The organism is Saccharothrix sp. ST-888 (genome assembly GCF_000955975.1).
GTDB lineage: Bacteria > Actinomycetota > Actinomycetes > Streptomycetales > Streptomycetaceae > Kitasatospora.
Map to the genome: position 1 here is coordinate 1 of NZ_JYJF01000003.1, position 114,189 is coordinate 114,189.

Annotated in this window: 105 protein-coding genes and 3 riboswitches (1 of these 108 only partly in view); of the genes, 70 read left to right on the forward strand and 35 right to left on the reverse strand. The window is 72.1% G+C overall.

Annotation, left to right across the window (positions count from 1 at the left end):
* Positions 1-9: 9 nt before the first annotated feature.
* Positions 10-882, reverse strand: a complete 873-nt coding sequence (locus UK12_RS02410) for a GNAT family N-acetyltransferase (protein WP_045298950.1) — start codon at positions 880-882, stop codon at positions 10-12.
* A 210-nt stretch (positions 883-1,092) separates the two neighbouring features.
* Between UK12_RS02410 and UK12_RS02415 the strand changes: the two genes are divergently transcribed.
* A complete protein-coding gene (locus UK12_RS02415) occupies positions 1,093-1,446 on the forward strand; it encodes a HesB/IscA family protein (protein WP_045298952.1) in 354 nt (117 codons plus the stop codon).
* A 125-nt stretch (positions 1,447-1,571) separates the two neighbouring features.
* On the opposite strand, the gene UK12_RS02420 is transcribed toward UK12_RS02415, so the two are convergent.
* On the reverse strand, positions 1,572-2,165 hold the full coding sequence (locus tag UK12_RS02420; protein ID WP_045298954.1) for a hypothetical protein: 594 nt from the start codon (positions 2,163-2,165) through the stop codon (positions 1,572-1,574).
* Positions 2,166-2,270: 105 nt separating this feature from the next.
* Positions 2,271-2,507, reverse strand: a complete 237-nt coding sequence (locus UK12_RS39320; RefSeq protein ID WP_231591008.1) for a hypothetical protein — start codon at positions 2,505-2,507, stop codon at positions 2,271-2,273.
* A 234-nt stretch (positions 2,508-2,741) separates the two neighbouring features.
* On the opposite strand from UK12_RS39320, the gene UK12_RS02430 reads away from it, so the two are divergent.
* Positions 2,742-3,719, forward strand: a complete 978-nt coding sequence (locus tag UK12_RS02430) for a carbohydrate kinase family protein (RefSeq protein ID WP_045298959.1) — start codon at positions 2,742-2,744, stop codon at positions 3,717-3,719.
* A 36-nt stretch (positions 3,720-3,755) separates the two neighbouring features.
* Here UK12_RS02430 and UK12_RS02435 read toward each other — a convergent pair whose 3' ends face one another.
* On the reverse strand, positions 3,756-5,153 hold the full coding sequence (locus UK12_RS02435) for a cysteine desulfurase/sulfurtransferase TusA family protein (protein WP_045298961.1): 1,398 nt from the start codon (positions 5,151-5,153) through the stop codon (positions 3,756-3,758).
* A 348-nt stretch (positions 5,154-5,501) separates the two neighbouring features.
* Between UK12_RS02435 and ctaC the strand changes: the two genes are divergently transcribed.
* The 4 genes from ctaC (at position 5,502) to UK12_RS02455 (ending at position 10,010) form a co-directional block, all read left to right on the forward strand.
* A complete protein-coding gene (ctaC, locus tag UK12_RS02440) occupies positions 5,502-6,353 on the forward strand; it encodes an aa3-type cytochrome oxidase subunit II (protein WP_045298963.1) in 852 nt (283 codons plus the stop codon).
* Positions 6,350-8,125 carry an aa3-type cytochrome oxidase subunit I gene (gene ctaD / locus UK12_RS02445; protein ID WP_045298965.1) on the forward strand — a complete coding sequence of 592 codons (1,776 nt, stop codon included), beginning with the start codon at positions 6,350-6,352 and terminating at the stop codon, positions 8,123-8,125. Before ctaC ends, ctaD begins: the two co-directional genes overlap by 4 nt.
* On the forward strand, positions 8,125-8,541 hold the full coding sequence (locus UK12_RS02450) for a cytochrome c oxidase subunit 4 (protein ID WP_045298966.1): 417 nt from the start codon (positions 8,125-8,127) through the stop codon (positions 8,539-8,541). The genes ctaD and UK12_RS02450 overlap by 1 nt, the downstream gene beginning before the upstream one ends.
* A gap of 209 nt (positions 8,542-8,750) precedes the next feature.
* On the forward strand, positions 8,751-10,010 hold the full coding sequence (locus UK12_RS02455; RefSeq protein ID WP_197084490.1) for a L,D-transpeptidase: 1,260 nt from the start codon (positions 8,751-8,753) through the stop codon (positions 10,008-10,010).
* Positions 10,011-10,025: 15 nt separating this feature from the next.
* Here UK12_RS02455 and UK12_RS02460 read toward each other — a convergent pair whose 3' ends face one another.
* From UK12_RS02460 to ctaE, 5 genes are all read right to left on the reverse strand, one after another.
* The gene (locus UK12_RS02460; protein ID WP_082119244.1) at positions 10,026-10,394 is read right to left on the reverse strand and encodes a GntR family transcriptional regulator; all 369 of its coding nucleotides are present in this window, start codon (positions 10,392-10,394) and stop codon (positions 10,026-10,028) included.
* A gap of 157 nt (positions 10,395-10,551) precedes the next feature.
* Positions 10,552-12,213, reverse strand: a complete 1,662-nt coding sequence (qcrB, locus tag UK12_RS02465; RefSeq protein WP_045298970.1) for a cytochrome bc1 complex cytochrome b subunit — start codon at positions 12,211-12,213, stop codon at positions 10,552-10,554.
* Positions 12,210-13,277 carry a cytochrome bc1 complex Rieske iron-sulfur subunit gene (qcrA, locus tag UK12_RS02470; protein WP_045298972.1) on the reverse strand — a complete coding sequence of 356 codons (1,068 nt, stop codon included), beginning with the start codon at positions 13,275-13,277 and terminating at the stop codon, positions 12,210-12,212. The genes qcrB and qcrA overlap by 4 nt, the downstream gene beginning before the upstream one ends.
* A complete protein-coding gene (gene qcrC / locus UK12_RS02475; RefSeq protein ID WP_045298973.1) occupies positions 13,274-14,083 on the reverse strand; it encodes a cytochrome bc1 complex diheme cytochrome c subunit in 810 nt (269 codons plus the stop codon). The genes qcrA and qcrC overlap by 4 nt, the downstream gene beginning before the upstream one ends.
* A 159-nt stretch (positions 14,084-14,242) precedes the next feature.
* Entirely contained in the window at positions 14,243-14,863 is a 621-nt protein-coding gene (ctaE, locus tag UK12_RS02480; protein ID WP_045298975.1) for an aa3-type cytochrome oxidase subunit III, read from the reverse strand.
* 435 nt (positions 14,864-15,298) lie between these two features.
* Here ctaE and UK12_RS02485 point away from each other — a divergent pair, with 435 nt between their 5' ends.
* From UK12_RS02485 to UK12_RS02495, 3 genes are all read left to right on the forward strand, one after another.
* Entirely contained in the window at positions 15,299-15,724 is a 426-nt protein-coding gene (locus tag UK12_RS02485; RefSeq protein WP_045298977.1) for a response regulator transcription factor, read from the forward strand.
* A gap of 166 nt (positions 15,725-15,890) precedes the next feature.
* Entirely contained in the window at positions 15,891-16,967 is a 1,077-nt protein-coding gene (gene trpD, locus UK12_RS02490; RefSeq protein ID WP_045298979.1) for an anthranilate phosphoribosyltransferase, read from the forward strand.
* Between the two features lie 237 nt (positions 16,968-17,204).
* A riboswitch (SAM riboswitch) is annotated at positions 17,205-17,322 on the forward strand.
* Between the two features lie 51 nt (positions 17,323-17,373).
* Complete coding sequence (locus tag UK12_RS02495; RefSeq protein ID WP_045298981.1) at positions 17,374-18,741, forward strand: aminotransferase class V-fold PLP-dependent enzyme; 1,368 nt, start codon at positions 17,374-17,376, stop codon at positions 18,739-18,741.
* 19 nt (positions 18,742-18,760) lie between these two features.
* On the opposite strand, the gene UK12_RS02500 is transcribed toward UK12_RS02495, so the two are convergent.
* A complete protein-coding gene (locus tag UK12_RS02500; protein WP_045298982.1) occupies positions 18,761-19,042 on the reverse strand; it encodes an Lrp/AsnC ligand binding domain-containing protein in 282 nt (93 codons plus the stop codon).
* A complete protein-coding gene (locus UK12_RS02505) occupies positions 19,039-19,848 on the reverse strand; it encodes a rhomboid family intramembrane serine protease (RefSeq protein WP_045299229.1) in 810 nt (269 codons plus the stop codon). The genes UK12_RS02500 and UK12_RS02505 overlap by 4 nt, the downstream gene beginning before the upstream one ends.
* A gap of 201 nt (positions 19,849-20,049) precedes the next feature.
* On the opposite strand from UK12_RS02505, the gene UK12_RS02510 reads away from it, so the two are divergent.
* The 6 genes from UK12_RS02510 (at position 20,050) to UK12_RS02535 (ending at position 27,463) form a co-directional block, all read left to right on the forward strand.
* A complete protein-coding gene (locus UK12_RS02510) occupies positions 20,050-20,301 on the forward strand; it encodes a hypothetical protein (RefSeq protein ID WP_045298984.1) in 252 nt (83 codons plus the stop codon).
* 209 nt (positions 20,302-20,510) lie between these two features.
* The gene (locus UK12_RS02515) at positions 20,511-22,064 is read left to right on the forward strand and encodes an NYN domain-containing protein (protein WP_231591009.1); all 1,554 of its coding nucleotides are present in this window, start codon (positions 20,511-20,513) and stop codon (positions 22,062-22,064) included.
* Positions 22,065-22,288: 224 nt separating this feature from the next.
* Positions 22,289-23,317, forward strand: coding sequence for a C40 family peptidase (locus UK12_RS02520; RefSeq protein WP_045298987.1), 1,029 nt, complete (start codon positions 22,289-22,291; stop codon positions 23,315-23,317).
* 304 nt (positions 23,318-23,621) lie between these two features.
* A riboswitch (cyclic di-AMP (ydaO/yuaA leader) is annotated at positions 23,622-23,798 on the forward strand.
* 10 nt (positions 23,799-23,808) lie between these two features.
* Entirely contained in the window at positions 23,809-24,924 is a 1,116-nt protein-coding gene (locus tag UK12_RS02525) for a C40 family peptidase (protein ID WP_045298989.1), read from the forward strand.
* A gap of 188 nt (positions 24,925-25,112) precedes the next feature.
* Positions 25,113-26,177, forward strand: coding sequence for a C40 family peptidase (locus tag UK12_RS02530; protein WP_045298991.1), 1,065 nt, complete (start codon positions 25,113-25,115; stop codon positions 26,175-26,177).
* Between the two features lie 59 nt (positions 26,178-26,236).
* Positions 26,237-27,463, forward strand: coding sequence for a hypothetical protein (locus UK12_RS02535; RefSeq protein ID WP_052681387.1), 1,227 nt, complete (start codon positions 26,237-26,239; stop codon positions 27,461-27,463).
* On the opposite strand, the gene UK12_RS02540 is transcribed toward UK12_RS02535, so the two are convergent.
* Positions 27,429-28,802 carry a glycosyltransferase 87 family protein gene (locus tag UK12_RS02540; protein WP_197084491.1) on the reverse strand — a complete coding sequence of 458 codons (1,374 nt, stop codon included), beginning with the start codon at positions 28,800-28,802 and terminating at the stop codon, positions 27,429-27,431. The genes UK12_RS02535 and UK12_RS02540 overlap by 35 nt on opposite strands.
* Before the next feature lie 256 nt (positions 28,803-29,058).
* On the opposite strand from UK12_RS02540, the gene UK12_RS02545 reads away from it, so the two are divergent.
* A complete protein-coding gene (locus tag UK12_RS02545) occupies positions 29,059-30,195 on the forward strand; it encodes a glycosyltransferase family 4 protein (protein ID WP_045298993.1) in 1,137 nt (378 codons plus the stop codon).
* Between the two features lie 65 nt (positions 30,196-30,260).
* On the opposite strand, the gene UK12_RS02550 is transcribed toward UK12_RS02545, so the two are convergent.
* The gene (locus UK12_RS02550) at positions 30,261-32,054 is read right to left on the reverse strand and encodes an AMP-dependent synthetase/ligase (protein ID WP_045298995.1); all 1,794 of its coding nucleotides are present in this window, start codon (positions 32,052-32,054) and stop codon (positions 30,261-30,263) included.
* A 301-nt stretch (positions 32,055-32,355) separates the two neighbouring features.
* Between UK12_RS02550 and UK12_RS02555 the strand changes: the two genes are divergently transcribed.
* From UK12_RS02555 to UK12_RS39325, 6 genes are all read left to right on the forward strand, one after another.
* Entirely contained in the window at positions 32,356-32,784 is a 429-nt protein-coding gene (locus tag UK12_RS02555; RefSeq protein ID WP_045298997.1) for an SRPBCC family protein, read from the forward strand.
* Positions 32,785-32,794: 10 nt separating this feature from the next.
* Entirely contained in the window at positions 32,795-33,970 is a 1,176-nt protein-coding gene (locus tag UK12_RS02560; RefSeq protein ID WP_045298999.1) for an ArsA family ATPase, read from the forward strand.
* A gap of 49 nt (positions 33,971-34,019) precedes the next feature.
* Complete coding sequence (locus tag UK12_RS02565) at positions 34,020-34,295, forward strand: DUF5304 family protein (RefSeq protein WP_052681409.1); 276 nt, start codon at positions 34,020-34,022, stop codon at positions 34,293-34,295.
* A gap of 197 nt (positions 34,296-34,492) precedes the next feature.
* Complete coding sequence (locus UK12_RS02570; protein WP_045299001.1) at positions 34,493-35,434, forward strand: ROK family glucokinase; 942 nt, start codon at positions 34,493-34,495, stop codon at positions 35,432-35,434.
* Between the two features lie 206 nt (positions 35,435-35,640).
* A complete protein-coding gene (locus UK12_RS02575) occupies positions 35,641-36,411 on the forward strand; it encodes an endonuclease/exonuclease/phosphatase family protein (protein WP_197084492.1) in 771 nt (256 codons plus the stop codon).
* An 11-nt stretch (positions 36,412-36,422) separates the two neighbouring features.
* Positions 36,423-36,575, forward strand: a complete 153-nt coding sequence (locus UK12_RS39325; protein ID WP_156178500.1) for a hypothetical protein — start codon at positions 36,423-36,425, stop codon at positions 36,573-36,575.
* A 41-nt stretch (positions 36,576-36,616) separates the two neighbouring features.
* Here UK12_RS39325 and UK12_RS02580 read toward each other — a convergent pair whose 3' ends face one another.
* Both UK12_RS02580 and UK12_RS02585 read right to left on the reverse strand, forming a co-directional pair.
* Positions 36,617-37,198, reverse strand: a complete 582-nt coding sequence (locus UK12_RS02580; RefSeq protein WP_045299003.1) for a hypothetical protein — start codon at positions 37,196-37,198, stop codon at positions 36,617-36,619.
* A 30-nt stretch (positions 37,199-37,228) separates the two neighbouring features.
* The gene (locus UK12_RS02585; protein WP_197084509.1) at positions 37,229-38,008 is read right to left on the reverse strand and encodes an alpha/beta hydrolase; all 780 of its coding nucleotides are present in this window, start codon (positions 38,006-38,008) and stop codon (positions 37,229-37,231) included.
* A gap of 176 nt (positions 38,009-38,184) precedes the next feature.
* On the opposite strand from UK12_RS02585, the gene UK12_RS02590 reads away from it, so the two are divergent.
* From UK12_RS02590 to UK12_RS02600, 3 genes are all read left to right on the forward strand, one after another.
* Complete coding sequence (locus UK12_RS02590) at positions 38,185-38,997, forward strand: lysophospholipid acyltransferase family protein (protein WP_197084493.1); 813 nt, start codon at positions 38,185-38,187, stop codon at positions 38,995-38,997.
* A 95-nt stretch (positions 38,998-39,092) separates the two neighbouring features.
* On the forward strand, positions 39,093-40,196 hold the full coding sequence (gene macS / locus UK12_RS02595; protein ID WP_045299005.1) for a MacS family sensor histidine kinase: 1,104 nt from the start codon (positions 39,093-39,095) through the stop codon (positions 40,194-40,196).
* A gap of 20 nt (positions 40,197-40,216) precedes the next feature.
* Positions 40,217-40,861 carry a response regulator gene (locus UK12_RS02600; protein WP_045299239.1) on the forward strand — a complete coding sequence of 215 codons (645 nt, stop codon included), beginning with the start codon at positions 40,217-40,219 and terminating at the stop codon, positions 40,859-40,861.
* 21 nt (positions 40,862-40,882) lie between these two features.
* Here the strand turns inward: UK12_RS02600 and UK12_RS02605 are convergent, their stop codons facing one another.
* Together UK12_RS02605 and UK12_RS02610 are read right to left on the reverse strand one after the other, a co-directional pair.
* Entirely contained in the window at positions 40,883-41,578 is a 696-nt protein-coding gene (locus UK12_RS02605; RefSeq protein WP_045299007.1) for a DNA alkylation repair protein, read from the reverse strand.
* A gap of 140 nt (positions 41,579-41,718) precedes the next feature.
* Entirely contained in the window at positions 41,719-43,653 is a 1,935-nt protein-coding gene (locus tag UK12_RS02610; RefSeq protein WP_045299009.1) for an anthranilate synthase family protein, read from the reverse strand.
* Positions 43,654-43,952: 299 nt separating this feature from the next.
* Here UK12_RS02610 and UK12_RS02615 point away from each other — a divergent pair, with 299 nt between their 5' ends.
* Both UK12_RS02615 and UK12_RS02620 read left to right on the forward strand, forming a co-directional pair.
* The gene (locus UK12_RS02615) at positions 43,953-45,296 is read left to right on the forward strand and encodes a class II 3-deoxy-7-phosphoheptulonate synthase (protein ID WP_231591010.1); all 1,344 of its coding nucleotides are present in this window, start codon (positions 43,953-43,955) and stop codon (positions 45,294-45,296) included.
* Positions 45,297-45,449: 153 nt separating this feature from the next.
* On the forward strand, positions 45,450-45,698 hold the full coding sequence (locus tag UK12_RS02620) for a (2Fe-2S)-binding protein (protein WP_045299012.1): 249 nt from the start codon (positions 45,450-45,452) through the stop codon (positions 45,696-45,698).
* A gap of 58 nt (positions 45,699-45,756) precedes the next feature.
* Here UK12_RS02620 and bfr read toward each other — a convergent pair whose 3' ends face one another.
* Entirely contained in the window at positions 45,757-46,236 is a 480-nt protein-coding gene (gene bfr / locus UK12_RS02625; RefSeq protein WP_045299013.1) for a bacterioferritin, read from the reverse strand.
* 282 nt (positions 46,237-46,518) lie between these two features.
* On the opposite strand from bfr, the gene UK12_RS02630 reads away from it, so the two are divergent.
* Positions 46,519-47,067, forward strand: coding sequence for a molybdopterin-dependent oxidoreductase (locus UK12_RS02630; protein ID WP_231591011.1), 549 nt, complete (start codon positions 46,519-46,521; stop codon positions 47,065-47,067).
* A 35-nt stretch (positions 47,068-47,102) separates the two neighbouring features.
* Here the strand turns inward: UK12_RS02630 and pknB are convergent, their stop codons facing one another.
* The 4 genes from pknB to thiO form a co-directional block, all read right to left on the reverse strand.
* Positions 47,103-48,827 (reverse strand): Stk1 family PASTA domain-containing Ser/Thr kinase, encoded by a 1,725-nt coding sequence (gene pknB, locus UK12_RS02635; RefSeq protein ID WP_231591016.1) that lies wholly within the window; start codon positions 48,825-48,827, stop codon positions 47,103-47,105.
* Between the two features lie 238 nt (positions 48,828-49,065).
* A complete protein-coding gene (locus UK12_RS02640) occupies positions 49,066-49,863 on the reverse strand; it encodes a thiazole synthase (RefSeq protein WP_045299017.1) in 798 nt (265 codons plus the stop codon).
* An 8-nt stretch (positions 49,864-49,871) separates the two neighbouring features.
* Complete coding sequence (gene thiS, locus UK12_RS02645; RefSeq protein WP_197084494.1) at positions 49,872-50,081, reverse strand: sulfur carrier protein ThiS; 210 nt, start codon at positions 50,079-50,081, stop codon at positions 49,872-49,874.
* Complete coding sequence (gene thiO / locus UK12_RS02650; RefSeq protein ID WP_045299019.1) at positions 50,078-51,247, reverse strand: glycine oxidase ThiO; 1,170 nt, start codon at positions 51,245-51,247, stop codon at positions 50,078-50,080. The genes thiS and thiO overlap by 4 nt, the downstream gene beginning before the upstream one ends.
* Positions 51,242-51,354, reverse strand: a riboswitch (TPP riboswitch). Its footprint overlaps the gene before it by 6 nt.
* A 93-nt stretch (positions 51,355-51,447) precedes the next feature.
* Here thiO and UK12_RS02655 point away from each other — a divergent pair.
* The 4 genes from UK12_RS02655 (at position 51,448) to thiE (ending at position 54,103) form a co-directional block, all read left to right on the forward strand.
* Positions 51,448-52,659: an NAD(P)/FAD-dependent oxidoreductase gene (locus tag UK12_RS02655; protein WP_197084495.1), complete on the forward strand. Its 1,212-nt coding sequence runs from the start codon at positions 51,448-51,450 to the stop codon at positions 52,657-52,659.
* Between the two features lie 24 nt (positions 52,660-52,683).
* Positions 52,684-53,007, forward strand: a complete 324-nt coding sequence (locus UK12_RS02660) for an MBL fold metallo-hydrolase (RefSeq protein WP_269431985.1) — start codon at positions 52,684-52,686, stop codon at positions 53,005-53,007.
* An 86-nt stretch (positions 53,008-53,093) separates the two neighbouring features.
* Positions 53,094-53,459 (forward strand): Rv2175c family DNA-binding protein, encoded by a 366-nt coding sequence (locus tag UK12_RS02665; protein WP_045299021.1) that lies wholly within the window; start codon positions 53,094-53,096, stop codon positions 53,457-53,459.
* Complete coding sequence (thiE, locus tag UK12_RS02670) at positions 53,459-54,103, forward strand: thiamine phosphate synthase (protein ID WP_045299023.1); 645 nt, start codon at positions 53,459-53,461, stop codon at positions 54,101-54,103. The genes UK12_RS02665 and thiE overlap by 1 nt, the downstream gene beginning before the upstream one ends.
* A gap of 164 nt (positions 54,104-54,267) precedes the next feature.
* Here the strand turns inward: thiE and UK12_RS02675 are convergent, their stop codons facing one another.
* Complete coding sequence (locus UK12_RS02675) at positions 54,268-55,374, reverse strand: polyprenyl synthetase family protein (RefSeq protein WP_045299025.1); 1,107 nt, start codon at positions 55,372-55,374, stop codon at positions 54,268-54,270.
* A gap of 149 nt (positions 55,375-55,523) precedes the next feature.
* On the opposite strand from UK12_RS02675, the gene metF reads away from it, so the two are divergent.
* Positions 55,524-56,438: a methylenetetrahydrofolate reductase [NAD(P)H] gene (gene metF, locus UK12_RS02680; RefSeq protein WP_045299027.1), complete on the forward strand. Its 915-nt coding sequence runs from the start codon at positions 55,524-55,526 to the stop codon at positions 56,436-56,438.
* Between the two features lie 96 nt (positions 56,439-56,534).
* Positions 56,535-57,452 (forward strand): hypothetical protein, encoded by a 918-nt coding sequence (locus UK12_RS36270; RefSeq protein WP_052681423.1) that lies wholly within the window; start codon positions 56,535-56,537, stop codon positions 57,450-57,452.
* A 16-nt stretch (positions 57,453-57,468) separates the two neighbouring features.
* On the opposite strand, the gene UK12_RS02690 is transcribed toward UK12_RS36270, so the two are convergent.
* On the reverse strand, positions 57,469-57,714 hold the full coding sequence (locus tag UK12_RS02690; RefSeq protein ID WP_045299029.1) for a DUF2630 family protein: 246 nt from the start codon (positions 57,712-57,714) through the stop codon (positions 57,469-57,471).
* Between the two features lie 169 nt (positions 57,715-57,883).
* Between UK12_RS02690 and UK12_RS02695 the strand changes: the two genes are divergently transcribed.
* Together UK12_RS02695 and UK12_RS02700 are read left to right on the forward strand one after the other, a co-directional pair.
* Complete coding sequence (locus UK12_RS02695) at positions 57,884-58,255, forward strand: tetratricopeptide repeat protein (protein WP_045299030.1); 372 nt, start codon at positions 57,884-57,886, stop codon at positions 58,253-58,255.
* A 94-nt stretch (positions 58,256-58,349) separates the two neighbouring features.
* Positions 58,350-58,790, forward strand: coding sequence for an SRPBCC family protein (locus UK12_RS02700; protein ID WP_197084496.1), 441 nt, complete (start codon positions 58,350-58,352; stop codon positions 58,788-58,790).
* A 20-nt stretch (positions 58,791-58,810) separates the two neighbouring features.
* Here UK12_RS02700 and UK12_RS02705 read toward each other — a convergent pair whose 3' ends face one another.
* Entirely contained in the window at positions 58,811-60,259 is a 1,449-nt protein-coding gene (locus UK12_RS02705) for a phytoene desaturase family protein (RefSeq protein ID WP_045299034.1), read from the reverse strand.
* A gap of 79 nt (positions 60,260-60,338) precedes the next feature.
* Positions 60,339-60,971, reverse strand: a complete 633-nt coding sequence (locus UK12_RS02710) for a DUF4126 domain-containing protein (RefSeq protein WP_045299036.1) — start codon at positions 60,969-60,971, stop codon at positions 60,339-60,341.
* A 618-nt stretch (positions 60,972-61,589) separates the two neighbouring features.
* Here UK12_RS02710 and UK12_RS02715 point away from each other — a divergent pair.
* The 3 genes from UK12_RS02715 to UK12_RS02725 all read left to right on the forward strand — a co-directional run bounded on the left by UK12_RS02715 (position 61,590) and on the right by UK12_RS02725 (position 63,785).
* Positions 61,590-62,228, forward strand: coding sequence for an SAV_6107 family HEPN domain-containing protein (locus UK12_RS02715; protein WP_197084497.1), 639 nt, complete (start codon positions 61,590-61,592; stop codon positions 62,226-62,228).
* A 128-nt stretch (positions 62,229-62,356) separates the two neighbouring features.
* Positions 62,357-63,109 carry a methyltransferase domain-containing protein gene (locus tag UK12_RS02720; RefSeq protein ID WP_045299038.1) on the forward strand — a complete coding sequence of 251 codons (753 nt, stop codon included), beginning with the start codon at positions 62,357-62,359 and terminating at the stop codon, positions 63,107-63,109.
* A 292-nt stretch (positions 63,110-63,401) separates the two neighbouring features.
* On the forward strand, positions 63,402-63,785 hold the full coding sequence (locus UK12_RS02725) for a DUF3040 domain-containing protein (RefSeq protein WP_045299039.1): 384 nt from the start codon (positions 63,402-63,404) through the stop codon (positions 63,783-63,785).
* 108 nt (positions 63,786-63,893) lie between these two features.
* Here UK12_RS02725 and UK12_RS02730 read toward each other — a convergent pair whose 3' ends face one another.
* From UK12_RS02730 to UK12_RS02745, 4 genes are all read right to left on the reverse strand, one after another.
* The gene (locus tag UK12_RS02730; RefSeq protein WP_045299041.1) at positions 63,894-66,293 is read right to left on the reverse strand and encodes a transglutaminase family protein; all 2,400 of its coding nucleotides are present in this window, start codon (positions 66,291-66,293) and stop codon (positions 63,894-63,896) included.
* Positions 66,290-67,681: a DUF58 domain-containing protein gene (locus UK12_RS02735; RefSeq protein WP_197084498.1), complete on the reverse strand. Its 1,392-nt coding sequence runs from the start codon at positions 67,679-67,681 to the stop codon at positions 66,290-66,292. The genes UK12_RS02730 and UK12_RS02735 overlap by 4 nt, the downstream gene beginning before the upstream one ends.
* A gap of 1 nt (position 67,682) precedes the next feature.
* Positions 67,683-68,693 (reverse strand): AAA family ATPase, encoded by a 1,011-nt coding sequence (locus UK12_RS02740; protein WP_045299043.1) that lies wholly within the window; start codon positions 68,691-68,693, stop codon positions 67,683-67,685.
* 322 nt (positions 68,694-69,015) lie between these two features.
* A complete protein-coding gene (locus UK12_RS02745; protein WP_045299045.1) occupies positions 69,016-69,555 on the reverse strand; it encodes a beta-class carbonic anhydrase in 540 nt (179 codons plus the stop codon).
* A 494-nt stretch (positions 69,556-70,049) separates the two neighbouring features.
* Between UK12_RS02745 and rsmH the strand changes: the two genes are divergently transcribed.
* The 16 genes from rsmH to UK12_RS02825 all read left to right on the forward strand — a co-directional run bounded on the left by rsmH (position 70,050) and on the right by UK12_RS02825 (position 88,601).
* The gene (gene rsmH, locus UK12_RS02750) at positions 70,050-71,018 is read left to right on the forward strand and encodes a 16S rRNA (cytosine(1402)-N(4))-methyltransferase RsmH (protein WP_045299047.1); all 969 of its coding nucleotides are present in this window, start codon (positions 70,050-70,052) and stop codon (positions 71,016-71,018) included.
* Between the two features lie 98 nt (positions 71,019-71,116).
* The gene (locus UK12_RS02755; protein WP_045299049.1) at positions 71,117-71,683 is read left to right on the forward strand and encodes a cell division protein FtsL; all 567 of its coding nucleotides are present in this window, start codon (positions 71,117-71,119) and stop codon (positions 71,681-71,683) included.
* Positions 71,680-73,797, forward strand: a complete 2,118-nt coding sequence (locus UK12_RS02760; RefSeq protein WP_045299051.1) for a peptidoglycan D,D-transpeptidase FtsI family protein — start codon at positions 71,680-71,682, stop codon at positions 73,795-73,797. Before UK12_RS02755 ends, UK12_RS02760 begins: the two co-directional genes overlap by 4 nt.
* A gap of 254 nt (positions 73,798-74,051) precedes the next feature.
* The gene (locus UK12_RS02765; RefSeq protein WP_045299053.1) at positions 74,052-75,674 is read left to right on the forward strand and encodes a UDP-N-acetylmuramoyl-L-alanyl-D-glutamate--2,6-diaminopimelate ligase; all 1,623 of its coding nucleotides are present in this window, start codon (positions 74,052-74,054) and stop codon (positions 75,672-75,674) included.
* Positions 75,671-77,074, forward strand: a complete 1,404-nt coding sequence (locus UK12_RS02770) for a UDP-N-acetylmuramoyl-tripeptide--D-alanyl-D-alanine ligase (protein ID WP_045299055.1) — start codon at positions 75,671-75,673, stop codon at positions 77,072-77,074. The genes UK12_RS02765 and UK12_RS02770 overlap by 4 nt, the downstream gene beginning before the upstream one ends.
* Positions 77,071-78,132: a phospho-N-acetylmuramoyl-pentapeptide-transferase gene (gene mraY, locus UK12_RS02775; protein WP_045299057.1), complete on the forward strand. Its 1,062-nt coding sequence runs from the start codon at positions 77,071-77,073 to the stop codon at positions 78,130-78,132. Before UK12_RS02770 ends, mraY begins: the two co-directional genes overlap by 4 nt.
* Positions 78,129-79,559, forward strand: a complete 1,431-nt coding sequence (murD, locus tag UK12_RS02780; RefSeq protein ID WP_045299058.1) for a UDP-N-acetylmuramoyl-L-alanine--D-glutamate ligase — start codon at positions 78,129-78,131, stop codon at positions 79,557-79,559. The genes mraY and murD overlap by 4 nt, the downstream gene beginning before the upstream one ends.
* A 73-nt stretch (positions 79,560-79,632) precedes the next feature.
* Positions 79,633-81,003 carry a putative lipid II flippase FtsW gene (gene ftsW / locus UK12_RS02785; protein ID WP_082119246.1) on the forward strand — a complete coding sequence of 457 codons (1,371 nt, stop codon included), beginning with the start codon at positions 79,633-79,635 and terminating at the stop codon, positions 81,001-81,003.
* Positions 81,004-81,009: 6 nt separating this feature from the next.
* Positions 81,010-82,116 carry an undecaprenyldiphospho-muramoylpentapeptide beta-N-acetylglucosaminyltransferase gene (murG, locus tag UK12_RS02790; RefSeq protein WP_045299059.1) on the forward strand — a complete coding sequence of 369 codons (1,107 nt, stop codon included), beginning with the start codon at positions 81,010-81,012 and terminating at the stop codon, positions 82,114-82,116.
* Positions 82,109-82,864: a cell division protein FtsQ/DivIB gene (locus UK12_RS02795; RefSeq protein ID WP_045299060.1), complete on the forward strand. Its 756-nt coding sequence runs from the start codon at positions 82,109-82,111 to the stop codon at positions 82,862-82,864. Before murG ends, UK12_RS02795 begins: the two co-directional genes overlap by 8 nt.
* Before the next feature lie 362 nt (positions 82,865-83,226).
* Positions 83,227-84,426, forward strand: a complete 1,200-nt coding sequence (gene ftsZ, locus UK12_RS02800; RefSeq protein WP_045299061.1) for a cell division protein FtsZ — start codon at positions 83,227-83,229, stop codon at positions 84,424-84,426.
* Positions 84,427-84,451: 25 nt separating this feature from the next.
* Entirely contained in the window at positions 84,452-85,186 is a 735-nt protein-coding gene (pgeF, locus tag UK12_RS02805; protein ID WP_197084500.1) for a peptidoglycan editing factor PgeF, read from the forward strand.
* Entirely contained in the window at positions 85,183-85,971 is a 789-nt protein-coding gene (locus UK12_RS02810) for a YggS family pyridoxal phosphate-dependent enzyme (protein WP_082119247.1), read from the forward strand. Before pgeF ends, UK12_RS02810 begins: the two co-directional genes overlap by 4 nt.
* A gap of 222 nt (positions 85,972-86,193) precedes the next feature.
* A complete protein-coding gene (locus UK12_RS02815; protein ID WP_045299062.1) occupies positions 86,194-86,799 on the forward strand; it encodes a cell division protein SepF in 606 nt (201 codons plus the stop codon).
* Between the two features lie 94 nt (positions 86,800-86,893).
* Positions 86,894-87,166, forward strand: coding sequence for a YggT family protein (locus tag UK12_RS02820; protein ID WP_331386630.1), 273 nt, complete (start codon positions 86,894-86,896; stop codon positions 87,164-87,166).
* A 49-nt stretch (positions 87,167-87,215) separates the two neighbouring features.
* Positions 87,216-88,601, forward strand: a complete 1,386-nt coding sequence (locus UK12_RS02825; protein ID WP_045299064.1) for a DivIVA domain-containing protein — start codon at positions 87,216-87,218, stop codon at positions 88,599-88,601.
* Positions 88,602-88,818: 217 nt separating this feature from the next.
* Here the strand turns inward: UK12_RS02825 and ileS are convergent, their stop codons facing one another.
* Positions 88,819-91,947, reverse strand: coding sequence for an isoleucine--tRNA ligase (gene ileS, locus UK12_RS02830; protein WP_045299066.1), 3,129 nt, complete (start codon positions 91,945-91,947; stop codon positions 88,819-88,821).
* 532 nt (positions 91,948-92,479) lie between these two features.
* Here ileS and UK12_RS02835 point away from each other — a divergent pair.
* From UK12_RS02835 to UK12_RS02850, 4 genes are all read left to right on the forward strand, one after another.
* Positions 92,480-93,064 (forward strand): TraR/DksA family transcriptional regulator, encoded by a 585-nt coding sequence (locus UK12_RS02835; protein WP_197084501.1) that lies wholly within the window; start codon positions 92,480-92,482, stop codon positions 93,062-93,064.
* Positions 93,065-93,281: 217 nt separating this feature from the next.
* Positions 93,282-93,830, forward strand: coding sequence for a signal peptidase II (gene lspA, locus UK12_RS02840; RefSeq protein ID WP_045299262.1), 549 nt, complete (start codon positions 93,282-93,284; stop codon positions 93,828-93,830).
* A 62-nt stretch (positions 93,831-93,892) separates the two neighbouring features.
* Positions 93,893-94,831 (forward strand): RluA family pseudouridine synthase, encoded by a 939-nt coding sequence (locus tag UK12_RS02845; protein WP_045299067.1) that lies wholly within the window; start codon positions 93,893-93,895, stop codon positions 94,829-94,831.
* Between the two features lies 1 nt (position 94,832).
* Complete coding sequence (locus UK12_RS02850) at positions 94,833-95,288, forward strand: GNAT family N-acetyltransferase (protein ID WP_045299069.1); 456 nt, start codon at positions 94,833-94,835, stop codon at positions 95,286-95,288.
* Positions 95,289-95,310: 22 nt separating this feature from the next.
* On the opposite strand, the gene UK12_RS02855 is transcribed toward UK12_RS02850, so the two are convergent.
* The gene (locus UK12_RS02855; RefSeq protein WP_197084502.1) at positions 95,311-96,354 is read right to left on the reverse strand and encodes a mechanosensitive ion channel family protein; all 1,044 of its coding nucleotides are present in this window, start codon (positions 96,352-96,354) and stop codon (positions 95,311-95,313) included.
* Between the two features lie 143 nt (positions 96,355-96,497).
* Here UK12_RS02855 and UK12_RS02860 point away from each other — a divergent pair, with 143 nt between their 5' ends.
* From UK12_RS02860 to dnaE, 5 genes are all read left to right on the forward strand, one after another.
* On the forward strand, positions 96,498-96,863 hold the full coding sequence (locus UK12_RS02860) for a hypothetical protein (RefSeq protein WP_045299072.1): 366 nt from the start codon (positions 96,498-96,500) through the stop codon (positions 96,861-96,863).
* Between the two features lie 101 nt (positions 96,864-96,964).
* A complete protein-coding gene (locus UK12_RS02865) occupies positions 96,965-99,730 on the forward strand; it encodes an alpha/beta fold hydrolase (RefSeq protein WP_045299073.1) in 2,766 nt (921 codons plus the stop codon).
* Positions 99,727-100,581 carry an ABC transporter permease gene (locus UK12_RS02870; RefSeq protein ID WP_045299075.1) on the forward strand — a complete coding sequence of 285 codons (855 nt, stop codon included), beginning with the start codon at positions 99,727-99,729 and terminating at the stop codon, positions 100,579-100,581. Before UK12_RS02865 ends, UK12_RS02870 begins: the two co-directional genes overlap by 4 nt.
* 134 nt (positions 100,582-100,715) lie before the next feature.
* On the forward strand, positions 100,716-101,309 hold the full coding sequence (locus tag UK12_RS02875; RefSeq protein WP_045299077.1) for a dienelactone hydrolase family protein: 594 nt from the start codon (positions 100,716-100,718) through the stop codon (positions 101,307-101,309).
* A gap of 294 nt (positions 101,310-101,603) precedes the next feature.
* On the forward strand, positions 101,604-105,137 hold the full coding sequence (dnaE, locus tag UK12_RS02880; protein WP_045299079.1) for a DNA polymerase III subunit alpha: 3,534 nt from the start codon (positions 101,604-101,606) through the stop codon (positions 105,135-105,137).
* Between the two features lie 134 nt (positions 105,138-105,271).
* Here dnaE and UK12_RS02885 read toward each other — a convergent pair whose 3' ends face one another.
* Complete coding sequence (locus UK12_RS02885; protein ID WP_045299081.1) at positions 105,272-106,165, reverse strand: LysR family transcriptional regulator; 894 nt, start codon at positions 106,163-106,165, stop codon at positions 105,272-105,274.
* A gap of 72 nt (positions 106,166-106,237) precedes the next feature.
* Between UK12_RS02885 and UK12_RS02890 the strand changes: the two genes are divergently transcribed.
* Together UK12_RS02890 and UK12_RS02895 are read left to right on the forward strand one after the other, a co-directional pair.
* Positions 106,238-107,107, forward strand: coding sequence for a 4-hydroxy-tetrahydrodipicolinate synthase family protein (locus UK12_RS02890; RefSeq protein WP_045299082.1), 870 nt, complete (start codon positions 106,238-106,240; stop codon positions 107,105-107,107).
* A gap of 136 nt (positions 107,108-107,243) precedes the next feature.
* A complete protein-coding gene (locus UK12_RS02895) occupies positions 107,244-108,275 on the forward strand; it encodes an aspartate-semialdehyde dehydrogenase (RefSeq protein WP_045299084.1) in 1,032 nt (343 codons plus the stop codon).
* Between the two features lie 95 nt (positions 108,276-108,370).
* Here UK12_RS02895 and UK12_RS02900 read toward each other — a convergent pair whose 3' ends face one another.
* Positions 108,371-109,147, reverse strand: a complete 777-nt coding sequence (locus tag UK12_RS02900; protein ID WP_052681427.1) for a hypothetical protein — start codon at positions 109,145-109,147, stop codon at positions 108,371-108,373.
* 177 nt (positions 109,148-109,324) lie between these two features.
* Between UK12_RS02900 and UK12_RS02905 the strand changes: the two genes are divergently transcribed.
* From UK12_RS02905 to UK12_RS02920, 4 genes are all read left to right on the forward strand, one after another.
* Positions 109,325-110,539 carry an NYN domain-containing protein gene (locus UK12_RS02905; RefSeq protein ID WP_197084503.1) on the forward strand — a complete coding sequence of 405 codons (1,215 nt, stop codon included), beginning with the start codon at positions 109,325-109,327 and terminating at the stop codon, positions 110,537-110,539.
* Between the two features lie 131 nt (positions 110,540-110,670).
* Positions 110,671-111,792 carry an ABC transporter ATP-binding protein gene (locus tag UK12_RS02910; protein WP_231591013.1) on the forward strand — a complete coding sequence of 374 codons (1,122 nt, stop codon included), beginning with the start codon at positions 110,671-110,673 and terminating at the stop codon, positions 111,790-111,792.
* A gap of 132 nt (positions 111,793-111,924) precedes the next feature.
* Positions 111,925-112,725, forward strand: a complete 801-nt coding sequence (locus UK12_RS02915) for an ABC transporter permease (protein ID WP_045299088.1) — start codon at positions 111,925-111,927, stop codon at positions 112,723-112,725.
* A 154-nt stretch (positions 112,726-112,879) separates the two neighbouring features.
* Entirely contained in the window at positions 112,880-113,707 is an 828-nt protein-coding gene (locus UK12_RS02920) for a hypothetical protein (RefSeq protein WP_197084504.1), read from the forward strand.
* Positions 113,708-113,902: 195 nt separating this feature from the next.
* On the opposite strand, the gene ybaK is transcribed toward UK12_RS02920, so the two are convergent.
* A protein-coding gene (gene ybaK, locus UK12_RS02925; RefSeq protein WP_045299090.1) for a Cys-tRNA(Pro) deacylase crosses the window boundary here: on the reverse strand, positions 113,903-114,189 show its 3' portion. 205 nt of this gene lie beyond the right edge of the window; 287 of the gene's 492 nt are visible here — the last part of the coding sequence; its start codon lies off the right edge, out of view — the gene reads right to left on this strand; it ends in the stop codon at positions 113,903-113,905.

Genomic DNA, 114,189 nt, shown 5'->3' on the forward strand with positions numbered 1-114,189 from the left:
CGGGCACGGCTACAGGAACGCCCCGCTGGGGAGGTACGGCATCGGCGGCCGCATCCCCCGCAGGGCCAGGTACCCCCGGTTCGCCACGGTGAGCCCCAGCTCCAGCCCGACGTCCACGGCCCACTCCTGCTCGGCGGTGAGGAACTCGACCCGGGCCTCCACCCCGTCGGGCACCCGGGCCAGCGCCTCCCGCAGCAGCCGCACGGCGATCCGCTTCGAGGTCGCTGCGAGCAGCTTGACCGCACCGCCCTCCCGGTAGCAGTAGCCGCTGCCCGCCAGGGTGTCCGCAATCAGCAGCTCCTCGAAGTGCGCCAGCAGGTACTCGTGGTCGACCCCGTGGGCGGCCCCGCGCAGCCGCCGGTCGACCGAGTCCAGCAGGTGGAAGTGGGTCGCGTTGCCCGGGTGCACCGGAATGTCCCCCGGATCCAGCAGCCCGGCGCGGTCCACCGGCCCAGACAGCGCCATCGCCGGGTGCAGCGTGAACCCGGCTCGCCGGTAGCGGCGGGCCGCCGCCGGGGACGGGGAGACGCACACCATCCCGCGCAGGCAGCCGCGCCCGTACTCGGTGGCCCGGTCCAGCAGCAGCCGTCCGACCCCCTTGCCCTGGGCGCGCGGCAGCACCGCGTACAGCGAGAGCAGCCACAGGCCCTCCCGCCGCATCGCCAGTGCCACGCCGAGCGCCTCGCCGTCCTGCTCGGCGATCCAGCAGCCGCCGGGGTCGGAGCGCACCAGGTGCCGGGTGCGCGCCAGTTGCCGGACGGTTCGGCGGTCGTCGTCCGGCTCGCCCGCCGGAATGTCGAAGAGGTCTCGGAAAGCGGCACGGGCGACCTGCTGTACCGCCCACGCGTCGGCAGGCGTGTCCTGCAGCTGACGAATGATCACGCTTTCCATCCTGACCGCCGCACCTGCCGCGGGTAGGCCGTTTTGCCGGGATCGGGCACTCGGCAAGTACGCGCGGTGTGCGAGCATGGGTGCGTAGGGGAACCGGTTCCGTGAATCGCCCCCTCGGGAAAGAACCACCGACCGGAAATGAATCCGGGAGGCCGCTGGTTGGCACTGGCGGCACATTGTCGTCACAGACCGGGAGTAAGCATGACCGTCCAGGACGAGACCACTGTCGAGAGTGGCATCCTCCTCACCGATGCCGCCGCGGCCAAGGTCAAGGGCCTGCTCGAGCAGGAGGGCCGCGACGACCTGGCGCTGCGCGTCGCCGTTCAGCCGGGTGGCTGCTCCGGCCTGCGCTACCAGCTGTTCTTCGACGAGCGTTCGCTCGACGGCGACGTCATCAAGGACTTCGGCGGCGTGAAGGTCGTCACCGACCGGATGAGCGCCCCGTACCTGGGCGGTGCGACCGTCGACTTCGTCGACACCATCGAGAAGCAGGGCTTCACCATCGACAACCCGAACGCCACCGGCTCCTGCGCCTGCGGCGACTCCTTCAGCTAGGTCCTGCGGCAGCTGCCCGGCAGCTGAGCGGCAACCTGCACAGCGGCGGCCCCCGGGTGATCCCGGGGGCCGCCGCTCGTTGTCCTCGACCTCGCCCGTGCGCTGCCGAGCTGGTGCGCTTCGGACTACTGCGGGCCACCGATCGGCGGCGGGTCCATCGACAGGGTCTGACCGGTGCTGATGTCCACCACCTTGCGGCCGGCCAGCGGGTGCTGCAGCTTGGCCGTCACCGAGTTCCGCTTGACCAGGGCCGGGCACGCCCGGCCGCGGGGCGCGGTCTCGGTGATCACCACCCGGACGTCCACCTCGCCCTGCTTGGACTCGTCGGCCTTCAGCCCGTAGGTGTCGCAGACCCCGCCGTAGAACCAGACCGACAGCTGGTCGTCCTGGGCCTGGTAGGCGAGCGCGGGCAGCTTGACGGGCGCGGGCTCGCCGACCGCGATGCCGGGACCGCTCGGCGAGGTGCCGGGGCCGGAGGCGCTGGGGTCCGGCGTGGCGGGCGCCGTCGGGCTCGCGGTCGGGGTGGGGGCCGCGCCGGAGGGCGCCGCCGTGGTCGGCGAAGGGCTCGTCGGGGCCCCGGCGGCCGTGCCCGAACCCGTGCCGGACCCGCACCCGGCGACCGCACCGACGGCGAGCACCAGCCCGGCCAGGACCGTCGCCCGGCGCCGAACTCGCCCGCGCACGGGCCGGACCGTTACGGCTGAGGTGTTCTCGTCCATGCTGTGACTTCCTCCCGAGGGCTCGCGCTCCGCCACCACAGCGGCGCTGCGCGGATCTGACGTGCCCCGGGCGGATCCGGTTCCCGCACGCTGCTGCGGCGGCGGTCAGCTCCCGTACTCGGGCATCTGCGCCACCAGCTTCCGGGCGCGGGACGGTACCGACACCCCCGCAGGCCGCGGCGCGACGGCGGCCTGCGGAGCACTGCCGGACGGCGGCCAGAACCGGCCCAGCCGCCGGGAGGAGCTGACCAGGGAGGCAAGGGAGTCGCCCTCGAGCTCACCCGTCCAGGAGCGGGCGGACGACCGGGACGCGCTGGGCCGCAGCGCGGGTGATTTGGCCATCATCGGTGTCATCGCTCCGATCGCCGAGCCGTGGCGCACCTGCCACGGGCCTGGGGCCGACAGGGCCCTATGACTGCGACCCTAGGCCGCCGTCGGGCACCGAACCAGGGGTACCCGTGGGTAGTACTCGTTCGAGTGGCCGAATAGGAAGTACAGGGACGGCACCGGCGCCCGGTACCGTTGGAGGGTTCTGTCAACAGCTTTCCCGGCCCAGAGCCTCCAGAGGAGACCTTCGTGCGCATCGCCGTCGCCGGCTCGATTGCCACCGACCATCTGACGACCTTCCCGGGCCGCTTCGCCGACCAGCTGGTCGCCGAGCAGCTGCACACGGTGTCGCTGTCGTTCCTGGTGGACACCCTGGACATCCGCCGTGGCGGGGTCGCCCCGAACATCTCCTTCGGCATGGGCGTGCTCGGCCTGCGCCCGATCCTGGTCGGCGCCGCCGGGGCGGACTTCCACGAGTACCGCAGCTGGCTGCAGCGGAACAACGTCGACACCGACTCGGTGCACATCTCCGAGACCCGGCACACCGCCCGCTTCATGTGCACCACCGACCAGGACCACAACCAGATCGCGTCGTTCTACACCGGCGCGATGGCCGAGGCCCGCAACATCGAGCTCAAGCCGATCGCCGACCGCGTCGGCGGCCTCGACCTGGTCCTGATCGGTGCCGACGACCCGGCCGCGATGGTCCGCCACACCCAGGAGTGCCGCACCCGCGGCTACGCCTTCGCCGCCGACCCCTCCCAGCAGCTGGCCCGCTTGGAGGGCGAGGACATCCGGGAGATCGTGAACGGCGCCGCGTACCTGTTCACCAACGAGTACGAGGCCGCGCTGATCGAGTCCAAGACCGGCTGGGACGCGGACGAGATCCTCCGCCGGGTCGGCATCCGGATCACCACGCTCGGCGCCAAGGGCGTCCGGATCCAGCGCGAGACCGAGCCGGACATCACGGTCGGCTGCCCGACCGAGGAGCGCAAGGCCGACCCGACCGGCGTCGGCGACGGCTTCCGGGCCGGCTTCCTGGCCGGCCTCTCCTGGGACCTCGGTCTGGAGCGCTCCGCCCAGCTCGGCTGCATGCTCGCCACCCTGGTGATCGAGACCGTCGGCACCCAGGAGTACGAGCTGCGCCACGGCCACTTCCTGGACCGCTTCGCCGCGGCCTACGGTGACGAGGCCGCCGCCGAGATCCGCGGCAAGCTGGTCAAGTAGTCGCGTCCCGGCTGAGGCCGCGCCGCAGGTGCGACCTCAGCCGGCCCGGCGGACCAGGTACGCCGAGCCCCGGTCCCGGCCGTAGTCGGCGGCCGGGGCCTCGCCCAGGTACTCCTGCCCGCGCATCTCGCACCAGGCGGGGATGTCCAGCCGGGCCGCCTCGTCGTCGGACAGCACCGCGACCGTGCCGCCCACCGGTACCGTGCCGATCCGCTTGGCCAGCTCGATCACCGGCAGCGGGCAGCGCTTCCCCAGGGTGTCCAGCACCAGGCTGTCCAGCACCGGCCCCGGCCCCGGCCCCGGCGCCGGCAGATCGAGCCCGAGCGGCGCCCGCACCCCCGCCACCACCTCGGGCAGGACGGTCAGGAAGCGGTCGACGTCCGCCTCGGCCACCCCGTAGGGGAGCGAGACGCGGACGTTGCCCTCGGTCAGTACGCCCATCGCCGCGAGCACATGGCTGGGCGTCAACGTGCTGGAGGTGCAGGAGGAGCCGGAGGAGACCGCGAACCCGGCCTTGTCCAGTTCGGTCAGCAACACCTCGCCGTCGACGTAGAGACAGGAGAAGGTGACAAGGTGCGGAAGCCTTCGCACCGGGTCGCCGACCACCTCCACCTCCGGCACCAGCCGGGGCACCTGCGCCCGGATCCGGTCCACCAGCGCGTGCAGCCGGGCGTTCTCCCGCTCGGCCTCGGCCCGGACCGCCCGCAGCGACGCCGCCGCGGCCACGACCGCGGGCAGATTGACGTATCCGGGCACCCGGCCGCCCTCGCGCTCGTCGGCGGGCAGCGGTGAGACGTACCTGACGCCCTTGCGGACCGCGAGCACCCCGACCCCGGCCGGGCCGCCCCACTTGTGGGCACTGGCCGTCAGCAGCGACCAGCCGGCGGGCACCGGCAGCCGGCCCGTGCTCTGCGCGGCGTCCACCAGCAGCGGCACCCCGCCGATCGCGGCGGCGGTCTCGGTGACCGGCTGCACCGTGCCGACCTCGTGGTTGGCCGACTGCAGCACCGCCAGCGCGGTGTCCGGGCGGAGCGCGGCGGCGAAGTCCCTGGTGGTGACCAGCCCGTTGCGGTCGACCGCGACCTCGCTCACCTCGCCGCCCGAGGCGGCGTGCAGTTCCGCGGTGTGCAGCACGCTGGAGTGCTCGACGGCGGAGTGCACCAGGTGACGGCCTGTCCGGCGGCGTCCGGCCAGCGCACCGAGGATGCCGAGCTGGACGGCCTGGGTGCCGCTCGCGGTGAACGAGATCTCGTCCGGTCGCGCACCCAGGACCTCGGCGACCGTCTCCCGGGCCGCGTCCAGCAGCATCCGGGCCTGCCGGCCGGACCGGTACAGCCGGGCCGGGTCCGCCCATCCCTCGTCGAGTGCGGCGTTCAGCGCCTGCCGGGCGACGGGATGCAGCGGAGCGGTCGAGGCCACGTCGAAGTAGGACACGTACGACAGTATCCAGGTCTCACCCCCCGTCAGCTGTCCGGGATCGACTGACCCCGTTTGTCCGATTCGCGCAGGCTCGACGATCCGTCACCCGTGTGCCGCAGTGCCATCCCACGATTGGGTGTGCGAGGCTCGAATGCCCACGGTGACCTGGGAGTCCGTGCCTGCCGGGGCTGATCGGGTAGGCGGGCGGCGCGTTAGCGGGACCTGCCCGTCAGGAGCGCATAAGGCTGGAGTAGGGTTTGGCCCGCATAAGCATTCAAACCGTGCCCGTGGCCGGGTCGCCGGGGAGGCGCACAGTACTCCCGGGGCGACGCGATCGCGGGCGAGACTTCGGGAAGGCGCTACGTGAGTCCCAACGGCTCCGACCGCTCGCCGCGGCGCACGATGCGGCGGAAGCTGCCTCAGGCGCTGGCACTGGGCCTCGTCATCGCGACCGCTACCGGCTGCTCGGCCAATGACCTGCCCAGGCTTGGCCTCCCGTCGCCCGTCACCAAGGAAGGCCCGCTGGTCCTCCACATGTGGCAGGGCTCGTGGATTGCGGCGCTGGTAGTCGGCGCACTGATGTGGGGTCTGATCATCTGGAGCGTGATCTTCCACCGGCGCAGCCGCACCAAGGTGGAGATCCCCGCTCAGACCCGGTACAACGTCCCGATCGAGGCGCTGTACACCGCGGTCCCCATCGTCATCGTCTCGGTGCTGTTCTACTTCGTCGCTCGCGACGAGTCTCGACTCACCCAGCTCTCCGCCAAGCCGCAGCACACGATCAACGTGGTCGGCTTCCAGTGGAGCTGGGCGTTCAACTACGAGAACAGCGAGCACCCCGACCCGGCGAACACCAACGCCGCGTACGAGGTCGGTACTCCTGCCGAGGCGCCGACGCTGTACCTGCCGATCAACGAGTCGGTGCAGTTCCGCCTTACCTCGCGGGACGTCATCCACGACTTCTGGCCCGTCAACTTCATGATGAAGATGGACGTCGTGCCGGGCGTGGTCAACAGCTTCGAGGTCACTCCGACCTCGTACGGCACCTTCCGGGGCAAGTGCGCCGAGCTCTGTGGCGTGGACCACTCCCGGATGCTGTTCAACGTCAAGGTGGTCTCGCACGACGAGTACGAGCAGCACCTGAAGGAGCTCCAGGCCAAGGGCCAGAGCGGCGCGGTGCCCTCCGGCATCACGGGCATTGAAGGTGAGAAGTGACTATCCTCAACGAGCCCGCCGCCGCCGGCGGGGCATCCGGGGTCACGGCAGGCGGGGCCACACGGACCCGCAAGCCAGGCTCCACGATCATCAAGTGGCTGACCACCACGGACCACAAGACGATCGGCACGATGTACCTCGGTACCTCGTTCGCGTTCTTCCTGATCGGCGGCATCCTCGCCCTGGTCATGCGCGCCGAGCTGGCTCGTCCCGGGACGCAGATCCTGTCGAACGAGCAGTTCAACCAGGCGTTCACGATGCACGGCACGATCATGCTGCTGATGTTCGCGACGCCGCTGTTCGCGGGTTTCGCGAACTGGATCATGCCGCTCCAGATCGGCGCCCCTGACGTCGCCTTCCCGCGCCTGAACATGTTCGCCTACTGGCTGTACCTGTTCGGCTCGGTCATCGCGGTGGCCGGTTTCCTCACCCCGCAGGGTGCCGCCGACTTCGGCTGGTTCGCGTACTCGCCGCTGTCGGACGCGGTCCGCTCGCCGGGTGTCGGCGCCGACATGTGGATCATGGGTCTGGCCTTCTCCGGCTTCGGCACGATCCTCGGTGCGGTCAACTTCATCACCACGATCATCTGCATGCGCGCGCCCGGCATGACGATGTTCCGGATGTCGATCTTCGTCTGGAACGTCCTGCTGACCGCCGTGCTGGTCCTGCTGGCCTTCCCGGTCCTCGCGGCCGCGCTGTTCGCCCTGGAGGCGGACCGCAAGTTCGGGGCGCACGTCTTCGACCCGGCCAACGGTGGTGCACTGCTCTGGCAGCACCTCTTCTGGTTCTTCGGTCACCCCGAGGTGTACATCATCGCGCTGCCGTTCTTCGGCATCGTGTCGGAGATCATCCCGGTCTTCAGCCGCAAGCCGATGTTCGGCTACTCCGGTCTGATCGCGGCCACCATCGCGATCGCCGGTCTGTCCGTGACGGTGTGGGCGCACCACATGTACGTCACCGGACAGGTGCTGCTGCCGTTCTTCTCCTTCATGACCTTCCTGATCGCGGTCCCGACCGGTGTGAAGTTCTTCAACTGGGTCGGCACCATGTGGAAGGGCTCGCTGAGCTTCGAGACCCCGATGCTCTGGACGGTCGGCTTCCTGGTCACCTTCCTCTTCGGTGGTCTGACCGGTGTCCTGCTGGCCTCCCCGCCGATCGACTTCCACGTCTCGGACTCGTACTTCGTCGTCGCCCACTTCCACTACGTGGTCTTCGGCACCGTCGTCTTCGCGATGTTCGCCGGCTTCCACTTCTGGTGGCCGAAGATGACCGGCAAGATGCTCGACGAGCGACTTGGCAAGATCACCTTCTGGACGCTGTTCATCGGCTTCCACAGCACCTTCCTGGTGCAGCACTGGCTGGGTGCCGAGGGCATGCCGCGTCGTTACGCGGACTACCTGGCCTCGGACGGCTTCACCACGCTGAACACCGTCTCCACCATCGGTTCGTTCCTGCTCGGCCTGTCGATCCTGCCGTTCCTCTACAACGTCTGGAAGACCGCCAAGTACGGCGAGAAGGTCGAGGTCGACGACCCGTGGGGTTACGGCCGTTCGCTGGAGTGGGCGACCTCCTGCCCGCCGCCGCGGCACAACTTCCTCACCCTGCCCCGGATCCGTTCGGAATCCCCGGCATTCGACCTGCACCACCCGGAGATCGCCGCGCTGGACTACCTGGAGAACCACGGTGAGCCGGCCAAGCACTTCGAGGGTGTGACCCCCGCGCAGTACGACCGCCCGCCGCTGGGCAAGGGCAAGAAGGGTGGCGACGCCTGATGAAGGAACAGGGAAAGATCTTCCTGGGCCTCGCCGTCTTCGTGCTGGCGATCGCCATCACCTACGGCCTGTGGACGACCCACTCCCACCACGGCATCGAGGCGGCCGGTACCACCGCGCTCTTCCTCGCCTTCGCGCTGTGTGGGTTCATCGGGTACTACCTCGCCTTCACCGCCCGCCGGGTGGACAGCGGCGCCGGTGACAACCCCGAGGCCGAGGTCGCGGACGACGCCGGTGAGCTGGGCTTCTTCGCCCCGCACAGCTGGCAGCCGCTCTCGCTGGCGGTCGGTGGCGCGCTGGCCTTCCTGGGCGTCATCTTCGGCTGGTGGCTGCTGTTCTGGTCGATTCCGATCATCCTGATCGGTCTCTACGGCTGGGTCTTCGAGTTCTACCGGGGCGAGGACCAGAACCAGTAGGTCCGGTCTTCTCTCCAGGCGCCGGGCCGGGCATCCCTTCGGGGGTGTCCGGCCCGGCGCCGTTCTGTCGGTCGAATGAGTCCATCGGGATGTATCGCTTACCCGTTCGGTGCAGTCGGACCCCGCAGCGGTCGTCCGTGGGGCAGCGCCTTCCTACGCTCGGGACCATCGTCCGAATCCTCTTCTGGGTGTAACCCCTGGAGGCAGCGTTGAGCGCCATTCACGGAGCAGCCCCCCGGCGGGCTGCGATAGCCGCACTTCTGATCCTCACCCCGCTGGCAGGGTGCACCGACGGCGCTGACGGCTCGGTGGAGGCCGTCAGCGCCGTCGACGTTCAGCCCCTGGTCCACCTCCCGGCAGCGGAGGGGGCGGACCCCACCAAACCCCTCACGGTGACGGCCGAGCCGGGCAGCAGGCTCACCGACGTCACCGTCACCGGACCGGACGGCCGGACGGTCGCCGGAAAGCTCGCCGACGACCAGCGGACCTGGCAGAGCGTCGGACGGCTCGGAGCCGGCACCAAGTACGTGATCCGGGTGGCCGCCGACGACGGCGACGGCGGCCGCGGCGAGACCACCGGCTCGCTCACCACGGCGGCGGCCCCGGCCAAGCTGAGCGCTGAGCTGGGCCCCGGTTCCAACGGCAGCGGCGTGTACGGCGTCGGGCAGCCGCTCACCGTCAAGCTCTCCCAGCCGGTCAAGGACCCCGCTGCCCGGCAGGAGGTCGAACGGAGCCTCAAGGTGCTCTCCGAGCCCGCCGTGACCGGGTCCTGGTACTGGGTGGACGACAGCAACCTGCACTTCAGACCCAAGGAGTACTGGCCCGCTCACGCCAGCATCAAGCTCAGCTTCGACCGCCCCGGCGGCCGGATAGCCGACGGCCTGTACGCGGGCGACACCGTCACCCGGACGATCCGGACCGGCGACCGGGTGGAGGTCCTGATAGACGCGGCCGCGCACTATCTGACCTACCGCCGCAACGGTGAGGTGCTGAACAGCATCCCGGTCACCACCGGCAGGCCCGGGTACTCCACCCGCAACGGCATCAAAGTGGTGCTCGGCCAGGAGGCCGACGTCCGGATGAGGAGCGAGAGCATCGGCATCGCGGCGGGCAGCCCCGACTCCTTCGACACGGACGTCAAGTGGGCCACCCGGGTCACCTGGAGCGGCGAGTACGTGCACGCGGCACCCTGGTCGGTGGCCTCGCAGGGCGTGGAGAACGTCAGCCACGGCTGCACCGGGATGAGCCTCGCCAACGCCAAGTGGTTCTTCGACGCGACCCGGATCGGGGACGTCGTCCAGGTGGTGAACAGCCTCGGCAAGCCCATGGAGCCGTTCGGCAACGGTTTCGGGGACTGGAACGTCGCGTGGGCGCAGTGGACCAAGCACAGCGCTCTCGGCCAGACCGTCAACACGGCGGGCCGCACGGAGGACGCCCAGTCCGTCGGTGCCCTGCTGCCGCAGGTCTGAGCCCCCTCGCGGGGCTCAGGCCCCGTACGCCAGCCTGAGAGCGTCGTGGACCGCGCTCAGCGCCTCGTCCCTGGAGAGACCGAGGCGGTGGGCGCGGTCGGCGTACTCGGTGGCCGCGCCGGCGGCCAGGCGGTGTGCGGTGTCGCCGACGGCGGCGATCAGGGTGCCGCGCCGGCCGTGCGTCTCCACCACGCCGTCGGCCTCCAGCTCCCGGTACGCGCGGGCCACCGTGTTGGCGGCCAGGCCGAGCTGCTCGGCCAGCGCACGGACGGTCGGCAGCTTGAGACCGGCCGGCAGCGCGCCGCTGCGGGCCTGTTCCGCGATCTGCGCACGGACCTGCTCGTACGGGGGAGTGGCGGATGCGTGGTCGATGCTCAGCTGCACTGATGGGCTCCTGACGGGTCGTTGGATCCCATTGTGCCCGAATGATCGGTAGGCCCGTTCGCGCCGGGTGGCCCCCGGGAACGGCCGAGGGCCCCCTGTCCGGCGGATGCCGGGCAGGGGGCCCTCAGGTGGCGATCAGCGGCGCTGCCGCACGGGATCAGTGGTGGCCGTGGCCGCTGGTGATCTCGTGGTGCTCCTCCGCCGTCGGCTTGGGGATCTGGCCACCCTCGCCGAAGTAGCCCTGCGAGAGCTTGGCGCGGGTCTTCTCCAGGCGGCCGACCTTGCGCTCGACACCGTTCTCGTCGACCTGGGCCGGGATCGCGACCGGCTGCTGCTGCTCGTGCGCGACGTACTTGTACAGCTTGTCCTGCGGCAGCTGGGCGTGGACCTCGACGAACTCACCGTGCGGCAGGCGCTTGATGACGCCGGTCTCGCGACCGTGCAGCACCTTGTCCTTGTCGCGGCGCTGGAGGCCGAGGCACCAGCGCTTGGTGATGAAGAAGACCACGACCGGCACGACGAAGAAGCCGGCCCGGACGAAGTACGTGATCGAGTTGAGCGACAGGTGGAAGTGCGTGGCGAACAGGTCGTTGCCACCACCGATCAGCAGGACCAGGTACTCGCTGATCCAGGCGGCGCCCAGGGCGGTACGGACCGGGGCGTTGCGCGGGCGGTCCAGGATGTGGTGCTCGCGCTTGTCGCCGGTGATCCAGCCCTCGATGAAGGGGTAGACCGCGATCGCGACCAGGACCAGCGGGAAGATCATCAGCGGGATGAACACACCCAGGTTGAGGGTGTGGCCCAGCGCCCGGACCTCCCAGCCCGGCATGACGCGGATCAGACCCTCGGAGAAGCCCATGTACCAGTCCGGCTGGGCGTCGGTGGACACCTGGTCGGGACGGTAGGGGCCGTACGCCCAGATCGGGTTGATCGTGGCGATCGCGGAGATCGCCGCGATGATGCCGAAGACCAGGAAGAAGAAGCCACCGGCCTTGGCCATGTAGACCGGCATCAGCGGCATGCCGACGACGTTCTTCTCGGTCTTGCCCGGGCCCGCCCACTGGGTGTGCTTGTGGTAGAAGACCAGGATCAGGTGCGCCACCAGCAGGCCCAGCATGATGCCCGGGATGAGCAGCACGTGGATGGTGAAGAAGCGCGGCACGATGTCGGTGCCGGGGAACTCGCCGCCGAACAGGAACATCTGGATGTAGGTGCCCACCAGCGGAACGGCGAGGATCGCGCCTTCCATGAAGCGGATACCGGTACCGGACAGCAGGTCGTCGGGGAGCGAGTAGCCGAAGAAGCCGTCGAACATGCCGAGGACCAGCAGCAGGAAGCCGAAGACCCAGTTGATCTCGCGCGGCTTGCGGAACGCGCCGGTGAAGAAGACGCGCATCATGTGCACGAGCATCGCGGCGACGAACACCAGCGCGGCCCAGTGGTGGATCTGACGGATCAGCAGGCCACCGCGGACCTCGAAGCTGATGTTCATGGTCGAGGCGTACGCCTCGGACATCTTGATGCCGTCGAGCGGGGCGTACGGGCCGTGGTAGACGACCTCGGCCATGCTCGGCTTGAAGAACAGCGTCAGGTACACACCCGTGAGGATGATGATGACGAAGCTGTAGAGGCAGATCTCGCCGAGCATGAAGGACCAGTGGTCCGGGAAGATCTTGCGCAGGTTGGCACGGGCGAGGGAGTAGATCCCCAGCCGGCCGTCGGTCCAGTCAGCTGCCGCCTCGAACTTGTTGGCGGGCTTGGCGCGAGTGCTGCCGCTGCTGGGCTTTGCGTCGGTGTTGACGCTGCTCGCGGAACTCATGAGCGCTCCCAGAAGCTCGGGCCGACGGGCTCGGCAAAGTCGCCGGTGGCGACCAGGAAGCCCTTCTCGTCAGTGGTGATCTTCAGCTGCGGCAGCGGATGGCCGGCCGGACCGAAGATCACGCGCGCGCCGTCCGACAGGTCGAAGGTCGACTGGTGGCAGGGGCAGAGCGCGTGGTGGGTCTGCTGCTCGTACAGGCTGATCGGGCAGCCGACGTGGGTGCAGATCTTCGAGTAGGCGAGCACGCCCTCGAAGCCGAGGTCGCGGGACTTCGCGTCCTTGATGTCCTCCGGAGCGATCCGGACGAGCATCAGCGCGTCCTTGGCGATGCGCTGCTGGAAGTCCTCGTCCGACTCCTCCAGGCCCTCGGGCTTGGCGAAGGTGAGCGAGCCGACCTCGATGTCCTCGGCCTTCATCGGCTGGTTGGTGTTCATGTTGATCAGCTGGATCGGCTTGGCCTCGGTGGCCTCGATCCAGTTGGTGTGGTCCAGCTTCTTCTCGGGCAGCGGGCCCAGGTCGCGAAGCAGGACGACACCGGAGAGCGGCACCAGGGCCATCGAGCCGATGAGCGTGTTGCGCAGCATCTTGCGGCGGCCGAAGCCGGACTCGGCGGCACCGGTCTTGAACTGCTCGATGACGTCGTTGCGGACCTCGTCGTCAGCCTCGATCGGGTGACGCTCGGCCGGCATCTCGACGTCGGACATCAGGGTGCGGGCCCAGTGGACCGCGCCCGCGCCGATGCAGAACAGCGCCACACCCAGGGTCAGACCGAGCGCGAAGTTCAGCGCGCTGATGTGACCCAGCGGGAAGACGTAGATGATCTTGTCGATCGGGAAGATCACGTACGAGGCGATGAACCCGATCGTGGCCAGCATCGAGACGATGAACATCAGCGAGACCTGGCGCTCGGCGCGCTTGGCGGCCCGCTCGTCGATGTCGGTCCGACGCGGCTCGTGGGCCGGCAGGCCCGGGTCGGCGAACGGGTCGCCGTGCTCGGCCACCTCGTGGCCGTGGGAGGCGTCGTGCGCCTCCGGCAGCTTCTCTTCAGGAATGTCGTGGCTCATGACTTCTTGGCCTTGGTGGTGTGGGCGGCGACCCAGATCGCGACCGCGATGAGGGCACCGAGACCGAAGATCCAGCCGAACAGACCCTCGGTCACCGGACCGAGGCTGCCCAGGGCCAGGCCGCCGGGGTTGGGCTCATCGTTGGTGGTGTGGCGGACGAAGGCCACGATCTGCTTCTTCTGCTCCTCCGGCATGGTGGTGTCGGGGAACGACGGCATGTTCTGCGGGCCGGTCTGCATGGCCTCGTAGATGTGCTTGGCGTCCACACCATCGAGCGACGGGGCGAACTTGCCGCGGGTCAGGGCACCGCCCTGGCCGGCGAAGTTGTGGCACTGGGCGCAGTTGGTGCGGAACAGCTCGCCACCCTTGGACACGTTGTTCGGGTCCGTGGAGGTGTACTGGTCCTTGGTCGGGGTAACCGGGCCGGGGCCGAGCGAGGCCACGAAGGCGGCCAGCTGGTCGATCTCGGTCTGGCTGTAGGCGACCTTCTTGCGCGGGACCTGGGCACCCGGCTGCTGCGCGGGCATACGGCCGGTGCCGACCTGGAAGTCGACAGCGGCGGAGCCGACGCCGACCAGGCTCGGGCCGTCGGAGGACCCCTGGCCGTTCAGGCCGTGGCAGGAGGAACAGCCGACGGCGAAGAGCTTCTTGCCCTCATCGATCGCGAGCGACTGCGCCGAGCTGTCGGCCTGCGCCTTCTCGGCGGGCGCGAACGCGGCGTACAGCCCCCCGGTGGCCGCCAGGGCGAGAAGTAGGACGACCAGCGCCGCCAGTGGGTGGCGCCGTCGTGCGGAGAGCTTTTTCACGGAATAACCCCGGTGTCAGGATCTGGTCGGCTGGTGGGCGTGCCCGGCGGCGCGGTCTGCTCTGGGCCGGCTTCGGGGACGCGCGTTCGGGTCGGTGCGGTGCTGCCCGTAGGTGGGCGAGCACTGCTCCGACCGGCGGCCAGCGACCTGATCAGCTGGTTACTTGATCAGGTAGATGGTCGCGAACAGGCCGATCCACACGACGTCGACGAAGTGCCAGTAGTACGACACCACGATCGCGGCGGTGGCCTGCTCGTGCGTGAACCGCTTCGCTGCGTACGTCCGTCCAAGGACCAGCAGGAAGGCGATCAGACCACCCGTCACATGCAGGCCGTGGAAGCCGGTGGTCAGGTAGAACACCGTGCCGTACGGGTCGGAGGACAGCGAGAGGCCGTCCTTCTTGACCAGTTCGGTGTACTCGAAGATCTGGCCGCCGATGAAGATCGCGCCCATCACGAAGGTGATGGTGAACCACGAGCGGAGCTTCTTCACGTCACCGCGCTCGGCGGCGAAGACGCCGAGCTGGCAGGTGAGGGAGGAGAGCACCAGGATCGTGGTGTTCACCGAGGAGAAGGGCACATTGAGGGCGTGCGCCTTCTCGGTCCAGAACTCTGCGCCCTTGACCGAGCGGAGCGTGAAGTACATCGCGAACAGGGCCGCGAAGAACATCAGCTCCGAGCTCAGCCAGACGATGGTTCCGACGCTGACGAGGTTCGGCCTGTTGACCGCTCCGTGCGCGTGTCCGGTTTCTGTTGCTGTTGCTGTCGCCACGACGGACATTATGTCGGTCCCTTATTCCGTCTTCACGCCGGGGGTCTCCCTTCGGAGTGTCCGGTGCGTGCGGTATGCCCAGTTGGGGCCGGACGGGGCGTCCGGGGGTGGGCTGAGCGGGGCGGTGCCCGTTTTCTGATGGTTCTTCGGGTGGACCGATGGTCGGCTCGGATGCCTGCGGCACTCCTTTGCTCTGCGTGTCACTACCGCGCTGCCGGGTTCCGGTGGGTTAGCACCTCCGCCGTACGGGTGGTGTGAGTGCGTGAGGGTGACGGCCTGTCCTGCGGGTGGGTGAGTCCTGTGCGTGGTGGCTTGAGCGAGATCGCGCCAGAGCCTCACGGCGGGGGGTGGGCGGGAGTAGCATCCGGAAGTAGACGTGGTCCGGATCACACTGGACTCGTCGGAGCAGACGTTATAGAGGACGAGCACCCGGGAGCAGGGCCCATGGCGCACACGACCGACGAGACGCTCACCGTTCTGGTCTACAGCGACGACCGCAACACCCGGGAGCAGGTGACCCTCGCACTCGGCCGGCGGCCCGCCGCCGACCTCCCGGAGCTGCGCTACCTGGAGTGCGCGACGGTCCCCGCGGTACTGAAGGCGCTGGAGCGCGGCGGGATCGACCTCTGCATCCTGGACGGCGAGGCCGTCCCGGCCGGCGGGCTCGGGGTGGCCCGGCAGATCAAGGACGAGATCTACGGCTGCCCGCCCGTGCTGGCGCTGATCGGGCGGCCGCAGGACTCCTGGCTGGCCGCGTGGAGCCGGGCGGACGCCGCGATCTCGCAGCCGGTCGACCCGGTGGCGCTGGGCGAGGCGGTCGCCGCACTGCTCCGGGCCCGGGTCGAGGGCCGGACGCCCGCCCGGCGCTGAGCGACAGCCCGGCCGATCGGGGTCCCGGCGCCCGGTGTCCCGGTGCGCCGTCTCAGCCCGGCGTCTCAGTGGGAGAGAAGCGGGCACCGGATCGCGGCACCGGTGCCCACCCGGTCGATAGGCTGGCTCCATTCCTTTCGGTGAATGACGAGAGCTGGAGTCAGCCATGGTGAACGTGAACCCTGCGAACGGCGGTAGCGACCCCGCGCAGGTGATCCGTACCTGGCCGGACCTCCTGAGCACGCTGCTGTCCGGTACCGACCTCGCCCAGGGCGACGCGGCCTGGGCGATGGACCGGATCATGAGCGGTGAGGCGACCCCCGTACAGATGGCCGGGTTCATGGTCGCGCTGCGGGCCAAGGGCGAGACGGTGGACGAGATCGCCGGCCTGGTCGAGTCGATGTACGCGCACGCCGAGCCGCTGTACATCCCCGGCCCCGCGGTGGACATCGTCGGCACCGGTGGCGACCGGGCCAAGACCGTCAACATCTCCACCATGTCGGCGATCGTGGCGGCCGCCGCCGGGGCGAAGGTGGTCAAGCACGGCAACCGGGCGGCCTCCTCCGCCAGCGGCTCCTCCGACGTCCTGGAGCGGCTCGGCATCAGTCTGGACCTGAGCGCCGAGCGGGTCGCCGAGGTGGCCGAGGAGGTCGGCCTGACCTTCTGCTTCGCCGCCAAGTTCCACCCGGCGATGCGGCACGTGGCCCCGGCCCGGCGTGATCTCGCGGTGCCCACCGCCTTCAACATCCTCGGTCCGCTCACCAACCCGGCCCATGTCACCGCCCATGCGATCGGCTGCTTCGACACCCGCCTCGCCGGACTGATCGCGGGCGTGCTGGCCCGGCGGGGCGCCTCCGCACTGGTCTTCCGCGGCGACGACGGGCTGGACGAGCTGACCATCTCGACCACCTCCCGGGTCTGGATCGTGAAGGACGGTCAGGTCTCCGAGACCGCCTTCGACCCGCGCGAGGTCGGTATCGAGCTGGTCGGCATCGAGGCGCTGCGCGGCGCCGACGCCGACTACAACGCGGGGGTCGCACGCCGACTGCTGGGCGGGGAGCGAGGCCCGGTCCGGGACGCCGTCCTGCTCAACACCGCTGCCGCGCTGGCCGCGCTGGAGCTGACCGAGGCGCCGCTGGCCGAGCAGCTCAGGGCCGGGATGGAGCGGGCCGTCGCGGCCATCGACTCGGGCGCCGCGCAGGACGTCCTGAAGCGCTGGGCCGAGGCCACCACCCGTGCCTGAGGCGCGGCGTCCTCGACGGGCGACCCGTCAGGTCCCCGGGGAACAACCGCGCACGGCGGAAGGCGATCGGGTTCAGGACGCCCCGGCGGGCAGGGTGCACCTCGCTGCCTCTGCCGGGCCGGTGCGGCCTGCGCTCCGGAGCCTTCCGCCGCGGTTCCCCCGTGGTGCCTTGGGCCATGTCCGAACTGTGGGATGTCGTTTGACCGTTCTTCGGAAGCTCGCCTAGAGTCCACGGCAGGTCATGAGTGACAGCGTCAAGCCCCAGCTTGCTGTCCGGCAACCCTCCGTCCGTGGCGGGGTGCCCTGGGTGAGGACCGGGCTTCGCGGTGAACCGTCCGCGTGGCAAGCGCGGACGCCCGGCACACCTGTACTCCCGGGGTCCCCGACCTCAGAGGAGTGTCTTCCCATGTCTGTCGCCACCGGCATCTGCGCCCCCCTCCCCGTTCTCGGCCACGACGTCCAGGTCCCGCTGGTCAGCGGTGACAAGGTCACCTACGCCGCGCTGGACTACGCCGCCAGCTCCCCGGCACTTCAGCGGGTCTGGGACGACGTCGCCGCCTACGCCCCGTACTACGGCAGCGTGCACCGGGGTGCCGGGTACCTCTCGCAGCTCTCCACCGACCTGTTCGAGCAGAGCCGCCGCACCGTCGCCGACTTCCTCGACCTGCGCGAGGGCGACCAGGTGGTCTTCACCCGGGCCACCACCGACTCGCTCAACCTGCTGGCCGGCGTGGTCCCGGCGGGCACCCGGGTCTTCGCCTTCGAGACCGAGCACCACGCCTCGCTGCTGCCGTGGCGCCGCGAGGGCGTGACGGTCAGCTACCTGCGCGCCCCGCGCTCGCACGCGGAGGCCGTCGCCGCGCTGGACGCCGCGCTCGCCGAGCACCCGCACGGCCCGCGGCTGTTCTGCGTGACCGGTGCCTCGAACGTGACCGGGGAGCTGTGGCCGGTCGCCGAGCTGACCGAGGTCGCCCACCGGCACGGTGCCCGGGTGGTGCTGGACGCCGCGCAGCTGGCCCCGCACCACCGGGTGTCGGTCCGTGAGCTGGACGTCGACTGGATCGCCTTCTCCGGCCACAAGCTGTACGCCCCGTTCGGCGCGGGCGTGCTGGCCGGGCGCGGCGACTGGCTGGACGCGGCCGAGCCGTACCTGGCGGGCGGCGGGGCCAGCCGCACGGTGGCCCGGGAGGTGGACGGCTCGGTGGCCGTCGAGTGGCAGCAGGGCCCGGCCCGGCACGAGGCCGGGTCGCCCAACGTGATCGGCGCCTACGCCATCGCCTCGGCCTGCCGGGCGCTCAGCGAGGCCGGGTTCGACGCGCTCCAGGCCCGCGAGCAGCAGCTGGTCGAGCGGCTGAAGGCCGGGCTGGCGCAGATCCCCGAGGTCAAGGTGCTCAGCCTGTTCGGTACGGACGCCGCACGGGTGGGCGTGCTCTCGTTCGTGGTGGAGGGCTGGAACAGCTCGCACTTCGCGGCGGCGCTCTCCGCCGAGTACGGCATCGGGGTGCGGGACGGCCTGTTCTGCGCACACCCGCTGGTCCGTACCCTGCTGGGCGGGGAGCCGGAGGCCGGTCAGGTCTCCGCGTGCGGTGCGCCGGAGCCCTCGCTGCCCGGCGAGCGCAGCCTGAACGCGATCCGGGTCAGCTTCGGCGCCGGAACGCCGGACGAGCACCTGGAGCGCTTCCTGGCGGCCGTCCGCGAGCTGGTCGCGGACGGCGCGCGGTGGACCTACCGGAGCGAGGGCGGACGCTGCGTCGCGGACACCCGGCGGGCCTGACGCCGGGCGGGCCGGGGGACTACTCGTCGAGGCCCAGCGCGAAGGCGGCTTCGAGGTCGTGCTGGGAGTAAGTGCGGAAGGCGATCTGGGTCTGGGTGTCCAGCACCCCGGGGACCTTGTTGAGCTTGCCGGGGATCACCGCGGCCAGATCGTCGTGGCGCCGCACCCGCACCATCGCCACCAGGTTGTAACCGCCGGTCACCGAGTACACCTCGCTGACGCCCTCGATGGCGGCGATGGCCTCGGCGATCTCGGGGATCCGGTCGACGCTGGTCTTGATGAGAACGATCGCGGTGATCACTCGTCGGCTCCTGTCCGTGGGGAGGGGGCCAGCGTATCGGGGCGGCCCAGGGTGGCCGCCCAGGTGACCAGGTACCCGGTGGCGAAGCCGATCACGTGCACCAGGTACGCGACCTCGGAGCCGCCCGAGTGCACCGACCACCACTGCAGGGCGAACCACAGGCCCAGCACCAGCCAGGCGGGGAAGCGCAGCGGCAGGAAGAACAGCAGCGGTACCAGCGCGGTGACCCGGGCCGTCGGGTAGAGCCGCAGGTAGGCGCCGAGCACCCCGGCGATCGCCCCCGAGGCACCGACCAGCGCGCGCACCGCCTCCGTCGAGTGCACCTGTGCGCAGGCGTAGCCGTAGGTGGCCAGCGCGCCGACGGTGAGGTAGCCGAGCAGGAAGCGGATCCGGCCGAAGCGCTCCTCGACGCCGGGGCCGAAGACGAACAGGAAGAGCATGTTCCCGAGCAGGTGCAGCCAGCCGGCGTGCACGAAGAAGGACGTGAACACCGAGAGCGCCGGGATCTTGCCGGGGTCGGGGGAGAGCAGGCAGCCCGGGACCACCGGCGGCAGGGTGGCCAGCTGGTCGGGGGTGAGCGGCCGGTTGGTGATCAGCTCGACGGGCACCGCGCCCCAGCGCTGCTCGTAGCGCTGCTCGGCGCAGACCCGGTCCGGTCCGGTGCCGTAGCGCGGGTTGAGGCCGAAGCTGGGGCCGATCAGCAGGAGCAGCGAGCTGATCGCGATCAGGGTGAGGGTGGCCACCGGGGCTCTGACGGGCGGGACGCCGTCCTTGGCGGGGAGGTGGTCGAGGACGGGAGTCGCCATGCTGACGAGCATTCCTCGGACGGTCCCGGACGACACCGCGGTGTACTGCGTGCGGGTTACCCGTCGCCCGGTGTCCGGGAGGTCCGGACCGGTGGCGGTCGGGGTGCCGGCAGGCAATAGGCTGGGCCTCCACACCGCACCAGCCACCGCAGGCGACCTGGGCGACAGCCGAGGACAGCACCGATCGAAAGGACCGGGCCGATGAGCATCGCCGCCCCCACCGCTGAGACCCGCTGGCGCTGCACCCTCTGCGGCAATCTGACCCGGTTCGACGTGACCCGTTCGGCGAAGGTCGTCGAGTACCTGCACTTCGACCTCGCGGGCGAGTCCAAGGTGGAGGAGACCGAGGTGCTGACCGAGACCGTCGAGTCGGTCCGCTGCCGCTGGTGCAACGCGGTGGACCAGGTCGAGCTGGTGGCCCGTCCCGGTGCCGAGGAGCAGCAGGACGCCTGACCCCGGACCGCCCCGCCCCGGTAGCCGAGCGCCCACTGGCGCGGACCGTGGCGGGGCCGCTGTCCCTTGGGGCGCGGGGCTTGCGGTCCCGGTGTGTGGCGCGGTCCCGGGTGGGGCACGGTACACGGGACAATTGCAGAGAGCGGTGGGTTTGAGGGCAGCGGCAACGGGCCGTACGGACCCCGCAGAGCAGAATCGGAGCCGAGGACGTGGTGGACACAGCGAGGGGGCCGGCCGAGCCGCAGGGGCGTCCGCCCGCTGTGGACCAGGCCGGTGCCGTCCCGGTGGCCGGTGCCGCTCACGGTCCCGAGACGGAGTCGGCCGGGCAGCCCGGTACGGACGGCGGTGCCCGGGTCACTGAGGCCGCCGGGGCCGAGGCCGCCGAGCCCGCTGAGGCCACCGGAGCCGACAGCGCGGAGAGCGCCGGGGCCGAGGAGGCCGAGAGCGCCGACGTCGAGCAGTTGGACCGGCCGCTGCCCGAGGGGGTGCGCCGCCGGGTGGTCGGGATCGCCGCCGACGCGCTGGGCGGACTGCCGGCCGTCGACGTGCCCGCCTCGCTGCGCCAGTACGCGAAGTTCACCCCGGCCCGCCGGGCCAAGTACGCGGGGACGGCGCTGGCCGCCGCCCTGGAGTCGGAGCCGCTGTTCCGGCTCCGGATAGCGGACCGGCTTCGGCTGGGCCAGCCCGATCTGGTCAGGGCGCTGGAGGCCGGGAGCGTGCCCGGCGCCGCCGACCCGATGGACGTCGCCGCCGCCGCGTACCTGCTGCGGCCGGTCGGCTGGGCCAGGCTGGTGGCCGAGGCCGGGGAACAGGTGGAGCGGGCGGGCGCGGAGGGCGCGGCGGCCGAGGCCGCCCGGCTGGTGGAGAAGCTCCAGGAGGAGCTGACCGAGGTGCGTTCGCAGGCGCGGGCCGATCTGGACCGCCAGCGGGCCGAGGCCGAGGGCGTCCGCCGGGAGGCGGAGTCGCTGCGCAAGCGGGTCCGCAGTCTGGAGAGCGACACCCGGCGGGCCCAGGCCGAGGCGCGCAAGCTGCAGGTCGAGCTGGACGCGGCCAGGGCCGCCGCCGCTACCGAGCGCAGTGCGGCCGAGGGCGAGGCGCGGCGGCTGCGGCACCGGATCGCCGAGCTGGAGACGGCCCTTGAGGCCGGTCGCCGTTCGGCCAGGGAGGGGCGCAGCGTCGAGGACATGCGGCTGCGGCTGCTGCTGGACAGCGTGCTGCAGTCGGCGCAGGGCCTCCAGCGCGAGCTGGCGCTGCCGGTCTCGCAGATCCGTCCGGCCGATCTGGTGGACGCGGTGGTGCCCGACTCGGCCTCGCCGAACGACGTGGCCAGGCGCGGCCTGGCGGAGGACGATCCGGCGCTGCTGGACCAGCTGCTGGCGATCCCTCAGGTCCACCTGGTGGTGGACGGCTACAACGTCACCAAGACCGGCTATCCGGCCCTGCCGCTTGAGCAGCAGCGGATCCGGCTGCTGGGCGGTCTGGCGATGCTGGCGCAGCGCACCCAGGCGGAGGTGACCTGTGTCTTCGACGGCCAGGACCTGGACGTTCCGGTGATCATGGCGCCGCCGCGCGGGGTCCGGGTGCGGTTCAGCCGGACCGGGGAGACGGCGGACGAGCTGATCCGGCGTCTGGTGCGGGCCGAGCCGCAGGGGCGTCCGGTGGTGGTGGTCTCCGCTGACAAGGAGGTCGCCGACGGGGTGCGGAAGGCGGGCGCGCGTCCGGTGGCCTCGGTACTGCTGCTGAACCGGCTGTCACGCTCCTGACCTGCGGGTTCGACTCCTTCGCCGGGGGCTTGGGGTGGCGTTGAAAGGTAGTCGGGAGGACAGCGGCCGGATGTGACGGTTCGGTGAATCCCCTGCGTGGGCACGGGGTTGGGGGCGGTGGGGAGTGGCGCTTATCTGTCATCTTCACTAGGGTCTGGCGTCAAACCTATTTTCCGGATTTCCGCCCGATCGGACGGGTCCAGCAGGAAGAAGGAGCTAGACCCTTGGCCACCCACCGCCGTCCCAAGCAGCCGAGCCGTGCGCGGGTCTCCGTGCTGACCGCTGCAGCTGCGACTGCGGTCGCCCTCTCCGCCAATGCGAGTGCCCACGCGGCACCCGCCCAGCCGAGCAAGGACGAGGTCAAGGTCCAGATCGACCAGCTGAACACCGAGCAGGAGCAGGCGGCCGAGAAGTTCAACGGCGCCCAGGAGCGGGCCGACCAGCTGCGCAAGCAGGCCGACCAGCTGCAGGACCAGGTCGCGCGCGGCCAAGACCAGCTGACGCAGCTGCAGAACGGCCTGTCGGCGGTGGCCGGCGAGCAGTACCGCTCGGGCGGGATCGACCCGACCGTGGCGCTGATGCTCTCCGCCAACCCGGACGGCTACCTGGAGCAGGCGTCCAGCGCCCAGCAGGTCAACCAGACCGAGGCCGACATCCTGAAGGCGCTCAAGGAGCAGCAGGCCCGGCTGGACCAGCAGAAGCAGGAGGCCGCCACGGTCCTCGCCGAGCTGGACAGCAACACCAAGGAACTTAACGACGCCAAGGCGCAGGTGCAGCAGAAGCTGCAGGACGCCACCAACCTGCTCAACACGCTCACCGCGCAGGAGCGGGCCGCGGTGATGGCCGCCGACCGGGCCTCGCGCGGCGATTCCCGCGCCGACCTCGGCCCGCTGCCGAGCGCGGGCGGCTACGCCGGCGTTGCGGTCAGTGCGGCGTTGAGCAAGCGCGGCTCGGACTACGTCTGGGGTGCCGACGGGGCGTCCACCTTCGACTGCTCGGGCCTGATGCAGTGGGCGTACGCGCAGGCCGGTGTCTCGCTGCCGCGCACCTCGCAGGAGCAGGCCGGGGTCGGGACCCGGGTGCCCTCGCTCGCCCAGGCGCAGCCGGGCGACCTGGTCATCTACGGCAGTGACGCGCACCACGTCGGGATGTACATCGGCAACGGCATGGTGGTGCACGCCCCGCACACCGGTGACGTGGTGCGGACGATGCAGGCGGACGCGATGTCGATCCTCACCATCCGCCGCGTCTGACAGCTGACGGTCGAGGGCCGGCGGGCGATCGGGTATTCGGCCCGCCGAAATCTTCCTGTGATGCAGGGCACTTCCGCGGGCTTTTCCGGTGAAAGCCTGTCAGCCAACCGTGCCGGGTCTGTCACTCCGGGTCGATTCACAAACGAACTTGTCGGTGATTCAGAATTTTTTCTGACAAGGATTTGAACGGATCACGGTTTCGTTACTAGTGTCGTGACCTGAACCACCGCACAGTCGATCACCCAGTCGGGGTGGCGGCGGGGGTTACCGCCGAGTCCGAGAGGCAGCGGGGCAGTTCAACTGCCTTACGGGGAAGCCCCATCAGGGGCGCTGCGGATCGGAGCCGGGGAACCACGTTCCTCGGGGTGAATCGGCGCCAGGTCGGTCGGCCGTCGTGGACGGCGACCGGTGAGGCGTCGTAGGGCATCTCTTCCAGCCCGAACCCGTCAGCTCACCCGGTAGGCGGACGTAGGAAGAAGGAGTCCGCCTTCGTGGCGTCCCATCGTCGTCCCAAGCCTGCAAGCCGTACCCGTGTCACCATCCTGACCGCGGCAGCCGCGACCGCAGTCGCGCTCTCCGCGCAGACCGGCGCGCACGCCGATCCGAAGCCGACCAAGGACGAGGTCGCGACCCAGGTCGACCAGCTCAACGGGCAGGCCGAGGTCGCCACCGAGAAGTTCAACGCGGCGACCGAGAAGCAGCAGACCCTGCAGAAGCAGGTCAGTGACCTGCAGGACCAGGTGGCTCGCCAGCAGGACCAGGTGAGCACCGTCCAGGGCGGGCTCGCCGAGATCGCGGCGGAGCAGTACCGCAACGGTGGCATATCCCCGACGGTCCAGCTGATGCTCTCCAGCTCGCCGGACTCCTTCCTCTCCAAGGCCGACTCGGTCCAGCAGGTCGGCCTCTCGCAGGCCGATGCGCTCAAGACGCTCAAGAGCGAGCAGGAGAAGCTCGACCAGCAGAAGGCCGAAGCCCAGCAGAAGCTGGCCGAGCTGGATGCCACCACCAAGGACCTGAAGGCGTCCAAGGAGGACGTCCAGGCCAAGCTGGCACAGGCCAAGGCGCTGCTCGACACGCTGACCCAGCAGGAGCGCGAGGCGATCAAGGCCGCCCAGGACAAGGCCGCCGCCGATGCGGCCGCCAGCGCCCGCGCCTCGCGCGACAGCAGCCGCACCGACCTCTCCTCCGGTGGTTCCGGCGGCGGCAGCAGCAGTGGTGGCAGCAACGCCGGCGGCAGCGTCAACGCGCCGTCCGGTTCGTACGCCGCCGCCGCGGTGGCCGCCGCCGAGTCGCAGCAGGGCAAGCCCTACCTCTGGGGTGCCGTCGGTCCGGACTCCTTCGACTGCTCGGGTCTGATGGTCTGGGCGTACGCCAAGGCCGGTGTCTCGCTGCCGCGCACCTCGCAGGAGCAGGCCTCGGCCGGCACCGACGTGGGCACCGACATCTCCAACGCCCGTCCCGGCGACCTGATCATCTACTACAGCGACCAGCACCACGTCGGCATGTACGTGGGCGGCGGCCAGGTCATCCACGCGCCGCGCAGCGGCAAGCCCGTCCAGTACATGGGCGCCACCCTGCTGCCCATCTCGGCGATCATCCGGGTCTGACCCGTACCCGATCGAGCGCAGGCCCGGCCCTCCCCGTGGGGGCCGGGCCTGCGGCGTTTCCGGACGGTCGAGTTTATGTCCTATTAGTGGTCGAATATTCGGTGTTACAAGGGTTTGGACTAGATCCTCCGGACTCGCTAACGTCTGGCCCCGGACCTTAGCCGAGGACGAATGGAGCAGCCGCCCCGATGTCGATGCACCGCCGTTCCCCCCTGCCGGGCACGCAGCGGCTGGCCCGCGCTCTGGTGCTCACGGCAGTGGCCACCACCGCGCTCGGCATGACGCTCGGTGGCGCCGCCCAGGCCGCCCCGGGCCTGCCTGCCGACCCGCCGTCCAAGCAGGAGGTCAAGGCCCAGGTCGACCAACTGTACGAGGAGGCCGAACGGGCGTCGGAACGCTTCAACGCCGCTGAGGAGTACCAGAAACGCCTGCAGGACGAGGCCGACGGCCTCCAGGGCCAGGTCGCCGTCGCGCAGGAGGAGTTGAACCGGCTGCGCACCGATCTCGGAGCGGTGGCCGCCGCCCAGTACCGCGCCGGGGGGATCGACCCAGCCGTGGCACTGATGCTGGACTCCGACCCGGACGGCTACCTCAGCCGGGCCCGCAGTCTCAACCAGGCCGCCGAGCGGCAGGGCGCCACCGTCCGGCAGGTGATCGACCGGCAGCTGAGGCTCGACCAGCGCCGGGCCGAGACCACCGCCAAGCTCGCCGAGCTGGAGGAGGCCCGCCGCACGCTCGCCGAGAGCAAGCAGCAGATCCAGCAGCGGCTGGCCCAGGCCCAGCGGCTGCTCAACAGCCTCGGGGCGGCCGAGCGGTCCAGGCTGGACGCCGAGGACGCCGAGGCGGCCGAGCAGCGGGCCACCCGCGGTACCGACCGGCTCGACCTCGGTGACCAGCCGCCCTCCTCCGAACGCGCCGCCGTCGCGCTCGCCGCCGCCCTCTCCCGGATCGGCTCGCCCTACGTCTACGGATCCACCGGCCCGCGTACCTTCGACTGCTCCGGTCTGATGTACTGGAGCTGGCGGCAGGCCGGAGTGACCCTGCCGCGCACCTCGCAGGCGCAGCTGTACGCGGGGCGGCGAGTGAGCCTGAGCGAGGCGCGACCGGGAGACCTGGTGATCTTTTTCAGGGACATGCACCACGTCGGCATGTACGCCGGCGGCGGGGTGGTCGTGCACGCGCCCTACCCGGGCGCCCGGGTCCGCTACGAGAGCGTGAACGCGATGCCGGTGGCCGGGGTGGTGCGGGTCTGAACGCGGACCAGGAGCCACTGGTCACCGACCTGCCCCGGCCGACCGGAGCAGGTCGGCCCTTGCTGTCCCGGCGCGGGGCGCTGCTGCTGGCGGTCGGCGGCCTTGCCCAGCTGTCCGGGCCCGGGCCACGGCAGACGGTCAGGACACCGACCGGCGACGCGCCTGCGGGACCGCCCGTCCGGCCGGAGATCGAGGCCCTGCTCGCCCGCCGGGCCGGGGCGCTGCGCAGCCCGGACCAGGCCGCCCTGCTCGCCGGGGTCGCCCCCGAGGCCATGGCCGCCCAGCAGGAGGCGCTGGCCCGCTGCCGCGGCATACCCTTCGCCGAACTCTCCTACCGGCTCACCGACTTCACCGAGCCGCGCGGCGTCGACCGGTTCACGGTGACCGCCGACCTCGGCTACCGGCTGCACGGCATCGACAACCACCCGGCGCTGCTCGGCCGCACCCTGGAGTTCGTCCGGGCGGCCGGCGGCTGGCTGCTGGCCGGGGACCGGCCGACCGAGGCCGCCGCGCTCTGGGACCTGGGCGCGGTCCGGGTGGTGCACGGCAGCCGCAGCCTGGTCCTCGGCCTGGCCGCCACCGCGGACCTGGCGAGGACCGCGGAGATCGCCGACCACGCGGTGCCGGCGGTCGAGGAGGTCTGGGGCGACGGCTGGGCGGGGCAGCTGCTGCTCGAGATCCCGCAGACCGAGGACCAGTTCGCCCGGCTGCTGGGCGTCTCCGCCGCCGACTACCAGGGCATAGCCGCCGTCACCACGGCCGCCGCCGGGGCTCCGCACGGCACCGCCGCCGACCGGGTGCTGCTCAACCCGGACGCCTACGCCGGGCTCAGCGACCTGGGCCGCCGGGTCGTCACCACCCACGAGGCCACCCATGTCGCGACCCGGGCCGACACCAGGCCCTGGACGCCGCTCTGGCTCTCCGAGGGCGTCGCCGACTACACCGGCTACCGGGGCAACGGCCGCACCGCCCGGCAGATCGCGCCGGAGCTGGCCAACGACGTGGAGGCCGGACGGCTGCCGAGCGCACTGCCCCTGGACGCGGACTTCGCCGCCGGTTCGGCCGGCATCGCCCAGGCGTACGAACTCGCCTGGATGGCCTGCGACCTGATCGCCCGTCAGTGGGGCGAGCAGCGCCTGGTCGCGCTCTACCGGGCGGTCGGTGCGACCGAGTCCGTGCGGACGCAGGGGCTCGACGGGCTGTTCCGGGCGCAGCTGGGCACCGGCCTCGACGAGTTCACCCGGCAGTGGATCAGCGAGATCCGCCGGTTGCCGACGCACCCGTAGTGCCGAGGCCGTCCAGCAGGTCCTGCTCGTAGGCGATGCCGGGACGGACCGGGTAGCCGGCCCGCCCCAGTGCCGGAAGGACGAGGGTGCGCTCCGCGTCCGGCCCCCGGGTGGAGCGCCACAGGCGGTGGCAGGAGACCACGGTGGCCCCCAGCAGCAGGACGTTCCGTACGGTCAGCACGGCCACGCCCCACGGCTGGCTGTTGTGCACCTGGCCGAAGAGGATCGGGAACTCCAGCGTGGTGAAGAGCGTGGCGACCAGGATCGCCACCGCGACCGGCTTCTGGCTGGTGCCGCGCACGGTCAGGCAGACCGCCGCCACGCCGACCAGCCAGATCAGGTACTGCGGGCTGATCACCCGGCTGGTCACGGTGAAGATCAGCAGAGCGGTGAGCGCCGCGTCGTAGGTGGTGGCGGGCTGCCAGCGCTTGGCCCGCAGCCGCCACAGCAGCAGCCAGCCGAAGCCGAGCGCGGTGGCCGCCACCGACAGCTGGGAGATCAGCGGCACCCAGGGGCCGAGCAGCTCCAGCGAGCCGTAGTTCATCGAGACCTGGCCGTGCCAGACACCGGCCAGCCGGGCGAAGTGCAGCGGCAGCGCACCGACCGACTCGACCTCGATGCCCCGGTCCCGCTGGAACTTCAGGAACTCGAAGGCTCCGTTCATCCCGGCCGCCAGCAGGAAGCACAGCGCACCCAGGGTGGCCGCCGCGGCCGTCCAGGAGCGCCGGGTACGGCGCCCGCGCGGGGTGCCGGCCAGTGCCAGCACCGGCCAGATCTTCACCAGGCCGCCGAAGCCGAGCAGGATCCCGCCGATCGCCGGGCGGCGCAGCAGCATCAGCAGGCCGGCCACCGCGACGGCGGTCACCAGGATGTCGTACCGGCAGTAGACCGTCGGCCCGAGCAGCGGGACGCCCGCCACCCAGAGCCAGGCACCGGTGAAGCTGCGGCCCCGGCGGGTGCCGGCCCGCATCAGCAGGGCCATCGCCAGCGCGTCCAGGACACCGCAGATGACGAAGAAGGAGACCAGGTAGGACCAGGGCAGCAGGCCGGGCAGCAGGATCACCAGGGCAGCGCCCGGCGGGTACTGCCAGGTGACGTCGTCCAGCGGGAAGGTGCCGGTCTGCAGGACCTCGTACCAGCCGTGGTAGATCACCGTGACGTCGGCGGTGACGTCCATGCCGGAGATCCGCAGCACACCGACGGCCATCAGCACGATCAGGACCCGGGTGACCAGCCAGCCGCCCGCGAGCCCCCACAGCGCCCCGCCGGCCGGGCGGCCGGGCGCGGACAGCGCGGAACTACCGGTGTTGCCGGTGACACCGGCCGGAACCAACTCCACTGCGCTCCCTCGTTCGGCTCCAGGCGGACATCGCGCGGACGTCGATCGGCTCTGTTCGTGTCGGTACAGGTGGTGGGTCGCATCCTCCCACGCACCCCGGCGCGGGTGTGCCCGCGAGACCCCTCGTCTGTCTGGACCGGCACGGGAGGGAAACGGTTGCGCTGCCCGGCCGCGTTCCCGGCGAGCCGCGGTGTTGACCTATGGTACGGATCACCGACCGGTACACCGAGCACCCCCCGACCGAGCGAGCCGTGGCATGCACAAGACCCTGATCGTCACCAACGACTTCCCGCCCCGGCCCGGCGGAATCCAGGCGTTCGTACACAATATGGCCGTCCGGCAGCCCGTCGGAAGCATTGTGGTGTACGCCTCCACCTGGCGTGACGGAGCCGAGGTCCGGCGCTTCGACGCGCAGCAGCCGTTTCCGGTGATCAGGGACCGCACCAGGATGATGGTGCCGACCCCCCGGGTCACCCGGCGGGCCGCCGAGATCCTGCGGGCCGAGGGCTGCGACTCGGTCTGGTTCGGCGCCGCCGCACCGCTCGGGCTGATGGCCCCCGCGCTGCGCCGGGCCGGGGCCGGACGGCTGCTCGGCATGACCCACGGGCACGAGGCCGCCTGGGCCCAGCTGCCGGCCTCCCGCCAGCTGCTGCGCCGGATCGGTGCGGGCACCGACACCCTCACCTACCTCGGCGAGTACACCCGTTCGCGGATCGCCGCCGCCGTCGGGCCCGAGGCGGCGAAGCGGATGGTGCAGCTGCCGCCCGGGGTGGACGAGCAGACCTTCCGGCCGGATTCCGGCGGCGCCGCGGTCCGGGCCCGGCTGGGCCTGAGCGACCGTCCGGTGGTGGTCTGCGTCTCCAGGCTGGTCCCGCGCAAGGGCCAGGACACCCTGATCACGGCGATGCCGCAGATCCTGGCCTCCGTGCCGGACGCCGTCCTGCTGATCGTCGGCGGCGGGCCCTACCTGGCGGACCTGCGGAAGCTGGCCGAGGCCACCGGGGTGAGCGACTCGGTGCGGTTCACCGGCGCGGTGCCGTGGGAGGAGCTGCCCGCGCACTACGGCGCCGGGGACGTCTTCGCCATGCCCTGCCGCACCCGCCGGGGCGGGCTGGACGTGGAGGGCCTCGGCATCGTCTACCTGGAGGCCTCGGCGACGGGGCTGCCCGTGGTCGCGGGCGACTCGGGCGGCGCCCCGGACGCCGTCCTGGAGGGCGAGACCGGGTACGTCGTCCCGGGGCGCTCGACGGCGGCGACGGCGGAGCGGATCGTCCGGCTGCTGCACGACGAGGAACTGCGCCGCCGGATGGGGGAGGCCGGCCGGCGCTGGGTGGAGCGCTCCTGGCGCTGGGACCTGCTGGCCGGACGGCTCACCTCGCTGCTGGCCGCCTGAGGCCCCGCCGGGGCGGTTCGGGGGCGCGGCTCGGGGCGCTGCTCCCCGCGCCCCCGGCGTCGCGTTCAGCGCTGGTAGAGGGCCTCGACGTCGGCGGCGAAGTCCTTCAGGACGAGGTTGCGCTTCAGCTTCAGCGAGGGGGTCAGGTAGCCGCTCTCCTCGGAGAAGACGGTGTCGAGGATGCGGAACTTCTTCACCGCCTCGGCGTGCGAGACGGCCAGGTTGCCGTCGTCCACCGCGGACTGGACGGCCGCCAGCAGGTCGGGGTCCTCGCGGAGGTCGGCCGGCGAGGCGTCGGCGGGCTTGCCGTTGAGCTCCTTCCACTTGGGGAAGAAGTCCTCGTCGATGGTGACCAGGCAGGAGATGAACGGCCTGCGGTCGCCGACCACCATCACCTCGCCGATCAGGGCGTGGGCGCGGATCCGGTCCTCGATCACGGCGGGGGCGACGTTCTTGCCGCCCGCTGTGACGATGATCTCCTTCTTCCGGCCGGTGATGGTGAGGTAGCCGTCCTCGTCCAGCGAACCGAGGTCGCCGGTGGCCAGCCAGCCGTCCTGCAGGACCTCGGCGGTGGCGGTCGGGTTGTTCCAGTAGCCGGTGAACACCTGCGGGCCCTTGAACAGGACCTCGCCGTCCTCGGCGATCCGGACCGCCGAGCCGGGCAGCGGCTGGCCGACCGTGCCGATCTTCGTCAGGTCGTGCGGGTTGAAGGCGGTCGCCGCACAGGTCTCGGTCAGGCCGTAGCCCTCCAGGACGGTGAAGCCGATGCCCCGGTAGAAGTGGCCGAGCCGCTCGCCGAGCGGGGCACCGCCGGAGATCGCGTGGGTGGCCCGGCCGCCGAGCGCGGCGCGCAGCTTGCTGTAGACCAGCTTGTCGAAGATCGCGTGCTTGAGTCTGAGGACCAGGCCGGGGCCGCCCTGGTCGAGCGCCCGGCTGTACGCGATGGCGGTGTCGGCGGCCCGGTCGAAGATCTTGCCCTTGCCGTCGGCCTGCGCCTTGGTGCGCGCGGTGTTGTAGACCTTCTCGAAGACCCGCGGCACGCCCAGGATCAGGGTCGGACGGAAGGAGGCCAGCTCGGCGGTGACGTCCTTGATGTCCGAGACGTGGCCCAGCTTGATCGGCGTGATGGCGGCGGCGATCTCGGCGATCCGGCCCAGCACGTGCGCCAGCGGGAGGAAGAGCAGCACCGAGCTCTCGCCGGTCCGGAACAGCGGCTCCAGACGGTTCGTCACATTGCCCAGCTCGGCCAGGAAGTTGGCGTGCGTCAGCTGGCAGCCCTTGGGGCGTCCGGTGGTGCCCGAGGTGTAGACGATGCTGGCGATCGAGTCCGCGGTCGCGAGGGAACGGCGCTCGGTCACCGTGTCGTCGGCGACCTCGGGCCCGGCCTCGGCGAGGGCGGCGATGGCGCCCGCCTCGATCTGCCAGGTGTGCTTCAGCTCCGGCAGCCGGTCGCGCAGGCCCGCCACCACGGCCGCGTGGGTGTCGGTCTCGGTGATCACGGCGACCGCCCCGGAGTCGCTCAGGATCCACTGCACCTGCTCGACGGAGGAGGTCTCGTACACCGGCACGGTGATCGCGCCCGCGGTCCAGATCGCGAAGTCCAGCAGCGTCCACTCGTAGCGGGTGCGCGACATGATGCCGACCCGGTCGCCGGGCTGCACGCCGGAGGCGATCAGGCCCTTGGCCGCGCTGTGCACCTCGGCGAGGAACTGCACAGCCGTCAGGTCCACCCAGCGCCCGTCCACCTTGCGGCTGATCACCGCCTCGCTCGGGTGCCGCTCGGCGTTCTGGTGGACGAGGTCGGCGAGGTTACCGTCGCTCGGTACCTGGTAGCGGGCCGGAAGGCTGAACTCGAGCAAGACTGCTCCTCGTCTGCGACGCTGCGGGACGGCAGGACGTTACTGCCCGGTAGGTGGATTCGACCAGGGGTGTCGGTCCGGTTGTTCCGAGAGTCACACCGTTCGACCAGGTCTGAGGGGGCCGGTGCACCGAGGCGGATGAACCGGGAGGTTTCGACTCGCACCCTACGACAGCGCCGATGTGACCCGCCGGTAGGTCGGATCTCCCCCGTCCGCCCGGAGCCCCCACGGCACGGGAGGGATCACCTGGCGCGATAACCTGCCCTGGGCGCATATCGGAAGAGACGCGGAGGACCGTTCCATGGCGGAACACACCAGGTCGAGCATCACCATCGCCGCGACCCCGGCGGAGGTCATGGCCGTGATCGCGGACTTCGCCGCGTACCCGGCCTGGACCGGCGAGGTCAAGGAGGTCGAGGTCCTGGAGAGCACCGAGGGCCGGGCCGCCCAGGTCCGCCTGCTGCTCGACGCCGGGGCGATCCGCGACGAGCACGTCCTCGCCTACACCTGGGACGGCGACCGCGAGGTCTCCTGGACGCTGGTGAAGAGCCAGATGCTCCGCTCCCTGGACGGCTCCTACGCGCTGGCCGCCGTCAAGGGCGGTACCGAGGTCACCTACCAGCTCGCCGTGGACGTGAAGATCCCGATGCTCGGCATGATCAAGCGCAAGGCGGAGAAGGTCATCATCGACCGGGCGCTCGCCGGGCTGAAGAAGCGCGTCGAGGGCTGAGGTTCAAGCGGTGCGGACGATCCTGGTCAGCGGAGACGGCTCGGCACTGATCGCCGCGGCCACCGCCCTGCACGCCGCCGGCCAGGGGCGGCGCACCCTGCTGCTCGCCGCCGACGACCCGCACCGCACCCTGGACGCCGCCCTCGGCGGCAGGCTCACCGGACTCCCCACGCCGTACGCCGAGTACCTCACGGCCGCCCGGGTCGACGAGCAGGACGCCTTCCGCGCCACCCTGGACGGGCTCGGCGACCGCCTCGGCCCCGCCCTCGACCTGATCGGTGCCGCCCCGCTCGACCCCGAGGAGCTCACCCCGCTCCCAGGCACCCGCCAGCTCGCCCTGCTGCGCGCGCTGCGCACCGCCGACGCCGAGGTCCTGGTGGTCGCGGCCCCCGACCCGGCCGAGCTGATCGCCACCCTCGCGCTGCCCGAGCAGCTCACCCGCTATCTCGACCGGCTGCTGCCCGAGCAGCGCCAGGCCGCCCGCGCGCTGCGCCCGCTGCTGGCCGCCATGGCCGGCGTGCCGATGCCCGCCGACTGGCTGTTCTCGGCCCGTACCAAGGCCGTCGCCGTGCTCGCCGAGGCCCGCGCCGCCGTCGAGGACCCGGGCACCTCGGTACGTCTGGTGGTGGACGCCGACCACTACGGCCTTGACGAACTGCGCCGGATCCGGGCCGGGTTCGCCCTGTACGGGCAGCGGCTGGACGCCGTGGTCGCCCACCGGGCGCTGCCCGCCGCCGCCGTGGACTCGCCCGACCCCTGGCTCGCCGCCCAGGCCGCCCGCGAACGCGACCGGCTCGCCGCGCTCGCCGACGAACTCGGCGAGCTGCCCCTGCTGGTCTGCCGCCGGCCCGAGCCGACCCTGGAGGGCATGGCCGCCCAGCTGTACGGCGCGGTCGAGCCCGTCCCGTACGACACCCCCTGGCAGGTGGTGGACCGGCTCGCCGAGGAGGGCCTGCTGATCTGGCGCCTCGCGCTGCCGGGCGCCGACCGGTCCGAGCTCGAACTCGTCCGGCGCGGCGACGAGTTGGTGGTCGGCCTGGGCGGGTACCGGCGGATCCTGCCGCTGCCCTCCGCGCTGCGCCGCTGCACCGTGCAGGGCGCGGGGATGGGCGAGGGAGTGCTCTCGGTCCGCTTCGCGCCGGACCCGGCGCTCTGGCCGACCGGCTGGGCCCGGGGCATCGGGTAGCGTCTCGGGCACGGCGGCCGCCGTGGCCGCCCCAGGAGAGAGGCGCCCGATGGCCGACGAAGAGACCGACCAGCCCTTCACCGGCGAGCTCGGCCCACTGGTCGAGGAGGTGCGCCGGTTCGCCGCCGCCGTGGGGGAGAAGGCCCAGGAGATCGGCGGTCGGCTCCGCGAACAGAACCCCGAGGTGTACGGGCACCTGGCCGCCGCCGGCAGCGAACTCCTCGCCGCCTACCGCGCCGTCGTCTCCGGTCACGAGCGCCGCTGGTCGGCCCCCGGACAGCCGGACGCGCAGCGCATCGACCTCGACGGAGCGTCGGACAATTAGTGAAGCCGCTCGGCATAACTGGTGATCGTGCGGCTTCATAACGTCACTGATCGGGGCATAACGTACGACTTTTGAAAGCGTACGGACGAGATCTCGGGGAAATGTCTTCGGATAATGTATGCAGCGCTGTGTACGGGAGCACCGTTGTCCGGGTACCGTTCCGGACAGGCGGGAACGAGTGAATAGCTGAGGGACACATGGCTCTGACCATCGGCGTCGATGTCGGCGGCACCAAGATCGCGGCCGGTGTGGTCGACGAGAACGGCGAGATCCTCGCCCGGACCCGGGTACCCACCCCCGCCGACCCGCAGTGGGCGGTCGATGCCATCGCCCAGGCCGTCCGCGAGCTCAAGGAGCAGCATCCCGAGGTGTCCGCCGTCGGTGTCGGCGCCCCCGGCTTCGTCGACCGCGACCGCTCCACGGTGATCTTCGCCCCGAACATCGCCTGGGAGAACGAGCCCCTGCGCAGCCGGATCGAGGAGCTCACCGGCCTGGGCACGGTGGTCGAGAACGACGCCAACTGCGCTGCCTGGGCCGAGTTCCGCTTCGGCGCCGCCGCCGCGTACGAGGACATGGTCCTGATCACCGTCGGCACCGGCATCGGCGGCGGCATCGTGCTGGACGGCCGCCTGCACCGGGGCCGCTTCGGCGTGGCCGGCGAGATCGGCCACCTCAACATGGTCCCCGACGGACTGCTCTGCGGCTGCGGCGGCAAGGGCTGCTGGGAGCAGTACGGCTCCGGCCGCGCGCTGCGCCGCTACGGCCGGGAGCGGGCCGCCGCCGACCCCGTGCGCGGCAAGTGGATGCTCGACCTCAACGACGGGGTCGCCGAGACCATTCGCGGCATCCACATCACCGAGGCCGCGGAGGGCGGCGACCCGCTCGCCCTGGAGTGCTACGAGGAGCTCGCCGACTGGCTGGGCCGCGGCATGGCCGACCTCGCCGCCCTCTTCGACCCGGCGGTCTTCGTCCTCGGCGGCGGTGTCTCCGACTCCGGGCGGCTGCTGCTCGACCCGGTGGCCAAGGCGTTCGAGAAGTACCTGACGGGCGGTGTGCACCGGCCGCGCGCCGCCGTCGTGCTGGCCTCGATGGGCTCCGCCGCCGGTATCGCCGGCGCGGGCGACCTCGCCCGGATCTGACCGTCCGGGGTCGCGGTGGCCGCGAGCGGCCACCGACCGCCCCGAGCACCGTGGAGGTCGGTCGGCCGGGCAACGCCCGCGGGCGTCACCCGGCCGACCGCGCTCCGCAGCAGGGCCCGGGAGCCTGATGAAGATCCTGAAAACGCGCCCGACTTGCACCAGGTCGGCCGGAGCAAGATCTTCAAGAGTCTTCTAGCCTTTGGCGGGTGAGCCTGGACATGCCGCTTCCTCCGCTGCCGCCCTCCGGCGACGAGCCCGACGGCGGGCGCCGCGTCCGCCTGCTGAGCTACAACATCCGCTCGCTGCGGGACGACCGGCGGGCGCTGGTCCGGGTGATCCGCGCCTGCGAACCGGACCTGATCTGCCTGCAGGAGTCCCCCCGCTACTGGCGCCCCGCCGGCCAGGCGGCCTGGCTCGCCCGGCAGACGGGCACGGTGGTCCTCGCCGGTGGCGGACGGATCGCCGCCGGTCCGCTGCTGCTCGGCCGGCCCGACGTCCAGGTGCTCGAAACCCGGGACCGACTGCTCCCCAAGACCCGCGGCCTGCACGCCAGGGGTTTCGCCACCGCCGTGGTGCGCCTCGGCGGCGCGGCCCCGCTGGTGGTGACCAGCTGCCACCTCAGCCTCGACCCGGAGGAGCGCCACCGGCAGTTCGGGCTGCTCCCCGGCCGGCTCTCGCCGGGCGAACACGGCGTCATCGCGGGCGACTTCAACGAGCACCCCGACGGTCCCGGCTGGCGGCGCCTCGCCGCCGAGTTCCAGGACGCCCACCCGACCGCCCCCTGGGGCGGTACCTGGACCTCCGTCCCCGAGAACCCCTACCAGCGCATCGACGCGGTCTTCGCCACCCCGGGCCTCGAAGTCCTCGCCTGCGGCGTCCCGCACGGCCTCCCCGGTCTGCGGGCGGCCGACCTGCTCGCGGCCACCGACCACCTGCCCGTCCTGGCGGTGCTGCGGGTACCACCGGCGGACGCCTGACCGGTCGTACGGTGCGGAGCGGTACGGCGTGCCGGATCGTCCTGGAGCGCTACGAGGAGCTCGCCCTGCGCTGGTACGTCCCCCGCCTGCTGCTCACCCCGGGCGGACTGCTCCCGACCTGCCTGCTGGCCAAGGTCTCCAAGCTCGGCGTAGCCGCCGGGTGACCAGGGCAGGGCCGACCCGCACCACCGCCGTTGACCGGGGCTCAGACGACGGCGCCGCCGTTCGGGTCCGGGGGCTCGTCCTCGTCGTGGTCCTTCATCCGCGCGACCAGGGTGACGAAGCCGCCGAGGAAGGCGGTGATGCCGATCCAGGCCGGCCAGCCGGAGACCTCGCGCCAGACCAGGACGTCGAAGAGCAGCAGCGCCGGGCCGCCGAGCACCGCGAGCCAGGCGAACTTGGCGGTGGTGTCCGCTGCCGGAAGCGGCGGGTCGGGCTGGACGAAGTGGCCCTCGTCCGGGTCCTCGGCGACCTCGAAGTCGCGCGGTCCGGGCGTGGCCGCCGGGCGGGGGCGGGGCTGGGGGGCGAAGTCGGCGAGCTCGGGCGGGGTGGCCGGCCGGGTGTCGCTCTCGCTCCTGGCCCGGAGGTTCTCGATCTCCGGCCACTCCGGGTCCGTGAGGTCCACCGGGTCGTCGAACTGGGCGACCAGGGCCGCGAAGATCGCGTCCTGCTCGGCCTGGCTGCCGGCCGCCGGGCGCCGGGCGACCGTCTCGGCCTCACCCGGGGAGTCCGCCTTGGCCTCGCCGTCCCGCGGCAGCTCCTCTTCGCCGCCCGCCGCCGTGCTCATCGGTACTGCCTCTCGTGCACAACCAGCCCTTCAGCCCAGGTGGTTCTCGGCCTCGGCGGTCGCCAGAGGTGCCAGCCGCCGGATGAAATCGAGGCCCGCCTCGAAGATCAGCTCGGCGTCGTGGTCCAGCGTCGCCACGTGGTAGCTGCGCTCGCAGAGCAGCTCGGTCACGTCGGTCGAGGATATCCGTGCGAGCACCAGTGCCGAGTTTGCCGGGGAGACGACATGGTCCTGCGGACTGTGCAGCAGCAGCACCGGCTGCCGCACCTCGGCCAACTCGGCCTGGACGGTCCGCCAGAGCCGCCCCAGTGACCAGGCGGCGTGCAGTGGCGTCCGGTCGTAGCCGACCTCCGCCGCACCGTCGAGCGCGATGTCGTTGGCCACCCCGGGGATGCTGGGCACCAGGTGACGCAGCACCGGCAACAGCACACTTGCGGGGTTGTCGGAGCGCACGGACGGGTTGACGAGGACCAGCCCCGCCACGGCCGGGCCGTGCTGCGCCGCCAGGTGCAGGGCCAGGGAGCCGCCCATCGAGAGCGCGCAGACGAAGACCTGGTCGCACTGCTCGGCCAGCTCGCGCAGGCCGCGGTCCACCTCGGCGTACCAGTCCTCCCAGCGGGTCAGCTGCATGTCCTGCCAGCGGGTCCCGTGGCCGGGCAGCAGCGGAAGTGAGACGGTCAGCCCGGCGGCGGCCAGCCGCTCGGCCCACGGGCGCATCGACTGCGGTGAGCCGGTGAAGCCGTGGATCAGCAGCACACCGGTCCGCCCGCCCTGGTGGCGGAACGGTTCGGCACCGGGCAGCAGCGGTATCACCGGCATCTGCGGGCTCCTTCGCGGGCAGCACTGGGACCCGCATCGTCGCACGCGGCCACCGGCCCCGTACAGGCCCGCCCGCGCCCGGTGCTCCCCGGCTCGCCCGGCGCGGGTGCACATTGCACAGTCCGAAAGCATTAGGATCGACCGGTCCGTATAACAGGAGGCCCGGGTTGTTCTACCGACTGATGAAGATGATCGTCGCACCGCTGCTGCGGATCTTCTTCCGGCCGTGGATGGAGGGCGCGGAGAACATTCCCGAGGAGGGGGCCGCGATCATCGCGAGCAACCACCTCTCCTTCTCGGACTCCTTCTTCCTGCCCGCGCTGATGAAGCGCCGGGTCACCTTCATCGCGAAGGCGGAGTACTTCACCACGCCCGGCCTCAAGGGCAAGCTCACCGCCGCCTTCTTCAAGGGCGTCGGCCAGCTGCCGGTGGACCGCTCCGGCGTCCGCGGCGCGGGCGAGGCGGCGATCCGCAGTGCCATCGCGGTGATCGAGCGCGGCGAGCTGTTCGGCGTCTACCCCGAGGGCACCCGCTCGCCCGACGGCAAGCTGTACCGGGGCAAGGTCGGCGGCCTGGCCCGGGTCGCGCTGGCCACCGGTGCGCCGGTCATCCCGGTCGCGATGATCGACACCGAGAAGGTGCAGCCCCCCGGCCAGGTCGTTCCCAACTTCGGCATCCGCCCCGGCATCCGGATCGGCCGCCCGCTCGACTTCTCCCGCTACCAGGGCATGGAGAACGACCGCTTCATTCTCCGTTCCGTCACCGACGAGGTGATGTACGAGATCATGCGGCTCTCCGGCCAGGAGTACGTGGACATTTACGCGACCGCCGCCAAGCGGCAGATCGCCGAGGACAAGAAGCGCGCCGACGCCGAGCGCAAGGCCGAGCAGAAGGCCCTGAAAGCCCAGCAGGACGCCGAGAAGGCCGCGGCCGAGAAGGCCGAGAAGGACCGGGCCGACCTGGAGAAGGGCACCGAGTAGCGGGGGAGGACAGGGCAGGGGGGACGATGGCGGACCATCACAGACCCGGGGCGGACCGTGCGTCCGGTCCCGGCGGAACGATCACCGCAGGCGGCATGTCGGTCGAGATGCCGATCTGGCGGGCCATCTCCTTCTTCCGCATCCTGGCCCTCGGCTACGCGGTCCTCCGCTACTTCCACTCCTACCTGGCCTACCTCCACCCGGTCTCCGGCTGGATCTACCTCGGCGCCCTCACCCTCTGGACCATCGCCAGCACCCGCGCCTTCGCCAACCCGCACCGCTGCTCCCGGTACGTCCTGGCGGCCGACCTCGCATTCACCGTCACCGGCATCGTGATGAGCGGCATCATCGACACCCCCGCCCGGATCCACGCCGGTGCGCTGACCCTGCCGACCATCTGGGCGGCCGGCACGGTCCTCGGTTTCGCGGGCAAGGGCGGCTGGAAGGCGGCCGCCTTCGCGGGCGGTGTGATCGGCCTGGCGAACTTCGCCGGCCACGGCGGACTCACCGGCGACAACGTGCACAACATCGTGCTGCTGCTGGTGGCCGGCTGCGCCATCGGGTACGTGATGGAGCTGGCCCGCGCCAGCGAGGCGGCCCTGGTCCGGGCCCTCCAGGTGGAGGCGGCCACCCGCGAGCGCGAGCGGCTCTCCCGGGACATCCACGACGGGGTGCTCCAGGTGCTCGCGCTGGTGCAGCGCAAGGAGGGCGACCTCGGTGAGCTCGGCAGGCTGGCCGGCGAGCAGGAACGGGCGCTGCGCACCCTGATGACCGGCGGCCCGCTGCCCCGTCAGTCCTCCGGCGCCGAGCAGGACCTGCGCGCGCTGCTCACCCCGTACGCCGACGACCGGGTCACCGTCTCCGCCCCGGCGACGCCGGTCCTGCTGCCAGGGCCGGTCGCGGACGAGCTGGCCGCCGCCGTCGGTGCGGCCGTCGACAACGTGCACCGTCACGCGGGCGAGCAGGCCCGGGCCTGGATCCTGGTCGAGGACGAGCCGGAGGCCGTCACGGTGAGCATCCGGGACGACGGGCCCGGCTACCCGGCCGGACGGCTCGGCGAGGCGGAGAAGGCCGGGCGGCTCGGGGTGGCCCAGTCGATCCGGGGGCGGCTGGTTGACCTCGGAGGCACCGCCCAGCTGTACTCGGTGCCCGGGGAGGGCGTCGAGGTGGAACTGCGAGTGCCCAGGGAGGGCGAGTGACCGTCGATCGGATCCGCGTCATGGTGGTCGACGACCACCCGATGTGGCGGGACGCGGTCTCCCGGGACCTCGCCGAGGCCGGCCTGGCCGTGGTGGCCACCGCAGGGGACGGTGAGGAGGCGGTCCGCCGGGCCCGCGCTTCCACCCCGCAGGTCCTGGTCCTCGACCTCAACCTGCCGGGCCTGTCCGGGGTCGAGGTCTGCCGCCAGGTGGTGGCGTACGACCCGTCGGTGCGCATCCTGATGCTCTCCGCGAGCGGTGAGCACGCGGACGTCCTGGAGGCCGTGAAGTCCGGCGCCACCGGCTACCTGGTCAAGTCGGCCGGACGCGAGGAACTGCTGGACGCGGTCCGGCGCACCGCGCTGGGCGACCCGGTCTTCACCCCCGGTCTGGCCGGGCTGGTGCTGGGCGAGTTCCGCCGCCTGGCCGGCGAGCCCGCCGCTGCCGCCGCCTCGCCCGGCGTGCCCAGGCTGACCGCCCGGGAGACCGAGGTGCTCCGCCTGGTCGCCAAGGGCCTCTCCTACCGTCAGATCGCCGACCGGCTGGTGCTCTCGCACCGTACGGTGCAGAACCACGTCCAGAACACGCTCGGGAAGCTCCAGCTGCACAACCGGGTCGAGCTGGTCCGGTACGCGATCGAGCAGGGCCTGGACGACGAGATCTGAGCCGGGCTCACCCGGTGGGTCTCAGAGGTTCTTGAGGGCCTCGCGGGCCGAGAGCGGCGCGAGCGAGGACTGCCCGACGTAGCGGCGGACGGCGGCGGGGTCGGTCTTGCCGTACTCGCGCAGGGCCCAGCCGATGGCCTTGCGGATGAAGAAGTCCGAGTCGCCGGAGCGCAGGGTGCAGTAGCCGAAGAGGCGGTCGGCATCGGTGCGGGCGCGGTGGCGCAGCTGGTGGAGCAGGGCGCTGCGGGCGATCCAGAGGCTGTCCGAGCGGATCCAGGCGTCCATCTCGGTGCGCAGCGCCGGGTGGGCGGCGACCAGCGGGCCGACGACGTGGACGGCCAGCGGGTCCACGGTGTCCCACCAGGAGCGGGTGCTGATGAGCTGTCGGACGGTGGGCAGGAAGTCCGCCGAGCACCGGTCGGCGTACCGGGCCAGGTAGTCGGTGGCGACGTACTGGAACTCCCGCTCCGGCAGGTCCCAGCAGGCGAGCGCCAGCGCGGCGCAGTCGGCCTCGGCCGGGCGCGGGGTGCCGTCGAGGGCCGCGCGGGAGAGGGTCCGCCGGACCGGGGCGGGCAGGCCGAGGAAGCGGAACTGGTCCCGCATGTAGGCGGACATCCGCACCGCCTGGACGGGGTCGGCGGCGGTGCGGAAGGCCGGGACGAGCCGGTCGACGAGGGAGTCGGCGAGCGCGCCGGCCGGGGCTGCTGAGGTGGCCATGAGGTCATGCTCCCGCCTGTCACGGACCGCCGACCACCCGGGCCGGGGGGCAACGCTTCCCGGGGCGCGGGAACGTGCGACCGGCCCGCCGGGGAGCCGCGGTTCCCCGCGCCCCCGAAGGCTTCGCCCGGGCTCCGGGGTCAGTTGCGGACGGGGCTCGCGTTGCGGAGCAGGTCGGCGACGATGTCGACGCCTTCGCGGGTCAGCACCGACTCCGGGTGGAACTGGAGGGTCGCGAAGCCGGCGCCGCGCAGCGCGTGGACGTCTCCGGTGACGGTGTCGCGGGCGACCTCGATGCCCTCGGCGCCCAGCCGTTCGGCGTCGGCGTCGGTGCAGCGGGCGGTGAAGGCGTTGTAGAAGCCGACGGTCCGCCGGGTGCCGAAGAGGTCGATGCTCTCCTGTGCGCCCTGGTACGGGACGGCCTTGCGGGCCAGTGGCAGCCCGAGCTCCGCGGCGAGCAGCTGGTGGCTGAGGCAGACGGCGAGCAGCGGGGCCGTCCTGGTCCCGGCCCGGACGGCGGCCAGGGCGTCGGCGGCGATCGGGCGGAGCAGCGCCATCTTGGGGTCGGCGGGGTCGGCCGGGTCGCCGGGGCCGGGGCCGAGCACCAGCGCCCCGGTGTGGGCGGCGACCAGTTCGCGCAGGCCGGGGGTGTCGAAGCGCCGGACGCTCACCCGGTGGCCGAGCGAGGTGAGCAGGTGGGCGAGCATCGAGGTGAAGGTGTCCTCGCCGTCCACCACCAGGGTCTCCTGCGGCTCGGTGGCCCGGGCCGGCTGCTGCATCCGTAGCCAGAACGGGGCGAGGTTGCGGCGCCGGGCGTCGAGGGCGTTCTGCACCCGGTGGTCGTCGGCCAGCCGGGGGCCCGCGGAGCCGGAGTTGCGGCGGGCGGGTGCCGGGCGGGCGCCGATCGCGGCGAGCACCCCGGCCGCCTTGGCGTGGGTCTCGGCGACCTCGGACTCGGGCACGGAGTGGCGTACCAGGGTGGCCCCGACCCCGACCCGCAGCCGTCCGGTGGCCGGGTCGATGTCGGCGGTGCGGATGCAGATCGGCGAGTCCAGCTGCTGGGCGCCGCCCGCCGAGCGGCCGATCAGCGCCAGCGCGCCCGAGTAGTAGCCGCGGCCGGTGCTCTCGTAGCGGCGGATCACCCGGGTGGCGTTCTGCACCGGGCTGCCGGTGACGGTGGCCGCGAACATGGTCTCCTTCAGCACCTCCCGGACGTCCAGCGAGGTGCGTCCGCGCAGTTCGTACTCGGTGTGCGCGAGGTGGGACATCTCCTTCAGCCGGGGGCCGAGCACCTGGCCGCCGAGGTCGCCGACGGTGCACATCATCTTGAGTTCCTCGTCGACCACCATGGTGAGCTCCTCCAGCTCCTTGGGGTCGTGCAGGAAGGCGAGCAGCGAGTCGATGTCCGCTCCGGCGGCCGGATAGCGGTAGGTGCCCGAGATCGGGTTCATCACCACCGTGCCGCCGCTCTGCCGGACGTGGACCTCGGGGGAGGCGCCCACGAGCACGCGCTCGCCGGTGTGCACCAGGTAGGTCCAGTACGCGCCGCGCTCCTGCTCCAGCAGCCGGCGGAAGAGCGAGAGCGCGAGGGCCGGGGTGAAGTCGTCCAGCCGGGCCCGGAAGTCGCGGCGGATGACGAAGTTGGCGCCCTCGCCGCGTCCGATCTCGTCCTTGATCACCCGGCGGACGATCCCGGCGTACTCGGCGTCGTCGATGTCGAAGCCGGCGTCGGAGAGCGAGACGGGCAGCTGGGGCAGGGCCGGACACAGTTCGGCGAGCGGGAAGGCGTACTGCTCCCGGACCCGGATGGCCTGGAGCGGGGCGTCGTCCTCGTGCGCCTCGAAGCCGCGCTCGCGGATCTGCCGGTACGGGACGAGGGCCAGCAGGTCGTGGCGCGGACCGCCCTTCGGCACACCGGCGGGGACGGGCAGCTCGGCCAGGGTGTCGTACGTGCCGGTCTCGCCGAGCAGGACCTCGACGGTGTCGGGGGCGAGCCTGGGCGCGCGGCGGTACAGCACGGCGAAGGCCGGAGCGCCGGGGGCGGTGAGGCGGGCGAGCAGGTCGGTGAGGTGCACGGTACGGCTTCCTTCGTTGGCAGGGCGGTGGTTGGTCCGCTCTTCCCGGAGGGCCTGCGTGCGATACGCCGACGGCCGCCCCGAGGGGCGGCCGTCGTGTCGTCTAGGGACGCGCGAGCTGTGGGCCACCCGGAGGGTCGGCCCACCACCAGCAGAGGGTGTGCGGCGCGTTCATGGTTACGAGCCTAGCGGATCACGTCCGACCGTGAGCCCGGTCACGGGAATGTCCAGATGTCGTCTCACCCATCGGGCGCCGGTCACAATTCGCTTGTCACACCCCGTAGCCTTGACCTGTGACCGTGACAACTGAGACAAACGGGGCTGGCCGGAGCTGGCAGTCCCTTCCCGCGGCGCAGCAGCCTGAATGGCCGGACCAAGAGGCTCTGCGCAAGGTACTTGCGGAGCTCGCCTCGTATCCGCCGCTCGTCTTCGCCGGCGAGTGTGACCAGCTGCGCGCCCGGCTCGGTGCCGTTGCGCGCGGTGAGGCCTTCCTGCTGCAGGGCGGTGACTGCGCCGAGGCCTTCGACGGCGTGTCGGCCGAGCAGATCCGCAACAAGCTGAAGACCCTGCTGCAGATGGCGGCGGTGCTGACCTATGCCGCCTCCGTCCCCGTGGTCAAGGTCGGCCGGATCGCCGGTCAGTACTCCAAGCCGCGTTCCAAGTCCACCGAGACCCGGGACGGCGTGACCCTCCCGGTGTACCGGGGCGACTCGGTGAACGGCTTCGAGTTCACGCCCGAGTCCCGGATCCCGGACCCGGAGCGCCTGAAGCGGATGTACAACGCCTCCGCCGCGACGCTCAACCTGGTCCGCGCCTTCACCACCGGCGGTTACGCCGACCTGCGCCAGGTGCACGCCTGGAACCAGGACTTCGTCCGCAACTCGCCCGCCGGGCAGCGCTACGAGTCGCTGGCCAAGGAGATCGACAACGCGCTGGCCTTCATGAAGGCGTGCGGCGTGGCTCCGGAGGAGTTCAAGACGGTCGAGTTCTTCTCCTCGCACGAGGCGCTGGTGCTCGACTACGAGACCGCGCTGACCCGCGTGGACTCGCGGACCGGCGACCTGTACGACGTGTCCGGCCACATGGTCTGGATCGGTGAGCGCACCCGGCAGCTGGACCACGCGCACATCGAGTTCGCATCGAAGATCCGCAACCCGATCGGTGTGAAGCTCGGCCCGACCACCACGGTCGACGAGGCGCTCACCCTGATCGACCGGCTCGACCCGGACCGCGAGCCCGGCCGGCTCACCTTCATCACCCGGATGGGCGCGGGCAAGATCCGCGAGCACCTGCCCACCCTGGTGGAGAAGGTCACCGCGACCGGTGCCCAGGTGGTCTGGATCTGCGACCCGATGCACGGCAACACCTACGAGGCCGCGACCGGCCACAAGACCCGCCGCTTCGACGACGTGCTCGACGAGGTCAAGGGCTTCTTCGAGGTGCACCGCGCGCTCGGCACCCACCCGGGTGGCATCCACGTCGAGTTGACCGGTGACGACGTCACCGAGTGCGTCGGCGGTGGCGACGAGGTGCTGGTCGACGACCTGCACCAGCGCTACGAGACGGCGTGTGACCCGCGGCTCAACCGCAGCCAGTCGCTGGACCTGGCGTTCCTGGTCGCGGAGATGTACCGCGGCCACTGACGGCGGCCGACTGTGACGAACGCCCCTCCGCTTTCCGGCAGACCGGAAGCGGAGGGGCTTTTTCGTGCCCCGACCATTGGGTAAGGTAAGGCTTAGCGAGGTAAGGCAAGCCTTCGCCAGGGCCTGTGAGCACAACCCCCGGGAGAGACCGCGATGTACGTGTGCATGTGCCATGCGGTCACCGAGGACCAGGTCAGGAAGCAGATCGACGGCGGCGCCAACTCGCCGCGCCAGATCGCCAAGGGCTGCAAGGCCGGTACCGACTGCGGTTCCTGCGTGCGCCGGATCCAGGCGCTGCTCGGCGAGCACGGCGCGCGTCCGTGTCCGACCGCCCGCCTGGCTGCCAAGCTCGGGTTGGCCGAGCCGAACACCGAGCTGGTCGAGCCGCTGCGGGCCGCCTGAGGCTCGGACGGCTGTCCGAGGGGCGGTAGTCCGAGGGCCGGCGGTCGCGGCCGGCGGTTCAGGACTCCGGCTGCTCGATCACCTGGGCGATGTAGAGGGCCTCGCCGAGCTTCTCCACCAGCTCCAGCTGGGTGTCGAGGTAGTCGATGTGCTGCTCCTCGTCCGCCAGGATGTCCTCGAAGATGTTGGCCGAGGTGACGTCGTTCTTGGCCCGCATCACCACGATGCCGCGCTTCAGCCGGTCGATGGCCTCGACCTCGATCTGGCGGTCGGCCTCGAACATCTCCTTGACCGTCTGGCCGATCCGGACGTGGAACAGCCGCTGGTAGTTGGGCAGGCCGTCGAGGAAGAGGATCCGGTCGGTGAGCACCTCGGCGTGCTTCATCTCGTCGAAGGACTCGTGCCGGGTGTACTTCGCGAGCTTCGTCCAGCCGAAGTTCTCCTGCATCTTGGCATGCAGGAAGTACTGGTTGATGGCGGTCAGCTCGGCGGTGAGCTGCTCGTTCAGGAACTCGATGACCTCGGAGTCGCCTTTCATGGCGGTGCCTTCCTGTTCGTGCGTCGCGCGCGAAAACCATGGCTGTGACCGCATCGTGACACCCCCTTGGGCGAAAATTCCAGTTAGTTCACACTTACCGGAAGATGCTTAGGGATATCCGATTTGTCCCCTATGGGGATCGCGGGGGCGCTGATCAGGGGCGCGCGCGGCGCGCAGTCCGCCGTCTGTCACCATGGAGCCATGGGTCAGTACGAACAAGAACCGATTCAGCCGTCTGACCCGAGACTCCCTCCCGGCCAGCGGCTGCAGCGTGGCTGGCCGGTGCTGCACTACGGTCCCGTTCCCCGGTTCAAGCCGCTGACCTGGGACTTTCAGGTCTTCGGGGCCACTGCCTCGGCCGAGAAGCACAGCTGGGACTTCGAGGGCTTCCACGCCCTTCCCCGGACCACCGTGCACGGCGACTTCCACTGTGTGACCCGGTTCTCGATGCTCGGCAGCGAGTGGAGCGGCGTGGCGGCTGCGACCGTCCTCGACCTGGTGCCGCCGACCCCGGACGTCACGCACGTGATGGTCTGGGCGGAGTACGGCTACAGCTCCAACCTGCGGCTCGCCGACTTCGCCGACCCGCGCACCGTGTTCGCCACCCACCGCAACGGCGAGCCGCTCACCGTCGAGCACGGCTTCCCGGTCCGCCTGGTCGTCCCGCACCTGTACGCCTGGAAGGGGCCCAAGTGGGTGCGTGCGGTCGAGTACATGCGCGCCGACCGCCGGGGCTTCTGGGAGGAGCGCGGCTACCACAACCTGGCCGATCCGTGGGCGGAGCAGCGCTACTCGTACCAGGAGGAGCCCGGCGACGGGCCACTGCGGTAGCCGCAGGCGACCGGACTCGCACCGCCCCCGGAGGGTCAGAACGCGGGGAGCTTCAGGGTGACCGCGGTGCCCTGCTTGGCGGGCTGGCCGGCGGGCGGGGTCTGGCTGACCACCTTGCCGGTGCCGAAGAAGTCGAGCCCGCTGGTCTGGGCCTGGAAACCGGCGTCGGTCAGGGCCTTGGCGGCCGCGTCCTTGGTCAGGCCGACCACGTTCGGCACCGGGGTCATGCCCTTGCTGACCACCATCGCCACCGGTGTGTTCACCGCGACCTGCTGGCCCGCACCCGGGGTGGCGCTGATCACCGAGCCCTGCGGGACGGAGTCGCTGTACGTCTCGGTGGTCGTCCCCGGCGCCAGGCCGGCGTCGGTCAGGGCCTTGCGGGCCTGCTCCAGCGGCTTCCCGGCCAGTGCGGGAACGGTGATCCGCTGCGGGCCCTTGGAGAGCGTCACCTTCACCGGGTCGCTCTTGCGCACCCGCTGCCCGACGCCCGGGTCCGAGGCCATCACCTGGCCGGCCGGGACGCTCTCGCTGAACTGCTGGCCGAACGTGCCCTGCAGCCCCGCCTTGTCCAGCGTCTGCACCGCCTGCGCCTGGGTCTGCCCGAGCACGCTCGGCACCGTCGCGTACACCGCGCCGGACAGGACGTAGCTCGCCCCGCCGACCAGGGCCAGCAGCACGGCCACCACCGCCGCCCAGATCAGCGGTCGGCGCGAGCGCCGCGGCCGGTCGGCGCGGGCTGGGAGGGGCTCGTCGTACGGGCGCGGGCGGGTGAGGTTGAGCGTGGGGAACTCCAGCACGCTGGTGTGCTCCACCTGCCGGGCGACCGGGGCGGTCACCTCGCCGGTGGAGTGCTGCGGGGTGGTCCTGGACGAGGTGGGCGGCTCGGCGTCCAACTGCTGCGGGGTCAGCGAGCGGCGGGCCCGCTGGAGGGTGGCCAGCAGTTCGACGGCGTCGTACGGGCGGCCCTGGGGGTCGCGGGCGGTGGCGGCCGCCACGATGGCGTCCAGCCCGGGGCCGATGGCGGGCGCCACCAGCGAGGGCGGCGGGACGTCCTCGTGCAGGTGCCGGTAGATCACCTGCATCGGGTTGTCCCCGGTGTGCGGCTTGGTGCCGGTCAGCATCTCGTAGAGCAGGATGCCGGCCGCGTAGACGTCCACCCGCTGGTCGGTGGGCATGCCGGGCTGGACCTGCTCGGGCGCGAGGTAGGAGACCGTGCCCAGCACGGTGGTGGCCGAGGTGGTGTTGGTGACCGCGCCGTCCCCGCCGGAGAGCACCCGGACCAGGCCGAAGTCGGCCACCTTGACCAGGCCGCCCTCGGTGATCAGGACGTTCTCCGGCTTCACGTCCCGGTGCACCAGACCGGCCCGGTGTGCGGCGCCGAGCGCGGCCAGCACCGGTTCCAGGATGTCCAGGGCGGCCCGGGCGCTCAGCGCGCCGCGCTCGCGCAGCAGGTCGCGCAGGGTGCACCCGGGGACGTACTCCATGGCCAGGAAGACCGTGCGGCCGTCCGCGCCCTGGTCGAAGACGTTGACCACGTTGGCGTGGGTGAGCCGGGCGACGGCCTTGGCCTCGCGGATGAACCGGGCCGTGAAGTCGGGGTCGTCCACCAGTGACGGGTGCATCACCTTGAGCGCGACCACCCGGTCGAGCCGGGTGTCGGTGCCCCGGTAGACCGTGGACATGCCACCCGCGGCGATGCGCTGATCGACCCGGTACCGGCCGTCGAGCAGGGTACCGATCAGGGGGTCGTCGAGCGTCATGTCCACCAGAGGAGTGTAGGGGGTCGGGGTGAGAGCCCTCCGGAGCGAGCCTGCGGGGCAGCGGTTCCCCGGGGGTGCGGGGTACGGCACGGGGCGGAAGGCGCCGGGCCGCACCGATCCGCTGGACCGCACGCTACGCCGTCGCGGCGGGGGAGCGGGGTGCAACCGGCTCTCCGGGTCCGGTGATCGCCGGAACCTTCCGCTGCGCGCGGTCTCCCGCGCCGCTGAATTCCACGCCCTAGAAGGCCGGCCGCTCGCGGTGGTCGAGGTCGGCGCGGCCGGCCATGGCGGAGGAGGCCTCGGCGTGGAAGCGGCGCGGGATGCGGCCTGCCCGGTGGGCGAGGCGGCCCGCCTCGGCCGCGTGCCGCATCGCCTCGGCCATCAGCACCGGTTCCTGGGCGCGGGTGACCGCGGAGGCCAACATGACCGCGGCGCAGCCGAGTTCCATCGCCAGCGCCACGTCGGAGGCGGTGCCGGCGCCCGCGTCCAGGATCACCGGGACGTTCGCGCTCTCGACGATCAGCTGGAAGTTGTGCGGGTTGCGGATGCCCAGGCCCGAGCCGATCGGCGAGCCCAGCGGCATGATCGCCGCGCAGCCGACGTCCTCCAGCTTCCGGGCCAGCACCGGGTCGTCGTTGGTGTACGGGAGCACGGTGAAGCCGTCGTCGACCAAGGTCTCGGCGGCGTCGAGGAGTTCGATCGGGTCGGGCAGCAGGGTGCGCTCGTCCGCGATGACTTCGAGCTTGACCCAGTCGGTGCCGAGCGCCTCGCGGGCCAGCCGCGCGGTCAGCACGGCCTCTCCGGCGGTGAAGCAGCCGGCGGTGTTGGGGAGGATGCGGATGCCGTTGCGGGTCAGGACGTCCAGCACCGAGCCCTGGGTGCCCGGGTTGACCCTGCGCATCGCGACGGTGGTCAGTTCGGTGCCCGAGACGCGCAGCGCCTGCTCCAGGATCTCCAGGCTCGGCGCACCGCCGGTGCCCATGATCAGGCGGGAGTTGAAGGTGGTACCGGCGATGGTCAGCAGATCGTCAGCCATGGTGCGGCTCAGCCTCCCTGGACGGCGGTGAGGATCTCGATGCGGTCGCCCGCGTCCAGGACGGTGTCGGCCCACGCGCTGCGCGGGACGACGGCCTCGTTCAGTGCGGCGGCCACTCCCCTCGGGGCCCTGCTCAGCGTGGCCACCACCTCGGCGAGCGTGGTCGCGGGGGGAATCCGGCGCGGCTCGCCGTTGACGGTGAGTGAGATCTCGTTCATGCGGGGACCTTTGTGCCGAAGCGGCTGGGGGAGAAGGGGACGGCGAGTTCGGGGGTGACCCCGGTGGCCAGGTACTCGGCGAGCAGGTCGCCCGTCACCGGGGTGAGCAGCACGCCGTTGCGGTAGTGGCCGGTGGCCGCGACCAGTCCGGGGAGGGCGGTCGGGCCGAGCAGCGGGGCGTTGTCCGGTGAGCCGGGCCGTAGCCCCGCGTTGGTCTCCACCAGCGGCAGTTCGGTCAGTCCCGGGACCAACTCGTGCGCGTCCCGCAGCAGTTCGTACACCCCGCCGGCCGTGACCGTGGTGTCGTAGCCCTGCTCCTCGGTGGTGGCGCCGATCACCAGCTCGCCGTCGGCGCGCGGGACCAGGTAGATGTGCTGACCGCGCACCACCGCACGGACGTTGCGGGAGAGGAACGGCGTGCCGCCCTGGACCGCGAGGAGCGCATCGGGCATGTGCAGCCGCAGCACCTGCCCCTTGACCGGCCGGATCGGGGGCAGGACGCCCTCGGGCAGGCCGGGCAGCAGATGGCTGCGCGAACCGGCGGCCAGCACGATGCGCTCGGCGTGCAGGGTCTCGCCGGTGGACAGGCGGACACCGGTCGCCCGCCCGTCCTCGACCAGCAGCTCGGTGGCCTCGGCACGGTGCAGCTGGGCCCCGGCGAGTTCGCAGGCGCGCACCAGGGCCCCGGACAGCCGGCGGCCGTCCACCTGGTGGTCGTCCGTGACGTGCAGGCCGCCGCGTACGCCGGGGGCGAGCATGGGCTCCAGCTTCCGGCACTCGCGGCCGGTCAGCCAGTGCGAGTCGAGGCCGAGCCGCTGGTGGAAGGCGTGGAGTTCACGCAGTTCGGCGCGGTCGTCGGAGTCCAGGGCGACCGCCAGGGTGCCGGTCTGCCGGTACCCGGTGTCCAGGCCGGTGAGGGCGGAGAGTTCGGCGGCGAAGGCCGCGTACCGCTCGTTGGACGCCATGCCGAGCCGCAGCAGCGGCTCCTCGCCGTACTGGAGCTCGGTGACGGGCGCCAGCATCCCCGCCGCGACCTGGGCCGCGCCACCGCCGTGCGCCGGGTCGACCACGGTGACGGCCAGACCGCGCTGGGCGGACCGCCAGGCCACTCCCAGTCCGATGATGCCGCCGCCGATCACCAGCACGTCGGTTCCGGAACGTGCCACAGTCTCGTCTCTCCCTTCGCCGGCATGACCCGGATCAGGTTCGGACGGTCGCGGGCCGCCTCAGCCCGCCTCTCAGCCCGGTGCGCCGGGCTCCCGTGATGCTCCACCCACCATAACGCCGGGGGCCGACCGGACCGAAGGCGCGTACGCATTGTGGACAATCACCCGGATGCCGGTATCCGGCTCGGTAGGGTGATCGCGTGGCTGAGCTGAACATCACGGATCCGATGGTCGTCGTGGGCGCCGGGATGGCGGGGGCGCAGGCGGCGCTCGCGCTGCGGCAGGGTGGCTGGCGCGGGCCGATAGCCCTGGTCGGCGAGGAACCGCACCCGCCGTACGACCGACCCCCGCTCTCCAAGGACGTCCTGCTGGGCAAGCGCGACTCCACCGAGCTCGACATCGACTGGCAGCACCTGGGCATCGAGCTGCTGCCGGGCCGCCGCGCCACCGCCGTGGCCCCCGGTGTCCTGCACACCGAGGCCGGTGAACTCCCGTACGGCGGCCTGGTGATCGCCACCGGCGCCGCTCCGATCGCACTGCCGGGATCCGACCGCGCCCGGGTGCTGCGCACCGTGGACGACGCGCTCGCGTTGCGGGCCGAACTGGTGCCCGGAGTCAGGCTGGTCCTGGTCGGGGCCGGCTGGATCGGCGCCGAGACCGCGACGGTGGCACGACAGTTGGGCTGCGAGGTGACCGTGGTCGAGGCCGGACCGGCTCCGGTGGCCGGCGCCCTGCCCGCCGAACTCGGCGCGCTGATGGCCGGCTGGTACGCCGCCGCCGGGGTCGAACTGCGCTGCGGCACCGGCGTCGCGGCCGTCGAACCGGACGCGGTGCTGCTCACCGACGGCACCCGGCTGCCCGCCGACGAGGTCGTGGTCGGCATCGGCGCCCGTCCGGCCACCGGGTGGCTCGCGGGCAGTGCCGTCCAGCTGGACGCGACCGGCGCGATCCTGGTCGACGGGCAGCTGCGCACCAGCGCCGAGCACGTCTGGGCGGCCGGCGACTGCGTCTCGTACCCCTCCGCCAGGTCCGGCACCCGGCTGGCCGTCCAGCACTGGGACCACGCGCTCCAGTCCGGCCGCGCGGTGGCCGGATCGGTGCTCGGCGCGGCGCTCGGCCAGGAGGCCGCGGAGTCGTACGACCCGGTGCCGTACTTCTGGTCGGAGCAGTTCGGGCGGATGGTCCAGTACGCCGGGCGGCACGCCGGGGCGGACCGGCTGCTCTGGCGCGGCTCGGCGCAGGACCCGTCCTGGGCGGTGCTCTGGCTGCGCGAGGACCGGCTGGTCGGGGTGCTCGGGGTGGACCGGCCGCGCGACGTCAACCAGGCGCGGCGGCTGATCGCCGGTGGCGCCGTGCTGGACCCGGTGAAGGCGGCCGATCTGTCCGTCCAGCTGAAGGCGGCGCTGGCGTAGGACCGCCCGCAGCTGCGGACCTTCCTGGACGGGGAGCGACTCGACGTACCCGGGCGGCCGCGCGCCGTCCACGTCCCGGGCCACACCGCCGGCAGCGCGGCCTTCCTGCTGCCGGCCCCGGCCGTGGTCTTCACCGGCGACGCCCTGATCACCGACGACACCGTCGTCGGGCGGACCGGTCCGCGCCTCTCCAGCCGGGCCTTCACCCAGGACAGCGCCGCCGCCGGCGCCTCGCTCGACGAGCTGGCCGGACTCCCGGCCGACACCGTCCTGCCCGGGCACGGCGACCCCTGGGACGGCGGGATCGCGGACGGCGTCGCGCTCGCCCGTGCCGCCGGCATCGCCTGAGCGGAAGGCCGGCCCGGCGGCGGGCGGCGGGGCGGTCCCGGTGGCGATAGGTGCGCCGGAGCGCCGCGAGGTGAGAGTCTGGTCCCGTGAGTGAGATCAACCCCAAGATTGAAGCCCTGGTCCCCGAGTGGACTTACCTGCCCGACATCTCCGAGCTGTGGGGTGTGCAGGTGACCGAAGTCCGCAACATGGTGAAGACCGGCCAACTGATCGCCATCCGGCGTGGCGAGAACCGGTCGCTCCAGGTCCCGGCCGCGTTCATCGAGGCCGACGGCCTGGTGAAGCACCTCAGCGGCACGCTGACCGTGCTGCGGGACTGCAAGTTCAGCGACGAAGAGATCATCGAATGGCTGTTCACCGAGGACCCGTCGCTGCCCGGCAGCCCGATCCAGGCGCTGCGTGAGAACCGGGGCACCGAGGTCAAGCGCCGCGCCCAGGCGATGGCGCTCTGATGGCGGACGCCCGTAGCCGGCTGGCGGACGCCAGGCTCTACCTGTGCACCGATGCCCGGCGCGAGCAGGGTGACCTGCCCGAGTTCCTGGACGCGGTGCTGGCGAACGGCGTGGACATCGTCCAGCTCCGCGACAAGGGCCTGGAGGTCCGGCAGGAGCTGGAGTACCTGGAGGTGTTCGCCGACGCCGCCCAGCGGCACGGCAGGCTCTTCTCGGTCAACGACCGCGCCGACGTCGCGCACGCCGCCCGCCCGCAGGTGCTGCACCTCGGGCAGGACGACCTGCCGGTACCGGCGGCGCGGGCGATCCTCGGTGACGAGGTGATCATCGGACGGTCCTGCCACGCCGAGTCCGAGGTGGACGCGGCCGTCGCCGAGCCGGGGGTGGACTACTTCTGCACCGGACCGGTCTGGCCGACCCCGACCAAGCCGGGCCGCCACGCACCCGGCCTCGGCCTGGTCTCGTACGCGGCCAAAGCCGTCACCGACCGTCCCTGGTTCGCGATCGGCGGCATCGACCTCACCAACCTGGACGAGGTCCTCGCGGCAGGCGCCCGCCGGGTGGTGGTGGTCCGCGCGATCACAGCGGCCGAAGACCCGGGAGCAGCGGCCGCAGAGCTGGCCCGCCGCGTCCGTGCCGCCTAGACACGCGAGCTAGCTGAAACAGCGAGCGGCTGCTGCCCGTCCAGGGGCAAGGGCCAGCTGACCAGGGGCGCGGGGAACTGCGCGACTGCGGAAGGCAGCTGACCCGCACCGGACCCTCAGGAGCGAGCTGCACCTCACACCGGGGGCAGCTCGCTCGCTGCCCGTCAGTACTTGCGGGCGGTGGCGGCGTCGGCCAGGGCGAGCAGGGCCGAGCGCGCCGGGCCGTCCGCCAGCGGGGCGGCGTCGAGTGCGTCGAGGGACTGCCGCATCAGCTCACCGATCCGGTGCTCGACCAACTCGGCCGCCCCGCTGCGCTCGACCAGCCCGCGCAGTGCGGGTATCTCCTCGGCGGTCAGGTCGGGTGCGCCGAGCCGCTGGTCCAGCCGACGGGCGTCCGCCGGGCTGAGCCCGCGCATCGCGTGGGCGATCAGCAGCGTCCGCTTGCCCTCGCGCAGGTCGTCCCCGGCGGGCTTGCCGGTGACGGCCGGGTCGCCGAAGACCCCGAGCAGGTCGTCGCGGAGCTGGAACGCCTCGCCGAGCGGCAGCCCGAACTCCGAGTAGGCCGTGAGCAGTTCGGGCCCGGCGCCGGCCAGCAGGGCGCCGACCTGGAGCGGGCGCTCGATGGTGTACTTGGCCGATTTGTAGTGCAGGACGGTCCGGGTGCGCTCCAGCGCGCCCTCGTCGGTGGAGTCCCCGGCGACCGGCTCCAGGACGTCCAGGTACTGGCCGACCATCACCTCGGTCCGCATCAGGTCGAAGGCGGGCTTGGCCGCGAGCACCCGCTCGGCGGGCAGGCCGGAGCGCAGGAAGAGTTCGTCGCACCAGATCAGCAGCAGGTCGCCGAGCAGGACCGCCGTCGAGGCGCCGTACTGTTCGCGGTTGCCGCGCCAGCCGCTGCTCCGGTGCAGCGCCTCGAACCGGCGGTGGACCGAGGGCAGGCCGCGCCGGGTGTCGCTGCGGTCCATCAGGTCGTCGTGCACCAGGGCGCTGGCCTGGAGCAGCTCCAGTGCGGCGGCGGCACGGGCGATCGACGGGTCCTCGGCGGCGCCGCCCGCGCCGCGCCAGCCCCAGTAGCAGAAGGCCGGACGCAGCCGCTTGCCGCCGTCCAGCAGGAACTCGCGCAGTGCCTCGGTGACGGGCGGCAGCTGCGGAGAGATCCCGGCGAGCAGGGTGGCCTGCCCGTCCATGAACTCCGCGAGGGCCGCGTTGACGCGCTCGCGGACGGCCTCCACGGCGATGGGGTCGACCGACTGGCTGCTGGACGAGGGCACGAGGAACTCCGGATCACTGGGGTGACAATCAGCCTAACGGGATGACCTTTCAAGCCGGATATCAAGGGCTTCCCCGGGCTGTCCGTCCGGTGTCTCATTTGGTGGACATGGATTGTCAGGCCCTTCACCGCGCCCGCTAACCTGCCAGCATGGCACTAGGCATCTCCTCCACCAGGACTGACCGCGCCCAGACGGTCCACGACCTGCTGGCGGCAGGGGACCGTTCGTTCTCCTTCGAGTTCATGCCCCCGCGCAGCGAGGACGCCGAGCGCCGCCTGTGGGACGCGATCCGCCGTCTCGAACCGCTCAGCCCCAACTTCGTCTGCATGACGTACGGCGCCGGCGGCTCCTCCCGCGGTCGCACCGTGGACATGGTCGGCCGGATCGCCACCGAGACCACCCTGACCCCCGTCGCCCACCTCACCGCCGTCGACCACTCGCTCGCCGAGCTGCGCAACATCATCGGCCAGTACGCGGACGAGGGCGTCCGGAACGTCCTCGCCGTCCGCGGCGACCCGCCCGGCGACCCGCAGGGCGAGTGGGTCCGCCACCCGCAGGGCGTCACCTACGCGTACGAGCTGGTCGAACTGATCAAGAGCATCGGCGAGTTCTGCGTCGGCGTGGCCGCGTTCCCGCAGATGCACCCGCGCTCGGAGAACTGGGACGACGACATCCGGCACTTCGTCAACAAGATCCGTGCGGGCGCCGACTACGCGATCACCCAGATGTTCTTCGAGGTCGAGGACTACCTGCGGCTGCGCGACCGGGTCGCGGCGGCCGGCTGCGAGGTGCCGATCATCCCGGAGATCATGCCGGTCACCAACATCCGGCAGCTGGAACGCTTCCCCCAGCTGTCCGGCTCGGCCTTCCCGGCCGACCTGGTGCGCCGGTTCCAGGCCGTCGCCGACGACAAGGAGGCGGTGCGGGCCATCGGCATCGAGCACGCCACCGCGATGTCGGAGCAGCTGCTCGCCGAGGGCGCCCCCGGCCTGCACTTCATCACCCTCAACCACTCCACCTCGACCCTGGACATCTACCAGAACCTCGGCCTCCACCAGCGCTGAACCGCCGCCTTCGACGGGCTCCCGGCGATGTGGGTCCGGGGCCGTCGAGGCGGTACAGTCGCCCGCACACGCGCGGTTCGCGACTGGAGGTGGCCGATGGGCATCGGAATCCTGGTGCTGTACGTCGCGCTGGCGGTGGTGGCGCTCTGGCTGCTCGCCGAGCTGCTGCTCCAGAACCGCGCCCCGCTGCACTGGCGGGCCCTCGCCCTGGTCGGTTTCCTGACGGTCGTCGGCGGGATGCAGCTCCGCTCGGTGGTGGTGATCGGTGCCGGGGCGGCGGCGTTCGCACTCGGCCAGGTCTTCGTCACCCTCGCGGTCAAGGCCGGCCGGGCCTCCGCCTGGTCGCTGCGCCGCCGGGACGGTGGCCTGCCGGGCCCGCTCGCCCGGATCCCGCTGCTCAGCGCGGCGACCGGCGGCTCCGCCGCGGCCGTGGCCGCCGTCGTGGCGCAGCCGGTCGGCGAGGTCGGCCCGATCGAGGAGGCCGGTCCGGCCATACCCGAGCCCGCCCCGCAGGACCAGGGCCCGTTCGACCCGGCCCCCTTCGACCCCTATGCGCCGTATGCGCAGACCGCCTCGTACGCCCCGTACGGCGAGCTGCAGGAGATCGGCGACGACAGCGTGTACGCCGCGCCCTTCCAGCCGCAGCCGCAGCCCGAGCCGTACCCGCAGCCCGAGCCGTACCCGCAGAACGGCTTCCAGCCGCAGCCCGCAGCGGCCTCCCCCTACGGGGATCGGCACTGGCCGCAGCAGCCCGCCTTCGGCTACGACCAGTCGTACCCGGTGTCCCAGCCCTACCCGGACCCGTACGCGCAGCCGCAGCCCGATCCGCAGCACGGCCAGTCCCCGTACGGGGATCCCCAGTTCGCCGGCGCCCAGTACGGTGCCGCCCAGTTCACCGAGGCGCAGTATGCCGCCGCCCAGTACGCCCAGCCCTGGGAGTACCAGCAGCCGCAGGCCGCGGCCGAGCAGCCCGTCCACGGTCACAACCCGTGGGGCTACCAGCAGCAGGGCTGAGGTCCGGACCGGCGGGTCAGGACTCGTAGCCCTCGACCTGGGCGGCCGGGCGGACGTGGGCGTCGTCGGGGTTCTCGCCGTACTGGGTGCGGGCGCGGCGCTGGCGGAGCAGGTCCCAGCACTGGTCGAGCCTGACCTCCAGGGCGGCGAGTTCCTGCTGGGCGGTGGTGGCGTCGGCCTGGCCGGAGGCGATGCGGGTGCGCAGGTCCTTCTCGGCGGCGACCATGTCGCCGATGGTGGCCAGGATGTCGGAGTCGGTCATGGCGTCCTCCCGAGCGGGGCACGGTTGGGTCCACTCCTCATCCTCGATTCGCGATCGCCGGGCCGCATCCGGCGGGCGCGGCGGGCACCGGGAACACCCGGACCGCGGCGGTGGTTGAAGCGGCGGTCCGCACCGGTCGAGCCGGTCCGCCGAGGAAGGAGCCGTTCCCATGAGCTACGAGGAGTACCAGCGCGCAGGGCTGTTCTTCGATTCGAAGGACTACATCGGGGCGGCCGAGATCCTCGCGCCGATCGTCGAGCAGGACCCGGCCAACCGCTCCGCCGTCGAGCTGCTGGGCCGCTCGTACTTCCACAGTGCCCAGCTCGGCCGCGCCGAGCAGGTCTTCCGGCGCCTGGTGGAGCTCGACCCGGGCAACGACTGGGCGTACGAGGTGCTGGGCCGGACGCTGGAGCGCCGGGGTGACGCCGCCGGGGCGGCCCGGTTCCGGAAGCTGGCCCGCGCGATGGGCGGCGAGAGTGCCGAGCCGGTGGTCCTCTCGCTGACCGCCGCCGACCTGGTGGACGGCTCCCGGGAGCGGTAATCAGGCCAAGTCCCGTTCTTCGGGGGACTCTGTGGCCGGCCGCTCAGCTGGGCCGTAGGCTGGTCGAGTTGACGTGTCGTCAGCCTTCGCGGGGGTGCCTGTGTCCCACACCGTCACGGTCGAGATCGCGGCGTCGCCCGCGCGGGTCCGGCAGGTGCTGGCGGCGGTCGAACGGTGGCCCTCCTGGACCGCCTCCGTCGCCGAGGTCCGCCTCCTGGAGGAGGGCCGGTTCGGTGTGGGCAGCACGGTGCGGATCCGGCAGCCCAGGCTCCGCCCCGCCGTCTGGCGGGTGACGGTGTACGAGCCCGACCGCTGCCTCACCTGGCAGAGCGTCGCCCCGGGCGTGCTGACCGTCGCCCGACACCGGATCGAGCCGCGGCCGGACGGCGGCGCCGACGACACGCTGACGCTCGGCCAGTCCGGCCCGGCGGCCCCGGTGCTCGGCGTGGTGTACGGGCCGCTGACCCGCCGCTATCTGGCCGTCGAGGCGGCGGGCCTCAAGCGCGCCGCCGAACAGGCGCCGTCCGGCACCTGACGCCGTCCGGCACACGCCGGTCAGGCCGGGCCGATCCCGGCGGCCGCGATCGAGGCGGACATCCCGGCGCGGGCCAGGCCCCCGCCGGGGTGGACGGTGGCGCCGATCAGCTGCAGACCAGGGGTGCCGGAGTCGTTCGGCGGGTTGAGGAACCGCCCGTCGGCGCCCGCCAGCGACGGATGGGCCAGTGCGGCGGTCGGCGGCAGGATCTCGCGCCACAGCACGCGCCCGCGCAGGTCGATCCCGGCGGCGGCGAGGTGGTCCAGCAGATGGTCGGCGTACGCCTCGAAGTCCGGTGCGAGTTCGGCGAGTTCGCCGGGATCAGGCACGGTCACGGTCAGCGTGACGGCCTCGTGCCCGTCGTCCGGGCGCAGCGTGGGGTCGTCGGGCCGGTGCACCTGCACCGTGGGGTACCGGGGCAGGTCGGGGTGTTCGAAGACCTGGTCCAGTTCGCGCTCCGTGTCCCGGGCGTGCACCACCGTGCGGTACGCCGTCCCGGTCGGGCGTGCGCCCCGCAGGGCCAGCAGCACGGTGAGCCGGCCGGTGGACGCGGCCCGGCCGGACGACGGGTCGAGGCCCGGCACGATTCCGTGCCGGGCCAGGGTGCGGGTGTCGACCGCCGAGAGCACCAGGTCCGCCTCGAAGCGGCGGTCCCCGGCGGCGACCCCGCAGGCCCGCCCGTCCGCCAGCAGCACCTGCGTGACCGGGGTGCCGAAGTGGAACTCCACCCCCCGCTGCTCGCACCGCCGGTACACCGCCGCGGCCAGCGCCCGGTTGCCGCCGGTCACGTACCAGACCCCGAAGGACTGCTCCATGTACGGCAGCACACTGGCCCCGGCCGGGGCATCGTCGGGGGGGAGCCCGAAGCGCAGCGCGTACTCGTACAGCAGCGCGGTCAGCCCGGGGTGGCCGCCGAGTTCGCGTTCGGCGAGGTCGGCGAGCGTGCTGGTGCGACGGGTCAGGCGGGCCAGTCCGCGGCGCGGCGCTGCGGGGTACGGGTCGGTGTGCAGCGGACGGGGGTCGGCCGGCAGCGGCTCCTCCAGCAGCGGGCGCCGGGTGGCCTCCCAGACCGCGCGGGCCCGGTTCATCACCTCGCCCCAGCGCTCGCCCGAACCCGGGCCGAAGGCCGCGTCCAGCGCCTGGGCGACCCCGCCGCGCGAGGCGTTGGGCAGCACCAGGTCCGTACCGTCCGGGAACAGGTGCCGGCTCTCCGGCTCCAGCGGCGCCAGCTCGACCAGCTGCTCCAGCGGCTCGCGGCCGGACTTCAGTGCCAGGTCGCGGTAGACGGCGGGCAGGGTGAGCAGTCCGGGCCCGGTGTCGAAGGCGAAGCCGTCCCGCTCGTAGCGGCCGAGCATGCCCCCGTACGTCCCGCTCGCCTCACAGACCGTCACCCGGTGTCCGAGGGTGGCCAGCCGAGCCGCGGCGGCCAGTCCGCTGATTCCTGCCCCGATGATGACGATCCGTGCCATGGGACCTGATCCTAGGGCCCGTCCTGCTGCGCGGGCACGAGGCGTCGGGGCAGGTGGGCGGGTGCGGGGGTGCCGGGCCTCAGGAGCGGTACTGTCCCGTGCCGACCGGCTGGGGCTGCTGGGCGGCGGCCCGCTGCGCCTTGCGCTCGCGGCGGCGCTGGCGGAAGCGGCGGATCCGGGAGATCGCGAACCAGACCAGCACCGCGCCGATCACCAGCAGGGTCGCGGCGATGGAGGCGGCGAACCACGGGTGGAAGATCGCCAGGGTGACCAGACCGGCCACCGAGAGGTCCTCGGCCAGGCTGATGACGATGTTGCTGGCGGGCTCCGGCGAGGTGTTGACCGCCATCCGCAGGGAGGCCTTGATGCCGTGGCTGAGCAGCGCGGTCGTACCGCCCATCGCCCCGGCCGCGACCTCGCCCAGCGAACCCGGGTGCGCACTGGCCAGCAGCGCGCCGACGGTCGCACCGGCGATCGGGCGGATCACCGTGTGGATCGCGTCCCAGACCGTGTCCACGTAGGGGATCTTGTCGGCGACCGCCTCGCAGAGGAAGAGCACGGTCGCGGCGATCAGCACATCGGTACGCTCCAGCACCGGCGGCACCGAGTCCGCTCCGCCGAACCGCCCGAGCAGGCCGAGCAGCATCACCACGGCGTAGGCGTTGATCCCGCTCGCCCAGCCGCTGGTGAAAATCAACGGGACAATGCCCACTTTCGCGCTCCCCCTCGGAAACCAGGTCGGACGGTCGGGCCACACCGTACCCGGACGGACCGCCCGAGTCCTTGGGACGCTGCCGCGCGCCGACCGGTTCCAGCGGGCCGAGCGGGCGGCGGGATCTGAGTACGGATACTCAGTTCTCGACTTGAGTACCCCAGCGGATGGCCCCCGACCTGCGGAAACCGGCAGAGTGATGGCACCGGGACGACGGCCTGTCAGCAGGCCGCCCGCCCCGGTAGCGGTTTCGCGTCCATCGGCAGTGGGGGATCGATGGCCACTGTTGCGAGCCGCGCGGACAGGCCGGACGACGGCCGCGCACCGCCGATACGGGGCGGCGGAGCGGGGCCGGGGGGACGGACGGCCGACGGGGGGAGTACCGGGACGTGTCGGGCCGTTGGCGCCCGCACTCCCGGTTGACGAGCAGGGCGGTTCCGCACGGCAGGCCGACGGGGGAGTCGGGGCGGCCGGGCGGGGCCGCCCTCGCCATGCGCCGCCCGGGGCGCCGGACGGCCTCTCGGGGACGGATTGGGGACGGATTGTCAGTGGTGGCGTTCAGGATGGAGTCGCACGGGTCGTCCGACCCGCGTCACCCGCTTTGGACCGGGGGACTCCATGACCATCAGCCACCCTGAGACCGTCACCCGCCGCCCGTCCGCCGATTCCCGTGTCCCGGCTCCCCAGAGCCCGCTGCCACCGGCCGCGCCGCCGCAGAGCCCGCCGCAGCAGACCCCACTGCCACTGAACCTGCCGCCGAGTCCGGCACCGCGCGGCCGGGGTGCCGACATCCACCCCGTGCTGCGCCGGGCCGCCGCCCCGCCCGCCGCGCTGGACCTGCTCCGCCAGGCCGATCTGACACTCGTCCGGGCAAGTCAGTACGAGGACCCGCTGGAGCGGTACGCTGCCGCGCACCTGGCCGCGCTGCGGACCACCGCGGCCGTGCTCGCCGTCCGGGGGCGGCCGGAGCGGAACCCGCGCCGCCGCCGGGCCATCCGCAGCGCCTGGGACGTCCTGCCGGAGGTCGCTCCCGAACTCGCGGAGTGGGCCGTCTACTTCGCGGCCGGCGCCCGCCGCCGGGCCGCCGCCGAGGCGGGCATCCGGGGTGCGGCCACCGCGCGCGAGGCGGACGACCTGATCCGCAACACCGCGCTCTACCACCGCATCGTCCAGCGGCTGCTCGGACTTCACCCCGACCCGCAGACCCGGCCGTTGCCTCCCGACCGCCGCGCCGCCGCGCCGGGGGACGCCGGGTAGCCCGGCGGCCGACCGCCTGCGGGGCGCAGACCCAGCCCGTTGTGCAGCCGGGGCGGGGCGGGGCTGCGGAGGGTCCGGGCGCACTAAGGTGGGGGCATCAGCAACCCCCGCGACGAGGAGCTTCAGCCTTGTACCCGACGCGTCCCCGCAGCGCCCTGCGTACCGCCGTGGTGTGGGAGGTGGTGAAGACGGCCCTCGAACACCGGGCCGCCGAGCTGGACCAGCCGGTACTGGACGTGCTCGACACGGGCGGCGGCACCGGTAACTTCGCCGTGCCGGTGGCCCGGCTCGGCCACCGGGTGACCGTGGTCGACCCGAGCCCGGACGCGCTCTTCGCGCTGGAGCGCCGGGCCGCCGAGGCGGGCGTCACCGACCTGGTCCGCGCCGTGCAGGGCGACACCCAGACCCTGCCCGAGGTGATCAGCCCGGGCAGCGTGGACGCGGTGCTCTGCCACGGTGTCCTGGAGATGGTGGACGACCCGGCCGAGGCGCTCGGCAACCTCACCGCGACCCTGCACAAGGGCGGCCTGGTCAGCCTGCTCGCCGCCAACCGCAACGGCGCCGTGCTGGCCCGCGCCCTCGGCGGCCACTTCGCCGAGGCCCGTGCCGTGCTGGACGCCTCCGACGGCCGCTGGGGCGAGCAGGACCCGATGCCCCGCCGGTTCAGCGTCGAGGAGCTCGACCGCCTGGCCTGTGCCGCCGGTCTGCGGGTGGACTCGGTGCACGGTGTACGGGTCTTCGCCGACCTCGTCCCCGGCGTCCTGGTGGACACCGAGCCCGGTGCGATGGACGCGCTGCTCAGGCTGGAGCAGGCCGCCGCAGGGGAGCCGGCCTTCCACGCCGTGGCCACCCAGCTGCACCTGCTCGCCTCGCTCGCCTGACCGTTCGCTCACAGTCCGCTCGCCGTCCGTGCACCGTCCGCGCACCGTTCCGAAAGATTCCGCTCTTCCGGGCACTTGTCCCGGCGCTGCGGCGTTGGGCACCGTACGGGAAGCACACGGGCACGTGGCCGGAGCCACGTGCGCCTGACCACCCCGAACCCGGCTCCCGGACCGTATGATCTGGGTAAAGCCGGAAAGCATGACAGCCAGAACCATGGGGCATATGGACCACACAGGGCCGAGCCAGGGGTGGTGGACCGGTCGCCCCGCGACCGACGAGTAGGAGGACTCCGTGCCGCTCTCGGAGCACGAGCAGCGACTGCTCGAGCAGATGGAGCGAGCGCTGTACGCAGAAGATCCCAAGTTCGCGTCAGCGCTCGAGGGAACCGGGCTGCGCACCTACACCCGTCGGAAGGTCTACCTGGCCGCCGCAGGGTTCGTCGTGGGTGTCGGCCTCCTGATGGGGGGCATGGTCGCTCAGCACATCTGGGTGGGCGTTGTCGGGTTCCTGGTGATGCTGGTCTGCGCGGTCCTCGCCGTTACCGGCTGGAGGCGCAGTCCTGCCGGGCACAGGGCAGGTCCCAAGGCGGCCCCAGCCCCGCGTCGGAAGGCCAGTGTGATGGACCGGATGGAGCAACGCTGGCAGCGCCGCAGGGACGAGCACAACGGCATGTAGCCGGTCGGCGTTCTGGACGGACGGGTGACAGACGGGTGAGGGCGGGCAGTCCATCGACTGCCCGCCCTCACCTGTTGTGCTGCCCGGCCGGCCAGGCCCCGCCGGGGGCTACCGCTTGCGGCGGGGCAGCCGGGCGCGTACCGGTTCGGCGAGCCGGGAGGCGAGTCGGCCGAGGGCCGCGCGGCCGGCGGCGGCCCGGTCCTCGAACCGCCACCGCAGCCGCACCGAGGAGGGCGGCAGCAGCACCGCCCGGGCCCGGCCGCGCCGTCCGGCGGCGGCCCGCAGGCCCGCCGAGGCGGCCCGTACATCCGCCCCGAGGGCGGGCTGCGGCTGCGTCGCGGGTGCGTAGAGCACCTGCTCGGTGGCCAGCGCGACCCGTCCGGCGGCGGCGGTGGCGGTCTCGTCCAGGTGCCCGCTCTCGGCGATCCGCTGGACCGCGCGGCGCGGGGTGCGGGTCTCGTCGGGCGGGATGCCGAGGTCCCAGGCGGTGTCGGTCAGCTCTTCCCAGGCGGCCAGCACCTGCTGGTCGGTCAGCTCGGTGGACGGGCCGCCGGGCAGGTGCCGTCCGGCCCCCAGGCGCCGTCGGCGCTGTCGGGCCCGCCAGAGCATCGGTGTGGCCAGCAGGGCGAGTACCAGCAGGAGGACGGCGAGTGAGACCAGGGCCTGCCAGCCGAGCCACCACGAGGTCGGCTCGGCGGCGCGGAGCACGGCCTCGTGCTGGTCCGCGCAGTCCCCGGCCCGGCGCTGCTGCGCGCTGCAGGCGCTGCTCGGGCTGGGCGCCGCCGAGGCGCTCGCGGACGGTGCGGCGCTGGGCCGGTCGGCGGGGGCGCTGGGCGCGGGTGCGGCCTGCTCCTGGGAGTAGGACGGGGAGTTGCCGCGGCTCGGAGTCGGCTCGAAGCGGAGCCAGCCGGAACCGGCGAAGTACAGCTCGGGCCAGGCGTGGTAGTCCTGGCTGTGCACCACGTAGCGGTCGTTGCCCTGGCTGCTGCCGGGAGCGAACCCGATGGCGACCCGGGCGGGGATGCCGAGCGACCGGGCCATGGCGGCCATGGTGGCCGCGAAGTGCACGCAGAAACCGGTCTTGTCCTGCAGGAACCGGACGATGGCGTCATTGCCGGTGGCGGGGGCGACCAGCAGGCTGTAGTGGAACTCCGGCGAGTTGAACCAGGTCTGCAGGGCCACCGCCCGGTCGTAGGCGTTGGTCTTCCCCGCGGTGACGCTCCGGGCGGTCTCGGCGACCACCGGCGGAAGGTTCTGCGGGAGGGTGAGGTACCGCTTCGCGAAGTCGGCGGGTGCCGCCCCGGCCGTGCGCAGCTGCGCCGGGCTCGGCTCGACGTCCAGGCTGTCGACCTGGTACTTCAGGCCGTTGCTCTGCTGGCCGTTGTCGGCGACCACGGTACGGGCCTCGGGCTCGTACCGCCAGTGGCCCGGCACGGTGACCGTGTCGGCCGGGTACGGCATCGGCAGGGTGTCGGTGCTGAGGCTGTCGGAGATCGTGAAGCTGGTGCGGACCGGGGTGGTCGGAACGCCCCGGCCGAGGCCCTCCGGTGCGGGGAGGGGCGCCTGGAGCGGCTCCAGCGGCTGGTCGGAGGACTTCCACTCGACGCCGTCGAAGCTGTCCAGGGCATTGATCCGCAGGTACATCTGGCTCGCATTGCTGGCGTCCGTGGTGTAGCTGAACATCTCCACGTTGTCCGGCCGGTTGAGGTTGGCGGTCAGTGCCACCACCGGGTTGAGCGAGGTGATCCGCCCGGCGGAGCCGGTGCCCCGGCCCGCTCCCGAACCCTTGCCGAACAGGCCGAGATCGCCGTGCGGGATGAACACCGGCAGGACCAGCGCACACACCAGGGCGAGCAGCCCGACCCGGTGGCCGTTGTGGGAGAGCGTCCCGGTGCCGGCGCCGCCCCGGCCGGTGCCGCGGAAGACCCGGCCCCAGCGGGACAGCCGGTCCTGCCCCTCGGCGAACAGCAGCAGCAGGTAGCCGGCGGACGCGACCAGGAACCAGAGCCAGCCGTGCCCGGCACCGTTCAGCCCGGTGCCCACCGAGTAGAGCGCGAGCAGCGGCAGGCCCGCCGCCGCGGCCCGCCGCAAGGTCACCGCGAGGGCGTCCACCAGGACGGCGATCAGCGTGACCGAGCCGATCAGGATCAGCCTGAGCCCGTCCGAGGCGGGCGCCGGGATCGTGTACTGCTGGATGGTCGAGACGCCGTCGGCCACCAGGGTGCCGATCGCGTCGATCGCCTGGGGGCCAGGCAGCACGCCGGCCGTCATCGAGGGCGCGACGCTGAGGAACATCAGCAGGTACAGCACGGCCAGCAGCTGGAGCGGCACCACCAGCGCCCGGGACAGGGCGAGACGGCGCAGCCCGGCGCCGACCGCCGCCACCGCGACGATCTGGACGAAGGCGGCGAGGTACCAGGTGTTCTGCTTGACCAGGGGGGTCAGGCAGAGCGTGGTCAGCGCGGTGGCCAGCGCCGAGTAGAGCGTCAACTTGGCCCGGGTGGTCACGAACCGGCCTCGTCTCGGGAGGGGCCCCACTGCGGGGACCGGCCGGGCTGGGGGGTGGACTGGGCCTCGGGGCCGTGGGCGGCCAGGCGGCGCGAGGAGCCCTGGGCGGAGCGGTCGGCCAGGCGCCAGAGGTCGGGCACCGAGTCGTTCGATCCGGCGGGCAGGACGATCCAGCCGGCGTCCCGGAGCAGGTTGATCCGCCGGGTGGCCTGGTCGTCGGGAGCGTTGGGCGGCACCGGGCGCAGCCCGGCCCAGTCGGCGGTGGACAGCAGGAAGGCGATCCCGGCCCCGGCCCGGCGGCGCAGCCGGCCGAGCCGGGCGATCTGCTCCTCGTCGAGCTCGCCGAGGACGGCCACCAGCAGGCCCTCGCCGCCGGCCCGGAGGACCTCCTCGGCGCGGGTGAAGCCGCTGCCGTCGGACTGCTCGATCACGGCCAGCGCGTCCAGCAGCAGCCCGGCCGACTCGCCGACCGTCGCCGTGCCGCCCTCGGTGCCGGGGACGGACCAGCCGGTGTCGGTGAGCAGCCGGGTCTGGTAGCCGAGTTCCATCAGGTGGACGCCGGCCGAGGCGGCGCAGCTGACGGCCCATTCGAAGGAGGAGGCGGGGCCGGTCCCGCGGTGCGCGAGCTCCCGGGTGTCCAGCAGGACGGTGGCGCGGGCCTTGAGCGGCTGCTCCTCCCGGCGGACCATCAGTTCGCCGTACCGGGCGGTGGACTTCCAGTGCACCCGGCGTAGGTCGTCGCCCTGCCGGTAGGCGCGCGGGATGACGTCGTCGTCCCCGGCCAGCGCGAGGGTGCGGGTGTTGCTCTCGCCGCGGCCGGTCCACTCGCCGGTCAGCCGCAGCGGAGTCAGCGGCTGTACCTGCGGCACCACGGTGAGGGTGTCGGAGGCGGCGAACGACCTGGTCAGCTCGCACATCCCGAACGGGTCGGCGACCCGCAGCTGGAGCGGCCCGAGCGGGTAGCGCCCGCGGAGGTCCGAGCGGACCCGGTAGGAGACCTCCCGGAAGCCGCGCGGCTCGACCCGGTCCAGCACGAAGCGCGGGCGCGGCCCGAGCACGTACGGGACCTGGTCCTCCAGCAGCAGCAGGCCGGTGGGGACCCGCGAGACGTTGTCCAGGCGCAGGTGCACCCGGGCCTCCTGCCCGGCCGAGGCGCGGTGCGGGGCGAGCCGTCGTCCCCCGGCGACCCGGTAGCGGGTGCGCAGCAGCAGGGTGGCGGCACACAGCGGCAGTGCGGCCAGCAGCACGCCGACCTGGAGCAGGGTGTCCTGCCCGAAGACGTACGCGCACACGACGGCGGTGATCCCCGCGGCCAGGAAGGAGCGGCCCCTGGTGGTCAGGCCCTGCAGACCGGTGCGCAGACCTGACGGCTTGTCGGCCTTCGCCACCTCAGCCGCGCCCCTGCGGACGGGGGATCGGCAGCCTGGCCACCAGGTCGAGGACGATCTGCTCGACGGTGCGGCGGCCCAGCTGGGTCTCGGCGGTGGGCAGCAGGCGGTGCGCGAGCACGGGGACGGCGAGGGACTGGATGTCGTCCGGCAGCACGTACTCGCGGCCGTCCAGGGCGGCGGCCGCGCGGGCGGCCCGGACCAGGTGCAGGGTGGCCCGGGGGGAGGCGCCGAGGCGCAGCTCCGGGTGGGTGCGGGTGGCGGCGACCAGGTCGACGGCGTAACGGCGGACCGGGTCGGCGAGGTGGACCGCGCGGACCCGGTCGATCAGCTTGAGGATGTCGTCGGCGTGCGCGACCGGCTGGAGGTCGTCCAGCGGGTTGGCGCCGGCGTGGTGGTCGAGCATGGCGAACTCGGCCTCGGGGCTGGGGTAGCCGATCGAGATCCGGGCCATGAAGCGGTCGCGCTGGGCCTCGGGCAGCGTGTAGGTGCCCTCCATCTCCACCGGGTTCTGGGTGGCGATCACCATGAACGGGGAGGGCAGTTCGTAGCTGGTGCCGTCGATGGTGACCTGGCGTTCCTCCATCGACTCCAGCAGCGCGGACTGGGTCTTCGGCGAGGCCCGGTTGATCTCGTCGCCGACCACGATCTGGGCGAAGATGGCGCCGGGACGGAACTCGAAGTCCATCCGCTGCTGGTCGAAGATGCTGGTGCCGGTCACGTCGGAGGGCAGCAGGTCCGGGGTGAACTGGATCCGGCGCACCGAGCAGTCGAGCGAGCGGGCGAGGGTCTTGGCGAGCATGGTCTTGCCGACGCCGGGGACGTCCTCCAGCAGCAGGTGGCCCTCGGCCAGCAGGACGGTCAGCGCGATCCGGACGGCCTCCGGCTTGCCCTCGATGACGCTCTCGACCGAGGCGCGGACCCGCTCCACCACCGCACTCAGCTCGTGCAGCCCGGCCGGTCGCGGGGCCCCCGCCCCGACGGCGGCGGTCTGTCCGTTGTAGGTCGTCACCCGTAAACTCCCATGGCCCAGTCCGGCCGGACCTCGTCCCGGGCCCGGCCCCCACCCCGATTACGCGGCCTGCCGCCGTTTCGGTTCCGGAGAGGACCTGAGGTGCTGGAGGACCAGTCCGAGGACCGGTGAGGGCCGGTGGCGCGGTCAGGCAGCCCCAGGTGGTGCGGGGTCAGCCTGCAGGCGCATTCTTCCCTGCCGGACTGCCGAAAGTCACCCGGGAGGGCGAGACGCCGGGACTGTCCCGGTTCGTCCCGGAGGGCGTGCGGTGCCGCCCGGGGCCCGGACGTCATCGGCCGGGCCGGCGGGCGGCACCGGACGGTCAGCGGATCTCGCGCAGCAGTCCGGTGTGGACGTCGAAGACGAAGCCCCGGACGTCGTCGGTGTGCAGCAGGAACGGGGAGGTGCGCACCCGCTGCATCGACTGCCGGACGTCGCTGTCCAGGTCCACGAAGGACTCGACGGCCCACTGCGGGCGCTGGCCGACCTCCAGCTCCAGTTCGCGGCGGAAGTCCTCGGTGAGTCCGAGCAGGCCGCAGCCGGTGTGGTGGATCAGGGCGATCGAGCGGGTACCGAGGGCGCGCTGGCTGATGGTGAGCGAGCGGATGGTGTCGTCGGTGACGACGCCGCCGGCGTTGCGGATCACGTGCGCGTCGCCGAGTTCCAGGCCGAGCGCGGCGAACAGGTCGAGCCGGGCGTCCATGCAGGCCACGACGGTGACCTTCTGGACGGGGCGGGCGTCCATGCCGCCGTCGCGGTAGCCGACGGCGTAGGCCCGGTTGGCCTCGACGAAGCGATCGATGATCGTCGGGGCGGGGTCGGCAGCGGCGGACGGCGTGGGCCGGTCAGGGGTCACTGTCATGCCGACGACGGTAATAGGCTTTCGCGCTCCGTGGTGGGGGAGGGGTGCGGCTTCTTCGGCGGTGTGATGGAGTGCATAGCGGCGCACGGAGATCGGTCCGGGTGACTTGCCCGCTGTGTCCCGGTCTGTACGGCGCGCGCCGGGCGCGGTGCGCACCTCGCCCCGGCGCCCTGCCATCGGCGGCGGCCGACCATCGCCCCGCCTCCGACCTGCGGAGAGGCGATACCTCCGCCCGGGTGGTGCGCCGTCGCGGACGATTGACTGACCACTTCGGCGCGATAGAGTTGCGGCGCAGTGAAGCACCGGTGTCATGCACCGTCAACTGTGCCTTTCCGGCCGGTCGGTGCGCTCCGTACGCCGCCTTCGGCCTCCACCCGCTCCGTGCCTCCTGGCGCACCTTCCCCGGTGCCGGGCGGCACTCCTTCCCCAGGCGAGCGGGCGGGGACCAGAGGCGGCGTGCGTGTCCGGCCCGCCCGGTGGTTCAGAATGGTGGGATGAGCAGCGAGAACTCGGCCCCCAAGCACGTCCCGGTGATGCTCCAGCGCTGTGTGGACGCGCTGGCGCCAGCGATCTCCGCACCCGGCGCCGTGGTGGTGGATGCCACGCTCGGCCTCGGCGGGCACAGTGAGGCACTGCTCACCCAGTTCCCCGAGGTCAGGCTGGTGGCCGTGGACCGCGACCCGGCCGCCCTCAAGCTCTCCGGCGAGCGGCTGGCCCGCTTCGGCGACCGGGCCACCCTGGTGCACGCCGTGTACGACGAGATCCCCCGGGTGCTCGACGACCTGGGCATCCCCGAGGTGCAGGGCATCCTCTTCGACCTCGGCGTCTCCTCGATGCAGCTGGACGAGGCCGAGCGCGGCTTCGCGTACGCTCAGGACGCGCCACTCGACATGCGGATGGACCAGACCCGGGGGCTGAGCGCCGCCGAGGTGCTGAACACCTACAGCCACGGCGACCTCGCCCGGATTCTCAAGGTCTACGGTGAGGAGCGGTTCGCCGGGAAGATCGCCTCGGTGATCCTGCGGGAGCGCGAGAAGGAACCGTTCACCAACAGCGCGCGTCTGGTGGAGTTGGTGCGCAACGCCATTCCGGCCGCCACCCGGCGGACCGGAGGCAATCCGGCCAAGCGCACCTTCCAGGCGCTGCGGATCGAGGTCAACGGCGAGCTGGAGGTCCTGGACCGGGCCATCCCCGGTGCGCTCGACTCGCTCGCGGTGGGGGGGCGGATCGTGGTGATGTCGTACCAGTCGCTGGAGGACCGCCTGGTCAAGCAGTACTTCGCGGCCGGCGCCACCAGCACCGCCCCGCGCGGCCTGCCGTTCGTCCCGGAGGAGCTCCAGCCCTGGCTGAAGCTGCACACCCGGGGCGCCGAGCTGGCCACGGAACAGGAGATCGAGGAGAACCGGCGCGCCGCGCCCGTACGACTGCGCGTGGCGGAGAGGATCAGGGAGACTCGGGCCTGATCCGGCCGGGGGGAGAGCGGCGAGGGAGAAGCGCAGTGCCGGTGGCCGGCGGAGGGCCCCTCCTTGGCGGGCAGGGAGGGCGGGTTCGGGGAGGCAGGATGCTGCCCGGTCAGGGGGGCAGGGCGCGGATCACGCTGCGGCCGGGGCGGCGGTCGGTCCGGGGGCGTACGCCGTTCGCGGTGCTGGTGGTGGTGCTGCTCTCGGGCGGGCTGCTCGGGCTGCTGATGCTGAACACGGCGTTGAACGAGGGCTCGTTCGAGCTGTCCCGGCTGCAGAAGCAGACCACCGAGCAGACCGATCAGCAGCAGACCCTGCAGCAGCAGATCGACCGGGCCTCGGCCCCGGACGCGCTGGAGCACAGGGCCCGTGAGCTGGGCATGGTGCCCGGCGATGATCCCGCCTTCCTGCAGGACGACGGCAAGGTGCTGGGCAAGCCGGGCCAGGCGCAGGACAGCCCGCCGGTGAAGCGTTCCGGCACCGAGCTGTGGCAGCGGCAGAACCGGTCCGCCCAGCCGAGCGCCCCGGCCGGGCCGTCCGCCGCCGCCTCGGCTTCCGCCGCCGCCTCGGCCGCGCCGTCGCCCAGCCCCGGCGGGGACGGCACGGTGCAGATCGACCCGGCGCCGCCCGTCACCCCGTCAGCCCCGGCCGGAGGTTCGCCGCGATGAGCACACCCCGTCAGCCTCCGCGCGGCTCCGGCGAGCGCCGGCCGCAGCGCCCCGGCGGGGCCCGTCCCAAGCCCGCCGGCGACCCGGGCCGCTACCCGGCGCGCGGTGCGGCCCGTACCCCGGCGCGCAACCCGGGCGAGCGCCCGCGCGCCCCGCGTCAGCGCACCTCCGACCCGCGCCGCCCGCCGGAGCGGCGCCCGCACCCGCCGGCCGGCCGCCCCCAGCCTCGGACGGTCCGGCTCGGCGACCCGCGCCGCCGCCTGCGGCTGGTCACCGTCGCGCTGGCCCTGGTCTTCTCGGTCTTCGCGGGCCGACTGGTCCAGCTCCAGCTGCTCGACTCGGACACGCTGGCGGTCGCGGCGGGCGCCAACCAGTACTACGACGCGAAGCTCTCCGCCGAGCGTGGCTCGATAACGTCCTCGGACGGCGTCGCCCTGGCGACCACGGTGGACGCGTACGACGTCATCGCCGACCCGACCTTCTACCCCGCCGACAAGACGAAGATCCCGGACGCCCCGGAGCAGGCCGCCGCCCTGCTGGCGCCCATCCTCGGCCGCAGCAAGGAACAGCTGGCCACCGCCCTGCACACGCCGAAGACCAAGTGGGTGATGCTCGCGCCCCGGCAGGGCCCCGACGTCAAGAAGCAGATCACCGACCTGCGGACCTCGCTCACCAAGCAGACCGACACCAAGGAGTGCCGGGCGCAGAAGGCCCTCCTCGGCAAGCCCGCCGAACAGGGCGGACGCCAGCACCTGGACAACGCCTGCGTCAACCCGCTGGTGGGCCTCGGCTTCACCGAGAGCAAGCGGCGGGTCTACCCGGCCGGCGGCCTGGCCGCCAACCTGGTCGGCTTCGTCAACTCCGACGGGGTCGGCACCGGCGGCCTGGAGCTCCAGTACCAGAAGGAGCTGGCCGGCAAGGACGGCCGGGTCACCTACGCGTCCGGGGCCGGCCGGGTGGTCCCCACCTCCGCCGGCGGCAGCCAGCAGCTCCCGGTGCCGGGGCTCGACCTGCGGCTGACCGTCAACCGGGACATCCAGTGGGCGGCCCAGCGGGCCATCACCGACCAGGTGGCCAACGCCGGGGCCGAGAAGGGCTACGTGGTCGTCCAGGACGTGAAGACCGGCCAGGTCCTGGCGATGGCCGCCTCGCCCGGTTTCGACCCCAACAACCTGCGCGCCGCCAAGGCGGACCAGCTCGGCAACGCGGCCGTCCAGGACGCGTACGAGCCGGGGTCCACCGCCAAGCTGATGACCATGGCCGCCGTGCTGGACAGCGGCTCGGCGCAGTGGGACACCCACGTCACCGTGCCCAACACGCTGCAGCGCTCCGACCGGGTCTTCCACGACGACATCGACCACCCGACCTGGTACCTGACACTGGCCGGGGTGCTGGCCAAGTCCTCCAACATCGGTACCATCGAGGCCGCCGAGCACCTGGGCAAGACCCAGCAGGAGTCCAACCGGATCCTCGGCGACTACCTGCACCGCTTCGGCATCGGCCAGTCCAGCGGGCTCGGATTCCCCGGTGAGACCAAGGGCATCCTGGCCAAGCCGGAGTCCTGGAGCGGCTCGCAGCAGTACACCATCCCGTTCGGCCAGGGGCTGTCGGTCAACGCGCTGCAGGCCACCTCGGTCTTCTCCACCATCGCCAACGGCGGTGTGCGGGTGACCCCGAGCCTGCTGGCCGGGACCACCGGTCCGGACGGCCGGTACACCCCGGCCCCGGCCGGGGAGCAGACCCGGGTGGTCAAGCCGGAGACCGCCAAGACCCTCACCGGGATGCTGGAGTCGGTCGTCTCCGACGAGCAGGGGACCGGCGGCGCGGCCCAGATCCCGGGCTACCGGGTGGCCGGGAAGACCGGCACTGCCAACCGGGTGGACCCCAAGACCGGCAAGTACTCCGGCTACACCGCCTCGTTCATCGGCTTCGCCCCCGCCGAGGCGCCCCGGGTGACGGTCTCCTGCGTCATCCAGGACCCGGTCAACGGCCACTTCGGCGGCCAGCTCTGCGGGCCGGTGTTCAAGCAGGTGATGGAGTTCACTCTGAAGACCCTGCACGTCGCGCCCAGCGGGAGCGAGGCGCCCAACCTGCCCGTCGACTGGAAGCCCTGATGAGCCACCGCCCCGACCGTGCCACCGACTCGACTCCGCAGCCCGCGCCGGGTGCCGGCGCTGCTCGGCGACCCGAAGGGCGGGCCGGTGCCGCGGCGGCGCCGTCCGCCACCGAGACGGGCGGCGGCCGAGGGGCGGGGGAGCACGGCAGCGGCGGGCACCGGGGCCGGCCGGACGCGCCCGGGGGCGGTGCGGGCCGCGAGGAAGAGGCCCGGTTTGGCCCTGGGGGCCCATCGGCAGATAGCCTTCCCGCCGTGCCGAAACCCGATCAAACCAACGCGACCCCGCCCCGCCCGACCAGCCCGGCGGTGACTCCGCTCGCCGAGGTCGCCCGCCTGCTGGGCCTGGAGCCGCTCCCTTCGGCTCCCGAGGACAGCGCAGAGGGCGCGCAGGTCACTGGCATCACCCACGACTCCCGGGCGGTTCGCCCGGGTGACGTGTACGTGGCCTTCCCGGGCGCCAACCACCACGGCGCGGCCTTCGCCGCCCAGGCGGTGGCCGCCGGAGCCGTCGCCGTGCTGACCGACCAGGCCGGGGCCGAACTGGCCGTCTCCGCAGGCGTGCCGCTGCTCGTCGTGGAGAGCCCGCGGGCCGTGATGGGCCTGGTGGCCGCCGTGGTCTACGGCCGCCCCAGCGAGCAGCTGCTGACCATCGGCCTGACCGGAACCAACGGCAAGACCACCACCTCGTACCTGGTCGAGGGCGGCCTGCGCGGCGCCGACCTGGTGCCCGGGGTGATCGGCACCGTGGAGATGCGGGTCGGCGACGAGCGGATCAAGAGCGAGCGCACCACCCCCGAGGCCACCGACCTGCATGCGATCCTCGCCGTGATGCGCGAGCGCGGCGCCGACGCGGTGGTCATGGAGGTCTCCAGCCACGCCCTGGTCTACGGCCGGGTGGACGGGGTCGTCTACGACGTCGCCCTGTTCAACAACCTGACGCCCGAGCACCTGGACTTCCACCCGGACATGGAGGACTACTACCGGGCCAAGGCCCGGCTCTTCCAGCCGGAGAAGGCCCGGCGCGGGGTGGCCAACCTGGACGACGCGTACGGCCGCCGGCTGGCCGGCGAGGCGCCGATCCCGGTCACCACCTTCTCCGCCAAGGGCGACCGGGACGCCGACTGGCGCGCCGTGGACGTCCAGCTCGGCCCGGTCGGCTCGACTTTCCGGGTGCTCGGCCCGGACGGTGCCACCGCTGACGCCTCGGTGCCGCTGCCTGGGCCCTTCAACGTCGCCAACGCGCTCGGCGCGATCACCGCCCTGGTCACCGCCGGAGTGCCGCTGGAGGCGGCCGTCGCCGGGGTGGCCTCGATCGCGGGCGTGCCCGGCCGGCTGGAGCGGGTGGACGCCGGCCAGCCGTACGTCGCCGTGGTCGACTACGCGCACAAGCCGGACGCCCTGGAGGCGGTCCTGAACTCGCTGCGCGAGATCACCAAGGGCCGGCTGCACGTGGTGATCGGCTGCGGCGGCGACCGTGACCCGCACAAGCGCGGCCCGATGGGCGCCATCGCCGCCCGGATCGCCGACACGGCCGTCCTCACCAGCGACAACCCGCGCTCCGAGGACCCGCTGGCGATCCTCGCCACCATGCTGACCGGTGCCGCCGGTGTGCCCGAGGCCGAGCGCGGCGAGGTGCTGGTCGTCCCCGACCGGGCCGAGGCCATCGCCGGCGCCATCGCCCGCGCCCACGCCGGGGACACCGTCCTGGTGGCCGGCAAGGGCCACGAACTGGGCCAGTACGTACGGGACGAGATCCGTCCCTTCGACGACCGCGAGGTGCTGCGCGAGGCCATCGCGCACAGCCACGCCGAACACAGCCAGGCCGCCCAGGACCCCGCAGGGCCCCGGGACGGCCGTGGAGTGGAGCAGCAGTGATCGCACTGACCCTGGCAGAGGTCGCCACCGCCGTCGGCGGCACCCTGGATGCCGCCGACCCGCAGGCCCTGGTGACCGGCCCGGTCGAGGTGGACTCCCGCCGGCTGCGCCCCGGCGGCCTGTTCGCGGCCATTCTCGGCGAGCACGTGGACGGCCACGACTTCGCCGAGAAGGCCGTCGCGGACGGCGCCGTCGCGGTGCTGGCGACCCGCCGGGTCGGCGTCCCCGCCGTGCTGGTGGACGACGTGGTGGTGGCCCTCGGCCGACTGGCTCGCGCCGTGATGGACCGGGCGAGCGGCACCGAGGTGGTGGCGATCACCGGCTCGGCCGGAAAGACCAGCACCAAGGACCTGATCGCCCAGGTGCTCCAGCGCCGGGGCACGACCGTCTTCCCGCCCGGCTCGTTCAACAACGAGATCGGCATGCCGCTGACCGCGCTGCGGGTCGAGGAGTCCACCCGGCACCTGGTGCTGGAGATGGGCGCCCGCGGCAAGGGCCACATCGACTACCTGACCGGGATCGTCCCGCCGCGGATCGGCGTGGTGCTCAACATCGGCACCGCGCACCTGGGGGAGTTCGGCTCCAGGGCCGCGATCGCCGAGGCCAAGGGCGAGTTGGTGGAGGCGCTCACCACCGAGGGGGTCGCGGTGCTGAACGCCGACGACCCGCTGGTGCGGCCGATGGTCGAGCGCACCAAGGCCCGGGTGCTGCTCTTCGGCGAGCACTCGGAGGCTGACGTCCGGGCGGTGGATGTTCGTCTGGATGCCACCGGGCGGCCATCGTTCACGTTGATCACCCCGGCCGGTTCCGCAACGGTACAGCTGCGCCTGTACGGTGAGCACCACGTCTCGAACGCCCTCGCCGCCGCTGCGGTGGCGGTGGCGCTCGGTATGTCCGTCGACGACACCGCCGCCGCCCTTGGCGAGGCGGGTGCGCTGTCCCGCTGGCGCATGGAGGTCGTCGACCGGGCCGATGGAGTCACCGTCGTCAACGACGCCTACAACGCGAACCCCGAGTCCATGAGGGCCGCGCTGCGGGCTCTGGTGTCGATGGGGGGCCGGGGCCCGGAGCGCCGCCGCACCTGGGCGGTGCTCGGTGAGATGCGGGAGCTCGGCGAGGACAGCCTCGACGAGCACGACGCCATCGGGCGGCTCGCGGTCCGACTGGACGTCACCAAGCTGGTGGCGGTCGGCGGACGCGACGCGGCCTGCATGGAACTCGGCGCGAGGAACGAAGGTTCGTGGGGTGAGGAGTCGGTGCTGGTGTCCGACGCGGACGCGGCGATCGAGCTGCTGCGGGCTCAACTGCAGCCAGGGGACGTGGTGCTGGTGAAGGCTTCCCGTTCGGTGGGGCTGGAAACGGTTGCCGAGGCACTGCTCGCGGACGGTGCTGCCCGGTGAAGCAGATCCTCTTCTCGGGCATGATCGGGCTGGTCCTGTCCCTGCTCGGCACCCCGGCGCTGATCAAGCTGCTGGCCCGGCACGGCTACGGGCAGTACATCCGTGACGACGGCCCCAAGGCCCACCACAGCAAGCGCGGTACGCCCACCATGGGTGGTATCGCCTTCATCCTGGCGACGCTGATCGCCTACTTCGCCACCAAGGTGATAACGGGCGAGAAGCTCACCGCCTCCGGCCTGCTGGTGCTGTTCCTGACCACGGGTCTGGGTCTGGTCGGCTTCCTGGACGACTACATCAAGGTGGTCAAGCGCCGTTCGCTCGGTCTGCGGGCCAAGGCGAAGCTGCTCGGCCAGTCGTTCGTGGGCCTCGCCTTCGCGATCCTGGCGCTGCAGTTCCACGACGCGCGCGGGCTGACCCCGGCCTCGACCCACCTGTCCTTCGTCAAGGACTTCAGCTGGTCGGTCGGCCCGGTGCTGTTCGTCATCTGGGCCTATTTCATGATCGCCGCAATGTCCAACGGCGTGAACCTGACCGACGGTCTGGACGGCCTGGCCACCGGCGCCTCGGTGATGGTCTTCGGCGCCTACACCTTCATCGGCGTCTGGCAGTACGGCCAGAGCTGCGCCTCGATGATCACCGCCACCGCCAACTGCTACGACGTCCGCGACCCGCTGGACCTGGCCGTGGTGGCCGCCGGTCTGATGGGCTCCTGCTTCGGCTTCCTGTGGTGGAACACCTCGCCCGCCAAGATCTTCATGGGTGACACCGGTTCGCTGGCCCTCGGTGGCGCGCTGGCCGGTCTGGCGATCTGCTCCCGCACCGAGATGCTGCTGGCGCTGCTCGGCGGCCTCTTCGTGATCATCACGCTGTCGGTGATCATCCAGGTCGGCTCGTTCCGGATGACCGGCAAGCGCGTCTTCAAGATGGCACCGCTGCAGCACCACTTCGAGCTCAAGGGCTGGAGCGAGGTGCTGATCGTGGTCCGGTTCTGGATCATCCAGGGCCTCTGCGTCGCCGTCGGCCTCGGCCTCTTCTACGCGGGCTGGGTGACCGGATGACCCCGATCGCCTGGGACGGACTGCCCGTCACCGTCGCCGGTCTGGGCGTCTCCGGGATCAGCGCGGCCCGGGTGCTGCGCGGTCTCGGCGCCGAGGTCACGGTCGTGGACGGCGGCGACGGCGAGGGCCTGCGCTCCCGCGCCGCCGAGCTCGGCCGGCTGGGCATCCAGGTCCGGCTCGGCGACGGCGACAACCTGCCGGCGGACACCCGGCTGATCGTCACCTCGCCCGGCTGGCCGCCCAGCAGCCCGCTGTTCCTGGCCGCCGCCGAGGCGGGCATCGAGATCTGGGGCGACGTCGAGCTGGCCTGGCGGCTGCGCCGGCCGCTGCCGTCCACCGGCGAGCCGGCCCCCTGGCTGGCCGTCACCGGTACCAACGGCAAGACCACCACCGTCCAGATGCTCGCCTCGATCCTGACGGCGGCCGGGAAGCGCACCGCCGCCGTCGGCAACGTCGGCGTCTCGGTGCTGGACGCGGTGCTCGCCGAGGAGCCGTACGACGTCCTGGCCGTCGAGCTGTCCAGCTACCAGCTGCACTGGGCGCCCTCGCTGCGCCCGCACTCGGCCGCCGTGCTCAACCTGGCGCCGGACCACCTGGACTGGCACGGCTCGATGGAGGCGTACGCGGCCGACAAGGGCCGGATCTACCAGGGCAACCAGGTCGCCTGCGTCTACAACCTGGCCGACCCCGCCACCGAGGCGCTGGTCCGCGAGGCCGACGTCGAGGAGGGCTGCCGGGCCGTCGGCTTCGGCCTGGGCTCGCCGGGACTCTCGCAGTTCGGCGTGGTGGACGGCCTGTTGGTGGACCGGGCCTTCGTCCCCGACCGCCAGAAGAACGCCGCCGAGATCGGCTCGATCGCGGACGTCCACCCGCCGGCCCCGCACAACATCGCCAACGCCCTCGCGGCGGCCGCGCTGGCGCGGGCCTACGGGGTGGACGTCAAGGCCGTCAGGGACGGCCTGCAGGCCTTCCGTCCGGACGCCCACCGGATCGCCGAGGTGGCGGTCGTGGACGAGGTCACCTACATCGACGACTCCAAGGCCACCAACACCCATGCGGCGGCGGCCTCGCTGGCCGCCTACCGGCCGGTGGTCTGGATCGCCGGCGGCCTGGCCAAGGGCGCGACCTTCGACGAGCTGGTGCAGGGCGCGGCCGGGCGGCTGCGTGCGGCGGTGCTGATCGGCGCCGACCGCGAGCTGATCCGCGAGGCGCTGGCGCGACACGCGCCGGATGTCCCGGTGATCGAAGCGGCCACGGGCCAGACTGGCGCGGTGGCGATGACCGAGGTGGTCCGCGAGGCTGCCAAACTCGCCCGTCCGGGTGACACCGTCCTGCTGGCTCCGGCCTGCGCCTCGATGGACATGTTCACCAACTACGGCGAGCGCGGCGACCTGTTCGCCGCGGCCGTGCAGGATCTGAGGAAGTAGGGCGAACGAGCCGCGGGGAGACCGGCAACGGTCCCCGCGGCTCGTCGCCCCCACGCGTGAGGGGGGAACCGCCGTGGCGGGTGAGGGCAAGGCGGCCACGGCCGCTCCACCCGAGCGCACCGGCTCCCGGCTGCGGCTGATCTCGGCGACCACCACCACCTTCAAGTCGGCGGGCCCGATCGCCCGGCTGCGGGCCTTCAGGGACCGCGCGCGCTACACCCTCGGGCGGCCGCTGACGCCGTACTACCTGATCCTCGGCTCGACACTGCTGCTGGTGGTGCTCGGCCTGGTGATGGTCTTCTCCTCCTCGCAGATCCTGGTGATGCAGCGCCACCTGCCGATCACCTTCTTCTTCCGCAAGCAACTGGTCGCCGCCCTGCTCGGCCTGACGCTGATGGTGACGCTGGCGCGGACACCGGTACGGATCCAGCGGGCCCTGGTCTACCCGATACTGATCGGGGTCATCGGGGCGCTGATGCTGGTCGCCATCCCGGGCATCGGCATGGAGGTCAACGGCAACCGGAACTGGATCAACCTGGGCTTCTTCCAGGTCCAGCCCTCCGAGTTCGCCAAGCTGGCGCTGGTGCTCTGGGGCGCCGACCTGCTCGCCCGCAAGCAGAAGGGCAAGCTGCTCGACCAGTGGAAGCACCTGCTGGTGCCGCTGGTCCCCGGCACCGTGCTGCTGATGCTGCTGATCATGCTCGGCGGCGACATGGGCACCACGATGGTCCTGATCGCGATGCTCTTCGGCCTGCTCTGGATGGTCGGCGCCCCGCTGCGGCTCTTCGGCGCCACCGTGGGCATCGCCGTGGTCGCCTGCACCGCCCTGGTGATCACCGTGCCGCACCGGCTCGACCGGCTCGGCTGCGTCGGGGTCACCAAGCCGGGCCCGAACCTGGACTGCTTCCAGGCCCTGCACGGACTGTACGCCTTCGCGGCCGGTGGCCCGTTCGGATCCGGACTGGGTGCCGGTGTGGAAAAATGGGGTCAACTCCCGGAGGCGCACACCGACTTCATCTTCGCCGCGACCGGCGAGGAACTGGGTCTGGTGGGGACGCTGTCGGTACTCGGTCTCTTCGCGGCACTAGGGTATGCGGGTATCCGTGTGGCCATCGGTACGAAGGATCCCTTCGTCAGGTACGCGGCGGGTGCCGCCACCACGTGGATCATGGCGCAGGCCATGATCAACCTGGGGTCGGCGCTGGGACTCCTGCCCATCGCGGGCGTCCCGCTCCCGCTGTTCTCCTACGGCGGCTCCGCCATGCTGTCGGCCATGTGCGCCATCGGGGTGCTGCTCTGCTTCGCACGCACCACCCCGGGGGCGAAGGCGGCTCTGGCCGCCCGGAGCAAGAACTCCCGTTCCAGGGGACTCCTGGCCCGGGTGCTGCCACGACGACGAACCACAGCGCGCCCTGCTCCCCGGCCGGCGCGCAGGGAGCGGTGAATTTCGGTGCATGTCGTACTCGCCGGCGGCGGGACCGCCGGTCACATCGAGCCGGCCCTCGCCCTCGCGGACGCCCTCCGCAGGCACGACCCGAGCTGCGGGATCACCGCCCTGGGCACCGAGCGCGGACTGGAGACCCGGCTGGTCCCCGAGCGCGGCTACGAGCTGGCGCTGATCCCGGCCGTTCCGCTGCCACGCAGGCCCACCCCCGAGCTGATCACCGTCCCGGGCCGACTGCGCGGCACCGTCCGCGCCGCCCAGGACATCATCGAGCGGGTCAAGGCCGACGCGGTGGTCGGCTTCGGCGGCTATGTCGCCATGCCCGCCTATCTGGCGGCCAAACGTGCCGGAGTGCCGATCGTGGTGCACGAGGCCAACGCGCGCCCCGGCCTGGCCAACAAGATCGGCGCCCGCTACACGGACTTCGTCGCGGTCTCCACCCCCGACTCCAAGCTCCGGGACTCCCGCTACATCGGCATCCCGCTCCGCCGCACCATCGCCACCCTGGACCGCAACGCGGTGCGCCCCGAGGCCCGGCACTACTTCGGCCTCGACCAGCGACTGCCCACCCTGCTGGTCTCCGGCGGCTCGCAGGGCGCCCGCCGCCTGAACGAGACCGTCCAGGCGATCGCCCCGCGGCTGCAGCAGTACGGCGTGCAGATCCTGCATGCGGTCGGCCCGAAGAACGAGCTGCCGGTGATCGACGACATCCCCGGGATGCCGCCGTACCGGGCCGTGCCGTACGTGGACCGGATGGACCTCGCGTACGCCGCCGCCGACCTGATGCTCTGCCGGGCCGGTGCGATGACCGTCGCCGAGCTGGCCGCGGTCGGGCTGCCAGCTGCCTTCGTCCCGCTGCCGATCGGCAACGGCGAGCAGCGGCTGAACGCCCAGCCGATGGTCAAGGCGGGCGGCGGGCTGCTGGTGGACGACGCCGAGCTGACCCCGGACTGGGTGCTGCAGAACGTGCTGCCGGTGCTCACCGATCCGCGCAGGCTCTGGGACATGAGCCGGGCCGCCGCCGAGTTCGGCCGCCGCGACGCGGACGAGCTGCTGGTCGGCATGGTCTACGAGGCGATCGAGGCATCAAGGGGCGGCCGCCGTCGTGGCTGACGCCTCGATCCACGAGGACCCGGAGTCCGTACCCGGACTCCGGCTCTCCCGGCGTGGAATCGTGGTGCTGAGCGCCTTCGGCGCCCTGGTGCTGGGGGCGCTCGGCTGGCTGGTCTTCTTCTCCTCGGCCCTGGACGTGCGCACCGTCGCCGTCCAGGGCCTGGAGAGCGGCAAGCTGACGGACGACCAGGTCCGCGAGGCACTCGGGGGGCTCCAGCACGGGCCGCTGGCCAGGATCGACCTGACCGAGGCCGAGCACCGGGTGGAGAAGCTCCCCCGGGTGTCCAAGGCCGAGGTCTGGCGGGGCTGGCCGCACACCCTCCGGGTCAAGCTGGCCGAGCGCAAGCCGGTCGCGGCGATCAAGAACCCGGACGGCACCTTCTCGCAGGTGGACGCCGCCGGAGTGAGCTTCGCCACCGAACCGAGTGCCCCCGCGGGAGTCCCGCTGGTCGAACTGGCACTCAGTCAGCAGGCGAACGATGCCGCGGGGGTGATCGATCGGGCGACCCTGCTCCGGGCGGCGGTGACGGTGGCCGCAGGGCTGCCGGCCGAGGTCGCCAAGCGGGCCGGGGCGCTGCAGATTCACTCGTACGACGACATTCGACTGCAGCTCAGCGGGGGTGTGACGGTCCGCTGGGGGAGTCCGGAACGCACTGCTCGCAAGGCCGTTGTGCTGACCGCGCTGCTCGGTCAGCGGGGTGCGAATTATGACGTGAGTGCGCCGGACGCCCCGGCCGTCTCGGGTTGATCCGGTAAGTTCTCTCCCCGAGGGCGGTGTTGACGGAGTCACAACTCCGCCCCGACCCTTGGTGGTCACCCCGGTTTCGCCGGGCGGTCGATGATCACATAGGCTCAAAAGAAAAACGGGAAGCTCGGCGTGTTCGTTGAACATGGGCCAGATGCGACCTACTGTCCTGTGTCACCAGGCTGTGTCTCACGGTGATGTGACGCAGGCACAGCTGCAACCCTAAAGCTCAAGTTTAGGGTTCGGGTCGGTGGTCGGCATTTCGGACATTCAGTCCTGAAACCCTGCTCCCCACCCTTCGACATCCGTCGGCCTTCACGACACGGGGAAGCCGACCCCGAAATTCGAGGCGAGAGGCCTTCGACGTGGCAGCACCGCAGAACTACCTCGCAGTCATCAAGGTCGTCGGTATCGGCGGCGGTGGTGTGAACGCCATCAACCGGATGATCGAGGTCGGTCTCAAGGGCGTCGAGTTCATCGCGATCAACACCGATGCGCAGGCCCTCCTGATGAGCGACGCCGACGTCAAGCTCGATGTTGGCCGTGAACTCACCCGGGGCCTGGGCGCCGGCGCCAACCCCGAGGTCGGCCGCAAGGCCGCCGAGGACCACCGCGAGGAGATCGAGGAGGTCCTCAAGGGGGCCGACATGGTCTTCGTCACCGCCGGTGAGGGCGGCGGCACCGGCACCGGTGGCGCGCCCGTCGTGGCCAACATCGCCCGCTCGCTCGGCGCGCTGACCATCGGCGTGGTCACCCGCCCCTTCACCTTCGAGGGCCGCCGCCGCGCCAACCAGGCCGAGGACGGCATCGCGTCGCTGCGCGAGCAGGTCGACACCCTGATCGTGATCCCGAACGACCGGCTGCTGTCCATCTCCGACCGCCAGGTCAGCGTGCTGGACGCGTTCCGCTCCGCCGACCAGGTGCTGCTCTCCGGTGTCCAGGGCATCACCGACCTGATCACCACCCCCGGCCTGATCAACCTCGACTTCGCCGACGTCAAGTCGGTCATGTCGGACGCCGGTTCGGCCCTGATGGGCATCGGCTCCGCCCGGGGCGAGGACCGCGCCAAGGCGGCCGCCGTGATGGCGATCTCCTCGCCGCTGCTGGAGGCGTCCATCGACGGGGCGCGCGGTGTGCTGCTCTCCATCTCCGGCGGCTCCGACCTCGGTCTCTTCGAGATCAACGAGGCGGCCCAGCTGGTCAGCGAGGCGGCCCACCCCGAGGCCAACATCATCTTCGGTGCGGTCATCGACGACGCGCTCGGCGACGAGGTCCGGGTCACCGTGATCGCGGCCGGCTTCGACGGCGGCCAGCCGCCGGCCATCGTCCGAGACCCGGTCGTGAAGGCCAGTGCGCCGAGCACCCCGCCGGCCGCGCCGGAGCGGCCGACCGCCCGCCCCTCGTACGGGAACATCGGTTCGGTGACCTCCCGCGAGGAGTCCCGTCCGTCCGAGGCCCCGGCGACCACGACCGCTGCGCCGGTCCCGCCGCAGGTGCAGCCGGTCCGGCAGCCCTTCGTGGAGAGCCCGGCCGAAGAGCTCGACGTGCCGGACTTCCTGAAGTAAGCACATGTGAAGTAAACACTCTTAAGTGATCTATACGACTGAACGCTCTGGTGCTCACTTCGCCTTCACCGACCGGTGGGGCGGGGTGAGCACCGCGCCGTACGGGGAGCTCAACCTCGGCGGCGCGGTCGGGGACGACCCGGCCGCCGTACGGGAGAACCGCACGCTCGCCGCCCGTGAGCTGGGGATCGACCCGGCCGACGTGGTCTGGATGAACCAGGTGCACGGCGCCGAGGTCGCGGTGGTGAGGGAACGCCAACGGCAGGGCCAGGCGCCGACGGTGGACGCGGTGGTCACCGACCGGCTGCTCGCGCTCGCGGTGCTCACCGCGGACTGCACGCCCGTCCTGCTGGCCGACCCGGTGGCCGGGATCGTCGGTGCCGCGCACGCGGGCCGTCCGGGGCTGGCCGCCGGGGTCGTCCCGGCGGTGGTCCGGGCGATGCTGGCGCAGGGCGGGGCGGCGGAGCGGATCGTGGCCGCGATCGGGCCCGCGGTCTGCGGTCGCTGCTACGAGGTGCCGGCCGAACTGCGCGCCGAGGTCGCGGCCCTGGTGCCCGCGGCCCGTGCGGAGACCTCCTGGGGGACGCCCGCGCTGGACGTACCCGGCGGTGTCGCGCGGCAGCTGGCCGAGGCGGGGATCACCGAAGTAGTGCGATCATCTGTCTGCACCCTTGAGTCGGCCGATCACTTCTCCTATCGCCGCGAGCAGCGCACCGGCCGACTTGCGAGCTACGTCTGGTTGGGCTCTGAACTCTCATGACGAATGACATCTACGGACCGTTCCCGGGTCGTGCGGACTTCCTGGCCGGCCTGACGGAGCAGCAGCGCGACCGCTACGAGCAGCTCGGCACCAACCTGGAGGTCGTCGAGCGCCGGATCGTCGCCGCCTGTGAGGCGGCCGGACGCCCTCGCGAGGACGTCACCCTGATCGTGGTCACCAAGACCTACCCGGCCGAGGACACCGCCCTGCTGGCCGGACTGGGTGTCACGGACGTGGCCGAGAACCGCGACCAGGACGCCGCCCCGAAGGCCGAGCTCTGCGTCCAACTGCCGCTGACCTGGCACTTCGTGGGTCAGTTGCAGACCAACAAGGTGCGCTCGGTGGTCCGTTACGCCGATGCCGTGCACTCGGTGGACCGGCCGCGCCTGGTGGAGTCGCTGTCCGCCGCCGTCCTCAGGTCCGAACGGGCCCCGCTGGACTGCCTGGTGCAGGTCGCGCTGGACAAGGAGAGCGGCGAGGGCGAGCACCGGGCCGGGGTCGCGCCGGCCGATGTGCCGGCGCTGGCCGACAAGATCGCCGACACGCCCGGACTGCGGATGGCCGGTGTGATGACCGTCGCACCGCTGGCCGGACCGCTGGCCGACCGGCCGGACCTGGCGTTCGCGCGGCTGGCGGAAATCGCAAGCGCAGTACGGGCGAGCCATCCTGCTGCCACCATGGTGTCGGCAGGGATGAGCGGTGATCTGGAGCAGGCCGTGGCTGCCGGGGCGACACATGTACGCGTCGGTACGGCGGTACTCGGAGTGCGGTCACCGCTCGGGTAACGTCACCGAGTAAGTAGATCAGACTGCAGGACAAAACAGGACATAAAACCTAGCAGCTTGCCACAGCGCTAGCGAACCGTGGATCGCATCCCCGCAGCCGCCCCTCACCACCCTTGACGGACCGTCGTCGACATGACGGTGCGTCGGCGGCCGGCGGGAAACCAACAGGTCAGGACTCGGGCCGCAGGTGACGATCCACCACAGAGCGGAGGAGACAGGAGCATGGCCGGCGCAATGCGCAAAATGGCGGTCTACCTCGGCCTCGTGGAGGACGAGACGTACGACGGCCAGGGGTACGACCCCGACGACGACTACGACGCGGACCCCGAGCCGATCAGGACGGGCCGGACGGAGGACCTGCAGCGGCCCGCTGCCGTACCCGCCCCGGCGCCCGTCGCGCACATCGCGCCGCAGCCGGTCCCGGCCGCCGTGCCGATCCGGCAGGAGGCTCCGAGGATGGCCCCCGTGTCGTCCATCACACCCGAACGCCGCCACAATCTGGAGAAGAGTGCCCCGGTGATCATGCAAAAGGTCGTCAACGAGCGAGAGCCGTACCGCATCACCACACTCCACCCGCGAACCTACAACGAGGCCCGCACAATCGGCGAGCAGTTCCGTGGCGGTACCCCGGTGATCATGAATCTGACCGAGATGGACGACACCGATGCCAAGCGGCTCGTAGACTTCGCGGCTGGACTCGTCTTCGGTCTGCACGGCAGTATCGAGCGAGTGACACAGAAGGTGTTCCTGCTGTCGCCTGCTAACGTCGATGTAACGGCGGAGGACAAGGCTCGGATCGCCGAGGGTGGGTTCTTCAACCAGAGCTGACCCGGCCACGACTTTATGTGTGGATCCAACGACAGTGAGTAACTGACGGTATGTCGGCCAGGGAGAGGGAAACGCGATGGGGATCGTGTGGGCAGTGCTGTACTACGCACTGACCGTCTTCCTGCTGATCCTGCTCTTCAGGCTCGTCATGGACTGGGTGTTCCAGTTCGCCCGCTCGTGGCGTCCGGGGAAGGCCATGGTCGTGGTCCTCGAGGCCACGTACACTGTCACGGATCCGCCACTCAAGCTTCTTCGGCGATTCATCCCGCCGTTGCGTCTCGGGGGCGTGGCGCTCGACCTGTCCTTCTTCGTACTGATGATCATTGTGTTTGTCCTGAGATCGCTCGTGCTGACTCTGCCGTCTTGAGCGCTGCGACAGGATGCCGGTGTGCCGACGATCACGTTGAGGTGAAGAGATGCCATTGACCCCCGAGGACGTTCGGAACAAGCAGTTCACGACCGTCCGGCTGCGTGAAGGCTATGACGAGGACGAGGTCGATGCCTTCCTCGACGAGGTCGAAGCCGAACTGACGCGCCTGCTCCGCGAGAACGAGGACCTGCGCGCCAAGCTGGCCGCCGCCACCCGGGCCGCCGCGCAGAACCAGGCGAACATGCGCAAGGAGCAGCCGCCGCAGGACGCCCGTCCTGGTGCACCTGTTCCCGCTGCCATATCCGGCCCGCCGGTTCCTGGCCAGCAGAACGGCGGCCCCCAGATGGGCGGTCAGCCGATGGGCGGACAGCCTCAGCTGGGTGGCCCGCAGCAGATGGGTGCCCCGCAGCAGCAGATGGGTAACCAGCCGCTCGGCCTGCCGTCCGGTGCCCCGCAGCTCCCGGCCGGTCAGGGTGCCCCGATGGGCCAGCAGCAGCAGATGGGCCAGACCATGGGCGGCCAGCAGCAGCTGGTGCAGCCGATGGGCGGTCAGATGCTCCAGCCGCTGGGTGGCCCGATGGGTCAGCAGCAGCTCGGTGGCCAGCCCCAGCTCGGTGGCCAGCCCCAGCTGGGCGTCCCGCAGCAGCAGATGGGCCAGACCATGGGCGGCCAGCAGCAGCTGGCGCCGATGGGTGCGCCGATGGGTCAGCAGCAGCTCGGCGGCCCGATGGGTGGCCCGATGGGCCAGCAGCAGGGTCCCGGTGGCGACAGTGCCGCCCGTGTGCTGGCGCTCGCCCAGCAGACCGCCGACCAGGCGATCTCCGAGGCCCGCTCCGAGGCCAACAAGATCGTCGGCGAGGCGCGCAGCCGCGCCGAGGGTCTGGAGCGGGACGCCCGCGCCAAGGCCGACGCGCTGGAGCGGGACGCGCAGGAGAAGCACCGCGTGGCGATGGGCTCGCTGGAGTCCGCCCGCGCGACGCTGGAGCGCAAGGTCGAGGACCTGCGCGCCTTCGAGCGTGAGTACCGCACCCGCCTGAAGTCCTACCTGGAGACCCAGCTGCGTCAGCTGGAGTCGCAGGCCGACGACTCGCTCGCCCCGCCGCGGATCCCCGCCACCGCCTCGCTGCCGCCGGCCGCGTCGTCGATGGCTCCGGCTCCGGCCTCGGCGATGAGCAGCGCCTCGCCCAGCTTCGGCAGCCAGCCGTCCTTCGGTGGCAACGGCCAGTCCTTCGGCGGCCAGAGCTCCTTCGGCGGCGGTGGCGGCCAGCCCTCCTTCGGTGGGCAGGCGAGCGGCTCGACCGGTGCCGCGCAGATGGCTCCCGCCGGGATGACCCAGCCGATGGCCGCGGTCCGTCCGCAGCCGCCGCAGCCGATGCAGCAGGCTCCGGCCCCGATGCGCGGCTTCCTCATCGACGAGGACGGCGACAACTAAGCAGTACCCACTTCGAGGGCGCCCCCACTGTGACTTCAGGTCGCGGCGGGGGCGCCCTCGTTGTCTGCCCGGGCGCGGACCGGGGCGCGGGGGCTTGCGCGGGTGAGTGTGCACCTTCGTCCGGGGTCGGCCGCGCGGGCACTCGCACGGCACGGCAGGCGAATGGCCGGTGGCCGCCACCCTCTCCCGGGTGGCGGCCACCGGCCGTTCGAGGCGGTCAGGCCTTGCGGAGCTGGAAGGCGAGGCCGAGGCTCTCGTCGGAGAAGGTCTCGGACTCCCAGTCGGCGGCGCCGGTGGCGAAGTCGGTCGCGAGGACCTCCTCGGCGACCAGGTGGCCGTGCTCGGCGATGGCCTCCGCGGTCTCCTCGTTGGCGGCGTGCCAGCGGAGGACGATCCGGTCGGCGACGTCCAGACCGGAGTTCTTCCGGGCCTCCTGGATCTGGCGGATGGCGTCGCGGGCGACGCCGAGCCGCTTGAGCTCCGGGGTGATGGCCAGGTCGAGCGCGACGGTGGCGCCGGACTCGTTGGCGACGGCCCAGCCCTCGCGCGGGGTCTCGGTGATGACGACCTCGTCGGGGGAGAGGGCGATCTGCTCGCCGTTCAGTTCGACGCTCGCGCTGCCGGTGGCGCGCAGCGAGGCGGCGAGCTCCGCCGCGTCGGCGGCCGCCACGACCTTGGCCACGTCCTGGACGCCCTTGCCGAAGCGCTTGCCCAGGGCCCGGAAGTTGGCCTTGGCGGTGGTGTCCACCAGCGAGCCCCCGACCGTGGCCAGCGACTCCAGGGTGGAGACGTTGAGCTCCTCGGCGATCTGCGCGCGCAGGTCCTCGGGCAGCTCCTCCCAGCCCTGGGCGGCGATCAGGGCCCGGGAGAGCGGCTGACGGGTCTTCACGCCCGACTCGGCACGGGTGGCGCGGCCCAGCTCGACCAGGCGGCGGACCAGCGCCATGTGCCGGGAGAGGTCGGTGTCGATCAGCGACTCGTCCGCGACCGGCCACTCGGCCAGGTGCACCGAGGCCGGGGCCTCGGCGTCGACCGGGACGACCAGGTCCTGCCAGACCCGCTCGGTGATGAACGGGGTGAGCGGGGCCATCAGGCGGGTGACGGTCTCCAGGGCCTCGTGCAGGGTGGCGAGCGCCGCGGCGTCGCCCTGCCAGAAGCGGCGGCGCCCGCGCCGGACGTACCAGTTGGAGAGGTCGTCGACGAAGCCGGAGAGCAGCTTGCCGGCCCGCTGGGTGTCGTACGACTCCAGCGCGGCGTCCACCTCGCGGACCAGGGTGTTCAGTTCGGAGAGCACCCAGCGGTCCAGCTGCGGCCGGTCGGCCGGCGCCGGGTCGGCGGCGGAGGGGGCCCAGCCGGTGGTGCGGGCGTACAGGGCCTGGAAGGCGACGGTGTTCCAGTAGGTGAGCAGCGTCTTGCGCACCACCTCCTGGATCGTGCCGTGCCCGACCCGGCGGGCCGACCAGGGCGAGCCGCCGGCCGCCATGAACCAGCGGACCGCGTCGGCGCCGTGCTGGTCCATCAGCGGGATCGGCTGCAGGATGTTGCCCAGGTGCTTGGACATCTTGCGGCCGTCCTCGGCCAGGATGTGGCCCAGGCAGACCACGTTCTCGTAGCTGGACTTGTCGAAGACCAGGGTGCCGACGGCCATCAGCGTGTAGAACCAGCCGCGGGTCTGGTCGATCGCCTCGGAGATGAACTGGGCCGGGTAGCGGCTCTCGAACAGCTCCTTGTTCTGGTACGGGTAGCCGTACTGGGCGAACGGCATCGAGCCCGAGTCGTACCAGGCGTCGATCACCTCGGGCACCCGGACCGCCGTGCCGGAGCACTGCGGGCAGGCGAAGGTGACGTCGTCGATGAACGGGCGGTGCGGGTCGAGGCCGCTCTGGTCGGTGCCGGTCAGCTCGGAGAGCTCGGCCAGCGAGCCGACACAGGTGAGGTGGTTGTCCTCGCAGCGCCAGATCGGCAGCGGGGTGCCCCAGTAGCGGTTGCGGCTCAGTGCCCAGTCGATGTTGTTGTTCAGCCAGTCGCCGAAGCGGCCGTGCTTGACGTTCTCGGGGAACCAGTTGGTGTTCTCGTTCTCCCGGATCAGCGCGTCCTTGACCGCGGTGGTGCGGATGTACCAGGACGGCTGCGCGTAGTACAGCAGCGCGGTGTGGCAGCGCCAGCAGTGCGGGTAGCTGTGCTCGTACGGGAGGTGGCGGAAGAGCAGGCCGCGCGCGGCGAGGTCGGCGACCAGGGTCTCGTCGGCCTTCTTGAAGAAGACGCCGCCGACCAGCGGGACGTCGGCCGCGAAGGTGCCGTCCGCCTCGATCGGGTTGACCACCGGCAGGCCGTACTTGCGGCAGGTCGCGAGGTCGTCCGCGCCGAAGGCCGGGGCCTGGTGGACGATACCGGTGCCGTCCTCGGTGGTGACGTAGTCGGCGTTGAGGACGAAGTGCGCGCCCTCCAGCTCGACCAGCTCGAACGGGCGCTGGTAGGCCCAGTGCTCCATCTCGGCGCCGGTGAACGACTGGCCGGTGGTCTCCCAGCCCTCGCCGAGCGCCTTGCCGACCAGCTGCTCGGCGACGACCAGCTGCTCGTTGCCGTCGGTGGCCACCACATAGGTGACCTCGGGGTGCACGGCGGCGGCGGTGTTGGAGACCAGGGTCCACGGGGTGGTCGTCCAGACCAGCAGCGCGGCCTGACCGGCCAGCGGGCCGCTGGTCAGCGGGAAGCGGACGAAGACCGAGGGGTCGACCACGGTCTCGTAGCCCTGGGCCAGCTCGTGGTCGGAGAGGCCGGTGCCGCAGCGGGGGCACCAGGGGGCGACCCGGTGGTCCTGGACCAGCAGGCCCTTGTCGAAGATCTGCTTGAGCGACCACCAGACCGACTGGACATAGGACGGGTCCATGGTGCGGTAGGCCTGGTCGAGGTCGACCCAGTAGCCCATCCGCTCGGTGAGCTTGGTGAACTCGTCGGTGTGCCGGGTGACCGACTCGCGGCACTTGGCGTTGAACTCGGCGATGCCGTACCGCTCGATGTCCTGCTTGCCGGAGAAGCCGAGTTCCTTCTCGACGGCCAGCTCGACCGGGAGGCCGTGGCAGTCCCAGCCGGCCTTGCGGGCGACGTGGTAGCCCTTCATGGTCCGGAAGCGGGGGAACACGTCCTTGAAGACGCGGGCCTCGATGTGGTGGGCACCGGGCATGCCGTTGGCGGTCGGCGGGCCCTCGTAGAAGACCCACTCGGGGCGGCCCTCGGACTGCTCCAGGCTGCGCTGGAAGACCTTGTTGTCGCGCCAGAAGCTCAGGATCTGGTGCTCGAGGGCGGGCAGGTCCACCTGCGCAGGGACGGCGTTGTAGGTGGTCATCGCGGGTGTCTACCTCCGGCGGATGCTTGGACTGGATCCTCCGGAGGGACGAGACGGCGAGCCGTCCCGCGGTACCACCCTCCTTGACCGCGGTACTGCTGCTCGCGGCCCTCTTGTTTGGGTTGTGCTGCCGGGTCTACTGGGCCGTCGGGCCGTTCTTCCGGCGGCTCAGGGGTGATCTTCCCGTCGTGCACGCCCCCGGGCTCGCACCGTCCCCGGGTCGCTCGTGGCTGCGTACGTCGGTACTCGTCCCATCAGCGCCTTGCAGGCCCAGTGTATCCGGCTGCACAAGCCGGTTAAGCCGTAACTCGCCCGTCACCCGGGGTACGGCATGCGGTGAGGTTAGCGGATGACGATCTGGGCACAACTTGGTCAGCAACTCGGGTGGGGCGGCAGCGGCGGCTGCTCGGGTGGGTTGAAATCGGGGCATCGGTATGTCCCGTTGTGACCGGATTCGATGGGGATTATCGTTCCGGCACTGGAAGCCGCCGGGAACCGGCGGTTCGTTTCGTTCGTAGATGAGGTCGAAGCCATGGCTGACAAGGCAATCGGCGGTACCGCCACCGAGCGGGTACGCAAGGCCGTGGCGGGCGACTCAGGGGAGGGCACCGTGACCAACGCACGGCACAAGACCAGCACCACGACCGGCCGCGCTGCCGCTACCAGCCGCAACCACACCCCGGTGGGCACGGGAGCCCGCGGTGGCGCCGAGTCGGTGGACCCGGCCGAGCTGCCGATCCGTCCCGGCGAGGAGCCCTGGACCTCGGCCGAGGTCGCCGAGCTGCACGCCGAGCTGAACGACGAGCTGGGGCGGCTGCGGGCCGAGATCGAGTCGGCCGAGGCCGCGATCACCGGCCTGATGCGCGACTCCAACGACGGCGCGGGGGACGACCAGGTCGACGCCGGCACCAAGAACATCAACCGGGAGAGTGAGCTCGCGCTGGCCAACAACGCCCGCGACAGCCTCGCTCAGGCCGAGCGCGCGCTGGCCCGGCTCGAAGGGGTCGGCTTCGGCGTCTGCGAGTCCTGCGGCCAGGCGGTGGGCAAGGCCAGACTGCAGGCCTTCCCACGGGCGACCCTCTGTGTGAGCTGCAAGGCGAAGCAGGAACGCCGGTAGCACCGGGCCGAGGTCTTTCGGCGGATCGAAGTGTCGCTCGGGCCGAAGTGGACCTGGGGGTCGGGCGTTGCCGTACGCTCGACCCCGTAACGTCGGCCCTCTTTCCCCCAGCCTTCGGCCGGGGGTACCCCCTCAGGCAGCGGAGCGGATCATCAGTACGCCAGGTTCCCCCCAAACCCAGGACGACTCCGTCCCGACCGCGCCCGTGGAGGCCGCCGTGGACGAGCCCGTCGGCGCCACCGCCGCCGGTGCGGCGCCCGGCGTCGTCCGCCGCCGCCGGATCGGTGTGCTGCTGACCGTCGCACTGCTCGCCTACCTGATCGACCTGGGCAGCAAGCTGCTCGTGGTGGCCCGGCTCGAAAGCCACCAGCCGATCCAGGTGCTCGGTGACGTGGTCACCCTCCAGGTGATCCGCAACGGGGGTGCCGCCTTCGGCATGGGCCAGGCGATGACGATCGTCTTCACCATGATCGCCTCCGCCGTGATCGTGGTGATCTGGCGGATCGCCCGGAAGCTCTACAGCCTGCCCTGGGCGATCGCGCTCGGGCTGCTGCTCGGCGGCGCGTTCGGCAACCTCACCGACCGCCTGTTCCGCACCCCCGAGGCGTTCCGGGGCCATGTGGTGGACTTCATCTCCGTCCAGCACTTCGCGGTCTTCAACCTGGCCGACTCGGCCATCGTCTGCGGCGGCATCCTGGTGGTCCTGCTCTCTTTCCGGGGCAGCAACCCGGACGGGACCGTCCACCAGGCGGCCAAGGAGGCGTAGCGGGCGACGGGCGCGGGGCCGAGCTGTAAAGGCGGGCTCCGCGTTCCGGCATACTCGTACGGGTGAGTACCGCAGCGCAGACCCGCAGCCTCCCCGTACCCGACGGCCTTGAGGGTGAGCGGCTCGACGCCGCCCTCGCCCGGATGTTCGGCTTCTCCCGGACGAAGGCCGCCGAGCTGGCCGCCGACGGCAAGGTCACGATCGACGGGACGACGGCAGGCAAGTCGGACCGGGTCGTGGCCGGCAGCTGGCTGGAGGTCGAGATCCCGGCTCCCGCCGCCCCCGCGCAGATCGTTGCCGAGCCCGTCGAGGGCATGCGGATCGTGCACGACGACGACGACATCGTGCTGATCGACAAGCCGGTCGGCGTGGCCGCCCACCCCAGCCCCGGCTGGACCGGCCCGACCGTGATCGGCGGCCTGGCCGCCGCCGGCTACCGGATCTCCACCTCCGGCGCGGCCGAGCGGCAGGGCATCGTGCACCGGCTGGACGTCGGCACCTCCGGCCTGATGGTGGTGGCCAAGTCGGAGCGCGCGTACACCGACCTCAAGCGGCAGTTCCACGACCGGATCACCGAGAAGAAGTACAACGCGCTGGTCCAGGGCCACCCCGATCCGCTGAGCGGCACCGTGGACGCGCCGATCGGCCGCCACCCCAGCTCGGACTGGAAATGGGCGGTGACCCGGGACGGCAAGCCCTCGGTCACCCACTACGACCTGATCGAGGCGTACCGGGCGGCCTCGCTGCTGGACATCAAGCTGGAGACCGGCCGGACCCACCAGATCCGGGTGCACATGTCCGCGCTGCGCCACCCCTGCGTCGGCGACCTCACCTACGGCGCCGACCCGACCCTGGCCAAGCGGCTGGGCCTGACCCGGCAGTGGCTGCACGCCGTCGCGCTCGGCTTCGAGCACCCGGCGGACGGGCAGTGGGTCGAGTTCAGCAGCCCCTACCCGGCCGATCTGCAGAAGGCCCTCGACATCATCGCCTCGGAGAGCTGAGATGGCGCGGATCGAGGTGGCGGGGACGGAAGCCGAGCTGGCACTGGCGTACGGCGTCCGGCGCGAGGTCTTCGTCGAGGAGCAGAACGTGCCCGCCGAGCTGGAGTACGACGAGCTCGACGCCACCTCGGTCCACCTGCTCGCGCTCGCCGAGGACGGCTCGCCGCTGGGTACCGGCCGGCTGATCCACGGTGCGCACGCGCTCGCGCTCACCGGCCGCGAGGGGCGGGTGCTGCTCGGGCGGCTCGCCGTGGCCAAGGCCGCCCGGGGCACCGGGCTGGGGGCGGAGCTGGTCCGCGCGACCGAGCAGGCGGGCCGCGAACGCGGCGGCCTGGAGCTCGAACTGCACGCCCAGGTACAGGCGTTGGGCTTTTACGAGCGGCTCGGCTATGTCGCCGAGGGACCGGTCTACGACGACGCCGGGATACCGCACCGGACGATGACCCGGGTGCTCTGAGGGGCGCGCTTCGGGGCCCTGCTCACGGGGCCTCGCCGGTGCGGATCCGGGGGAGGGCGTATGGGTGCTCGTCGCGGAGGTAGGCGAAGAGCTGTTCGCGTACCTCGAAGCGCAGGACGGCGGCGTCGTCCGGGGTCCGGGCGGTCATGGCGGCCCGGACGACCAGGGTGCTCGGCGTGCAGTCGGTGATCTGCAGGGACCACTCCATGCCGTCCCAGAGCGGTGAGTCCACCAGGAACCGGTGCAGGGCGGCACGCAGCTGGTCGACGGGTGTGCGGTGGTCGAGGTGGAGCAGTACCCAGGCGAGCAGACCGGGATCCCGGCGGGTCCAGTTCTCGAACGGCCTGCTGACGAAGTACGAGACCGGGACGATCAGTCGGCGGTAGTCCCAGAGCCGTACCACCAGATAGGCGAGGGTGATCTCCTCCACCGTGCCCTGCTGGCCGTCCACCAGTACGGTGTCGCCGATCCGTACGGTGTCGCCGAAGGCGATCTGCAGGCCGGCGAAGAAGTTGCCCAGGGTGCTCTGGGCGGCGATGCCGGCGACGATGCCCAGGATTCCGGCCGAGGCCAGCAGGCTGGTGCCGACGGTGCGCATCGCCTGGAAGGTCAGCAGCATCACGGCGGCCGTGACCACCGCGATCACCGCGCTGACCACCCGGCGCAGCATGCCGATCTGGGTCCTGACCCGCTGCACCCGGGCCGCGTCGTCGGTGACGCTCTCGTACCGGCCGAGCACCGCCTGCAGTGCCGCCGCCACGATTCTGACGGTCAGCCAGCCGAGGCAGGCGAGCAGGAGCAGCAGGACGACGTGGTGCAGCTCGCCGTCGCGCACGCCGAACAGCCGCTCCAGCGGCTGCCCGGCCAGCAGCAGGCCGGTGGCGACCACCAGTTGAAGGGGGATCCGGCAGCGTCGCAGCAGTGGCCAGACCGGTGCCTGTGGGTGGCGGGTGGCGACCCGCTGCAGTACCTGGTCGACGATCCAGCCGACGGCCAGGGTGACGGCGACGACGGCGAGCAGGGTGGCGAGCGGCCAGAGCACGGGACACCTCGACGAGGTCGGCACCGGGTGTTCCTCGGGTGGTCTTCCCGGGTGTTTTGCACCATACCGCGCGGATTTGACGGCCTGGGTGATTGGCGTGACGGCCCGTGAGTGGCCTGCCTATCATCAGAGCGAGCGATGGTTCGAACGAGCGGAGGATGGGGCCCATGAGCGCCGAACGGGAGATCGCCGACGACGAGCTGATGGAGGTCGGCTACGACGCGGAGCAGGCGCACCGGCTGCACAAGGCACTGCGGACCATCGCGGACAACCCGTCGGTGGGCGACGGGTTGCAGCGGATGGCCAAGGACGTGCTCGGCGGCCGGGTCGCGATGAGCGAGGTGGTGCGCTCCGACGGGTACCTCGGTCTGATCGGTGACCGGCTCTCGGAGATGCGCAAGGCCGCCGAGGAGTTGACGCCCGAGCAGCAGGCGCAGTCCGAGCAGCGGGCGGAGAAGCTGCGCCAGGAACACGAGCAGGAGGAGCGCGAGGAGCGCGAGCGGCGGGAGGCAGCGGAGCGCGGGGGCTGGTAGCAGGGCCGGCCGGGGCGCCCCCCGAGGGGTGGTGCATACCTCTCCGGGGCCGGGTGGGGCTTACGACTTCCCTACCGCGCACACGGATAGGATCGGTACCCATGAACTTCGGTGGGGCATGGCGGCGCTGGCGCAGGGGTCTGACGACCCGCAGGGTGCTGGCCGGCTCGGTGGCACTGGTGCTGCTGGCCGGGGCCGGTACGGCCGCGGTGGCGGCCGGGTCCGACCAGGCCGCGGTGCACGAGGAGGATCGTTTCCTCGACATGCCCGAGACACCGGGCAGCAAGCAGACCGTCCGCCTGGACACCTCCTTCTTCACCACCGGCGACAGCCCCCGCCCGGCCGTCCTGCTGGCGCACGGCTTCGGCGGCAGCAAGGACGGCGAGCGCGACCGCGCCCGGCAGCTGGCCCGCTCCGGGTATGCCGTACTGACCTGGTCGGCGCGCGGCTTCGGCGCCTCCGGCGGGAAGATCGGCCTCGATGCGCCCGATCGGGAGATCGAGGACGTCAAGCACCTGGTCGACTGGCTGGCCAAGCGCCCCGAGGTGCAGTTGGACGCCCCCGGCGACCCCCGGGTCGGCATCACCGGTGCCTCGTACGGCGGCGGCGCCGCGCTGCTGGCCGCCGCGTACGACCCCCGGATCGATGCGGTGGCCAGCCAGATCACCTGGTGGAACCTGGCCGACGCGCTCTTCCCGCAGGGCGTCCGGGGGAGCAGCGCGGCCGACGGAGTGTTCAAGAAGCTCTGGGCCGGGATCTTCTTCACCACCGGCTCGGCCGGGGACCTGGGCCCCTCCGCGGCCAAGCGGCCGGGGAGTGCGGGCGGGCCGGTCGGCTGCGGGCGTTTCCTGGACTCGCTCTGCGCAATGTACGACCGGGTCGCGACCACCGGCCGGGCGGACGCCGACGCGATCGCCACCCTGGAGCGGTCCAGCCCGTCCTCGGTGGCCTCCCGGATCAAGGCGCCGACGCTGGTGGTGCAGGGCCAGCAGGACTCGCTCTTCCCGCTGGACCAGGGCGATGCCATCGCCAAGGCGGTCGCCGCGAACGGCGCGCCGGTCGGCGTGGACTGGTTCGCGGGCGGCCATGACGGCGGCACCGAGGGCAGCGCCCGGGTGGACTCCCGGGTCACCGGGTGGTTCGACCACTATCTGAAGGGCGCGACGAACGACACCGGCCCGGCCTTCCGGGTCACCCGCACCGGCGGGGTCGACTCCACCGGCTTCCAGGCCGTGCTGCGCGGCGCCGACGCCGACAGCTACCCCGGGCTGTCGGGTACGGGCTCGCGCAGCTTCGAGCTCGACGGCCGGACCCAGGACGTCGCCAACCCGCCGGGCGGAGCGCCGCCGAACATCTCCACGCTGCCGGGGATCGGCGCGCTCTCCCAGCTCGCGTCGGTCGGCGCGGGGCTCTCGCTGGACTTCCCGGGCCAGTTCGCGGCCTTCGAGTCCGCGCCGCTGGACCAGAGCCTGCACCTGACCGGCGCACCCGGGGTCTCCGTCCACGTCCGGGCCGACCGGCCGGACGCGGTGCTCTTCGCGAAGCTGTACGACGTCGGACCGGACGGCAGCAGGACGCTGCCCCAGCAACTGGTCGCCCCGCTGCGGGTGACCGGCGCGGACGCGGCCGGCGGACGCACCGTCGAGGTCGCCCTGCCCGCCGTGGACCACACCTTCGAGTCCGGGCACCGGCTCAGCCTGGTGCTGGCCGCCACCGACCTCGCGTACGCCTCGCCCGCCGAACCCGCCACCTACCAGGTCTCGGTGGCCGGGCCGCTGACCGCGCCGACCGTGGCCGGGCTGCGCACCGAGGCGGCTGGGCTGCCCGTGCGGACCTGGTTGCTGCCGCTGGGCGCCGTCGCGCTGGCCGTGCTGCTGCTGTTCGGCCGCCGGCTGCGTCCGGGCCGGTCCCGCAGGCCGGCCGCCGACCCGGCGCTGGCCGAAGTCCCGCTGCAGATCAGCGGGTTGAGCAAGCGCTACCACGGCGCGGCGGACCGGTACGCGGTCAAGGACCTGACCTTCCGGGTGGAGCAGGGGCAGGTGCTCGGCCTGCTCGGCCCGAACGGCGCCGGGAAGACCACCACCCTGCGGATGCTGATGGGCCTGATCCGGCCGGACGCCGGGGAGATCCGGCTCTTCGGGCACGCGGTGCGCCCCGGCGCGGCCGTCCTCTCCCGGGTGGGCTCCTTCGTGGAGGGCTCGGGCTTCCTGCCGCACCTCACCGGCCGGGCCAACCTGCGGCTGTACTGGCGGGCCACCGGCCGCCCGGCCGAGGACGCCCACTTCGAGGAGGCCCTGGCCATCGCCGACCTGGGCGAGGCGCTGGACCGCGCGGTGCGCACGTACTCCCAGGGCATGCGCCAGCGGCTGGCCATCGCCCAGGCCATGCTCGGCCTGCCGGACCTGCTGATCCTGGACGAGCCCACCAACGGGCTCGACCCGCCGCAGATCCGCGAGATGCGCGAGGTGATGATCCGGTACGCCGCCGCCGGACGTACCGTCATCGTCTCCAGCCACCTGCTCTCCGAGGTCGAGCAGAGCTGCACCCACCTGGTGGTGATGGACCGCGGACGGCTGGTCAGCGCGGGCGCCGTCGGCGAGATCGTCGGCGAGGGCGAGCTGCTGCTGGTCGGCACCCCGGCCGACTACCCGGCCGAGGAGCTGGCGGCGGCCGCCGAGAAGGCGGCCGGCCTGGCGGGCGTCGGTACGGTCTCGGTGGTCGAGCACGGCCTGCTGGTGCAGCTCGACGGCATGACGGCCGGCCGGCTGGTCGCCGAACTGGTCGGGCTCGGCGTCCCGGTGGAGCGGGTCGGACCGCACCGGCGGCTGGAGGACGCGTTCCTGTCCCTGATCGGAGGCTCGGCGTGAGCACGTTGACGGCTGACCGTGCGGAGGGCTACCGGGCCGGCCGGACCCTGCCGCTGCGGGTGGAGATCATCCGCCAACTGCGGCGGCGGCGGACCCTGGTGATGACCGCGGTGCTGGCGGCGATGCCGCTGGTCATCCTGGCGGCGTTCCAGATCGGCGGCACCCCCGACCGGCCCGGCCGCACCACCTTCATCGAGCTGGCGACCGCCTCCGGGCCCAACTTCGCCGCCACCATGCTCTTCATGGGCACCGGCTTCATGCTGGTCATCCCCGTCGCGCTGTACTGCGGGGACACCGTGGCCTCCGAGGCCAGCTGGTCCTCGCTGCGGTACCTGCTGGCCGCGCCGGTGCCCAGGGCCAGACTGCTGGTGCGCAAGTTCACGGTCGGGCTGCTCTTCTCGGCGGCCACGATCGTGCTGCTGCCGCTGCTCGGCCTGGTGGTGGGCACCGCGGCGTACGGCTGGGGCGACCTCCAACTGCCGACCGGCGTCAGTCTGCCCGCCTCGGTCGCGCTGCCCCGGCTCGCCCTCGCGGTGGCCTTCGTCTTCCTCAGCGAACTGGTCATCGCGGCGCTGGCGTTCTGGCTGTCGACCGCGACGGACGCCCCGCTGGGGGCGGTCGGCGGGGCGGTGTTCGTCACGATCATCACCGGTGTGCTGGACGCGGTCACCGCGCTCGGCTCGCTGCGCGAGTGGCTCCCGGCGCACTGGCAGTACTCCTGGGCCGACGCGCTCCAGCCCCAACTGGAGTGGGGCGGCATGCTCCAGGGCGTCTCGCTGTCGGTCAGTTACGCGATCGTGCTGCTCGCGTTGGCGTTCCGGGGCTTCGCCCGCAAGGACGTGGTGTCCTGATCCGCGGTCCCGGGGCGGCCGTGTGCCGTTCCGGGCCGGCTCGGCAGGGCGGCCGGGTCGGCGGATGCCCGGGGACGGGCGGGATGGGCGATGATGGACGGGACCGTGGTGTCCGTCAGTGAAGGATCGAATTCGTGGCCCAGATCGTGCTCTTCCACTCCGTCTACGGACTGCGCCCGGCGGTGTCGGCCGCGGCCGAGCGACTGCGTGCGGCCGGGCACGTGGTGCACACGCCGGACCTGTACGAGGGGCGGGCCTTCGACGACATCGAGGCGGGCACCGCGTACCAGGAGGAGATCGGCAACGACGAGCTGCTGCGGCGGGCCGTCGGCGCGGTCGCGCCGCTGCTGAGCTCGGGCCCGGCGGCCGAGGAGGGGCTGGTGTACGCCGGGTTCTCGCTCGGCGGGGCGCTGGCGCAGAACCTGGCGCTGGCGGACGAGCGGGCCCGGGGCCTGCTGCTCCTGCACGGCACCTCGGACATCCGGGAGGACGCGCAGACCGGGATCCCGGTCCAGCTGCACGTCGCCGAGCCGGACCCGTTCGAGTCCGAGGACTGGCTGAACGCCTGGTACCTGCTGATGTCCCGGGCCGGTGCCGACGTCGAGGTGCACCGCTACCGGGGCGCCGGCCACCTCTACACCGACCCGGAGCTGCCGGACTACGACGCCGAGGCCGCCGAGCGGACCTGGTCCGCCGCACTCGACTTCCTCACGGAGCTGGACGGCTGACGCGAGCGCGGCGGGGCGGGTGCCTCGGCGGTGCGATGCCGGGCCGGAGGGTGACCACGAAGGCGCCGGGGGGTCTGGACGTACGGGGTGTGGTGGTTCAGCAGCAGGAATGCCCACAGCCCCGGCTCGGATGCCCCGACCAGGACACCGAGACCGCCTGCCCAGCGGGACATGAGGTGAAGGATTAGACTCGGTCGCGCGAACGCGGAAGCCGTGGTCCGCCCCCCATCTGCCGGTCGGTCTTGCGTGTTTCACCGCCCCGCGATCCCGTACCGAGACCCCGGAGGCCCCGCCTTGAGCGACCAGCCGTACGCGCATCTGCACGTCCACACCGAGTACTCGATGCTCGACGGTGCCGCCCGGCTGAAGCAGTTGTTCAAGGAGGTCGAGCGGCTCGGGCAGACCCATGTCGCGATGACCGACCACGGCAACATGTACGGCGCGGCGGAGTTCCACAAGCAGGCCACCGCGGCGGGCATCACCCCGGTGATCGGCATCGAGGCGTATGTCGCGCCGGAGGCCCGCCACAACACCAAGCGCATCCTGTGGGGCCAGCCGCACCAGAAGAAGGACGACGTCTCGGCGTCCGGCGCCTACACCCACAAGACCATCTGGGCCCGGAACAGGGAGGGCCTGCACAACCTCTTCAAGCTGACCTCGCGCTCCTACGCCGAGGGCTGGCTGGTGAAGTGGCCCCGGATGGACAAGGAGATCATCGCCGAGCACGCGGCCGGGCTGATGGCCACCACCGGATGCCCCTCCGGCGAGGTGCAGACCAGGCTGCGGCTCGGCCAGTTCGACGAGGCGGTCAGGTCGGCCGCCGACTACCAGGACATCTTCGGCCGGGAGAACTACTTCCTGGAGCTGATGGACCACGGCCTGGACATCGAGAAGCGGGTCCGCGACGGCCTGTTGGAGATCAGCAGGAAGCTGAGCATCCCCCCGGTGGTCACCAACGACTCGCACTACACCACCGAGGCCGACGCGGGCGCGCACGACCTGCTGCTCTGCGTGCAGACCGGCAAGAACCTCTCCGACCCGGACCGGTTCCGCTTCGACGGTACCGGCTACTACATCAAGTCGGCCGCCGAGATGTACGGCCTGGACTCCTCGGACGCCTGGCAGGAGGGCTGCCGCAACAGCCAGCTCCTGGTCGCCGAGCGGGTCGACACCAGCGGCATGTTCGAGTTCAAGAACCTGATGCCGCGCTTCCCCATCCCGGAGGGCTTCCAGAGCGAGGCGGACTTCTTCAGGTCCAAGGTCTGGGAGGGCATGGACTGGCGCTTCCCGGGCGGCTACGACGAGGAGCACCGGAAGCTCGCCGAGTACGAGATGGACACCATCATCCAGATGGGGTTCCCGGCGTACTTCCTCGTGGTCGCCGACTTCATCATGTGGGCGAAGAGCCAGGGCATCGCGGTGGGCCCCGGCCGTGGTTCGGCGGCCGGTTCGCTGGTCGCGTACGCGATGGGCATCACCGACCTCGACCCGATCCCGCACGGCCTGATCTTCGAGCGCTTCCTCAACCCCGAGCGCATCTCGATGCCCGATGTCGACATCGACTTCGACGAGCGCCGGCGCGGCGACGTGATCCGCTACGTGACGGAGAAGTGGGGCTCCGACAAGGTCGCCATGATCGTCACGTACGGCACCATCAAGGCGAAGGCCGCCATCAAGGACTCCTCCCGGGTCCTCGGCTACCCCTACGCGATGGGTGACCGGATCACCAAGGCGATGCCGCCGGACGTGATGGGCAAGGGCATCCCGCTCTCCGGGATCACCGACAGCTCGCACCCGCGCTACGGCGAGGCGGGCGAGATCCGCGGCCTGTACGAGAACGACCCGGACGTCCGGAAGGTCATCGACACCGCGCGCGGTATCGAGGGCCTGATCCGCCAGCCCGGTGTGCACGCGGCCGGTGTCATCATGTCCGCCGAGCCACTGACCGACCACATCCCGGTCTGGACCCGGCACACCGACGGTGTGACCATCACGCAGTTCGACTACCCCACCTGCGAGGGCCTCGGCCTTCTGAAGATGGACTTCCTCGGCCTGCGCAACCTCACGATCATGGACGACGCCGTCAAGGCGATCGAGAAGAACAAGGGCATCAGGATCAACCTGCTTGATCTGCCCCTGGACGACAAGCCCACCTACGAACTGCTCGCCCGCGGCGACACGCTCGGCGTCTTCCAGCTCGACGGCGGCCCGATGCGCTCGCTGCTGCGCCTGATGAAGCCCGACAACTTCGAGGACATCTCCGCCGTTCTCGCGCTGTACCGACCGGGCCCGATGGGCGTCAACTCGCACACCAACTACGCCCTGCGCAAGAACGGCCAGCAGGACATCACCCCGATCCACCCGGAGCTGGAGAAGCCCCTGGAGGAGATCCTCAAGCCGACCTACGGCCTGATCGTCTACCAGGAGCAGGTGCAGAAGGCCGCGCAGATCCTGGCAGGCTACTCACTCGGCCAGGCCGACCTGCTGCGCCGGGCGATGGGCAAGAAGAAGAAGGAGATCCTGGAGGCGGAGTTCGTCCCGTTCCAGAAGGGCTGCCGGGAGCACGGTTACTCGGACGCGGCCGTCCAGGCGGTCTGGGACGTCCTGGTCCCGTTCTCCGGCTACGCGTTCAACAAAGCCCACACCGCCGGGTACGGGCTGGTCTCGTACTGGACCGCGTACCTCAAGGCCAACTACCCGGCCGAGTACATGTCCGGGCTGCTCACCTCGGTCAAGGACGACAAGGACAAGTCCGCGGTCTACCTCAACGAGTGCCGCAAGATGGGCATCCAGGTGCTCCCGCCGGACGTGAACGAGTCGGACTCGGACTTCACCCCGCACGGTGACACCCTCGTCCGCTTCGGCCTCACCGCGATCCGCAACGTCGGCGGCCCGGTGGTGGATTCGATGATCCGCACCAGGAAGGCCAAGGGGAAGTACACCTCCTTCCCCGACTTCCTGGACAAGGTGGAGTCGGTGGTCTGCAACAAGCGGACCGTCGAATCCCTCATCAAGGCGGGTGCGTTCGACTCGCTCGGGCACACCCGCAAGGGCCTGACCGCCGAGTTCGAGCCGATGATCGACAACGTGGTCGGGGTCAAGCGCAAGGAGGCCGAGGGCCAGTTCGACCTGTTCGGCGGGGACACCGCCGCCGACGAGCCGAGCTTCGGCCTCGACGTGGTGTTCACCGAGGACGAGTGGGAGAAGGCCTTCCTGCTCACCCAGGAGCGCGAGATGCTCGGGCTCTACGTCTCCTCGCACCCGCTGCACGGCATCGAGCACGTCCTCGCCGACAAGGCGGACTGCGCCATCGCCGACCTCGCCGAACGCCCCGACGGCACCATCGTCACCATCGGCGGCATCATCTCGGGCCTCCAGCGGAAGATGACCAAGCAGGGCAACGCCTGGGCCATCGCCACCGTCGAGGACCTGGCCGGCTCGATCGACTGCATGTTCTTCCCGGCCAGCTACCAGCTGGTCTCCTCCCAACTGGTCGAGGACGCCGTGGTGTTCGTGCGCGGCAAGCTCGACAAGCGGGAGGACGTGCCGCGGCTGATGGGCATGGAGCTGTCCGCGCCGGACCTCTCCAACGCGCACGCCGAGGCGCCGATCATCATCTCCATCCCGAGCGTGAAGATCACCCCGCCGCTGGTCGCCCGGCTCGGCGAGGTGCTCACCCACCACCGGGGCTCCACCGAGGTGCGGCTGCGGCTGGAGGGCACCCGGCAGACCACGGTGCTGCGGCTCGACCGGCACCGGGTGAAGTCCGACCCGGCGCTGTTCGGGGACCTCAAGCAGCTGCTCGGGCCGAGCTGCCTGGTGAGCTAGCTGCTGTAGCGGGCGCGGGACTTCGGGTGAACGGACCTCCCCCCGGGGGTCCGATCGCCCGACGGCGCCGCTGTAGCGGGCCCGGGCCCGGTGTGGGGTTCCGGATGCTGACGGTCGGTCAACTCGGTTGCAGATCAGAGGGATCGGGCGCCGAGCCCGGCCGGGACGGCGGTGTGGAGGGCGGCGATGAAGGCGGCCACGGCCGGGTGGGCGCCGGCTCCGGCGCGGAACGCGGTACGGGTGCGCCGGTACATCGGCAGCCGGGTGAGGGTCACCCCCGGATGCGCGCCCGCCGTCACACCGAGATGCGGGACCAGGGCCACCCCCTGGCCGGCCGCCACCAGGGCCAGCACGGTGGTGAAGTCGTCGATCCAGTGTCTGACCTGCGGGGTGAACCCGGCCGCCGCGCAGGCGCGTTGGGCCATGGTGTGGCAGAGCGTGCCGAGCGGGGCCATGATCCAGGGGGCGTCCCGGTGCTCGGTGAGCCCGCCCGGGGCGAGCGCGGCGAGGTACATCGGCTCGGTGAACAGCGGCGCGGTGGCCGCCAGCCCCGGCTCCGGCTCGGCCGGGACGAGGTCGTACTCGTGGATCAGCGCGACGTCCAGCTCGCCCGCGCGGAGCGCGGCGGCCACGCCGGCCGGGTCCACCTCGGTCACCATCGGCACCAGCCCGGGATGCCGCCCGGCCAGCTCGGCCAGCGCGGCCGGGATGATCGCGCGGGCGGCCGACGGATACGTCCCGATCCGCAGCGGGCCGGCCAGCCCCCGGCGGGCGTGCGCCAGCTCCGCACCCGCCTGCTCCAGCCGCTCCAGCACCGCCTCCGCGTGCCGGACCAGGTTCCGCCCGGCCGGGGTCAGCGCCACCCGCCGCCCGCTGCGCTCCAGCAGTGCCACCCCGGCCTCCCGCTCCAGCGCCGACAGCTGCTGGGAGACCGCCGACGGGCTGAAGGAGAGCGAGTCGGCGACCGCGGCGATGGTCCCCAGATGGGCGAGTTCGCGCAGCAGGCGCAGACGGCGGACATCGAGCATCAGCCCAGCTTACGAGAAGCCTCGGAAATGTGAACTGGACCTGCACGGTGCTCGGACGGCAGGCTCGGGGGCATGGAACTGCAGGGGATCTACGTACCGCTGATCACACCGTTCGACGAGGACGGCTCCGTCGCCACCGACGCCCTGGACGGGCTGGCCCGCACGGTGCTGGACCAGGGGGCCGCCGGGCTGGTCGCGCTCGGCACCACCGGGGAGCCCGCCACCCTGGACGAGGACGAGCGCCGGACCGTCACCGAGGTCTGCGCCCGGGTCTGCCGCGAGCGCGGCGTCCCGCTGATCGTCGGAGCGGGAAGCAGCGACACCCTGCGCAGTGCCCGGCAGCTCGCCGAGCTGACCGGCGTGGACGCGGCGCTGGTGACCGTCCCGTCCTTCACCCGGCCGGGCGAGGCCGGGGTCCTGGCGCACTTCGAGTACCTGGCCGCGCACAGCGCCGTACCGCTGGTGATCTACCACATCCCCTACCGGACGGGGCAGGCGCTGAGCGCCGCCACCCTGCGCAGCCTGCTGGCGCTGCCCGGGGTGGCCGGGGTCAAGTACGCGGTGGGCGGGATCGACGAGAGCACCGTCGAACTGCTCGCGGACGGGCCCGCCGGGGTCATGGGCGGGGACGACGCGGTGCTCTCGCCGCTGCTCGCGCTGGGCGCCGCCGGGGGCATCCTGGCCTCGGCCCATCTGGCCACCGACCGGTTCGTGGAACTGGTGGACGCCTGGCACAAGGGCGACGCCGTACGGGCCCGGGAGCTCGGCCACCGGCTGGCGGCACTCTCCGGCTCGGCCTTCGCCGAGCCCAACCCGAGCGTGATCAAGGGAGTGCTGCACGCGCAGGGGCGGATTCCCACGGCGGCCGTGCGGCTGCCGCTGCTCCCGGCGGGGGAGGCCTCGGTGGGGCGGGCACTGGAGCTGCTCGCCGCCGTCGCGTAGTGCCCCGAGGGGGCCTCCGGGGCGTCCGCCGGGGTGACCACAGCGTGGGACGAAATCTTGGGTTGGGGCGCCGACCGGGCATGATGGGCCAGGTGCGGGGCCAGAACGAGCACGGCAGAACAACAGGAGGAGTCCGATGAGGATCGGCATCGTAGGAGCCACCGGCCAGGTCGGCAGCGTGATGCGCCGCGTACTGGCCGAGCGCAACTTCCCGGTGGAGCAGCTGAGGCTCTTCGCCTCGGCCCGTTCGGCCGGTCGGACCGTGGAGTGGCAGGGCACCACGATCACCATCGAGGACGCCGCCACGGCGGACTACAGCGGCCTGGACATCGTGCTCTTCTCGGCCGGCGGCGCCACCTCCAAGGCCCTGGCGCCCAAGGTCGCCGCGGCCGGCGCGGTCGTGATCGACAACTCCTCGGCCTGGCGCCGCGACCCCGAGGTCCCGCTGGTGGTCGCCGAGGTCAACCCGCACGCGATCGCGGACCGGCCCAAGGGCATCATCGCCAACCCGAACTGCACCACCATGGCCGCCATGCCGGTGCTGCGCCCGCTGCACCAGGAGGCCGGGCTGGTCGGCCTGGTGGTCTCCACCTACCAGGCGGTCTCCGGCAGCGGCCTGGCCGGTGTCGCGGAACTGCACGAGCAGGCGACCAAGGTGGTGGACGGCGCCCAGGCGCTGACCCACGACGGTTCGGCGGTCGAGTACCCCGAGCCGCAGGTCTACAAGCGCCCGATCGCCTTCAACGTGCTCCCGCTGGCCGGCTCGATCGTGGACGACGGCTCGTTCGAGACCGACGAGGAGCAGAAGCTCCGCCACGAGAGCCGAAAGATCCTGGAGATCCCCGGGCTGAAGGTCTCCGGCACCTGCGTCCGCGTCCCGGTCTTCACCGGTCACTCGCTCCAGGTCAACGCCCGTTTCACTGCCGGGATCACCCCGCAGCGCGCCTACGAGCTGCTCGCCGACGCGCCGGGGGTCGAGCTGTCGGAGATCCCGACCCCGCTCCAGGCGGCCGGTCAGGACCCGACCTTCGTCGGCCGGATCCGTGCGGACGAGACGGTCGAGCACGGCCTGTCGCTCTTCCTCTCCAGCGACAACTTGCGCAAGGGCGCGGCCCTCAACGCCGTCCAGGTGGCCGAGCTGGTCGCCGCCGAGCTCAAGGGCCGCTGACCCTCCGCCGCTGCCGACCCGGTGCCGGGCCTCCTAGGGAGGCCCGGCACCGCCGTCACGGTCCGGGCAGCGCTGTCACTGCCCGGGCACCGTCGTCACGGACCGGGCTTCGCCGCGACGGTGACGGCGAGCGGGGGCGAGATCGCGCTGCCCGTCCACTTGTCACCCGGCGAGTACCACTGGAACTCACCCGTGCCACTCGCCCGGACACGTGCGGTGACGGTGCCGGCGGGATCCGAGACGGCGGTGGCGACCGTCGTCCAGCGGCTGCTGCCGTGCGCGCGGAACTGGAGGTAGGCCGGCCCGCCCTCGTAGCCGTGGTACTTGTTGTCGCTCCAGAACGAACGGTTCAGCCAGCCCTTGACCGTCAGTTCCTGCCCCTGGTCGGCGTGCGGGGGAACCCCGTACCCGGAGATCCGGGCCGCCCGCTTGAGCGAGAAACCGCCGGCGGTCTGGCCGACGAAGCGGTCGCCGTCGTTGGCGTTCACCTTGAGGTCCACGAACCAGGTGCCGGCCTCGTCGTTGTAGACGTCCTTCTTGGCCGGGTCGACGGTCACCGTCCCCCGGCAGACCGAGACGGTGTGCGAGGCCGGGGTGCACTCCATCGGGCTCGCCTTCAGCACCCCGTACGAAGGACCCCAGACACCGATCGGACTCACCGAGCGGATGCCGGAGTCGTCCTCGGCCGTCACCTCCAACGGGAAGGTGACCGGATCGGTCGGGCCGACCAGGAGCGTCCGGCCCCCGTTGACGGTGATCCCGAGCACCCGGGTGTCACCCTGCGACGTGTCCGTGGTGACGGTGGGTACCAGCAGTACCGCGCCCGCCGCCAGGACGGTCGCCACGCACAGGACCGCGATTCTCTTCCGCATCAATCCCTCGGTATTGCCAGTGGCCGGGCTCGCTCCTGCCACACATGATCCGATCGGACGGTTCGCCGCCCGATCGGCGGGTAAAGAAGTGCGCAACGGTAGTGCGGTCCGGGGTCCGGCGCCCCCGCAGGGCGTACCGGCGCACCTCCGGTCACCGGTGGCCGACCCGGAGAAGAGGTGCGGATTTTGGACCGCTGCGTCGTCCTTGTGGACGCCGGATACCTGTTGGGAGCAGCCGCCAGCCTACTGGCCGGAGAACCCTCCCGGTCCCGGGTGACCGTGGACCACACCGCGCTGATCGCCGCCCTGCGGGCCCGCGCCGAGGCCGAGACCGGGCTGCCGCTGCTCCGGATCTACTGGTTCGACGCCGCTCCCGACCGCCGGCCGCTGCCCGAGCACCGGCGCCTTCGGGTGCTTCCCCGGGTCACCGTACGGCTGGGCGCGCTCACCCGGGCCGAGGGCCGCTGGGTGCAGAAGGGCGTGGACGCCGTGATGCACGCCGAGCTCGCCGAACTGGCCCGCAACCGCGCCTGCGCCGACGTGGTGCTGGTCACCGGTGACGGCGACCTGCTGCCCGGCATGATGTCCGCCAAGGAACACGGCGTGGTCGTCCACCTGTGGGCCCTGCAGGCCGCCGACGGTGACTTCAACCAGTCCGAGGACCTGGTCGGCGAGGCCGACGAGCGCCGGGTCCTGGACCGCGAGTGGATCGAGCCCTGGGTACGGCTGCGCGAGGCACCGCCCGCCCACCCGCTCGGCGAACCCCGTCCCGAGATCGCCCAGCTGCTCGCCGCCCCGCCCGCCGCGGGCCACCCCGCGCACCCGATCGGGCCGCCCCGCCCGGAACAGCCCGCCGCGTCGGCCGAGGAGATCCAGCAGGGCGCCGCCCTCAAGATGGTGCCGACCCCCAGGGACCTCGCCCACCGGGCGCCGCCCGCACCCTCCGCCGGGCCCGCCTCGATCGTGCTGCGCTGGTCCTCCGAGCGGGGCTGGGTGGACCGGCCGGGCTCCGAGAACCACACCGCCGGCGACAGCCTGCCGATGCTGGCCCAGCTCACCACCGCGGAACAGCGCTGGGCCGACCGCGAGGAGGACATCACCAGCATCGGCGGTGACGCCCACGAGGTCGGGCAGGTCTTCGCCCGGCGCTGGACCGACCGCCTCGGCTCCGCCTCCCGGCTCACCCCGCTCTGGGCCGACTACCCGCGCATCCCGCACCGGCTCGACGGCGAACTTCTCCGCTACGCCGCCCGGTTCGGCCTGCTCGCCCACAAGGACGACCAGATCGACGAGCACGACCGCTACGCGATCCGGGCCGGATTCTGGAAGGAGCTGGCCGCCCGGGTGCCCGGCGGTGAGCTGCTGACCGCCGACAGCCGGGCCGACGGGTGAACGCCGCAGGAGGTGCACATCCACGGGCCGAACGCCGGGGAAGCCGCACGTCCACCGGGTGAACCGGCCGGCTCCGGTGATGGCAACCCCCTTGTCCTGATCTGCTCTGCCAGCGCGTAGAGTCTTCGACCGTGAGCGACACCGACCGGCCGGCACCGCAGGCCAGGCCGCAAGGCGACCTCGGCGGGACCGGGCAACACACCGGGCAGTGCTGCACCGTCCGGGACCTTGCCAAGACGTACCGCAGCCCGAGCCGGGGCCTCGGCCGAGGCCGTGGCCGTGGTGCGGCCGGGAACGGTAGCGCGGCCGGAAACGGTGGTGCGCCCGGGAACGGCGGCGTCGGCGGCGGGACGGGCGAGATCCGGGCCAACGACGGCATCGACCTGGACATCCGGCGCGGTGAGGTCTTCGGCCTGCTCGGCCCGAACGGCGCCGGGAAGTCCACCCTGGTCCGTCAGCTCACCGGGCTGCTCCGCCCCGACCGGGGCAGTGTGCACATCCTCGGCCACGACATCGTCCGGCACCCCGAGCGGGCCGCCAGACTGCTCGCCTACCTCGGCCAGGAGTCCACCGCGCTGGACGAGCTGACCGTGGCCCTCGCCGCCGAGACCACCGGACGCCTGCGCGGGCTCACCCTGGCGCAGGCCCGCAGCGAGTCCGCCGACGTGCTGGCCGAACTCGGCCTCGAACCGCTCGCGCACCGCCCGCTCGCCAAGCTCTCCGGCGGCCAGCGCCGGCTCGCCTGCTTCGCCGCCGCGCTGGTGGGGGAGCGGCCGCTGCTCGTCCTGGACGAGCCCACCACCGGCATGGACCCGGTCGCCCGCCGCGCCGTCTGGTCGGCGGTGGACCGCCGCCGCGCCGAGCGCGGCACCACCGTGCTGCTGGTCACCCACAACGTCATCGAGGCGGAGACCGTCCTGGACCGGGTCGCCGTGGTCGACCACGGCCGGGTCATCGCCTGCGACACCCCCGGCGGACTGAAGGCCCTGGTCGACGGCGACGTCCGGCTCGACCTGGTCTGGCGGGCCGAGGCCCCGACCGAGGTCCCCGCCGTCGCCCGGCTCGCCGAGCAGGCCGAGTGCACCGGCCGCCGCTGGACCGTCCGCACCAGCCCCGAACAGGCCCGGGAACTGGTCGCCGCCGTCACCACGGGCCCCGCTTTCGCGGCACTCGACGACTTCACCCTGGCCACCCCCAGCCTGGAGGACGCCTACCTCAAGCTGGGCGGTCGCGGCGGGGGGCTGGCGAAGTGAGGCGGGAGCGGGCGGTCGGCCCGACTGGGGTGGCTGTTGGCCGGATGAGGATGGCTGTTGGCCGGGCGCGGTGTGTTCCCGGCCGGGTGGGGGTGGCCGAGTGACGATCTTCTCTTCTTCCGAGGTGGCCCGGTGACCCTGCTCGACCGTCCGGTGGTGGTGACCGAGACCGCCGCGCCGCTCGCGCCCGCCGCGCGGCTCCTGCCAGCGCTGGCGGCCGTCTACCGTGCCCAGCTGGCCCGCGCCAGGGTGGCCCGGATCCCCCTGCTGTTCGTGGCCACCTTCCAGTCGCTCGGCATCCTGATCATGATGCGCGGCGTGGTGGACCCCGGCGACAACTCGGCCGCACACGCCGTGGTCGCCGGGTCGAGCGTGCTGGTGGTCGCCTTCGTGGCCCTCAACCTGCTCGCCCAGTACTTCGGCAAGCTCCGGGCGACCGGTGGGCTCGACCACTACGCGACCCTGCCCGTCCCGCCCGCCGCCGTCGTGCTCGGCGCGGCTGCCGCGTACGCCTCGTTCACCGTGCCCGGCGCGCTGGTGACGGCTGCCGTGGGGGCGGTGATGTTCTCGCTGCCGCTGGCGAACCTGTGGGTGCTGCTGGCCGTGGTCCCGCTGGCGGGTGCCGCGCTGGCCGGCCTCGGCGCGGCCTGCGGGCTGCTCGCGCCGCGCCAGGAGATCGCCACCCTGCTGGGCCAGCTCGGCATGTCCGCCGCGCTGCTGCTGGGCGTCCTGCCGGTGGACCACCTGCCGCAGGTCGTCCGCTGGCTGCGCGACCTGCTGCCCTCGACGTACGGGGTCGAGGCGTTCGCCCGGACCTTCACCGCCGCTCCCGACTGGGCCGCCGTGGCCGGGGACCTGACGGTCTGTGCGGTGGTCGGTCTGGCCTCGCTGACCCTGGCGACCTGGGCCTACCGGTGGGCGACCAGCCGCTGAGTCGGGTGCCGTGAGCGCGGCCGGGTGGGTTCGCGGCAGGTTCCGGCCGGGTATCGGTGGTCTTCCGGGTCGGTGTTCGGGGCCGGTCCTCCGGGCCGGTCTCCCGTGGCGGGCGGATCCACCCGGATCCGGCGAGTCGTGAAACGATGGCCCCGTGACCGTACCGAACACACCTGCGGGTCCGGGCGCCGAGCAGATGCCCGCCGCGAACCCCTACGCAGTCGACCCCCAGTTCCGGACTCCGCCACGGGAACGGCAGCCGCTGCTGCCGGAGCTGCGGATCGGCGTGCTGCTGACGGTGGCCGGGGCGCTGCTGGGCGTCGTCGTCGGCCTGCTCTGGCTCTGGCTGGCGCCCCGGGTGATGCTCGTCGCGACCAGCGACGCCATCCGGTACGTCGACCCCGAGGGGGAGCAGCGGGCCGGTGCGGACAGTGTCTTCGCCCTGCTCGGCCTGGGCGCCGGGGCGGTCAGTGCGCTGGCGGCCTTCCTGTTCACCCGGGCGCGGGGCGGCGGCATCGCCGTGGCCGCCGGGCTGACGCTGGGAGGGCTGGCGGGGTCGTGGGCGGCCTGGCAGCTGGGCATGCGGCTCGGGCCGAGCACGGATGTGGTCGCGAACGCCCGGGCGGCGGGCAAGGGTGTGCAGTTCAGTGCCGCGATCGAGCTCGGGGCGCGGGGTGCGCTGCTGGTGTGGCCGATGGCTGCCCTGGTGCTGCTGCTGATCCTCTCGGCCGCTTTCGGCAAGCGGGAGGAGGACCCGCCGCCGTACTGGGCCGGGCCGGTGTGGGCCGGGCCTGGCCAGCCGGTCGGCGAGAGTGCTCCCCCCGAGGGCGGGCACATCGGCGCGGTGGCGGCATCGCCGGGGCCGGAGTCGGGAGCGGGGCCTGAGCCGGAGATGGGGGCGGGATCGGGGTCGGGATCGGGATCGGGGTCGGGATCGGCGGAGAAGCCCGAGAACGGGCAGGGGATCGTCCCGCCTGCCTGAGGGGTGGCCCGGTTGGGGTGCGGTCGATGGTGCGGCTCTGTGGTGGGTTGATCGCGCGGTTCCTCGCGCCCCTGGGTGGGTGGTGATTGTGCGGTGCTGCTTTGTGGGTGGCCGGTCGCGCAGTTCCTCGCGCCCCTGGGGGTGGGCTCGTTGTGCGGTTCCTCGCGCCCCTGGGGGAGTTCAGCTGGGGGGAGCTCAGCGGGCGATGGGGGCGGTGTGGGCTTTGGTGAGGGTGGCCAGGTCGGTGGGGGAGAGCTCGACCTCCAGGCCGCGGCGTCCGGCGGAGATGTAGACGGTCGGGTGGTCGAGGGCGCTGGTGTCCAGGACGGTGCGCAGGGGGCGGCGCTGGCCGAGCGGGGAGATACCGCCACGGACGTAGCCGCTGCTGCGCTCGGCGGCGGCGGGGTCGGCCATCGCCGCCCGCTTGCCGCCGACGGCCGCGGCCAGCGCCTTGAGGTCGAGTTGCCCGGAGACCGGGACGA

Bases quoted from the DNA above. Each gene is read 5' to 3' on its own strand.
- UK12_RS02415 (WP_045298952.1), top strand. From the start codon at position 1,093: ATGACCGTCCAGGACGAGACCACTGTCGAGAGTGGCATCCTCCTCACC.
- UK12_RS02420 (WP_045298954.1), bottom strand. From the start codon at position 2,165: ATGGACGAGAACACCTCAGCCGTAACGGTCCGGCCCGTGCGCGGGCGA.
- UK12_RS39320 (WP_231591008.1), bottom strand. From the start codon at position 2,507: ATGGCCAAATCACCCGCGCTGCGGCCCAGCGCGTCCCGGTCGTCCGCC.
- UK12_RS02450 (WP_045298966.1), top strand. From the start codon at position 8,125: ATGAAGGAACAGGGAAAGATCTTCCTGGGCCTCGCCGTCTTCGTGCTG.
- qcrB (WP_045298970.1), bottom strand. From the start codon at position 12,213: ATGAGTTCCGCGAGCAGCGTCAACACCGACGCAAAGCCCAGCAGCGGC.
- qcrA (WP_045298972.1), bottom strand. From the start codon at position 13,277: ATGAGCCACGACATTCCTGAAGAGAAGCTGCCGGAGGCGCACGACGCC.
- ctaE (WP_045298975.1), bottom strand. From the start codon at position 14,863: ATGTCCGTCGTGGCGACAGCAACAGCAACAGAAACCGGACACGCGCAC.
- UK12_RS02485 (WP_045298977.1), top strand. From the start codon at position 15,299: ATGGCGCACACGACCGACGAGACGCTCACCGTTCTGGTCTACAGCGAC.
- trpD (WP_045298979.1), top strand. From the start codon at position 15,891: ATGGTGAACGTGAACCCTGCGAACGGCGGTAGCGACCCCGCGCAGGTG.
- UK12_RS02495 (WP_045298981.1), top strand. From the start codon at position 17,374: ATGTCTGTCGCCACCGGCATCTGCGCCCCCCTCCCCGTTCTCGGCCAC.
- UK12_RS02505 (WP_045299229.1), bottom strand. From the start codon at position 19,848: ATGGCGACTCCCGTCCTCGACCACCTCCCCGCCAAGGACGGCGTCCCG.
- UK12_RS02510 (WP_045298984.1), top strand. From the start codon at position 20,050: ATGAGCATCGCCGCCCCCACCGCTGAGACCCGCTGGCGCTGCACCCTC.
- UK12_RS02530 (WP_045298991.1), top strand. From the start codon at position 25,113: ATGTCGATGCACCGCCGTTCCCCCCTGCCGGGCACGCAGCGGCTGGCC.
- UK12_RS02545 (WP_045298993.1), top strand. From the start codon at position 29,059: ATGCACAAGACCCTGATCGTCACCAACGACTTCCCGCCCCGGCCCGGC.
- UK12_RS02555 (WP_045298997.1), top strand. From the start codon at position 32,356: ATGGCGGAACACACCAGGTCGAGCATCACCATCGCCGCGACCCCGGCG.
- UK12_RS02565 (WP_052681409.1), top strand. From the start codon at position 34,020: ATGGCCGACGAAGAGACCGACCAGCCCTTCACCGGCGAGCTCGGCCCA.
- UK12_RS02570 (WP_045299001.1), top strand. From the start codon at position 34,493: ATGGCTCTGACCATCGGCGTCGATGTCGGCGGCACCAAGATCGCGGCC.
- UK12_RS02580 (WP_045299003.1), bottom strand. From the start codon at position 37,198: ATGAGCACGGCGGCGGGCGGCGAAGAGGAGCTGCCGCGGGACGGCGAG.
- macS (WP_045299005.1), top strand. From the start codon at position 39,093: ATGTCGGTCGAGATGCCGATCTGGCGGGCCATCTCCTTCTTCCGCATC.
- UK12_RS02600 (WP_045299239.1), top strand. From the start codon at position 40,217: ATGGTGGTCGACGACCACCCGATGTGGCGGGACGCGGTCTCCCGGGAC.
- UK12_RS02605 (WP_045299007.1), bottom strand. From the start codon at position 41,578: ATGGCCACCTCAGCAGCCCCGGCCGGCGCGCTCGCCGACTCCCTCGTC.
- UK12_RS02620 (WP_045299012.1), top strand. From the start codon at position 45,450: ATGTACGTGTGCATGTGCCATGCGGTCACCGAGGACCAGGTCAGGAAG.
- bfr (WP_045299013.1), bottom strand. From the start codon at position 46,236: ATGAAAGGCGACTCCGAGGTCATCGAGTTCCTGAACGAGCAGCTCACC.
- pknB (WP_231591016.1), bottom strand. From the start codon at position 48,827: ATGACGCTCGACGACCCCCTGATCGGTACCCTGCTCGACGGCCGGTAC.
- UK12_RS02640 (WP_045299017.1), bottom strand. From the start codon at position 49,863: ATGGCTGACGATCTGCTGACCATCGCCGGTACCACCTTCAACTCCCGC.
- thiS (WP_197084494.1), bottom strand. From the start codon at position 50,081: ATGAACGAGATCTCACTCACCGTCAACGGCGAGCCGCGCCGGATTCCC.
- thiE (WP_045299023.1), top strand. From the start codon at position 53,459: ATGGCGGACGCCCGTAGCCGGCTGGCGGACGCCAGGCTCTACCTGTGC.
- metF (WP_045299027.1), top strand. From the start codon at position 55,524: ATGGCACTAGGCATCTCCTCCACCAGGACTGACCGCGCCCAGACGGTC.
- UK12_RS36270 (WP_052681423.1), top strand. From the start codon at position 56,535: ATGGGCATCGGAATCCTGGTGCTGTACGTCGCGCTGGCGGTGGTGGCG.
- UK12_RS02690 (WP_045299029.1), bottom strand. From the start codon at position 57,714: ATGACCGACTCCGACATCCTGGCCACCATCGGCGACATGGTCGCCGCC.
- UK12_RS02695 (WP_045299030.1), top strand. From the start codon at position 57,884: ATGAGCTACGAGGAGTACCAGCGCGCAGGGCTGTTCTTCGATTCGAAG.
- UK12_RS02705 (WP_045299034.1), bottom strand. From the start codon at position 60,259: ATGGCACGGATCGTCATCATCGGGGCAGGAATCAGCGGACTGGCCGCC.
- UK12_RS02715 (WP_197084497.1), top strand. From the start codon at position 61,590: ATGACCATCAGCCACCCTGAGACCGTCACCCGCCGCCCGTCCGCCGAT.
- UK12_RS02745 (WP_045299045.1), bottom strand. From the start codon at position 69,555: ATGACAGTGACCCCTGACCGGCCCACGCCGTCCGCCGCTGCCGACCCC.
- rsmH (WP_045299047.1), top strand. From the start codon at position 70,050: ATGAGCAGCGAGAACTCGGCCCCCAAGCACGTCCCGGTGATGCTCCAG.
- UK12_RS02755 (WP_045299049.1), top strand. From the start codon at position 71,117: ATGCTGCCCGGTCAGGGGGGCAGGGCGCGGATCACGCTGCGGCCGGGG.
- UK12_RS02760 (WP_045299051.1), top strand. From the start codon at position 71,680: ATGAGCACACCCCGTCAGCCTCCGCGCGGCTCCGGCGAGCGCCGGCCG.
- murD (WP_045299058.1), top strand. From the start codon at position 78,129: ATGACCCCGATCGCCTGGGACGGACTGCCCGTCACCGTCGCCGGTCTG.
- UK12_RS02810 (WP_082119247.1), top strand. From the start codon at position 85,183: ATGACGAATGACATCTACGGACCGTTCCCGGGTCGTGCGGACTTCCTG.
- UK12_RS02815 (WP_045299062.1), top strand. From the start codon at position 86,194: ATGGCCGGCGCAATGCGCAAAATGGCGGTCTACCTCGGCCTCGTGGAG.
- UK12_RS02825 (WP_045299064.1), top strand. From the start codon at position 87,216: ATGCCATTGACCCCCGAGGACGTTCGGAACAAGCAGTTCACGACCGTC.
- ileS (WP_045299066.1), bottom strand. From the start codon at position 91,947: ATGACCACCTACAACGCCGTCCCTGCGCAGGTGGACCTGCCCGCCCTC.
- UK12_RS02835 (WP_197084501.1), top strand. From the start codon at position 92,480: ATGGCTGACAAGGCAATCGGCGGTACCGCCACCGAGCGGGTACGCAAG.
- UK12_RS02850 (WP_045299069.1), top strand. From the start codon at position 94,833: ATGGCGCGGATCGAGGTGGCGGGGACGGAAGCCGAGCTGGCACTGGCG.
- UK12_RS02860 (WP_045299072.1), top strand. From the start codon at position 96,498: ATGAGCGCCGAACGGGAGATCGCCGACGACGAGCTGATGGAGGTCGGC.
- UK12_RS02865 (WP_045299073.1), top strand. From the start codon at position 96,965: ATGAACTTCGGTGGGGCATGGCGGCGCTGGCGCAGGGGTCTGACGACC.
- UK12_RS02885 (WP_045299081.1), bottom strand. From the start codon at position 106,165: ATGCTCGATGTCCGCCGTCTGCGCCTGCTGCGCGAACTCGCCCATCTG.
- UK12_RS02890 (WP_045299082.1), top strand. From the start codon at position 106,238: ATGGAACTGCAGGGGATCTACGTACCGCTGATCACACCGTTCGACGAG.
- UK12_RS02895 (WP_045299084.1), top strand. From the start codon at position 107,244: ATGAGGATCGGCATCGTAGGAGCCACCGGCCAGGTCGGCAGCGTGATG.
- UK12_RS02900 (WP_052681427.1), bottom strand. From the start codon at position 109,147: ATGCGGAAGAGAATCGCGGTCCTGTGCGTGGCGACCGTCCTGGCGGCG.